This window comes from Granulicella sp. WH15 (assembly GCF_009914315.1).
Lineage (GTDB): Bacteria > Acidobacteriota > Terriglobia > Terriglobales > Acidobacteriaceae > Edaphobacter.
The window spans coordinates 4,313,142-4,427,573 of record NZ_CP042596.1 but is presented as its reverse complement, the minus strand read 5'-3'; the positions used below and the strand labels follow the sequence as shown (position 1 = coordinate 4,427,573).

Genomic DNA, 114,432 nt, shown 5'->3' with positions numbered 1-114,432 from the left:
AAGAGCTTTCCGCTCTTCGAGCGTCTGGCCGACATGGTGAACGACTTCGGCGGGCGGCTCTATCCGGCCAAGGACGCGGCGATGACGGCCGCGCAGTTCCAGACGTTTTATCCGCAGTGGGAGCAGCTCGCTCGCTTCAGAGATCCCATCATTACCTCCAGCTTCTGGGAGCGTTGCACCGGAGATAAATCGACACTATGAGCAGCAAGGGCAAGAAGATTCTGGTTCTGGGCGCGACGTCCGGGATCGCCGAGGCAACCTGCCGTATCTGGGCCACCGAGGGCGCGAGCCTCTTCCTGGTGGCGCGTAACGCGGAGAAGCTGGCGGCGGTGGCGGCGGATATGAAGACGCGCGGCGCGGCATTTGTCGATTCGGCTGTGGTCGATCTCGATGATACCGACCAGCACCCGGCGCTGCTCTCCCATGCGATCAACTCGCTGGGCTCTTCCACAAGCAGATGAAGCCCCGCGTCAAGGCGCTGCAGGACTACGAGCCGTTCTTCTATCCGCTGGACAAGGTGCTGCACTGGAACCGCATGTACGGCAAGAGCGGCCTGTTGCAGTTCCAGTACGCGATCCCGTGGGAGTCGGCGCGTGAGGACGATTGCTATTCTGCGCGAGGTGGCGCAGTCCGGGTTGGCGAGCTTCCTGGCCGTGCTGAAGGCCTTCGGCGATGTGCCTTCTCCCGGCCTGATGAGCTTCCCCAAGCCCGGCATCACGCTGGCGCTCGACTTCCCCATCAAGCCGAACAAGAGCTTTCCGCTCTTCGAGCGTCTGGCCGACATGGTGAACGACTTCGGCGGGCGGCTCTATCCGGCCAAGGACGCGGCGATGACGGCCGCGCAGCGAGTTTGGTGGCCCGTAACCAACTGGCGGCCGATTGGCGGGCGATTCTGGTAACGCCAGACGGAACGCCGATCTGCGGACGGCTTTGTGGCTCCAGCTCGGTCCGGAAGGCAGCGATCTGGTCATCATGCGAACGCTCAGACCTCGGCATGGTGTGCCGTACCTGGCCACGGCATTCTGTAACCAGACGGACCGAGCAGAGCTCCACCGGCGGAGCAGATCTGCCACACGAACCTTGCCGCACCGTGCTACGTGGCTGGCGAACTCTGCGTGCAGCGCCACTCGCATGGCGTCATCTGTCGCGCGGAGATCGCGGCGCAGTCGAACTACGTGTATGGAGCGTCGAGGCGGCTGTCGGCGTCTGGCGGGCTGCGCACGGTGGACGCGGGGCGTGACGGTGCTGACGATCAAGCGGGCGACCAGACGGCATGACGCAGGATGAGGGCTCGGAGAGTTGCGAGTCACGTGGGCGAGACATTGCGGGGGGATTGAAGGGGCGGATACGCTCACGTGCGTTCAGTGGCAGCCGATCATGTTCATCATCCGACATTCGGAGCGGGTCTTCAAGAAGCTGAACCTGTAGTACTTCGTACCGTTCTCGGGGTTGCATGGGTGAGTAATCAGCATGGGGCTCCCGCTGGTCGGCAGCGAAAATATTATTCCGACCAACGGGAGGAGCACGCGAAGCAGTAAAAGGCGTGCAAATGCCTCACTCCGCGTAGGAGGACCGTCCGGCAGGACAAATCTTTTAGTCGTTACTGCTGCTGCTGGGCCATCTGTTGCTGGCGCGTCGGCGGCGGAGCCTGCTGCGGCAGGGCGACGGCGTTTTCCACCAGAATCGACCAGTCTTCCGGCACCGTAGTCCTGATCCATCGACAGCGTGCTTCGCTGGGGTGACCGCACGGCCACCGTCAGCTCGCTCCGGGCGCGGCCGCGGAACATACCGTGCGTCGGCGGAACGTCGGCATAGTCGCGGCAATCGCGGTGCGGATGTGGCGGTCGCCAGCTACGAGCCAGTTCGTAGGGTCGAAGCCCACCCAGCCGAGGTGCGGCATCAGCACCTCCACCCAGGCGTGGGTAGCCGAGGAGGCGGAGCGGTCGGTCTCGGCGCTGAACTGGCCGGGAGAGGCGCTGGTATCGGGCTTGCCGTGGTAAAGATAGCGCTGACGTACCGGCAGGAATCTTCAGGCGCGAGCGCACAGCGTATCATCACGTGGGCGAAGTCCTGGCAGACGCCCTTCTTGCTGGCCAGCGCGACGTCGATCGGCGAGTCCACCTTGGTGGACTTGGGCACGTAGTCGAAGTACTTGTAGAGCTTCTCGTTCAGGTCGTGCAGCACCATCAGCGGGTCGTCGCGGCGGCGCACGTCGAGCAGGTCGGCCAGGTCGTTGAGCCGGTGCGTGGGCTGGGTGAACTCGGAAGGGAAGAGGAACTCCAGTAGTCGCCCTCGCAGACCATGCGATCCAGCTCGTCCCAGGCGTCGGGCGAGAGGAAACTGGGGATGTGCGGCGCGGGCGCCACCTCGACGACCGACTCGGCGACGATGACGAGCTGCCCGTGCTGGCCGGGAATGTCGAAGTGGTGGACGTGGTTGGCGAGGTGGTCGCGGTACGAGAAGACGCGACAGCGCGGGCTGACCGAGAGGTGGAAGGTGAGACATCGCTGATTCTGGTCCGAGCGCGGGTGCATCCGCGTTTCCATGATGCTCTCGCTGACGGAGTGGTCGTAGAGGAACTTGGTCAGGTGCCGGATGGAGTAGAGCATGGGGCCTCGTAGTTAGTTCGCCAGCGCAGTCTGGATCGAGTAGTCGATGTACAGCTCGTAGATGGTGTTGTGGATCTCGCGGCACTGCACCTGAATATTGCGCAGGTAGGCGACGATGTCCTGCGACAGAATCTCTTCGATGCCGCTGTAGCTGAGCGTCCCTTGCAGCCGCCCGGCCAGGCGGCGGAGCTGGTCGGCGCGGCTCTTGCCGGACTCGCGCTGAATGGCCGAGAGCGCGTTCTGGAGCGAGTCGATGGAGAATCGCAGCGAGTGCGGAAACTCCTCGTCGAGCAGCAGGAACTCGAGGATCCACTCGGGGCTGAGGTCGGCGGTGTAGACCTTGCAGTAGGCTTCAAAAGCAGTGGCGGAGCGCAGCAGGCCATCCACTCGAGGTACTCGTTGCCCTCGACGATGCGCTCGGGTCGGCTCCAGAGGTCTTCGTGGTAGGCCTCGAGCAGCGCGGCGGTGGCGGCGGCGCGCTCGATGTAGCGGCCACCTGGATGAACTGCCAGCCTCGCCGTGGCTCATGGTGGAGTCCGAGACGCCTTGAAACTGGTGGACCGCCTCCATGACCTGCTGGAGGAACTCGGACGGCTCGGACTCGGCGAGAAAGTTGGGGCCGGTGACCTGGAGGTAGAGCGAGTTGAGCCGGTGCCACTGCTCGGTGGAGATCTGTTCGCGGACATGGCGCGAGTTCTCACGCGCGGCGATGAGCAGCGAGAGGATGGAGGACTTGTGGGTAGTGTCGAAGGTGAGGGCGCGGGTGAGCGCGTAGGGGTCGCCGGTCCAGACGACGTCCTTGGGATGATTGAGGGACTGAAGGACGCGCTGCCAGCGGCGGTCGGAGCTGGTGGCCGACTCGTCGAGCATCAGGTTCAGGTTGACCTCGAGCAGGCGCGTGGTGTGCTCGGCGCGCTCGAGATAGCGGGACATCCAGTAGAGGGAATCGGCTACGCGTGAGAGCAAATCGGTGTCTCCTTGAAGCGTGGGGCTTGGAGCATGAACGGCTATTGGCTCAGTACCCAGGTATCTTTGCTGCCGCCGCCCTGCGACGAGTTGACGACCAGTGAGCCTCGAGTCAGCGCCACGCGAGTCAGGCCGCCGGGGACGATGGTGACCTTATCTCCATAGAGCACGTAGGGGCGTAGATCGACGTGGCGCGGCTCTAAAGCATCTCCGATGAGGCACGGCGCGCGCGAGAACGAGATCGTCGGCTGGGCGATGTAGTTGCGCGGGTCGGCCTCGATCTTGCGGGCGAACTCCTCGCGCTGGGCGGCGGTGGACTGCGGGCCGATCAACATCCCGTAGCCGCCGGATTCGCCGACTGCCTTGACCACCAGCTTGTCTAAATTCTGGAGCACATGCTGGCGGGAGGATTTATCCGTGAGCAGGTACGTCTTGACGTTCTGGAGCACGGGCTCCTCGGAGAGGTAGTACTTGATGATGTCGGGGACGTAGGCGTAGAGCGCCTTGTCGTCGGCGACGCCGGTGCGAAGGCGTTGGCCAGCGTGACGTTGCTGCTCGGTAGGCGTTGAAGAGGCCGCTGACGCCGAGGATCGAGTCGCCCGGAAGGCCAGCGGGTCGATGAAGTCGTCGTCCACGCGGCGATAGATGACGTCGACCCGGCGCAGGCCGAGGTGGTGCGCATGTAGACGACGTTGTCGTGGGTCACCAGGTCGCGGCCCTCGACCAGCTCGATGCCCATCTGCCGGGCGAGATACGCGTGCTCGAAGTAGGCGGAGTTGAAGACGCCGGGCGAGAGCAGCACGATGTTCGGCTCGGGACGGCCTTCCGGGGCCAAAGAGCGAAGCGTGCCGAGCAGGATCTGGGTGTACTGCTCGATGGGCCGGACGTTGTAGCTGCGGAAAAGCTGTGGAAAGATCCGCTTCATCACGCGCCGGTTGGTGAGCATGTAACTGACGCCCGAGGGCACGCGCAGGTTGTCCTCGAGCACGACGAACTCGCCATTCTCCATGCGGATCAGGTCCGTGCCGCAGACCGCGATGTAGACGTTGCGCGGCACCTGCAAGCCGACCATCTGGCGGCGGAAGTGCTTACAGGAGTAGACGACCTCGCGCGGTACGACGCCGTCCTTGAGGATGCGGCCCTCGTTGTAGATGTCTCGCAAAAAGAGGTTCAGCGCGGTGATCCGCTGGGTCAGCCCGCGCTCCACCGTGGCCCACTCGGCGCTGGTGATGATGCGCGGCAGCAGGTCGTAGGGGAAGATCTGCTCCTTGCCCTCGTCGCGCCCGTAGACCGTGAAGGTGATGCCCTGGTTCAGAAAGCTGAGGTCGGCGGCCTGCTTGCGCCGTTGCAGCTCGCCCGCGGGCAGGTTGCCGAAGTGGCTGAGCAGCGGCTCATAGTGCGGGCGAAGCTGCCCCGGCCCCGAGAACATCTCGTCGTAGGCGTGGTCGAGCAGGTAGCCCTCGAGAGCCTCGGGCGCGAACTGGTTCGACTGGTCGAGAGACTGGCTTTGTGCCTGGCCGTGTGTTGGGGTTGGGAGCATGGTTCGTATGAGTATAGAGGGATTACGGGCGGCAGAAGGGAGCAAAAAGCGGTTTTCGGGGGAATAGTCGGAAGAGAGCCGGCAGGCTCCTGTTAGACTAAAGGTGACGCTTATTTCGCCCCCAGTTGCTGCATACAGTTGCAGCCTAAGCGCACCCAAGCGCACAAAACTCAGCGCACAGAATAGGATATCCAACCGCCGTGAGCAGCTCGACGACCGCCCAAGCCATCCGCAATATCGCCATCATCGCCCACGTTGACCACGGTAAGACCACGCTGGTCGACGCCATGCTCCGCCAGTCGGGCACCTTCCGCACGAACGAGGCGGTCGCAGAACGAGTCATGGACTCGAACGATCTCGAAAAAGAGCGAGGCATCACGATTCTCGCCAAGAACACGGCGATCCAGTACCACGACTCGAAGATCAACATCGTGGACACGCCGGGCCACGCCGACTTCGGCGGCGAGGTGGAGCGCGCGCTGAAGATGGTCGACGGCGTGGTTCTGCTGGTCGATGCTTCGGAAGGCCCGCTGCCTCAGACCCGCTACGTGCTCTCGAAGGCGCTCGAAGCCAAGCTGACCCCGATCATCGTGGTCAACAAGATCGACCGCCCCGATGCGCGCCCGCAGGAGGTTCTGAACGAGGTCTATGACCTGTTCATCGACCTCGACGCGGATGAGTCGATCCTGGATTTCCCGGTTATCTATACCAACGGAAAAGCCGGTACGGCAACGATGGACCTCGCGGTCCCCGGCACCGACCTGCAGCCGCTCTTCGAGCTGATCTTCAAGACGATTCCCCCGCCACCGGCACGTCGGACGGCGACCTGCAGATCCTGGTGACGAACCTCGACTACTCGGATTACCTGGGCCGTCTGGCCATCGGGCGCGTCTTCAACGGCACGCTGAAGGTCGGCCAGGAGGTCAACGTCTCGAAGATTGACGGGACGCTGCAGCCGGTCAAGATCACCAAGCTCTTCACCTTCAACGGGCTGAAGCGCGAGGATACGGCCGAGACCGCGGTGGGCGATATCGTCGCCATCGCCGGTATCCCCGGCATCACCATCGGCGAGAGCTTCTGCTCGCTTGAGAACCCGAAGCCGCTGCCGCCGATCAAGATCGACGAGCCGACCATCGCCATCAACTTCTCGGTGAACAACTCGCCGTTCGCTGGCCGCGAGGGCAAGTTCGTCACGTCGCGCAACATCAAGGACAGGCTCGAGAAGGAGCTGCTGACCAACGTTTCGATTCGCGTCGAGGACACTGGTTCGCCCGAGACCTTCAAGGTGCTGGGCCGCGGTGAGTTGCAGCTCTCGGTGCTCATCGAGATGATGCGCCGCGAGGGCTTCGAGCTGATGGTCTCGCGTCCGACGATCGTGACCAAGCGCGTCGACGGCGCGTTGATGGAGCCGTCCGAGATCCTGACGATCGACATTCCGGAGAACTTTGTCGGTACCGTCATCGAGCGGCTTGGACCGAGAAAGGGCGAGATGACGCGCATGGCGAACCACGGTTCGGGCCGTGTGCGCATGGAGTTCAAGGTCCCGTCGCGCGGTCTGATCGGCCTGCGCAACGAGATGCTGACCGAGACCCGCGGAACCATCGTGATGAACTCGATTGCGGGCGACTACATTCCGTACCAGGGTGAGATTCCGCAGCGTCCTTCGGGCGCTCTGATCTCCGACCGGCAGGGTGTCACGACGACCTACGCGCTTGACGGCGTGCAGGAGCGCGGCGTGCTCTTCATCGGCGACGGCGTAGAGGTTTACGAGGGAATGCTGGTCGGCGAGCACTCGCGCGACAACGATCTGGACGTCAACGCGGTTCGCGAGAAGAAGCTGACGAACATGCGCGCTTCGGGTTCGGACGACGCGCTGCGCCTGGTGCCGTTCAAGGTGCTGACGCTGGAGCAGTCGATCGAGTTCATTGCGGACGATGAGCTGGTCGAGGTGACGCCGAAGTCGCTGCGTATGCGCAAGAAGGTGCTGCAGGCGAACAAGCGTCCCAAGGGTGCACGCGGCGGATCGCACCTGGAGTAATCAGTCCTGAACCAACAAAAGCCCTCCTTTGCGGGAGGGCTTTTTGTTGCCTGTTTGGCTCTGATTACGCGGCCGTCTTGTCTTCACGCTCCAGTGCTTCATGCACCAGTTGCTTCAGGTAAGTCGTTACTTCCATTCCACGTCGCTCCGCAATGGCACGGGCTGTGGCGATGTCTTCGGGATCGAGGCGGATCGTGGCTGAGGCCGCTGCGATCCGATCAGCGAGCGTATTTCTGCTGGTACGCCCCTCACGAATCGCCTGCGCGAACTCCTCTCCGCGGGCCTCTCGATTGTCGTACCACCACTGAGCCTCTTCGGCTTCACTTTTGAAGGCGGGCAACTCTTGTTTCTTATTCATATAGTCGTTTTTGCTGTTCCATAAAGGCTTGTTTGATGGCACTCACTGCATCGTAAGCGGTTACTACGCGTATCAGACCGTTACGAACCGTTGTGACAATCTTCAGGATGCGTCCGCTCTGCGTAGCGCCCACTTCCTCGATTCTTTCTTCGCCATTCAACTCGTAGGCGTCGATTTCGAACGTAGGACCTTGAAGAACTTGTTCCACTTCTTCGGGGGTGACGGAGTGCAAGGCGATGTGGTGAAGGTTTGCTTCGTCCCAGTCGAACCCCAACATGCCATCAGACTAGCACAAAGACTTTGTCCTGCCGGACAGGCCCGCTACGCGCGGGGCGGGCGTTTGCACGCCTTTTTACTGCTTTGCGTGGTCCTCCCGTTGGTCGGAAACAAAGATTCTTGCCGCCGACCAGCGGGAGGCCCCATGCCGCTAACTCACCCATGCAGCCCCGAGGACCGCACGAAGTGCCGAAGTACCTACTTCTGGGCGGTGGCGAAGCGCTTGTTGATCTCTGTCCAGTTGACGGTGTTCCACCACGCTGCGAGGTAGTCCGGCCGCTTGTTCTGATACTTCAGGTAGTAGGCGTGCTCCCACACATCGTTGCCCAGGATGGGATAAAGCCCTGCGAGAGCGGGTTGTCCTGGTTCGCGGTGGTGACGATCTTCAGCTTGCCGCCTTCAAACACCAGCCAGCCCCAGCCCGAGCCGAACTGCTTGGCCGTGGTCTCGTTGAAGGTCTTCTTGAAGGTCTCGAAGTCGCCGAAGTCGGCCTTGATCTGCTCAGCGATGGCGCCCGTGGGCTCGCCGCCGCCGTTCGGTCCCATGATCTCCCAGAACATGGTGTGGTTCACATGGCCGCCACCGTTGTTCTGGACGACCTTGCGCACATCCTCAGGGATCGCGGCGAGATCCGAGATCAGCTCCTCGGGGCTCTTCGAGCCAAGCTCCGGGTGCTTCTCAATCGCGCCGTTCAGGTTGGTCACGTAGGTCTGGTGATGCTTGTCGTGGTGCAGCTTCATCGTCGCTTCGTCGATGTGCGGCTCGAGGGCGGTGTAGTCGTAAGGGAGCGGGGGAAGTTCGAAGGCCACGTTGGTTTCTCCTGTGGTGCTGGTTTTCGGTCGAGATGAAAGTCTCAGGATTCCGGCCCGCGCCTTACCCGGCGGGCCGCACACCTGCTTCGATGCCATCTTAGCTCTTTGCGATGCAGGAAAGCTCGTCCGCCTTCCCGATAGGGGACGGGTTTCATATTTCATTCACGCGCTTGGCGCACCGTTTCGGCGGGTTTTGGTTTCTAATCAGCATGATGACCGACCGAAACGCTTCTTATCGCTGGCTTGACGACAATGGACCCGCTCACGGGGCTCCGGGGCTCGAACCACGTTGGACCTCGAGCCAGAAAGACGCAGTCTCCACCGCCTACGCGGCTTCGAGCCGAGTCTGGTACACGCTTTCGCACGGAACCCTGAACGAGATCTACTACCCCACCATCGACCGCCCGCAGACACGCGATATGGAACTGCTCTTCACGGACGAGGAGACCTTCTTCCACGAGGAGAAGCGCGATCTCAACTTCGACTTCAGCTACGTCGATCCCGACGCGCCCTGCGTGCGGGTCTCGGCGACCAGCCCCAACGGCTACACGGTCACCAAGCAGTTCACCGCCGACCCGCACCACCCGGTCGTGCTCATGCACGTCACCCTGACGGGCGATGAGGAGGTGCTCTCGCGGCTGAAGTGCTACGCGTTGCTCTCGCCGCACCTCAACGGCGGCGGGGCGGGGAACTCGGCGCGGTCGATCGACGTGGCGGGCTCGCGCGCCATCGTCGCCTGGAAGGGCCGCACGGCCCTGGCCTTCGGCTCTACCTGCGGGTTCACGCGGTCGTCCTGCGGCTACGTCGGCTTCAGCGACGGCTATCAGGATCTCTCGGACAACATGCGCATGGAGTGGCAGTACGGCTCGGCGCTCAACGGTAACATCGCCGTCATGGGCGAGATCAGCATCGGCCGCAGCCGCGAATTCACCATCGCCATCGCCTTCGGGGACGGCCTCCACGCGGCGCTCTCGCGCATGATGCAGACTCTGTCGGTGCCCTTCGAGCAGCATCAGAAGAGGGCCATCGAGCAGTGGCGGCGCGCCCCCGCGCCTCGGCAGCTTGCGGCGGCGTCCATGGACGGCGGCCGTCTGCTGGGCATCAGCCACCGCATCATCCTGACGCACGAGGACAAGACTTACTCAGGCGCGTTCATTGCCTCGGCCTCGATCCCCTGGGGAGCCTCGAAGGGCGACGACGACCTGGGCGGCTACCACCTGGTCTGGACCCGCGACATGATCCAGTCGGCCTCGGCGATGCTGGCCTGCGGACACCTGGAGACGCCGCGCCGTGCGCTGGTCTACCTGGCCTGTACGCAGAGGCCCGACGGCAGTTTCGCGCAGAACTTCTGGGTCAACGGCGAGCCATATTGGTCGGGCATCCAGCTCGACGAGGTGGCCTTCCCGATCATTCTGGCCTGGCGGCTGTGGAAGCAGAACGGCCTGGGCGACTTCAACATCTTCCCCTTCGTGGTCAACGCCGCGGCCTTCCTGATCCGCTACGCGCCGGTCACCCAGCAGGAGCGCTGGGAGGAGAACGCCGGGTACTCGCCCTCGACTTTGGCCACGGTGATCGCGGGGCTGCTCTGCGCGGCCGACATCATGCGGGCTCATCAGGCCAAAGAGATGGCCGACTTCATGGAGACCTACGCGGACTGGATCGAGGCTCATCTGGACGAGTGGACGACGACCGAGGACGGCATCCTGCTCGAAGGCGTCAAGCGTCACTACATGCGTATTCGTCCACCGGCTCCGGGTGAGCCGTTCTATAACGATCAGGTCGCGCCGGGCCACATCCGGCTCTCGAACCGCGAAGCCGGGGAGCGGAACGAGTTCGACGCCCGCGAGGTGATCGACGCGGGCTTTCTGGAGCTGGTGCGGTACGGCATCCGCCGGGCCGACGACCCGCTCATCGTGGATTCGCTGAAGGTTGTGGACTCCTGCCTGAAGTACACGACGCCCTACGGCGATGCCTGGCGGCGTTACAACCACGACGGTTACGGCCAGAAGAAGGATGGCAGCAACTACGACGGGTCGGGCCAGGGCCGCTGCTGGCCGTTGCTGGGCGGCGAGCGGGCGCACTACGAGCTGGCCGCCGGGCGCGACGTGAAATCCTTCATCAAGGCATACGAGAGCTTTGCCTCAGTCGGCGGCATGTTCCCCGAGCAGGTCTGGGACCACGACGACATGCCCGCGGAGGGGCTGTTCTACGGCAAATCCGCCGGGTCGGCGCAGCCGCTGGTGTGGGCGCACGCGGAGTACCTGAAGCTGCTGCGTTCGGTGTCGGACGGCAAGATCTTCGATCAGGTCTCGGTGGTGGCGGAGCGTTATCTGGCCGAGAAGCGCACCTTCCGGTCGCGGATCGAGATCTTCCAGCAGACGCGGCGCATCTCCGCGATGGTGGCGGGTTTGACGCTGCGGGTGCTCGACCCGAACCGCTTCCGCGTCCTCTACACCACCGACGGCTGGGCGACGCACTCGACGCTCGAATCGCACGCCGTGGGCCGGTTCGGGTTCGTCGTGGACATTCCTACGCCGTCCAAGCCGGGCATGCTGAGCTTCACGCTCTTCTGGATGGGGGCGGGGCCGAACGATCCGGGGCACTGGCTGGGCCACAACGACGACGTACAACTGATGCCGGAGGCTGCGGCAGCACAACCGGTAGGCCTGAAACCCCTATCGTAGTAGCGATTTGTGCATAAGGGTCCTCCCGCTGGTCGGCAGCGAGAATATTTATTCCCGACCAGCGGAAGGACCACGCGAAGCAGTAAAAAGGGCGTGCGAACCGCCCGCTCGCCGTGCAGGCGGCCCGTCCGGCAGGACGTATTTGCCGGATTTTCTCGCGGGCAGAGGACGGTTGGGAGACCCCGCTAGTACACTGTTACGGCAAGCACCGGATTTCAGCAAGAGCGCGGCGTGACGCGCAAACCCAGTGAGCGACCTCTCCCCAAGGGATGAGGACAGCCAAACAAGTAGACCAATAGGAGCAGAATGAGCGATACAAAACAGCACGAACTGGATCAGCTAGCCATCAACGCACTCCGCTTTCTCGCCGTCGACGCGGTGGAAAAGGCCAAGTCCGGACACCCCGGCGCTCCGCTGGGCTGCGCGCCGATCGCGTACCTGCTGTACACGAAGATCATGAAGTACGACCCTACGATGCCAAAATGGTCGGATCGCGACCGTTTTGTGCTCTCGAACGGCCACGCGTCGGCGCTGCTATACGGTGCGCTGCATCTGGCGGGCTACGACTTGCCCATGGATCAGCTCAAGGCCTTCCGTCAGTGGGGTTCGCACACCCCGGGGCACCCGGAGTACGGTGAGACTCCGGGCGTTGAGGTCACCACCGGCCCGCTGGGTCAGGGCTTCGCCGAGTCGGTCGGCCTCGCCATCGCCGAGAAGCACATGGCGGCCGTCTACAACCACGACAACCACACCCCGGTCGATCACCACACCTACGTCCTCTGCGGCGACGGCGACCTGATGGAAGGCATCTCGCACGAGGCGGCGTCGCTGGCCGGAACCCTGAAGTTGGGCAAGCTGATCGTCCTCTACGACGACAACCTGATCTCGCTCGACGGTCCCACGGAGCTGAGCTTTACCGAAGATGTTACCCGCCGCTTCGAGGCTTACCACTGGCAGGTCCAGATGGTTCACGACGGCAACGACCTGAAGGCCCTTGAGGATGCAATCCTGGCGGCGAAGGCGGATACGACCCGTCCGTCGCTGATCCGCGTCCGCACGGTCATCGGCTACGGCAGCCCCAAGGCCGGTACGCAGAAGGTCCACGGCGAGGCTCTGGGAGCCGAGGCTACCAAGGAGACCAAGCGCAACCTGGGCTGGCCCGAGGACAAGAGCTTCTACGTTCCCGAGGAGGCGCAGGCCGTCTGGGACAAGTGCAAGGAGAAGGGTAAGAAGGCGCGCGAGGAGTGGGAGAAGCTCTACCAAGACTACAAGACCGCGTACCCCGAGCTGGGCGACCAGTACGACCGTACCACCGCTTCGAAGCTGGCCGAGGGCTGGGAGAAGCTGATCCCGGTCTTCCCGTCGGACAAGCCGGTGGCGACCCGCAACGCGGGCCAGGTGGTCATGAACGCCATCGCCAAGGTGGTTCCGGAGCTGATCGGCGGCGCGGCCGACCTGACCAGCTCCACCAAGACCATCTTCAAGGATTCGCAGAACTTCCACCTCGATCCGAAGGGTCGCAACATCTTCTTCGGCGTGCGTGAGTTCGGCATGATGGCGGCGGTCAACGGCATTGCGGCGCACGGCGGGCTTATCCCCTTCGGCTCCACCTTCTTCACCTTCTCGGACTACTGCCGTTCGGCCCTGCGCATGGGCGCGCTGCAGAGTTCGCACTCGCTCTACATCTTCACCCACGACTCCATCGGTCTGGGTGAGGACGGCCCCACGCACCAGCCCATCGAGCACCTGATGAGCCTGCGTGCGATTCCTCAGCTTACGGACTTCCGCCCCGCGGACGCTAACGAGACGGCTGCCTGCTGGCAGCTTGCGCTCGAGCGCCAGTCGGCCAGCTTCATGGCCCTCTCGCGGCAGGACCTGCCCACGCTCGACAACGACAAGTACAAGGTGCACGAGAACACCCGCAAGGGCGCGTACATCCTTGAGCAGTTCGGCAAGGACGTCATCCTCGTCGCCACCGGTTCCGAGGTCGCGATGATCGTGAAGGCGGCTGACGAGCTGAAGGCGGCGGGCATCAACGCCACCGTCGTCTCGATGCCGAGCTTCAAGCTCTTCGAGGAGCAGGACGAGGCGTACAAGCTGTCGATCTTCCCGCACGGCGTTCCCACCATCTCGCTCGAGGCCGGTGCCACCATGGGCTGGTGGAAGTACGTCGGGCGCGACGGCATCGCGATCGGTCTCGACCGCTTCGGTGCGTCGGCTCCGGCTCCGCTGGTGCAGGACAAGCTCGGCATCTCGGCTACTGCCGTGGTCGAGGCGGCGAAGAAGCTGTTGAAGAAGTAGTTGTAACCAAAGGCGGGGGCGGTGCCGGACGGCATCGCTTCCGCTGTACTAAATGTATGGAGAACGAACATGGTCACCAGCGAACGTGAGATGGTCCGCAAGCCTGAGACGGTCGATCCAGACCCGGAGCGCTTTACCTCCCTGCAGCCGACGTATGAAGACACCGTGGCTCCCGATCCCGAAGAGGACTGGGAGTACGAGGAGTAGCCAACGTCGTCTGCCGAACTCGTGATTCTCCAACGCAGTTTTTAAGGACAAGAGATGATTATTGCCATCGCAGCCGATCACGCCGGTTTTCCGCTGAAAGAAGAAGTGCGCGAGTACGTGAAGAAGCTCGGCCATGAGGTGCACGACCTGGGCGCCTTCAACACGGAATCGTCGGACTACTCGGACTTCGCGGTCCTCGTCGGCAAGGAGCTGATGTCGGGCAAGGCCGAGCGCGGCATCCTGATCTGCGGTTCGGGCGTGGGCGTCTGCATCGCGGCCAACAAGATGCCGGGCGTGCGCGCCAGCATGTGCCACGACACCTACTCGTCCCACCAGGGCGTGGAGCACGACGAGATGAACGTGCTGGTTCTGGGCGCGCGCATCATCGGTCCGGCGCTGGCGTTCGAGTGCGTCGAAGCTTACCTGAAGGCGCAGTTCATCGCGTCGGAGCCGCGCTTCGTGCGCCGGTTGAACAAGGTGAAAGCGATCGAAGCGCAGTACATGCCGGATGCCCGGGGAACCACGTACGGCTCCTAAGTGTTTCTGGTTCTTCTGAGTCCTAAGCCGCGCGATGAATCCCTTTTCATCGCGCGTTGTTTGGCTTGACCCGTCAGAGTTTGTACACTCATATTTGGCAGCTCTCGGCCAGTGAGCAGTTTTGCACTGTCCGTAATGCACCCTTCATGGGTGCGCTGTTGCATCAACCCGGGCTCCCAGGCATCTGAAGTTTATGAGTGAATCGACGACACAACGCGTTTGGTTTATCACCGGAGCCTCGACCGGCTTCGGTCGTGAGCTTGCAGTACAGCTTCTTCAGGCGGGCGAAAAGGTCGCCGCCACCGCCCGCAAGCCGGAGCAGGTAGCTGATCTGGCGGACAAGTATCCCGATCTGGCGCTGGCCGTTGCCCTCGACGTAACCGACCAGTCCTCTGTGGATGCCGCGGTCGAGAAGACGCTGGCCCGCTTTGGCCGCGTGGACGTGCTGGTGAACAACGCGGGCTACGGCCTTGCGGGAGCCATCGAAGAGGCCACCGAGGCGGAGTTCAAGCCGGTCTTCGAGACCAACGTCTTCGGCCTCATCCGCGTCACGAAGGCCTTCCTGCCGCAGTTCCGCAAGCAGCGCTCGGGTAACATCGTCAACCTCTCCTCCATCGGCGGCCTCATCGGGACGGCGGGCTGGGGATACTACAACGCCAGCAAGTTCGCGGTGAACGGCCTCTCCGAAGCCCTGGCCGCGGAGCTTCTGCCGCTTGGCATCCACGTCACTATCGTTGAGCCGGGTCCGTTCCGCACCGACTTCCTCGGCCGCTCGGGCGTCGAGGCCGAGCAGCTTATCGCCGACTACGACCAGACCGCAGGCAAGACGCGCCAGTACATGATCGACCAGTCCGGCAAGCAGCCCGGCGACCCGGTGAAGGCCGTCGAGGCGATCATCGCCGCCGTCAAGGCTCCTGAGCCGCCCCGTCACCTGGTGCTGGGATCGCTTGCCTTCAACCGCATGACCGCCCGTCTGGATCTGTGGAAGCAGGATCTCGCGGCCTGGCAAGCCACCTCGGTGGGCGCGGACTTCGACGAGGATTCAACTAAGTAATGAGCACCCTTCTGAACGGCACACTGCGGATCAAGACCCTTTTCTGGGATATCGGCGGCGTGCTGTTGACCAATGGCTGGGACCGGGACCAGCGGAGCCGGGTACTGGGGCGTCTGGGCGTGGATCTCTCGCGTTACGAGGAACTGCACGCCGAGGCCAACTACTACTGGGAGCGCGGTCTCTCGACGGCCAAGGAGTTCTTTCGCAAGACCGTCTTCGAGCAGAATCCTGAGCTGGACCTGTCCTACAGTGTGCTCTGGCCGCAGGTCTGCGCGGAGAGCAAGGTGCTGCACCCCGATACGCTCGACCTGGTGGCCGAGCTGCGAGCGGCGGGCAGCTATCGTATGGCGACCCTGAATAACGAGTCGCGTGAACTCAACGAGTATCGGCTGGACGCGTTCAAGCTGCGGCCACTGTTCGACTACTTCATCTGCTCGGGCTACGTGCACGAGATGAAGCCGCTGCCGGATATCTACCGCTCGGCGATCGACATCTCCGGCTATCCCGCCAACACCTCACTTTTCATCGACGACAAACCGGAGAACTGCGATGCCGCCAGGTCCTTGGGCATGCACGCCATCCGGTTTGAGTCTCCTGCGCAGCTCCGCGCCGCGCTCGGCAGTTACGGAATCAACAGCTAGAAGCCTTCGAAAGGAATAGATCATGGAACTTGGAATCATCGGTCTCGGCAAGATGGGCTTCAACATGGCGGAGCGTCTCCGTCTCGCGGGCCACAAAGTGGTCGGTTTTGACTTCAACGCGGAGGCCGTGGCGAAGCTGACGGCAGCGGGCTCGGTGGGCGTCAGCTCGCTCGAGGATCTGGTCAAGAACCTCTCGGCTCCCCGCGCGGTCTGGATCATGGTCCCGGCCGGCGACCCGGTCGACGAGACCATCGCCAAGCTGGAGCCCCTGATGGAAAAGGGCGACACCTTCATCGACGGCGGCAACTCAAACTACAAGGACTCGCAGCGGCGTCACGCGGCGGCGGCCAAGGTGGGCTTCGAGTTCGTCGACGCCGGTACGTCCGGCGGCATCTGGGGACTGAAGGAAGGCTACTCGCTGATGATCGGCGGCGATAAGGCTCCGGTCGAGCGGCTCACGCCGATCTTCGAGGCGCTTGCGCCTTCGCCCACCGAGGGCTGGGGCCACGTCGGCCCGTCCGGCGCGGGTCACTTCGTCAAGATGGTCCACAACGGCATCGAGTACGGCCTGATGGAGGCGTACGCCGAGGGCTTCTCGATCCTGAAGGCCAAGGAGACGCTGGGCCTCGACCTCGAGCAGATCGCCAACATCTGGCAGGATGGCTCGGTGGTCCGCTCGTGGCTGCTCGACCTGACCGCCGACGCGCTCAAGAAGAACCCGACGCTCGAGGGCATGGAAGCCTACGTGCCCGACTCCGGCGAGGGCCGCTGGACGGTCTTCGAGGCCATCGACCTCGACGTCTCGGCTCCGGTCATCACCGAGTCGCTCATCCGCCGCCTGCGTTCGCGCGAGGCCAACAACTTCACCGACCGCATGATCTCGATCATGCGCAACGAGTTCGGCGGACACGCGATCAAGAAGAGCTAGTTCGGTTGGGGCCGATGCGGGCTATGAATGAAATAGCCCGCATCGGCAGCCGGTCTCCGCGAATCTGATCTTCAACTTCAATTCAATCTCCATCACGTTCAGGGAGCAGCAAATGTCCACGACCATCACACCCGCAGGCGTCACGCTCGGCGCCGCTACCACCAACGAGCGGGTGCCCGAACCCTGCATCGTCGTCATCTTCGGAGCCTCCGGCGACCTGACCAAGCGCAAGCTGCTTCCGGCGCTCTTCCACCTCGAGCAGTCCGGCCTTCTGCCGCAGGACTTCTCCGTCGTCGGCGTCGCCCGCCGCGACCTCTCCGCGACCTTCGGGCCGGATATGAAGGAGGGCATCATCGCAGGCGGCGGCGTCGAAGAGTCCGACCCCAAGCTCGCGCCCTTCATGGAAAAGGTCCAGTACTTCGCCACCAACTTCGACGACGACGAGGGCTTCGAGAAGCTCAAGTCCTACCTCGCCGAGCTGGACGAGAAGTTCCAGACCAAGGGAAACCGGCTCTTCTACCTCGCGGTCGCGCCTGAGTTCTTCGCCGACATCATCGCCCGCCTGGGCAAGCACGGCATGGCCCACCCGGCCGAGGGATCGAATAGCTGGGTCCGCGTCATCATCGAGAAGCCCTTCGGCACCGATCTCGAGTCGGCCCGCAAGCTGAACGACGACGTGAACGCTGTCCTCAGCGAGGACCAGATCTTCCGCATCGACCACTACCTGGGCAAGGAGACGGTGCAGAACATCCTCGTCTTCCGCTTCGGCAACGGCATCTTCGAGCCGGTGTGGAACCGCAACTTCATCGACCACGTCGAGATCACGGCAGCCGAGTCCATCGGCATCGAGGGCCGCGGGCCGTTCTACGAGAAGGCCGGTGCCCTGCGCGACGTGCTCCAGAACCACGTCATGGAAGTCCTTTCGTTTGTTGCGATGGAGCCACCGGATTCGTTCGAGGCCGAGGCCGTCCGGACCGAGAAGCTCAAGGTCTGGCGCGCCATCGAGGGCATCCCGGTCGAGAAGACGTCGCGCGGCCAGTACGGCCCGGGCACGGTCGGCGGCAAGGAGGTCGCGGGCTACCGTCAGGAAGAGCGCGTCAATCCCGAGTCGCAGACCGAGACCTTCGCCGCTGTCAGCCTCGAGATCGAGAACTGGCGCTGGGCTGGCGTCCCCTTCTACATCCGGGCGGGCAAGCGTCTGGCCAAGCGCGTCACCGAGGTCACGATCGTCTTCAAGCAGCCGCCGCTGCACCTCTTCAAGGGCAACGGCAGCAACGGCAACGTGGAGCCGAACATCCTCTCCATGCGCATCCAGCCGGACGAGGGCATCGCTCTTCGCTTCGGAGCCAAGGTGCCCGGCCCGACCACCAACGTCGCGCAGGTCAACATGGACTTCAGCTACTCCGACTCCTTCGGCAAGTCCACGGCCAACGGCTATGAGCGCCTGCTACTGGACGCGATGCTCGGCGATGCGACGCTGTTCGCGCACCGCGACGGCGTCGAGGCCACCTGGGCTCTATTCACGCCGATTCTCGAGGCGTGGGCGCAGCAGAAGATGGACTTCCCCAACTACGATGCCGGTTCGTGGGGCCCGCAGGAGTCCTGCGACCTGCTCGAAAAAGAGGGCCGTGCCTGGGGCAAGCTCTAGCGCGCGCAGCGCGTTGAGCCACTGATCCGGATGCCGTGCAACAATACGGCATCCGGATTGTTGTCTGCATCCGAATCTCTGTTCGTTTACCTCTAACTTTCCGGAGTCCTCATGCCTCGCCCCGCCACCGCCTCCCTCCAAGTCTCCGCCACCCCGGCGGAGGTCGCCCTGGCCGCCGCCGAGCTTTTCACCGAATCCATCGTCTCCGCCGTCGCCGCACGCGGACAGGCCCGCGTCGCCATCTCCGGCGGCTCCACCCCCAAGGCCATGTTCGCGCTGCTCGCCGACCCGCAGCATTCGTTCCTCGCCCGAGTCCCCTGGGCCAGCCTCCAGCTCTTCTGGGTCGATGAGCGCTGTGTCCCCCCGACCGCCGACGACTCCAACTTTCGCATGACCAACGAGGCCATGCTGAGCAAGGTGCCGCTGCCGCCCGCCAACGTGCACCGCATGGAGGGCGAGCTTGACCCCGCCGTCGCCGCCGCCCGTTACGAGTCCGCGATCCGTAACGCCTTCAAGCTCGAGGGCGCGGAGACCCCGACCTTCGACCTGATCCTGCTCGGCATGGGCGACGACGGCCACACGGCCTCGCTCTTCCCCCACACCGAAGCCCTCGACAACATGATCGACATCGTCATAGCCAACCACGTCCCGCAGAAGGATACCTGGCGCATCACGCTCACCTGGCCGGTCATCAACCAGGGGCGCACCGTCGCCTTCCTCATCGAAGGCAAGGGCAAGGACGAGGTATTGCAGCGGGTATTGCAGGGGCCGTACGACCCCGAGACTCTGCCCTCGCAGCTCATCCGCCCGTCCAGCAAGCAGCTCACGTTCCTGCTCGACAGCGAAGCCGCCAAGCTGCTCCCCGGCGGCGGCGCTCCGGGCACCACGACACTCGAACTCGCATAGGAAGGCTGAAAAGCATGATTCTCGCAGGCGACGTCGGCGGTACCAAGGTACATCTCGCGCTGTACAACTTCGAGGCCGGGCGGCTCCGGCAGACCCGCGACCACAAGTTTCCGGCCCACGAGTTCTCCAGTCTCGACGACGTGGTGAAGAAGTTCCTTGCGTCCGACGGCGACCGCCCTGCGGAGAACAAGGACGAGATTGTGGCGGCCTGCTTCGGCTGCCCCGGCCCCGTGCGCGACGGCCACCTGAAGCTGACGAACCTGCCCTGGACGCTGGACGCCCGCGACCTCGAAGCCTCGCTTGGCATCAAGCACATCTTCCTTATCAATGACTTAGAGGCCAACGGCTACGGCATCCCGGAGCTGGCCCCGGAGAGCATCTTCACGCTGCACGAGGCAGATGTGGCCGCCGTCGGCCATCGCGGCCTGGTCTCGGCGGGCACCGGGCTAGGCGAGGCGCTGCTCATCTGGGACGGCAAGACGCACCGCCCCATCCCCTCCGAGGGCGGCCACTGCGACTTCGCCGCCCGCAACGACCGCGAGATCGCCCTCCTCAACTACCTGCGCCAGACCCTCAAGGGCCGCGTCTCCTTCGAGCGCGTGGTCTCGGGCCTCGGCATCAAGAACATCTACGCCTACCTGCGCGACGTGGAGAAGCTGGACGAGCCGCAGTGGCTGAAGACCCGGCTGGCCCACGAGGACCCCAACGCGGTCATCGGAAGCTGCGCCGAGGACGGCTCCAGCTCCATCTGCTTTGAGACGATGAAGATCTTCGCGGGCGCGTACGGGGCGGAGGCGGGCAACGTCGCGCTGAAGGTGCTGGCGATGGGCGGCATCTACCTGGGCGGCGGCATCGCGCCCAAGACGCTGAAGACCTTGCAGAACGGAGCCTTCGTGCAGGCATTCCTCGACAAGGGCCGTCTCTCGCCGCTGCTCCAGTCGATCCCCGTCCGCGTCATCCTCGACGAGACCTGCGCCTTGCTGGGAGCCGCAGCCTACGCGGAGCTACAGGCAGCAGAGCTATCCGGCCACTCCGAACGGGCCGCGTCCGTGCAGCCGAGCTAGTCTTCCACGGTCGAATCGCAGAAAGCGGGGTCAGCTATGACACTCTTGCTGGATGTCTTCACCATTCTCTCCATCGGGCTGATGACCGGCAACGAGTTTGCCGTTTCCGCGTTCGTTAACCCGGCTATCTGGAAGCTGGATGACCGCGCCCAGGTGTCGTTGCTGGCCCGTTCGCTCGGCAGGGCGATGCCGTTCTGGTACGCCTTGAACGCCATTCTGCTGGGCGTCGAGGCCTGGCTTCGGAGCCATACCCCTGGCCATCTTCTGCTCCTCAGCGCGGAGCTGCTCTGGGTTGCGACCATCGTCTTCACGATCCTGTTGCTGGTTCCGATCAACAACCGGCTCGGCGCGGACAGCGAGCCAGACAGCGACCCAGGCTGGCGCTCCGCACACAAACGATGGGATATCCTCCACCGCATCCGGATCGCAGCGCTCACGGTCGCGGTGATCTGCTTCCTCTACGGGATACTGCAAACCGCGTGACATTCTTTTCGGCATTGCACTGTATGCTTGGTGCAACTTCTGTTGAGATTCGATGCGATAAGGGTTCTAACTCTGTTTGACTTCTCCGAACGCGCAAATCTCGACGACTTCCCCGAGAAGATGGACCAGCCCTGCTCGTACGAGCAGATGCGCGATTGCCTGCACGACATCGCTCGGGTAAACCGGCTGACCCTGGCCTACCAGCCCACTCTGCACTGGCTGGGACTCGTCTGCGAAGCGCAGCCCGTGCCCAGACCCCTGCGGATCCTCGACGTGGGCTGCGGCTACGGCGACGCGCTGCGGCGCATCCACCACTGGGCCGCCGCCCGCAACCTGCCGGTAGAGCTGACCGGCATCGACCTGAACCCCGACGCCATCCGGGCCGCTCGCGAGGCCACGCCTGCCACAACCGGCATCACCTTCCTCGCGGGCAACGTCTACGACTGGCACCCACCCGAAGGCGTCGATATCGTCCTCAGCTCGCTCCTGACGCATCATCTGCGCGACGCCGAGATCGTCGACTTCCTGGCCTGGATGGAGGCGACCGCCCGCGTGGGTTGGTTCATCAACGACCTGCATCGCGAGCCGATGCCCTACCGCCTCTTCCGCACGCTGGTGCGCTTCACCCCCTGGCATCCCTTCGTCAAGCACGACGGCCCGGTCTCGATCCTGCGCAGCTTCCGCCCGGAGGACTGGCACCGCCTCTGCTCCGCCGCGGCGATCCCTCCCCAGGATTACGAGCTGCGCAGCCATCGCCCGGCGCGCCTGTGCGTCTCCCGCATCCGGCCCGCGGCGCTGGTCGCCGAGCCGCTCCCGGCAGAGGTTTACGATCCCGTATCCTTAGAGGGATAAGGAAACCCGGAATGACCCTTCGCAACACGCTCCTGACCCTGGCGCTCGCCGCCGCCGCTCCCCTCACCGCCCAGCGCCTGCCCGCAAACGTCCACCCCGAGCACTACCGGCTCCAGCTCGCGCCTTCCATCGCGCAGGCCAGCTTCGCGGGTTCGGAGACGATCGACGTTACCCTCGCCGACCCCTCGGCCACCGTCACGCTCAACGCGCTGGAGCTGAAGATCAGCAAGGTCGAGGCGTCTACCGCCGCAGGCACTCAGACCGGCACCATCAGCTACGACCCCGCCAAAGAGCAGGCGACCTTCACCTTCCCCCAGCCCCTGCCCGCCGGTCACGCCTCCCTCGCCGTCGAGTTCTCCGGCACCCTGAACGACAAGCTGCGCGGCTTCTATCTCTCGAAGACCAAGGCCCGCAACTACGCCGTCACCCAGTTCGAGTCTACTGACGCCCGCCGCGCCTTCCCCAGCTTCGACGAGCCTGCCCTGAAGGCCACCTTCGACGTCAGCCTGACCATCGACGCCGCCGACACCGCCATCTCGAACGGCCCCATCGTCTCCGACCAGCCCGGCCCCGCGCCCGGCAAGCACACCCTGGTCTTCGCCACGACGCCGAAGATGTCCACCTACCTGGTCGCCTTCCTGGTAGGCGACTTCGCCTGCTCCAAGGGCAAGTCCGACGGCGTGCCCATCCGCGTCTGCGCCACGCCCGACAAGCTCCCGCTCACCAAGTTCGCGGTCTCCGCCGCCGAGCACTTCCTCCACTATTACGACACCTACTTCGGCATCAAGTACCCCATGGCCAAGCTCGACCTCATCGGCATCCCCGACTTCGAGGCTGGCGCGATGGAGAACTTCGGCGCCATCACCTACCGCGAGACCGACCTGCTGGTCGACGAGAAGAACGCCGGCATCAACAGCCGCAAGCGCGTCGCCTCCGTGGTCGCGCACGAGATGGCCCACCAGTGGTTCGGCGACATGGTGACCATGCAGTGGTGGGACAACCTATGGCTCAACGAGGGCTTCGCCACCTGGATGGCCGACAAGGCCAGCGGTGAGTGGAAGCCCGAGTGGAACTTCCCCGAGGACACTGCCGACACGCTCGACCAGACCCTGAACTACGACGCGGGCAAGACCACCCGCACCATCCGCGCCACGGCCGACACCCCGGCGGAGATCGAGGAGATGTTCGACGGCATCGCCTACGGCAAGGCGGGCGCGGTGCTGGGCATGGTGGAGAACTACCTGGGCGCGGAGACCTTCCGCCAGGGCGTCCACAACTACCTGGCGGCGCACCTCTACGCCAACGCCACGGCCGAGGACTTCTGGAGCGCCCAGACCGCCAACTCGCACCAGCCCGTCGACCGCATCATGTCGAGCTTCGTCACCCAGCCCGGCGTCCCCCTGCTGCGCTTCCGCGATATCCAGTCAGCGGGCGTCCCGGTCACGCAAAGCCGCTTCTTCCTCTCGGGGATGTCGCCCACTTCGGATTCCATCGTTGGCTGGACGATCCCGGTCTGCGTCAAGACCTCCGGCGCTCCGTCCTGCAAGATCCTGACGCCCGACGCGGCCACTCTGCCGATCGACCCCGCGCCGTTCTTCTACGCCAACGCGGCAGACAAGGGCTACTTCCGCACGGCCTATACCCCGGCGCAAATGAAGGCCATCCTGCCCCACGTCGAGTCGTCGCTCAGCCCGTCTGAGCGGCTTGGCCTGCTGGGCGACCGCTGGGCGCTCACCACGGCGGGCGAGGTCCCCGTGGGCGATTACCTCGACCTCGCTCTCTCGGTGAAGAGCGACCCCAGGGCCTCGGTGCTCGACAGCACGCTCCGCGCCATCGACACGATCCGCCTGCGGCTGGCCAGCCCCGCCGAGAGAGCGCAGTTCGATGCGATCCTCCGCGCCCGCTACGCCCCGGTCTACGCCGCGCTCGCAACTCCCGGCAAGCATTCCACCTACGACCAGCAGGAGATCCGCAGCAACCTCTTCGGCCTTCTGGGCGCGGTCGGCGACCCGGCCACCCTGGCCGAGGCCCGTCGTATCTCCGACGAGGTCTTCGCCGGACACCAGCCCAAGTCCGGCCCTGATGCCGATGTCACCGACGCGGCGATCCTGATCTCTGCCGAGCACGGTGAAGCCGCCCTTTACGACCGCATCCAGGCCGTCAGCCAGAAGGCCACCGACCCCGAGCTTCAGGTCGAGGCCCTGCGCACGCTGACCCGCTTCCACGACCCCGCGCTGGTCACCCGCACGCTGGACTACACGGTCTCGGGCGCGGTCCGCAGCCAGGATTCGTGGCAACTAATCGGCATCGAGCTGCGCCAGCCCGAGACCCGCGACCGCGCCTGGGAGTGGCTCCAGCAGAACTGGGATAAGGTGAAGGCGCAGCTCACCGTAGCCAGCGGTGCCCGCGTCGTGACGGCCACGGGCGCTTTCTGCACGGTCGAGCAGCGCGATCAGGTGACGAGCTTCTTCGCTACCCACAAGGTCGACGCCACCGAGCGCACCTTGGCCAAGGCCATCGACAGCATCAACGACTGCATCCGCTTCCGTGCCGCGCAGGAGCCAAACCTGAGCCTCTGGCTAGCCGCCCAGCCGCAATAACCTCCGGCTGGTCGAGGCCGCACCTGTTGTTGCCTGTTCTTTTGGTTGTCATTCAGGAGCGAAGCGGAGGAATCTGCTTCTGTTTTTGCTCTTGTTGTTGCTTTTGTCGTTGCTTCTGGGGTACGTCCGGGCTTTATCCCGCACATCAAAATCCACCACGGATGCGGGCTTTAGCCCCGAGGTATGCTTTCTTTGCCCCCGCCACGAATCCGGGTGCCCCAGGTCTCGCTTCTGAGACATGGGGCACCCACGAGGCACAACCGCTCTATGCCTCCGAAAAGCGCTGAAGGCGCGCTCTATACCAGCCTAGGGCGAAGCCCTAGGTAACCGAACGCGCAGGCAGAAGAGGGCTGAAGGCCCGACCTATCCCACCCGAAGAGTCCAGAAGCAACAACTCCCTAACGCCGGGCGGGCGGCACTTCGTGCGGTTCTCGACGCTTTGTGTAAAAGCGCCTTCTACATAATCCGAAACCGTTCCCGCATCAACCGCTGAAACCTCGGCCGCCAGATAATCTCATAGGCCAGCTCTTTCCCCGGAAACATTGCCAGCGCCGCCTTCTTCGAGTCGGCGATCATCTGCGAAGCCTCATCAATCGTCAGCGAGCTGTCCTGCGCGATGGTCTGCATCACCAGGCCCATCATCATCTGCATTCGCCGGATCAGCCGCCCCTCTTCCAGAGCCTCCGCCCCCACACTCGCATCCGGCTTCGAAGTCATCTCCACGCGATGTACCTCCTGTTAACACTGTAGACAACATCGGGGCCGCACCGTCAAGCTTTATTGGGAACCATCCTGGGTTCCGACCACCTCCTTCACCGTCCCATCCCGCCCCAGCAGAAACGTGGTCAACCCAAACTCATCCGTGCGATAGAGCCTCACCCCCGCCGCCGCAAACCGCCCGATCACCTCTCCCCGCGGATGCCCGAAGCTGTTACCCCGGCCCACGCTAATCACCGCATCCCGCGGAGCCGCCGCCGCCAGAAACTCCGGTGTGGTCGAGGTGATGCTGCCATGATGCCCCGCCTTCAGCACCGTCACCGGCTTTACCAGCCCGGCGGCCAACATCGCTTCCTCGCTCGGCCTCTCGGCGTCGCCCTCCAGCAGCAACGACCCCCGCCCAAAATCCAGCCGCAGCACCACCGAATCGTCATTCTTAGGCGCTCCCATGTTGACGTAACCCACAGCCGGAGCCAGAACCGAAACCGCCGTTTCCCCCCAGACGAACCCCTCGCCCGCGTGCAGATGCCGCACCGTAATCCCCAGCTCCCGAGCCTCCTCGAGCAGCGCCCGAAACTGCGCCGAATCCGGCTCGATTCCCACCCAAAGCTCCCTCGGACGAAAGTTCCGGAGCACGGCAGGCATCCCGCCCATGTGGTCGGTGTGGGCGTGGGTCAGCACGACCACGTCCAGCCGCCGCATCCGCCGCGACCACAGGTACGGCGATACCACCTCCTCGCCCACGTCGTAGCTGGCCGTCACCTCGGAGACGCCGTGCTGCCCCACTGGCCCGCCCGCGTCCACCAGCATCGTTCGCCCGTCCGGGCCTGCAATGAGCAGGGAATCGCCCTGGCCCACGTCGATGGCCGACAGCTCCAGCCTCTCCGGCGTCGTCAGCGGCCTCTCCGGCCACAGCACCATCACGGCAATCAGCGGCAACGCCGCCGCCGTCACCCAAGCGCCCCAGCGCCCGCGCCGCACCGCCCAGCAACACGCCATCCACGCCAACACCGCCAGCGCGCCCACCCACCACACCGGTCCCGGCACCCGTACATCGGCCACGCTCAGGCTGCTGATCCGGCCGATCGCCCCCGTAACCCCATGCAGCAGCAGAGCCGTCACCACGCTGGGCGCGAGCGCCACCCACGGGCTTACCAGTGACGCCGCAAAGGTAGCCACCGCAGCCGGAGCCAGCACCGCCAGCACCGGGATCACCACCATGTTGGCCGGAACCGAAAAGACCGCCGCCCGGTGGAAGTAGAGCGCCATCGGCATCACCATCACCAGCTCCGCGACCACCCCGACCAGGGCTAGCTCCATCGCCAGCAGGCCCCAGCGCACGGCCAGCGCCGGAAGCCCTCGAGACCAGCGTCCGAACGCATCGGCAAAGGTCTCTCCCCAGAGCTGCAACATCACGCGGAACTGCATCCTGCGCGGGCTCAGGCCACCGCGCACGCCTGCCGCGAAGATGTTGCGAGTAGCTTTCGCATATCCGCCAAAGCTGCGCTCGCCCAGCGGAGCCGCCATCCCGGCGATGGCGACCAGCGCCAGCACTGTCATCTGAAAGCTGGCTTCGAAGAGGCTTTTGGGCGACCAGACCAGCATAGCCAGCACCGCCGCACCCAATGCGTTGATCGAATCCCCCTTGCGCCAGAACAGCCTTGCCAGCAGAAAGATCGACGTCATCGTCAGCGCCCGTGTCACCGGCTGCCCGAACCCTGTCAGCACCGCGTAGCCCGTGGCCGAGGCGATCGTCACCAGCGTCGCCAGCCACGCCGGACCGCGCAGCCGCCGCACCAGCCAGAAGACTCCCCCGGCCAGCAGCGTCACGTGCAGCCCCGAGACCACGAAGAGGTGGAAGGAGCCTGTGCGTTCGAAGCCCGTACGCATCGTCCGGTTCAGCCCGGCGCGGTCGCCGAAGAGCATCGCGTCCAGCATCGCCGCGTCCGCCGAGCCCAGCCGCATCCAGCCCGGCACCCGCCGGTTCGGCCCGGAGCCGACGAACCCCGCCAGCCGCGCCACCGCCCAGCCCTGCGCGGCCACCACCCGGCAATGCCAGCTCGCCGGTCCTGTTCCTAGTCGGTGCAGACGGTTCGTCGCCAGGCTGGCCCGCGCCCCGATCCCTTGTTCGCGCAGGTAATCTGCATACTGCCACACTCCGGGGTCGCGAAACCGCTCCGGCAGCTTCAGCCGCACGGTCATCTCCACCAGGTCGCCGCAGGCCAGCTCCGGCAGTTGTGTAGCAGTGGCGTAAATCGTACTTCGCACCCCTCCGCTGATTGGCACCATCGACGCCACATCCGGCGTCACTTCCTCTATCTGCTCCAGCGCCAGATCGACGGACTCGGCCTGCTCCGCATCCGGCTCGGCCTCCTCGGCTGCCTCCCACGGCGCTACCTTATCGTTGTCCACGGTCTTGGCGCGCTGCGGAAGCCGCTGTACCCTCGTCACGCGCCCCAGCACCCGGCGGCTCAGGCCATCGGCGTAGCCCGCGACGGCCGAGCTGTCCGGCGGCCCCGGTTGCCACTCCGCCGCGGCCACTCCCGTGACGATCCAGATCGCCGCGACCGGCAGCCAGCTCACGCGTGGGCTGGTCGCCAGGGCAACCACGGCCAACGCGCCCGTCACCACCAGTGCCACGACGAGCACCAGCACCGGCTGCCATACGAAGTGCGCCAGCACAACGCCCACGCCGAACCACACCGCCGCAGCCGCCAGCGGAGCCCGCCGAAATCGCAGCCGCTCCAGCCGGTCGCCTGTCTTTGTTCGGGCCATACCGACTTTTACATCGGATCGAACGCCCCAGAGCCGCAAACCTGCCGCAGATCAGTCATTTACACGGCTACGATTCCCGATTTGGGACTAAGCCGCGTCCTTGCGCAGCCAGACCACCGTCTCCAGATGGAAGGTCTGGGGAAACATATCCACCATCCACACCCGCTCCATCCCGTATCCCGCCCGCGCCAGCACCGCAAGATCCCGCCCCAGCGTCACCGGGTCGCAGGAGACGTAAACCAGCGCCGGAGCGCCGATCCGCCCCAGCAGCCCGCACCCTTCGGCCCCGGCCCCGGCGCGTGGCGGGTCCATCACGATCAACTCCGGCCGTTCCCGCTCCAGCACTGCCCGGCGCAGAAAATCGACCGTCGCGCCCTCGACCGCCTTCACATTCTTCGCCAGCTTCGCCAGGTCCCCAGCGGCCACCGGGTTGCCCTCCACGGCCACCACCTCGGCAAAGCCCCCGGCCAGCCCCCGCGAAAACAAACCCACTCCGGCAAAGAGATCCCACGCCAACTGGCCGCTCCGCCCCGCCGTCGCCAGAGCCACCATCTCGTCGACCAGAAAGCGGTTCACCTGGAAGAACGCTCCACGGCTCACCCAATACTTGGCTCCGGCGGCCTCGTAGACCAGCCCTGCTGCTCCCCACGTTGCTCCCGGCCAGCTCCTGCGGGCGCGTCGGCTCAGCTCCGGGTCGATCTCGGCGTTGGCCCCGACCATCTCCGGCAGCAGAGCCTTCACCTTCTCGCAGAAGACCGTAAACGGCTCATTCCGAGCCACATCCGCATCCCGCAGGAAGAGTGCCATCTGCACCCGCGCCTGGTCGGCGGAGCAGAAAAACTCCACCTCGGCCACATGCTCCAGCCAACGGCGTACAACGGCGTCCTCGGCGGCCAGTTGTATCAATGCCTCCGCTGCCCGCCACAGTACCGGGGCGGCGATGGGGCACTCTTCTATAGGTAGAAACTCGTTCGACGACCGGCGGCTGTGCCCGACGCGGAGTTGCCCATCCAGCGCCTGCACCCGCATCCGCACGCGATTCCGGTATCCCCACGGCTCGCCGGTGCGAAGTTCTATCTCCGGAACCGGCCCCGCACCTGCCTGGGAGAGAATCTCCCGCAGGATTCCGGACTTGATCTCGACCTGGGCGGGATAGCTGGCGTGCTGGTACTGACAGCCTCCACAACTGCCGAAGTGGCGGCACTCCGGTTCGACACGCTGCGCGGAGGCTTCGACAACCTGCACAGAATCAGTAACCGCCAGATCCACCAACTCTCCCGGCAGGGTAAAGGGCACGTCCGTCTCCGCACCCGTGGCATCGACTCCCACACCGGCCCCGCCGTACTTCATCCGCTCGATTCGCAAGGCCATCTGTCTATGGTACCGTTCTGGCGTACAGTTTTAGCCCTTCTGCGGATCACATCTCCGCAATCTGCGCAACTTTCTCCACGAATCGCGGTTCTAATAAACAAGGATGCAGACCAAGACCCTGGATCCGAACTAAGCCGAGCTTGAACGCCGGTTTCGCCCCGCAGGAGGGCTTATGAAAGTCTTTCGTTATCTAGCGTTACTCAGCATCTTCGCGATCTTCCTTGTTCCGGCAACCACGGCTCATGCCCAGGTGGCGGTCGGCGTCGGCATCGGCGGCCCGGCTTATGACTATCCCTACGCCGCGCCCGCCTGTGAGTATGGCTACTACGGCTATTACCCCTACGCCTGCGCGCCCTACGGCTACTATGGCCCGAACTACTTCGTCGGCGGCCTCTTCATCGGCGCCGGCCCCTGGTATCGCGGCGGCTACGGCTGGCGCGGTGGTTATGGATGGCGCGGCGGCTACGGCTATCGTGGTGGCTATGGATACCGTGGCGGAGTAGGCTACCGCGGTGGTTACGGTGGCGGATATCGCGGCGGCTACGCTGGTGGCGGACGTGGTTTCGCTGGTGGCGGTGGCTTCCATGGCGGCGGTGGTGGCGGCTTCCACGGTGGTGGCGGCGGCGGGTTCCATGGCGGTGGTGGTCATGGCGGCGGCGGACACCGGTAAATCAAAAACATCAAGAGGGCTGGCGAACTTCGCCAGCCCTCTTCTTTTGCGACATAGATTGAAAAGTTTTCACGCGAAGCGTCGAGAACCGCACGAAGTGCCGCCCGCCCGGCGTGAGGGCGCTTTTGCTTTTGTCCTGCCGGACGGGCCTGCTACGCGCGGGGCGGGCGTTTGCACGCCTTTTTAAAGCTTCGCGCGGTCCTCCCGCTGGTGCGGATAATCCCGTTGAAGTGCCTTAGTGGGTAGGGGCTACGTACTCCTTGGGAAGCGAGCCACCCTCGCCTTCGCCAAAGAAAAATCCGTTCATCTGCTCGACCAGAAACTCCTGCGCCTCGCGCGTCCAGGGCTGCAGGCGATACTCGTTCAGCAGCATCTTCTGCCGCTCCACCCACTCGCCCCAGGCCTTCTTCGAGACGTTCTTGTAGATCTTCTGACCGAAGTCGGAGTCGAACGGCGGCTCGTCCAGACCCTCCAGCTCGGCCTTGTACTTGCTGCAGAAAACCATGTGCGCCATGTGTTAAATCTCCTGAGATTCGATTGTAAATCCTGCCGCTAACGCCGCTTGCCCTTGGCCTTCTTCACCCGCGCCCGCGTCTTCGACTTGGTCTTGCCCGGCTTGCCCGTCCGCGTCGGGCTGGAGTGGTTCTCGACCCGCGCCGTTTTGGGCTTGCGCAGGCTCTTCGGAGACTCGCCCTGCGGTTCCTCGCCCGGTACCAGCGCAAACTGCAACCGCTTCTGCTGCCGGTCGATGCGGTCGAGCAGCACATGCACTCGCTGGCCGATCTTGAAGACGCGCCCGGAGAAGTCGCCGACGATAGTGCGGTCGGTGTCGCGGAAGCTGTAGCGTTCGTCGTCGCCGAAGCGCCCGCGAGAACCCAGCGTGGCGATGGGCACGAGGCCCTCGATAAACAGCTCGTCCAGCTCCACGAAGAATCCGTACTTGGTGCACGAGAGCACGGTGGCCTGGAAGTCTTCGCCCACGCGGTCCTGCATGAACTTGATCTTCTTCCACTCCATCAGCTCGCGCTCGGCGTCGTCGGCGCGGCGCTCGGCCTGGGAGGACTCGGCGGCGATATCCTGAAGCTCCTGCGGGGGCAGCCAGTTCGGCAGCGGCTCGCCCGTCGGCGCGGGCCTCTCCGCGTGCTTGCCCGCCTTGCGCGCCGCCCACGGCTGCGGATCGCTCGAAAGAATCGGCCCGCCCATCGGGCTTACTCCGGCCTCGAGCGCGGCGCGCAGCAGCCGGTGCACGATCAGGTCCGGATAGCGCCGGATGGGGCTGGTGAAGTGCGTATAGCTCGGGCTGGCCAGCGCGAAGTGGCCTTCGTTCTTCTCGCTGTAGCGCGCCTGCTTCAGCGAACGCAGCATCAGGTAGGCGAGGATGCGCTCCTCGGGCGTGCCCGCGATCTTCGCCGTCAGCCGCTGGTACATCTGCGGCGTCACCGGAATCTCCTCGGGAACATCGTGCGTCTGCACCTGGCGGGCGCGGCCTCCGTGCCGCTCCGCCCCGGCGCGGGAGCTGCGCCGATCGGACTTCATGGTCATCCGCTTGACTGGCAGCGTCGAGAAGCCGAGCGAGTAGCCGAAGCCGCTGGCCGTCTCCTCGAAGTCGATGATCCGCTTGGGGTCGGGCATCTCGTGGATGCGGTAGATCGACGGCCCGCGCAGCTCCAGCCAGTGCGCCACGCACTCGTTGGCCGTCAGCATGAACTCCTCGATGAGCCGGTTCGACCAGCCGCGCTCCGACCGCGTGATCGCCGCCATGTTGCCCTGCGGGTCGAACCGGATCACCGGCTCGGGCAGGTCGAAGTCGATGGAGCCGCGGCGATGGCGCTTGCGGTTCAGCTTCAGCGCCAGCTCGTACATCTGCTCGAAGGCGGGCACCAGCTCGATGAAGGCGGCGCGGGTCTCGGCGTCGCCGTCGAGGATCTTCTGTACCTGCGTGTAGGTCATGCGCCGCGCCGAGCGGATAATGCCCTCGCACAGCTCGAACTCGGCGACCTCACCCGCCGCGTCGATCTCGGCGATACAGCTCAGGACCAGCCGGTCCTCATCGGGCCGTAGAGAACACATGCCCGACGAAAGCTGCGGCGGCAGCATGGGCACGGCGCGGTCGGGGAAGTAGACGCTGGTGGCGCGCAGGCGGGCCTCGAGGTCGAGCGCCGTACCGGGGCGCACGTAGTGGCTCACGTCGGCGATGTGGACTTGCAACTGCCAATTGCCGTTGGGAAGCTGCCGCACCAGCACGGCGTCGTCGAAGTCGCGCGCGGTCTCGCCGTCGATGGTGACGATGGGCAGCCCACGGAAGTCGTGCCGCCGCGCCACCTCCTCGTCGGTCAGCGTGGCCACGGTCTGGCTGGCTGAGGCCGTCGCTTCGGCGAGCACGTTGTCGGGAAACGTATACGGCAGGTGGTGTTTGCGGATGATGATCTCGACGTCCACGCCGAAGTCGTCCGGGTGCCCCAGCACCTCGATGATCCGCCCCTTGGCCGGACGGTTCACGCCGGGGAAGTCGGTGATCTCGACATCGACGGCCAAACCTTCGAGCGGGTCCAGCTTGTTCCCTGAAGAATCTCCAGTGCGCTCACCAAGCTGCTTCAGAGCCTCTTCGCCCAGCACCCGGTGCGGGTTCTCGGCAGGCAGCAGCACCACGCCGCCCGGTCCGTCGGGGATCAGGATCGGCTGCGTCATGCGCTCGTCGAGCGGGGTAATGTAGTTGCCCGTCAGCAGCCCGGTGTCGTAGCCGCTGGTGCCGCGCCTACCCTGCGGACGCGCGTAGTGGAAGATCCCCACCACGGTAGGATTACGCCGATTGAGCACCCGTGCGATGCGCCCGGAGCGGCGTCCCTCGCGGTCGAGCGGAGCCTCGTCCACCAGCACTTCGTCGCCCTGCATGGCTCCGTTCAGCTCGTTCGGCGGGATGAAGATGTCTTCCGCGCGGCTGCTGCTGCCGTTCGGCCTTACAAAGCCGAAGCCGTCGCGGTGCAGGTCCAGCCGTCCGGCCACCAGGCCCTCGCGCGTGGCCTTGTGCTCCACCGGCATCCCCGGCGCGCGCGAAACTCTCGCGGTCTTATCCGGAGTGGCCCGCGGCAGCGCCCACTGGTCGTCGTCGATCTTGACCAGCTCGCCCCGCACGGTGATGCGCGCCAGCTGCTCGAGCAGCAGCCTGCGCTCGCGCCCGCCGCCCAGCCCCAGCTCGCGGATCAGTTGTTTGTACCCGGCCCTGTGCCCGGCCGAGCGTTCGATCATCCGGATCAGATCCCGGTCACTGTGTGGGTACGGCCCTTGCTTCGCCATCGAAAGAGATCCGATCTACTCAGGCTCAGGATGACAGCAAATCCCGTCATCCGCAAATGCAGTACTTCGTACCGTTCTCGACGCTTCGCGCGAAAACGACTAGGGGGTCTCCTTCAATACGTCGGCTGCCTTTTCGAGCGTCTCCGCCGGCGACACCTTGAAGTCCGTCTTGGTCTCATCCTCCTGCTGGCCAATCGTCTTGAACAGCAGCGCCCGCCCGACGATATGCACATGCGAGCCGGTAATCTGCCAGTGCCCCGGAGATACCTCCCGCCGCTCGACCGTGAACGTGCCGCCAGCCTTCATCCTCCCCAGCAGCCCGTACCCCAGCTTCACATCGTTGGCCAGCGTCCCTTTCAGGTGCTCGATCCGGTGCGAAGGCTTCGCCACCACCACCTCTCCCTCCATCGCCGAGAGCACCTTTGCCTCCATCGACGGCGCATGAAACTCCGGATCGGGCTTGAAGTCCAGCGTCACCTGCGTGGGCGTCTCGCTCCTTACGGTCCATAGGAAGGCCGTGGGCAGCAGCCGCAGCAGGTTCTCGGCCTGCTCCTGGTCATGCACATCGTCCTTCGCCTCACGCTGCTGCAACGAGGTGTCGTGGACAAAAGCGTGGATGCGCAGATCCTCCACGTGCTGCTGCTCAGGGGGCAAGGGCTGCCCGTGGTCGAGGATCTTACGGCGCAACGTGCCCTTCGGCGTCTCGACCACCTGATAAACGGTGTCGTGCTCGGGCGTCACATCGTGGTCGCGATAGGCAAAGGCGGTGTGGTCGTTATGGTTGGCGTCGAGCTCGGTCTGGACGGCTCGGGCGATGATCGCCTTCGCATCCGGCGTCTCCTGCGCGGCCAGGGGCAACAGCAGTAGACCCGACAGGAGAAGTACCCTCTGGGAGAGGAAGACTTTCATGTCCTTTAGGATGCGTGGGAGCGGCAAAAGTAAGCCAAAATCTACACGCGGGCGTCCAAGACCGCACGAAGTGCCCCGGCGTGAGGGCGTTGTTGCTGTTGCTTGTTTTCTTGGTTGTCATTCAGGAGCGAAGCGGAGGAATCTGCTTCTGTCTTTGCCGTTGTTTTTGCTTTTGCTTCTGAGGCAGGTCCGGGCTTTAGCCCGGACATTCAAATCAACCATAGAAGTGGGCTTTAGCCCCCGAGGTATGCTTTCTTCAAAAGCTACAAAGACTGTCCTGCCGGACGGGCCTCCTGCGCGGGGCGGGCGTTTGCACGCCTTTTTACTGCTTCGCGTGGTCCTCCCGTTGGTCGGAAACAAAAGTCTGTTTACGACCAACGAGCCTTACATCGATATCAACGCCCGCTTGGCCTTCTTGCCCAGTCGCACCGTCAGCGTGGCCGCCGCAGGTACAGCCTGCTCCTTCACGACCACCCCTTCGATCTTCACCGCACCCTCGGCCAGTTTGCGATTAGCCTCGCCGTTGCTGGCGGCCAGCCCCAGAGCTACCAGCAGCTTGGCCACCCGCACCGTCCCGGCCTCGGTCCCGGCGATGGCGGCCAGCTCAATCGCCACCTCGTCCAGATCCTCGCTCACGCCGCCCTGCTGGAACTGCTTGCTCCAGTTCTCCTCCGCGCGCACGGCCGCTTCCTGAGAAGAAAAGTCCGCCGTAATCATTCGGGCGAGGTCGCGCTTGGCCTGCATGGGGTGCAGTTTGCCCGCCGCCATCTCCTCCTCGATCGCGGCGATCGCTCCCGGCAGCACATCGGTCAGCAGCGTGTAGTAGCGGCCGATGAGCCCGTCGGGAATCGTCATCAGCTTGGTGAACATCTCGAACGGCGGTTCGCTCACGCCAATCGCGTTGCCCAGCGACTTCGACATCTTCTGCACGCCGTCCAGACCCTCGATGATCGGGGTCATCAGCACGATCTGGGGCGGCTGCCCGGCGTCGCGTTGCAGGCGGCGTCCCATCAGCAGGTTGAACTTCTGGTCCGTACCGCCGAGTTCGACGTCACACTCCAGCGCCACCGAGTCGTACCCCTGCGCCAGCGGGTACAGCAGCTCGTGGACGGAGATCGGCTCTTCCTCGTTGAAGCGTTTGTGGAAGTCTTCGCGCTCCAGCATCTGGGAGACGGTCGCCTTCGCGGCCAGCCGGATCATATCGGCAAACCCCAGCTTCGCCAGCCACTCCGAGTTGTAGCGCACCTCGGTCTTCACGGGGTCGAGGATCTTGAAGACCTGCTCCTTGTAGGTCTCGGCGTTTTTGTCGATCTCCTCCTGCGAGAGCTGCTTGCGCGTGGCCGACTTGCCGGTCGGATCGCCGATGAGCGCGGTCGAATCGCCGATGAGGAAGATGACGGTGTGGCCGAGCTGCTGGAAGTGCCGCAGCTTGCGGATCAGGACGGTGTGGCCGAGGTGCAGGTCGGGCGCGGTGGGGTCGAACCCGGCCTTGATGCGCATGGGCTTGCCGCTGGCGATGGACTGCTCGATGCGTTCTTTCAGGGCGTCGAGGGGGATGATCTCGGCTGCGCCTTTGGTGATGAGGTCTAGCTGGTCCTGCACGCTTGCGAAGGTTTGCATAAGAATTCAAGTGTACTTCGTACCGTTCTCGGGGAGGTATGGGGGAGCGGGCTTCTGAGGGCCTCCCGCTGGTCGGCAACGAGCAGCTCAATCCCGACCAACGGAGGCCACGCGAAGCCGAGAACCGCACGAAGTGCCGCCCGCTTCGCGCTTAGCGGACCCGTTCGGCAGGACAATATATTTATGCCCGATCCGAAGAGAAAAACAGAAAAAGAAACACCCCACAAGGACAAGCTCTGCAAGACCTGCGGCCGCTTCTTTGTGTGGCGTAAGTCGTGGGAGCGCGACTGGGACGTCATCAAGTATTGCAGTGACGCCTGCCGCGGCTACCAGCCCGGCGAGGCCGACGCCGCTCTCGAAGCCGCAATCCTCGAGTTGTTGCAGGAGAGCGGCCGCGACAAGACCATCTCTTCCAACGATGCCGCCAAGCTGGTCGGCGGCAAAGACACCCGCCGCGACTGGGAGGGTCTGTTGGAGCCAGCCCGCGCCGCCGCCCGCCGCCTCGCCACCCAGGGCAGCATCGTTCTGGTGCAGCACGGAGCCGTCGTCAGCGTCTCCAAAGCCAAGGGGCCGGTTCGTTTAAAACTGCGCTAACTGCTCAAGGCGGGCCGCCGGAGCCGCAAAGTCGGCGTAAGTCGTTCCATCCGCCATAAACGTTTTCTCATAGTGCGTCATGGTATCGTCGTGTCATGTTTCCGATCGAACGCATCGAAGGGGCTCCCATGCGGACAAGCCACCGTATCATTCTGGGCTTGCTCTTGATTCTTGCGACGATCTCCACCGCCCAGGGAGCATGGAACGCCGTCCACCGGAGCCAGGACTTTCAGTGGAGCGGAGACCGGATTCTGCTCGCGCATCACGATCCCTGGGCCGAGTATCTGCAGGGCGATCCCGAGCACCTCGTCCTGATGACCCAGGTGCCGAACTACACCCCCATCCTCTACGTGCTGCTTGCGCCGATCGGCCTTCTTCCCATATTGCCCGCCAAGATCGCGTGGATGATCTGCAACTTCTTCTTCGCGACTATCAGCGGAGTACTCGCCGCCCGTTTTTACGGGATGCGCGGTCCAAGCATCGTGGCAATCGTCTGCCTGTTTCTGATGGCGACCCCGGTCCGCAACAGCTTTGGCAACGGGCAGCAAGGCTTGCTCGTCCTGCTTATCCTCTGTGTGACTCTTCTGTCTCCGCGCCTGACCGACGCCCGCGCGGCGGGAGCCGGTCTGTCTTACTTCAAATTCAACTTTGCTCCCCCGGTCTTTCTCTACTTGCTGCTCCGCGGAGGCGTGCGCGCAGTTCTCATGAGCGCCATTCCGTCGATTGCGGCAACCCTCGCGGTCTGGCTCTGGCTCACCGGCGGACGCGATCCGCACGAGATTGTGAAGCTCATCCTGGAGCCTCTCCAGGTGTCGCAGACGGGCTATACCGTATCCGGCGGAGCTGCCAACCTGATGGACGTTCTGGAGAAGGTGTTACGCCTCTTCCAGACTCCAAAGCCATTCCTGACCCCGATCACGTTTGCCGTGGCGTTCTTCATCTGCCTTGCGGTACTCTACTGCGCAATCAAGCGGAATCCCGGCAGCTCTGTGCAGTGGCAGATGGCGCTTATGGCGACCATGAGCTTCTGCCTCTTCAAGCATCACAGCTACGACGCGGGCGTTCTGCTGCTTCCGTTCTGCTATGCCTTGCGGCTTCGGCATCATCTCTCGGCGCAGATCATTCTGCTGATACTGATCAATAGCTGGTATCTGCAGCGCATCCTCGATGCTGCGCACATCATCGTGCCGCAGGCCGATGCAGTGCACTGCGCTCTTCTCTTACTGGCCCTCGGCTTCCTCTACCGGCTGCGAACGGCTGAGGGGGAGATTGAAGCAGATGGCCGTGCCGTCCCGGTATTTGCCCCGGTGAAAGCCTAAAAGAAGAAAGACTGTCCTGCCGGACGGGCCTCCTACGCGGAGGGCGGGCGTTCACACGCCTTTGATTGCTTCGCGTGGATCGGGATCAAAAATGCTCGCTGCCGACCAACGGAAGGCCCTCAGAAGATCATCCCGCCCATGCTCCCCCGAGAACCGCACGAAGTGCCGAAGTGCCCTAGAAGTCTTCTTCTTCGTGTAGGTGGGCTGCTGAGGTCGATTGTGCGCTTACATGGCTCGATCCCCGGAGCACCGCCTCGCGCGTCATCCGTAGATCGGCCACCGTCTTCCACTGATCAGTCTTCTTCGGCTCCGCCACCCACAACGGCAGCGGCATCTTCAGGTACTCGGCCAGCGCGAAGGCGTGCGGTTCGTAGAGCTTGCGGATCGCGGTCAGCCGCTTCATCGCCTCGGGATCGCCGCACAACTGCACCTCCATCTGGCCCAGCGAGTCGCACAGTTGATAGAACGTCTCCTTCGGCAGCCGGTCGGGAGCTTCGCTCACACGAGTGCCAAGCCCTTCAATATGAAAGACATGACCCAGGTCGACGACGGCGTGCCGAGCAGTGGCGAAGGTCAATTGCGCCTGCCGAACCGAGGGGCCGTCGATTGTGGTGATGAGCAGCGCGCAGGTGTCGAGCACTGCCACCAACGCCGTCAGCCAGCTCTGGTTGTCGTGCTGCGAACGGTAGTAGGCGAGCAGCGGGTAAGAGACGTGCGTCTCCAGTATTTCGGCTGACCACCGCTCCCACTCGGCCAGTAGCTGGATCAGCGCCTGATCGCCGCCCTCGAAGCTGTGCCGTCGCAGTAGCTCGGTGGCGGTCGGGGGCGATCCCGCCCGTACGTCCAGCAGAGCCACGCTGACCTCCCGGTGCGAGAACGTCTGGTAGAGGATGGGGACGTATCCGATGACCAGCGCCACAAACCCCAGCCCCGTCCCGGCCTCCATCGCGACCAGCATCCGCGCCAGCCGGCTGGTCGGAATCACGTCTCCCAGGCCCAGCGTGAACAGGGTGGTGCCGCTGACGTAAAAGGCGGTGCCGAGCCGGTCGATCTGCCCGTGGCCCAGCGTCAGCGTGTCGTGGAAGGGCGTGCCCAGCCCGAAGTAGATCATCCCGAAGGCGACGACCAGCAGCAGCGCCCACAGGCCCAGCAGCAGCAGCAGCGAGACCGGCCCGAAGATGCTGTAGATCTGCTCCCGCAGCTTGCGGCTCCGGACCCACTCGGCCACGCACACCCACGGCGTCCAGGTCAGCAGGTAGAAGATCTGCGTGATTCTCAGCAGGCGGCCGGAGGGGCGGCGCGGCAGGATGACGGTCTGGAAGGCATCCAGCCCCACTCCCAGCGCAACCAGCGCCCCCGCGATCAGGATGATCGGATGCATAAGCTAACTGTAACCGCAAAGTACTTCGTACCGTTCTCGGGGTCGCGTGGGCAAATCATCACCCATGGCCCTCCTGTCGGTCGGGAATAAACAATGTTCGCTGCCGACCAGCGGAAGGCCCTCAGAAAATCACTTCCCCATGACGCCCCGAGAACAGTACGAAGTGCCCCCAGGAACGGTGCGAAGCACTATTTACTCGACATGGGCAACTACAGGCGGTATTTTGGCATCAGTGGAAGTCCGAACAGGGCGCACCATTGGAGCCTCCCCATGCGCCGACTCTTGGTTGTGGATGATGAAACTCTTGTGGCCGATACACTTACGGACATCTTCCGTAAGAACGGCTTCGAGGTGCGGACAGCGTACTCGGCCGATACGGCGCTCGAGATCGCCCGCGAGTTCACCCCGCACCTGCTGCTCTGCGATATCGACATGCCCTCCCGCGACGGGCTGGAGCTAATGAGCGACATCGGCCGCGAGCTGCCGGGCTGTCCCATCCTGGTGCTCACGGGGTTTTATAACCGCCTTACGGGGGTTCACGAGCGCGCCGGTACGCTTCAGCAACCGGTCAATATTCTGACCAAGCCATGCCAGCCGGTGGAGCTGCTGCGCGAGGTCACCATCATGCTTGCCACCGCGTAAGGTTGTAGACTCAACCGGATGGCCGGTGACGATCAAAACCTGCTCTTCGCCGATCTCTTTCCTGCCAAGGGCAGAAAGCGGTCGGCAGCGCCGCGAAGGGTTGCGCCCGCCGCGCCGCCCCCTCCTGCGCCCGTGGAGGCCGCGTCGCCACCCACAGAGGCCGCCGCGCCCGATCCGGAACCTGTCCCCATCGTCAGGGAGTCGTCACCCCTGACCTACACCGTCCGCGAGCTGATCGCCAGCGTGCGCCGTCATCTGGAAGAGGGCTTCCATGGCCTCATCTCGGTCGAAGGCGAGGTCTCCAACTGCCGCCCCGCCGCCTCCGGCCACGTCTACTTCACGCTCAAGGACGGCGAGGCGCAGCTTCCCATCGTGCTCTTCCGCCGCCAGGCACAGCTCTTGCGCTTCCGCATCAAAGACGGGCAGGCGGTCAAGGTCCGTGGCCGCATCGCGCTGTACGAGTCGCGCGGCCAGCTTCAGCTCATCGCCGAGACGGTCGAAGAGCAGGGAACCGGAGCCTTGCAGCGCGCCTTCGAGGAACTGCGCGCGCGCCTGCTCGCCGAAGGGCTCTTCGACCGGCCCAAGCGCCCGCTGCCCGCGTTCCCGAAGTGCATCGGCATCGTCACCTCGCCCTCCGGCGCGGTCATCCGCGACATCGTCAACGTGGTGCGCCGCCGCCACTCCCGGCTCAACCTGCTGGTCTACCCAGCCATCATGCAAGGGACGAATTGCGCCCGCACCGTGGCCGCCGGGGTGAGCTGGTTCAACCAGCATCCCGAGCGTGTGGATCTCATCCTGATCGCCCGTGGCGGCGGCTCCATGGAAGACCTCGCAGGGTTCAACGATGAGGCGCTCGCCCGCACCATCGCGGCGTCTGAGCTGCCGGTGGTCTCGGCCATCGGGCACGAGACCGACACCACCATCTCGGACTTCGTCGCCGACCTGCGCGCTCCCACGCCCTCCGCAGCCGCCGAGCTGATTACGGCGGCTCAGCACCGCATCGAAGAGCGCGTCATCTCGCTCGAGCGGCGCGTCCACCGCGCGGGACAGTACCAGCTTATGTCGGCCCGACAGCGGCTGGCGCGGCTCTCCGCCGACCAGGTGCTCCGCCGCCTGCGCGACTCCATCGGTCGCCGTGAGCAGCGCGTCGATGAGCTGCGCTTCCGCCTCATGGCCTCGTCCGACCGTATGGTTCGTAGCCACACGGTTCGACTGGCGACGCTCGAAGCCCGTCTGCGCCGCCACGATCCCACGGTGCGTCTAGCCGCCGCCACGCACCGCCTGCAAGTGGTCAGCGAGCGGCTGAACCGTCTCGCCACCGAGCTTCCGCGCAGCCGCCGCGTACAGCTCGCGACGGCCACGGCCCGTCTGTCCGCTCTCTCGCCGCTCTCGGTGCTCCAGCGCGGCTATGCCATCGTGTACGCGGAGGACGGCAGCATCCTGCGCGATGCTGCCGACACCGCACCCGCGCAACAGATCCGCGCCCGCCTCGCCAGGGGCAGCGTGCGCGCCCAAGTCACCCAAATTCAAGCAACCGAAATCCCAGCTACGGAGAACCAATGAAGAAGCTCTTCGGCACCGACGGCATCCGCGCTGTCGCGGGCCACCCGCCGCTCGACCGCACCACCGTCCACGCCGTCGGCCTTGCCCTCGCCCAAACGCTCAAGGCCACGAACGACAAGCCGAAGGTCATCCTCGGCATGGACACGCGCGAGTCCTCCGAAGAAATCGCGGCCACGCTCACGGCTGGCCTCGTCACCGGCGGCGCTGCGGTTGAGAACGCCGGAGTCATCACCACCCCCGCCATCGCGCACCTGACGCACGTCCACGGCTTCGCGGCGGGTATCGTCATCTCGGCCTCGCACAATCCCTGGCAGGACAACGGCATCAAGCTCTTCGGCCCCGACGGCTACAAGCTGCCCGACGCCACCGAGCTGGCCATCGAGGACGAGATCTTCCGCCAGCTCGCGGCCCACACCGCCGCGCCCGTCGCCGCCTCCGCGCCGCTGGTCAACGAGGCCGACCGAGCCGAGTACACGCGCTTCCTGCTCTCCGCCGTGCCCGGCCTCTCGCTCGACAACCAGACCATCGTGATCGACTGCGCCAACGGGGCCGCCAGCTCGGTTGCGCCGCAGCTCTTCGCCGACCTCGGCGGCACGGTCTTCATCACGCACTCCAGCCCCGACGGGCGCAACATCAACGAAGAGTGCGGCGCGCTGCACCCGGAGGTTGTCGCGGCGGAGGTCGTCTACCGCAAGGCGGGGCTGGGCATCACCTTCGACGGCGACGCCGACCGCGCTCTCTTCTCCGATGAGCACGGTCGCGTGGTCAACGGCGATGCCGTCCTGCTGCTCGCCGCCCGCGACCTGCAAGCGCGCGGCCTGCTGGCGAACGACACCGTGGTTGCGACGACCATGTCGAACATGGGCCTCGAGGCCGCGCTGGTGCGCTCCGGCATCAAGATGCTGCGCGCGCCGGTGGGCGACAAATACGTCCTCGAGCAGATGCTGGCGACAGGCGCGAGCTTAGGCGGCGAGCAGTCCGGCCACATCATCTTCTCGGGCCGCTCGACCACGGGCGACGGCCTGCTGACCGCGCTGCTGCTGCTCGATATCATCCACCGCTCGGGCCGCTCGCTGGCCGAGTTGACCGCCGACCTGAAGGTCTTTCCGCAGGTGATCGTCAACGTAAAAGTTCGCGAAAAAAAGCCGCTGGACACGATTCCGTCTGTCGCTTCGGCGATTGCATCGGCGGACGAGGCCCTCGCCGGGTGCGGCCGTGTCGTTATCCGCTACAGCGGTACGGAGGCGCTGGCTCGCGTGATGATCGAGGCCGAGGACGAGCAGCAGATGAGGCACCACGCTGACACCATCGCGGGAGCTATTCGCGCAGAGCTGGGTATTTAAGACATTAAAAGCGCCCTCACGCCGGGCTGGCGGCACTTCGTGCGGTTCTCGGCTTCGCATTGTCCTCCCGTTGGTCGGAAAGAAAAATTCTCGCTGCCGACCAGCGGGAGGCCCTCAGAAGATTGTTTCCCTATACCGCCCCGAGAACGGCACGAAGTGCCCTCTCGTTGGTCGGGAATGAGAATTTCTCATTTCCGGCCAACACCGCGTCCATACGCCATTCACTATTTCCATTTAACATTGTGGTTTGCTGATTGCTAGTGAGGTGTGATGAACGAAGGTCGTTGGGTACTGTTGATTGCGAGTGAAGTTGGCGGCACGGACTCCGTCTCCGACCGCGCCATGGAGCGGCTGGTCGATGCCATCAAAGAAGAGGGCTACGAGGTCGTCCGCACCTCCACTCCAGAGGATGGACTCTCGCTCGTTACCTCCGACCCCTCGCACTCCGCGATCCTGCTCGACTGGGACCTCGAAGGCGACAACCAGTTCGACGAGCGCGCCGCGCTGCAGATACTGCGCGCCGTGCGCCGCCGCAACAAGAAGATCCCGATCTTCCTCATCGCCGACCGCACCCTGGTCTCCGAGCTGCCGCTCGAGGTCGTCCGCCAGGTCCACGAGTACATCCACCTCTTCGGCGACACCCCGGCCTTCATCGCCAACCGCGTCGACTTCGCCGTCGAGCGTTATCACGAACAATTGCTGCCGCCCTACTTCCGCGAGCTGAAGAAGTACACCGATCAGGGCGCCTACTCGTGGGACGCGCCCGGCCACATGGGCGGCGTCGCCTTCCTGAAGCACCCGGTCGGCACCGAGTTCCACAAGTTCTTCGGAGAAAATCTCCTCCGCTCCGACCTCGGCATCTCCACCGCTCCGCTCGGCTCGTGGCTCGACCACCTGGGGCCTCCGGGCGAGAGCGAGCGCAACGCCGCCCGCATCTTCGGCGCGGACTGGACGTTTTATGTTCTGAGTGGTTCCTCCAACTCCAATCAGATCGTAGGCCAGGGCGTCATCGCGCAGGACGACATCGTGCTGGCAGATGCCAACTGCCACAAGTCGATCTGCCACGCGCTTACCGTCACCGGCGCGCGCCCCGTGTACTTCAAGCCCACACGCAACGGCTACGGCATGATCGGCCTGGTGCCGCTCAAGCGCTTCAGCCCCGAGTTCGTGAAGGGCCTCATCGACAAGAGCCCCTTTACCGCCGGGGCCGCGTCGAAGATCCCCACCTACGCGGTCGTCACCAACTCCACGTACGACGGCCTCTGCTACGACGTGAACCGCGTCGTCGAGGAGCTTTCGAAGTCGGTGCCGCGCATCCACTTCGACGAGGCCTGGTACGCCTACGCCAAGTTCCACCAGATCTACAAGGGCCGCTTCGCCATGGACGTGCCCGATGACATGGAAGACCGCCCCGCCATCTTCGCCGTGCAGTCCACGCACAAGATGCTCGCGGCCTTCTCGATGGGTTCGATGATTCACGTCAAGCTCTCCGAGCGCGCACCGATGGACTTCGACCAGTTCAACGAGGCGTTCATGATGCGCGGCACCACCTCGCCGTTCTATCCGCTCATCGCGAGCCTCGACGTCGCTGCCGCCATGATGGACGAGCCTGCCGGGCCGACGCTGATGAACGAGACCATTCAGGACGCCATCAGCTTCCGCAAAGCGATGAGTTCCATCGCGCACCGCTTGCGCGCCGTGCAGTCGAACGGCGACGGATGGTTCTTCCGGCTCTACCAGCCGGAGATTGTAACCGATCCTATTACAGAAGAAACCTTCGTCTTTGAAGAGGCTCCCGACAGCCTGCTCGCCACCAACTCCTGCTGCTGGACCCTGAAGCCCGGCGAGGAGTGGCACGGCTATCAGGACGAGGACATCGCCGACTCCTACTGTATGCTCGACCCGACCAAGGTGACGATCCTCACCCCCGGCGTCAACGCGCAGGGCGTGGTCGGCAACTGGGGCATCCCCGCGGCGATCTTGACGGAGTTCCTCGACGGCCGCCGCGTCGAGATCGCCCGCACCGGCGACTACACCGTGCTGGTGCTCTTCTCGGTCGGCACGTCGAAGGGCAAGTGGGGCAGCCTGCTCGAGAATCTCTTCGAGTTCAAGCGGCTCTACGACGGCGAGGCATCGCTCGAAGAGGCTCTGCCCGAGCTGGTCACCAAGTATCCGCAGCGTTATCGCAACACCACGCTGAAGGAGCTTTCGGACGAGATGCACGAGGCGATGATGAAGCTCAACCTCGCCGGTCTTGTGAATGAGGCTTGCGATGAGGACTTCGATCCCGTGCTCACGCCCTTCCAGACCTACCAGAAGCTGCTGAAGCACGAGACGGAGAAGATTCCGTTCCGCGAGATGGCGGGCCGCATTGCCGCGGTAATGTTGGTGCCGTATCCGCCGGGGATTCCGATGTCGATGCCTGGCGAGCGCCTGGGCGGCCCGGATAGCCCGGTGATCCGGCTCATCCTGGCGATGGAGGAGTTCGGCAAGCGCTTCCCCGGCTTCGAGCGCGAGGTGCACGGCATCGAGCTGGATGCTGAGGGGAACTACTGGATGCGCGCTGTGATTGAGGCGGCTCCGGCGAAGGGTAAGACGAGCAAGAAGCGCCGCAACAAGAAGGCTCCGAACTCCGAGCCTGCGATCAATCGGCGGTTGAAGTCTACGCCGGTGCGACGCGCTGGCGAGTAGGTAAGTGTTGTGAGTTGTGCATGAAGCCCATGTCTCAGAGTTGAGACATGGGCTTCATGCATAGGCAAGAAATACGCGCAGCGTCCAGTACCGCACGAAGTGCCGCCCGCCCGGCGTGAGGGCGCTTTTGCTGTTGCTAGAAGCTCAACCGCAAAGCAAGCTGCACGTTACGCGGATCACCCACTGCCGTTGCCTGACGATACGTAGACACAGGAGCAGATGGATAAGCCCCCGTCCCGAAGGTTCCATTCGGCACCTGATCGTTGCGATGGTTCAACGCATTGAAGGCTTCGGCGATTCCTTGTAGCCTGAATCGTTCGCCCAAAGGAAACGTCCGGCTCAGCCGCGCGCTCATGGTGAAGCTGTCGAAACCCACACCGGCGTTGCGTCCGATCATGGTTCCGGGCAGCGCGTTGGCGCAGGAGTTGGCGGCGGTGGGTGTCAGCACAAACCCCGGCAGACAGGGCCGCAGCGCCGTCGTCTGGAGACTGTTGCCGCCGGTCGTCACGTTGAACGGCAGCGGCGAGTAGTACTGCAATATCCCTCCGAGCTGAAACCCATACAGCAGCCTCTGGGCCACGTTTGTCGCGTGCTCCATCGACGTATGCACGGTCGCGTCGAAGACCACGCGATTGCGCTGGTCGTCGTCCGAGAGCGAGCGGTCCTCGCGCAGGTTGTAGTTGTTTACCGGCGAGCTGAAGAAGAACTCGCTGACGTTATCAATCGCCTTCGACCACGTATACGAGACGCGATAGCTGCCCCAGCGCACCGGCCTCTGCACGTACGAGACCGAGAGCGCGTCGTAGTAGGAGTCCGCCGCCGACTGGTACTGCTTGTTGTTCGCATACGCGGCGTTCGGCCTGCACAGGTTGATCGGATCGACGGACGCATAGCAGGTCGGCGTGTTCAGGTTGACGGAGATGAGCAGGTGCTCGCCGCGCAGGTGCTGGTAGCTGATTGCAAGGTTGCTCGTCGGAGTCATCTGCTGATCGACCTCGAGGCTCACTTGCTGCGAGAACGCATTTTGCATGTGCGGGTCCATCGTGCTCAGGCTCAGGCGCACGTTGGCGGGGATCGTCGTTGCGGTATAACCCGTGTCGATGTTGGGGAACGCGGGTGCGCCTGCTTGCCCATAGGAGAGCGCAATGGTGGTGAAGGTGTTACTGTTGATCGCCGTCGTATTGCCGTCGCTCTCAAGAGCATTGGAGAGCGCACGCAGCGGGATGCGGTCGTAGAACAGCCCATAGCTGCCGCGCACCACGGTGCCGCTCTTCCTGAACGGCGACCACGCGAAGCCCACACGCGGCGAGACGTTGTTGCTGTCCATGTAAAGGCTCTTCAGGAACTGAAGATCGTAGCGCACGCCCACGTTCAGCGTCAGCGCCGAGCTGACCTTCCACTCGTCCTGCGCGTAGAAGCCGATGTTCGGATTCGTCTGCGGCACCACGTAGTTGCCGAACGACTGCGTGAAGGTGCTGTACGTCCCTTTCTGGAAGTTGGCCAGCGAGGAGAACGCATAGCTGCCGCGAATCGACTGCGGATACGTGATCGTCAGATCGTTGAAGAGGAAGTCCGCGCCCACGCGCAGCGCGTGCGCCCCGGCCTGGTGCGAGAGGTTGTCGACCACCTCGTACAGCCGGTCGTACCGCGCCGTCGGCGAGCCGGAGAGCGTGCCGAACGCGGCCACGCCGGAGATGCTCACCGCCGGTCCCACCGGATCGTTCACCGGAGCGCGCAGGTTGCTGTTGGTGAACTGCCCGCGCGTCTCGTTCACCGTGCGCGGCGTCAGCATGTCGATGTTGCTCACGGCCACGGTCTGGTCGAGATCCTCAAGCCCCGCGGCGGCGCTGGTGTAGTTGATCCCGCCCGCGCCGCGCGAGTTGGTGCTGCTGACGTGGTACAGGCTGTAGCGCACGCTCAGTTGATCGCGGTCGTTCACCTTGTGGTCCAGCTTGGCGAAGAAGTTACTCGACCGAACCGGGTTGGGATAGAGCGTCGTCGGCGTGGCGCTGCTGATGGCAAGGCTTTGCCCCGGATATCCAGCAGACTTCAGCGCCGTGTTGATCGCATCCGCATTGGCTGCCGTGATTGTGATGACGCCGTTCTGGTTCAACTGCCGCTGCTCGAAGTTGCCGAAGTAGAACGTACGATCCTTGACGATTGGCCCGCCCAGCGACGCGCCGTACTGCGCCTGCGTCAACGGCAGGTTGGTGCCCGAGAGTGCATTAGCCGCGTTCAGCCGCTGGTTGCGCAGGTAGCCGTAGGCATCGCCGTGCAGCGCGTTGGTGCCGCTCTTCGAGACGAAGTTGATGTACCCGCCCAGCGCCCGCCCGAACTCGGCCTGCCCGCCGCTGGTCACCACCTGCATCTCGCGGATCACGTCCAGCCCGAACGAGGTTTGGACCAGCCCGGCCGCATCGTCGTTGGCCGAAAGCCCATCGACGATGAAGCTGTTGGAGAAGTTCCTCTGGCTGCTCACCGAGATGCCCTGCCCGCCCACCGCCGAGGTCTCGGCAAAGAGCTGGTTGGCCGCCGTGTTGGTCGGTGATACCCCCGGCACCAGCAGTGCCAGGTCGAGAAAGTTGCGCCCGTTGAAGGGCAGGTTCGCCACCTCGGTCTGCGAGATTGTCCCCGCCACCTGGCTGCGGTCGGCTTCGAGCAGCGGGCCTTCGGCATCGACGTTGACGGCCTGCGTCGCGCTCCCCACGGTCAGCTCTACCGGCAGCTCAAAGGCCGCGCCGATGGTCAGGTTCAGCGTGCGTTTTGCATCGGAGAAACCAGCCTCCTGCACGACGACCTCGTACCGTCCCACGCGCAGGTAAGGGAAGCGAAAGCGCCCCGCCGCATCGCTGGTCGTGGTGGCGGAGGTGTTGGTTTCGATCTCGCGGGCGGTGACGCTGGCATGGCGCACGACGGCCCCGGAGGTGTCGGTAACGCGCCCGCTCAGCGAGGCGTTGTTGATGGTTTCCTGAGCGGATAGACAGGGTAAAGCAAACAAAAACAGGAGTGCAGCAAGCAGACGATGCAAGGGGTCCTCCTAACGGACTCTTCGGTGGTCGCGGGGTGCAGAGACACGAAGCCTGAGACACGAATCCCAAGGCTCGGGCTGAACCGCGACGGTGCTCTTCGGAGTTGCTGGAAATGAGAGCGGTGCTTAGGAGAGGACGACTGCCGGAGGTCCGCGCTTCTGCCGCGCCCGGTCCTCGGCGACGCGCGCCTTGGCCTCGGTCTGCGGGTGTACCGCGGGGTGTGAGACCACCTCGCCGAAGAGCAGGGCAGAGGTGTCGAACGAGAGATCGTGGTGCTGCTGCGCCGGGCTTACCGCCTTGGGGAAGGCGGGGCAGCAGTTGCGATGCGCGATCAGGTGCGTCTCCTGGCTCATCTCGGAGAGCTGCTCCATGGTCAGCTCGCAGTGATGCATCCCGCCCCGGCGGCAGCACGCTGCCAGCCCCGAGTTCATCCCCGCGTTCAGCGCGAACAGGGGCGTGATCAGCGGAAGGCCGAACAGGACCACGAGCAGGATGGAGAGGAGACGCCTCACGCCGCGAGTGTAGCAGAAGCTCGAAGCCCGCACCTACCAATTTCGCGGACGGGGCACATTCGCCTGATCCTATTCACTTGCTCCGCCATCGCCCCTGAACTAAGCTAATTCCATGTATGAAGACTTCACGGTAACCGACCGCTGGACTGGACAGGCCCTCCACTGCACCTGGAAGGGCACCGTCGTCGCCATCGCGACGCGCCACGCCGACGCGACCGATATCCGCTTCGCCGTCGACGGCCGCCCCGTCTGGATCGCCATGCCCAACCTCGCATGGGTGGAGCAGAAGCGCCGCACCGGCAAGGTCATCACGGATTACCTGGCTGCCCAGACCGCGGGCCGCTACCTGAAGGCCGCCATCGAGTCCGGCTACGACAACGGCCGCGAGATGTACACCATGACCGTCGACGAGGTGCTCGAGCACGCCAACGCAGTCGTCGCCGAGGCGGGCCGCACCGACTTCCTGCCCTCGCTTCCGGTCATCAGCGATGACGTCACGACCGATCGCTACCTGGGCGTGCGGCCCGGCGACCCCGCCACCTTCGAGCTGCCCGAGACCCCGCGCCGATCGTGATTACGCGCCGCCGTCTCCTTGGCCTGCTTCCGGCCATTGCCCTCGGCCTCCGGGCCGAGGCGCAAGATTTCTTGGCTACTCCCAAGTTCTTCCACCGCCGCGAGAAGAAGCAGGCTCCTCCTCCGCAGCCCTGGGTCTACATCGGCTCGGACACCGCCGCCGGTCCCGGCAAAGGCATCTACGCCTGCCGCTTCGACACCGTCACCGGCCAACTGACGCAGCCGATTCTGGCCGCCACGACCTTCCGCCCGGCCTTCTTCGCGCTCGGTCCTCTGCGTAACGGCCGCCGCTTCCTCTACGTCACCAACGAGGGCAAGGACGAGACCGCCACCGTCACCACCTTCGCCGTCGATGCCGCCACCGGCGCGCTTAGCTCCGTGGGCAAGGTCCCCTCGGGCTTCGCCGGAGCCTGCTACATCTCGGTCGACGTCACCGGCAGCGCGGCCTACGTGGCTAACTTCTACGGCAGCGGCATCAGCAGCTACCGCATCCAGCCCGACGGCACCCTCTCCGGCCCGGTCGAGCACATCGACTTCCACGCCGCCGCCTTCGGCCAGCAAGGCCCCGTCACCGCCCGGCAGGACGCGCCGCACCCGCATTCGACGACGATCTCGCCCGATAACCGCTTCCTCATCGTCAACGACCTGGGCAACGACCAGATCGTCACCTTCGCGCTCGAGCCCGACGCCCGCCTGGGTGAGCCGCACCTCTCCGGCAACCATCGCCCCGGCTCCGGCCCGCGCCACGTGGCCTTCCACCCCAACGGGCGCTGGGTCTACGGCATCACCGAGATCGACTCCAGCATCGACCAGTACCTCTGGATCGCGACCCACGGCCACGCGCCCGAGGCCCTGCTGACCTACACCGACCACACGGTCCGCACAGTCGAACCCGACTACCACGGCCCCACCAACACGGCGGCGGAGATCGCCATCTCGGCCAACGGCTACTTCCTTTACGCCAGCAACCGCGGCGAGGACTCGCTCGTCGTCTTCGCCATCGACCCGGAGAGCGGCGCCCTGACGCTGAAGCAGCGCATCCCCTGCGGCGGCCACATTCCCCGGCACTTCACGCTCGACCCCACGGGCCGCTGGCTGCTCTGCGGCAACCAGAACTCGTCGTCAGTCACAGTCTTCGCCCGCAACGAGGGCACCGGCCTGCTCACCGGCCCGGTCCAGACGCTGGCCGTCGAGTCGCCGATGTTCACGCTCTTCGCCTAAAGCGGGGCACTCATGTTCGCCCGTCTCCTCCACATCGACCGCATCCACCCCAATGGCTTTGCCGAGCCCTGCCCGATCAGGTGGATCGACAGCTTCGCCATGCGCAACTTCACCAACGACGCCATCTTCGACGACACCCTGCCCCTGGCCGACGGACTGATGGAGGCGGGCCACCGCATCCCTCTCGTAACGCTCCAGGCGGCCATGGAGGACTGGTTCCGTCGCAAAGGCTACCTTGCCGCCGCCGACAGCCTCCTCATCACCGAAGAGCCTCGCAAATAAAAAGGGCGCGTGCCCCGATCAGCAGGGCACGCGCCGTTCTCGTTGGCAGTACTAAGCGTTCAGCGACTTCATATCGATCACGAAGCGATACTTCACATCGCTCTTCACCACGCGGTCGTAAGCCGTATCAAGCTCGCCCACCGTCGTCAGCTCAATCTCCGAGACGATATCGTTTTCCGCGCAGTAGTCCAGCATCTCCTGCGTCTCTTTCATGCCGCCGATCATCGACCCGGCCAGGCTGCGCCGGTTCACCACCGTCGAGAACGAGGCCACCTCCATCGGCGTCTCCGGCAGGCCCACCAGGCACACCGTACCGTCCAGTCGCAGCAGGCTCAGGTACAGGTTGATGTCGTGCGGAGCCGAGACACAGTCCAGAATGAAGTCGAGGCTGCCCTTGTACTTGGCCATCGCCTCGGCATCCTTCGAGATCACGACCTCGTCCGCGCCCAGCCGCAACGCATCGGCTTCCTTGCCCGCGGAGGTGGTGAACAGCACCACATGCGCGCCGAACGAGTGCGCGAACTTCAGCCCCATGTGCCCCAGTCCGCCCAAGCCGACGATCCCGACCTTCTTGCCCGGGCCGATTTTCCAGTGGCGCAGCGGGCTGTAGGTGGTAATGCCCGCGCACAGCAGCGGAGCCACCGCCGCCAGCTTCGGCTCCAGCTTCTTCGAGATGGTGTGAACGTACCGCTCGGCGACCACGATGTTGTTCGAGTAGCCGCCCCGCGTCAGCACGCCCTCGTAGTCCTTGCTGTTGTACGTGCCCACGAAGCCCTTCTCGCAGTAGGCTTCCTCATCGGCCTCGCAGTTCGAGCAGACCTTGCACGAATCGACCATGACGCCCACACCGGCCAGGTCGCCTACCTTGAACTTGGTCACTGCGGAGCCAACCGCCGTTACATAGCCGACGATCTCGTGTCCCGGCACCATCGGGAAGATGGCCCCGCCCCACTCGTCGCGCACCTGATGGATATCCGAGTGGCAGATGCCCGAGTAGGCAATCTCGACCACGACATCATCCGGCCGCACGTCGCGCCGTTCAAACTCGAATCGCTCAAGCGATGCAGCTACACTTTTAGCTGCGTATCCCACGGACTGAATCATAGGTCTCTCCTGTTTTGTTGGTGCTTCAAAAGACGAACGCGCCTGCATTCATGCTCATGGCGAGCATAAGGATCTGTGTGATGGTCTGATGAATTCAGAGCCGGAAAACTACTTCCTACTCATCGTAATGCAGCAGGCTGCGGTACTGCAGAAATCTAACGCGGCGCAAAGTTGAAATTAACTGTGACCTTGGTGTCCACTGACGCTGGTTCCCCGTTGTTGATATAGGGTGTATAGGTCCACTGACGGACAGCGGCAATGGCTGCAATCGCCAGCTCCGGATCGGGTGCGCTGATAACACTCAAATCATGCACATGACCGTCGGTACCAATAATCACATGGAGTAGCACTGTGCCCGAGATATGTCCCTTCCTTGCCCTATCAGGGTAAATCGGCGCGACTTTATGAAGGACATGTCCCGCCATCACAGCCGTATCTACCTCTGCCGTGGCTCCATTCACGGAGGTCAACCCGTCGATGACATCGGAGTTCACCGATTGTTCGGGTACTGACTCAAGCTTGTCAATGTGTGCGCTTGCGGCCTGGACGCCCGCAATCTGAATGGAGGTATCGAGCGGAACGTGCCGGGATTGAAAGGCTCCCGTTCTGACCCGCAAGGTCAGTTGGTTGCCAAACTCATAGCTGACCCGCAGAGTATCTTCGCCACGGCTCATGCAGTAGGTCGGAAACAGGCCGAGAGGAGCGAAGGCAACCCCTTTGATCGTCTGGGTCAACATCACGCAGTCCAGATCGACCCCTCCCAGGGGGAGGTGGTGCAGATCCGGCGTGCTCTGATCGACCTCATGGTCGGACGGCATTGGGTGCACAACTTGCTTTCGCAACTGCTCCAGGAGAGCGGGAGGTAAGCTCGCACCGGTACTAAGAAAGAGACCGTGTTCGTTATGCACGATGGTTGCAGTGTAGGAGGGGGTCGTGAAGATCTGGCGATCTTTTTGCGCGCCGCCCCACCACTCTTCGAGAGTGCCACTCTCGCTTGGCGAACCCTTGGAATCATAGAGCTGCACAGTCATCTTGAGATGCCATGGTTGCAGGGAGGCATCATCCAGGACATTGCCCTGGGCAACCCTGTGCAGACGCTCATGCAGTGCTGCGGAGCTTTCCGCCCGTCCCCATGTCATAGGAGAGATCAAGAAGACGAGCGGTAGCAGAAGTTTTCCAAGTGTATTGGTTTTGACTCTTCTCATCCAAGAGTTCCTACTCATCGTAATGCAGCAGGCTCAGCACGTCGTACTCCTGGAACTTATCGCGGCCCTTCAGGAAGTCCAGCTCAATGGCAAACCCGATGCCCGCGATCTCCCCGCCGAGCTGCCGCACGAGCTTCACCGTCGCCTGCATCGTCCCGCCGGTGGCCAGCAGGTCGTCCACGATCACCACGCGCTGGCCCGGCTCAATCGCGTCCAGGTGAATCTCCAGCGAGTCGGTGCCGTACTCCAGATCGTACGAGACCTTCGCCGTCGGAGCAGGCAGCTTCTTCGGCTTGCGCACGGGCACAAAGCCCGCGTTCAGCCGGTACGCCAGCGCCGGTCCGAAGATGAAGCCACGCGCCTCGATCCCCAGCACCAGGTCGATCTCCTTGCCGATGTAGTACGCGGCAAAGGCGTCGATGAGCTGCGCCATCCCGGCCTTGTCCTTCAGCAGCGTCGTAATGTCGTAGAACAAAATCCCCGGCTTCGGAAAGTCGGGCACCGTACGGATCAGCTCCTTCAACGGCTCACAGTTCACAGGTGTCTTCAACGTCAAATCCTCCTCAAATTCCTTCAATTGGTCTTTACCATGCCCCTTCAATCTCAAATGGTCCCAGCTTCTCGCCCTCGTTCTCGAGCAGCTCGTGCTCTTCGATGGCATCCACCCGGCTGCCGCGCGAGCCCTGCCGCAGCGCGGCCTTCAGCTCCAGCAACTGCTCCGGCGTGCCCGCCGCGACGATCTCCACGTGCCCTGTATCGGTGTTCCTGACCCAGCCGCGCAGGCCAATCTCGGCGGCCTCCCGGTGCACGAACCACCGGAACCCGACCCCCTGCACGCGGCCCTTGACGAGATAGTGCTGAACCATTCCCCCAGTGTCGCATCCGGCTTATCGCCATGCAAGGCAGCGCCCGTCACGCAAAATAGCGCCTGCGGCCAAACTAAAGAGGCCGAAGCTGTGCGCCCCGGCCTCTTCGAGATTGCAGTAACAAATCTTACGCGCGGCTCATGTAAGCGCCTTCGGCCGTATCCACGCGGATCTTCTCGCCCTCGTTGATGAACGGCGGCACCTGCACCACCAGGCCGGTCTCGGTCTTGGCGGGCTTGGTTACGGAAGACGCCGTGGCCGACTTGATGCCCGGCTCGGTCTCCATCACGGTCATCTCCACCACCGTCGGCAGCTCGATACCCACAGCCTTGCCGTCGTGGAAGCTCACGCTGATCGACAGGTTCGGGATCAGGAAATCCACCGCATCGCCCAGCGTCTCGCGCTTCAGCATCGTCTGCTCGAACGCCTCGTCCATGAAGTAGTAGTCGTCGCCGTCGCTGTACAGGAACTCCATCTTCACTTCGTCCACGTAGACGCGGTCGATCGGGTCGGGCGAGCGAAACCGTTCGATAAACATCGAGCCCGTGCGCACGTTGCGCAGCTTGGCCTGGATGAACGCCCGCAGGTTACCCGGCGTGCGGTGTTCCACCGAGAACACCAGGTGCAGGTCGTCTTTGTACTTGATAATCATGCCCGGACGCATCTGCGTGGCAGGAATCGACATATAGAAAAACCCTCATAGCCGAAGCTTTTTGAAATCAGCTTCAAAATCAGCTTCCAAGATGTGTGTCGGGGCGCTCGCTCGATAGACGCAGAGACCAGCCCTCAACCCTGCAATTGTATCGCAGCCACTTCGTGGGGTTCTCGGCGCTGCGCGTGGTCGGTGGCTCCGACTAGCACCGGGTTCCGCTTCACTCCCGTCCGAAGAGATGGCGGAAGAACCGCCCCACGGCATGGAAGACGCCCTTTTGCTCCTGTGCCTGCGCGGGCTGGCCCAAAGGGTCCGCTGCAATTCCGGTCCCATGCTCCAGCGGCGTGGGAGTCACCGGCACCGTCCCGTCATACCCCAGCGAGTCGGACACCTGCGTATGTGTCTCCCCCGGCTTCTGCGCGGGCAGCGGCGACGGCTCCGCCAGCCCCTCGCTCACCGCCGCCGGAAACGGATGCTGCTTTGCCGCCAGCTTCGGCGAGACCGTCTTGCCGCTCAGAGCCGCATCCGCAATCGAAACCCCCGCCGGTTCGGGCGGCGGACACCCGCACGGCACCGTCTCCCGGTCCACCACTTCCTTCAGGCTGCCGTGCTCGAACATCACATGCTGCCCGGCCTTCAGCTCATAAGAAGCCTCGCCGAAGGCGTCGCTGATCTTCAGCACCGGGGCCTTGCGGCCTTTGTTTTCAACGCATGTATCCCCATTCTGGGTCACCCGCACTCGCAGGTCCAGCGGCCCGGCCGAGACCATCGCAAATCGCAGGTCCGGCGTCATCAGCACGTCGCTGGCCGAGGCCGCCATGTGCAGCTCGAGCGCCCCGCGATCCAGCGCCAGCAACAATCCGTCCGAGTCACCCGAACCCGTCACATGCAGCGAGCTGGTCTGACACACGTCCACCGAGCCGCCGCGCGCCAGCGTCACCACCGCCGTACGGTCCAGCGCCGTCACCACGTTCGATCCACTCAGTGCCGCCTTGCCGCCGGTCACCACCATCTCGCCGGATACGGTCGCGCTCGCCGTCGGCACATAGCCGACCGGCTTCTGTTGCTGCGCGGGTACGCTCAAAGCCCAGCCCACCAGCATCGTCGCCGCGAAGACCCGCCTCATGCGTAACCCCATTTACATCTTCAGAAAGTTCTCGATGAGCTGCTTGCCGTGGCCGGTCAGCACGCTTTCGGGGTGGAACTGTACCCCTTCGATGGGCAGCTCGCGGTGCCGCAGCGCCATGATGGTCTCGCCGTCCACGGTCCGGGCCGAGACCTCCAGCTCCTCAGGAAATCCTTCGGGAGAGACGATCAGCGAGTGATACCGGGTGCAGGTCATCGCCGAGGGGATACCGGCGAAGATGGTCTTGCCGTCGTGTTCGACCTGACTGGTCTTGCCGTGCATCAACTGAGCCGCTCGCACCACGTTGCCGCCGAAGGCCGCGCCGATGGCCTGGTGGCCCAGGCAGACGCCGAGGATCGGCACCCGGGGGCCGCCGCTCTCGGCCAGCTTGGCGAAGTGCTGGATGAGGCCCATGCTGATTCCGGCGTCCTGCGGGGTGCAGGGGCCGGGCGAGATGAGGATGCGCTCCGGCTGCATGGCTTCGACCTCGGCTGGGGATAGCTCGTCGTTGCGGCGGATGACCATCTCCGCGCCCAGCTCGCCCATGTACTGCACGAGGTTGTAGGTGAAGGAGTCGTAGTTATCGAGGACGAAGACCATGATGCCTTCTATCTTACGCCGGACGCCACAGCCCTGTAAGAAACACGCGAAGCGTCCAAAACCCCACGAAGTGGCGCCCGCCCGGCGCTAGGGCGCTGTTGCTTTTGTTTTTTATGGGGAGGGCTTCTGCTTAGCTGGCGAAGATCTTCGCCACGACAAACCCGAACAGCGCCACCACGCCCGCAATCGTTCCGAGCAGCCCGCTTGCGATGAAGATCGTCGCCACGCGCTTGCGTTCGGGCGTCGGCTGCGTGATCCCCACGGTTATGATGAATCCGTCTACTACTCCCTGAATGAGTCCCATGTCCTTACCCTCCTGACTGTCCTTAAGCTAGGCTCGCCGCCTCCCCGGCATCCGACGGATCTTGCTGTTTTCCCCCGCTTCTTGCCCCCAACTATGATGGAGGGCAGGATGACGCCTTCCCCAACAGAGCGCAGCGGCAGCCAACCCCAGCGCGTCTCCGTGCTGGTCGGCTCGCGCTCGGTGCCGCTGCTGCCCGGCAACCCCGAGCAGGACAGCATCCGCTCGCCCTGGACCGGCATTGGAGCCGGAATCGTCCTCGAAAAGCACACCCTCGCCGCCGTCGAGATCCCCGTCCACGAGCACCCCACCTTCTGCCTCCACCTCCAGACCGGCGGCACGGTCGAGATGGACTGGAACTCCGCGGGCAAGACCGGCCACGTCCACTCCGCCACCGGCGACCTGATCCTGCTGGCTCCCGGCACCCGTGACTCGATGCTCTGGCACGGCACCTCGCAGCGCATCATCGCGTCGGTGGAGCCGTCGCTCCTGACCCACGCGGCCGGGCAGCTCGGCCTGTCGCGCCTGGGCGACTTCGAGAACCGCTGGACGTTGCAGGACGAGCAGTTACGCCTGCTGCTGACTGAGATGGAGCGCGAGATGGCCTCCGGCTGGCCGATGGGCGCTCTCTACGGCGACCTCATCGGGCTGTCGCTCTCCATCGCGCTGGTGCGGAAGTACGCCAGCCCCACGCCGCCGCCGCTGCTCAAGGGCGGCCTCGCGCGGGCGAAGCTGCGCCACGTCCTCGACTACATCGAGACCCATCTGGACCGCGAGCTGCGCCTCGAAGAGCTGGCCACGCTGGCGGGGCTCAGCCTCTTCCACTTCGCGCGCAGCTTCCGCGAGAGCACCGGCTTCACCCCGCACCAGTACATCGTCGAGAAGCGCGTAGCCCGCGCCAAGCTGCTGCTGGCCAAGCCCGAGTGGACCATCGAGCAGGTCGCCTCAGCCGTGGGATTTCAGAGCGCAAGTCGCTTCACCAGCGCCTTCCGCGCCAATACCGGAGCTACGCCTACCTTCTGGAGAAGAAACTCTTGATGTGCGCATCCACCGGCGTTGCTTTGTTTTCGGAGCGACAGGCCGTTGTTGTTGTCGTTGTTTTTGGGGTAGGTCCGGGCTTTAGCCCGGACATTAAAACTCACCACAGATGCGGGCTTTAGCCCCCGAGGTATGCTTTTTCTCCCGGCCACAAATCCGGGTGCCCCATGCCTCGATTCTGAGACATGGGTTTTTCCCTCAGCACTACGTCTCGAGGCAAAGAAAGCATACCTCAGGGGCTAAAGCCCAATTCGTAGGCAAGTCTGGATGTCGGGGCTAAAGCCCGACCTACCCTAGAAGCAACGGCAAAAGCGCCCTAGCGCCGGGCGGGCGGCACTTCGTGCGGTTCTCGACGCTTCGCGTAAAGGCTATCCGAGACGTGCCTTCTCAATCGCCCGCACCACCGCCTTGGACTTATTCACCGTCTCAGCAAACTCCATCTCCGGCACACTATCGGCCACAATTCCGCCCCCAGCCTGTATATGTCCCTGCTTGCCATTCATAAACAGCGTCCGAATCGCAATGCAGCTATCCAGATTCCCACTGAAATCCGCATAAAACACACTGCCGCCATACACCCCGCGACGAGCCGGTTCCAGCTCCTCGATAATCTCCATCGCCCGAATCTTCGGCGCGCCGCTCAGCGTCCCGGCAGGGAAGCAGGCCTTGAACGCATCAATCGGCTCAAGATCCTTACGCAGCTCGCCCTCGACCGCACTCACCATGTGCATCACGTGGCTGTACCGCTCCACAAACATCAGATCCTTCACCTTCACCGACCCGAACTCGCTCACGCGGCCCACGTCATTGCGCCCCAGGTCCACCAGCATCACATGCTCGGCGACTTCTTTTTCATCGGCCCGCAGATTGGCCTCGAGCGCCCGATCCTCCACCTCATCGGCGCTGCGGGGCCGCGTCCCGGCGATGGGCCGATACTCCACCGTGCGCCCATGCACCCGCACCAGCAGCTCCGGCGACGAGCCCACGATGTGCGCGGGCTGGCTGACCTTCTTGCCCTTGGGCCCGGCCTTCTCCATCCCAAATCGCAGGAAGAACATATACGGCGAGGGGTTCACGATCCGCAGCGCCCGGTAGATATCGAACGCCTCTACCCCCGGCTCGCAGTCGAAGCGTTGCGAGATGACGCACTGGAAGACGTCGCCGCTGGCAATGTACTCCTTGGCCTTGGCCACCGACTTCAGATACCGCATCTTCGGGGTCCGCGAGACCAGCTTCAGCTTGCCCTGCACGGCCCTGCGCCGTTGAGGCGGCAGCGCCGAAGCCAGCCTCCGCTCCATCTTATTCAGCCGCTTCAGCGCCTGCTCGTAGCTCCCTCCGCGAGTCATATCGGCGGTGGCGATCAGCAGAATCTCCTTCTTCACATGGTCGAAGGCGAGCACCTGGTCGAAGAACATCAGGCAGGCGTCGGGAACTCCCAACTCATCGGCGGCCAGCACGGGCAGGCGCTCGATCAGCCGGACTACATCGTAGGAGAAGAACCCGACCGCACCGGCGGTAAACGGCGGCAGGCCGCTCAGGCGAGCGGGCGTGTGCCCGGCCAGGGCCAGCTTCAGTTCCTCGAAGATATCTCCCTCGAAGGTCTTGCGCTTGCGGCCCTCTTCGACGGTGATGGTGTGCCCCCGCGCCTCCATGCGCTTGTACGGCTCGATGCCGATGAAGGTGTACCGCCCCACGTGCTCTCCGCCCTCGACGCTCTCGAGCAGGAAGGCTTCGGGGGCCTCGTTGGCGATGCGCAGGAAGGCCGATACCGGTGTCTCGAGGTCGGCGGTGATGGTGCGGAAGACGGGGACGAGGGTGTGGCTCTTCGCCAGCTTGCGAAATGCGGTCAAATCCGGGGTACTGGTGCGTCTGGCGGCCATCGTGTCGGGTTTCCCATCCTTCGAGCGGTGTGTGTCCCAATTTTACCCGGCACTTTATTTTTGCCGTTTCACGCGAAGCGTCGAGAACCGCACGAAGTGCCGCCCGTCCGGCGTGAGGACGCTTTTGTTGTTGTTCTTATCATCATCCCGTCACGCCAAGCTGCCGATGATGGACACATGGCTCCATACGGCGATATCGTTCTTCCCGGCGTCTAATTGTTGTTGATTGAGGCGCAGGCTTCTCACACCGAGGGACACCATCATGGCCGAAGAATCACTGGTCCCCCAATTCGCAACCAAGCACCAAGCCAAGAAAGAAGATACCGCTATGGCAACACTGACTACACCTGCTCTCACGCTGGAGCAGGAGACGAACCCGTGGGAGGCTCAGGCCTCTCGCTTCGACTTCGCTGCAAAGAAACTCAATCTCGACCAGGGCATCTGGAAGCTGCTCCGCTACCCCACCCGTGAGATCATCGTCCACATCCCGGTCCAGATGGACGACGGTTCTATCGAGGTCTTCACCGGCTACCGGGTGCAGCACTCCATCGCCCGCGGCCCGGCCAAGGGAGGTATACGCTACGCGCCCGACGTATCTCTGGATGAAGTCCGCGCTCTGGCCTCGTGGATGACCTGGAAGTGCGCTGTGGTCAACATCCCCTTCGGCGGAGCCAAGGGGGGCGTCATCTGCGACCCGAAGAAGATGTCGCAGGGCGAGCTGGAGCGCATGACCCGTCGCTACACCGCCTCGATCATCGACTTCATCGGCCCGGAGAAGGACGTCCCCGCGCCCGACATGAACACCAACGAGCAGACGATGGCCTGGATCATGGACACCTACTCCATGCACATGGGCCAGACCAGCACCGCCGTCGTCACCGGCAAGCCGGTCAACATGGGCGGGTCCAGAGGGCGTCGCGAGGCGACGGGACGTGGTATCTCGGTCGTCTGCGACGAGGCCCTGAAGCACCTCGGCATGTCGATTGAAGGCTGCCGCGTCATCCTGCAGGGCTTCGGCAACGTCGGCTCGAACGCCGCTAACATCCTCTACCGCAAGGGTTACACCATCATCGGCATTACCGAGTACGATGGCGCGGTCTATAACGCCGACGGCATCGACATCCCCGCGCTCATCGAGCACCGTGCCAGGGCGGGCACCATCAACGGCTTCGCCAAGGCCGTGCCCGCGGACAAGGACGAGATCCTCACCCGCGAGTGCGAGATCCTGATCCCGGCCGCGACTGAGAACGTCATCACCAGCCGCAACGCCGCCGACCTGCGCTGCCGCATCCTCTGCGAGGGTGCCAACGGCCCCACTACCGTCCTCGCTGACGAGATACTGGCCGAGAAGGGCGTCTTCGTCATCCCCGATATCCTGGCCAACGCGGGCGGCGTCACCACCAGCTACTTCGAGTGGGTGCAGGACCGCATGGGCTACTTCTGGACCGAGAGCGAGGTCAACCAGCGGCTCGACACCATCATGTCGGAGTCCTTCAAGGACGTGGTCTCCTACGGCACGGCGCATCAGGTCAACAACCGTATCGCGGCCTACATGCTGGCGATCGACCGTGTGGCCTTCACCACCAAGCAGCGCGGAGTCTACGCGTAAAAAGGAGCCTTTCACGCGAAGCCTCGAGAACCGCACGAAGTGCCGCCCGCCCGGCGTTAGGGCGTCTTTGTTGTTGCTTCTAAAGACGTCCTGCCGGACGGGCCTGCTACGCGCGGGGCGGGCGTTCACACGCCTTTTTACTGCTTCGTGTGGTCCTCCCGTTGGCCGGGAGAAAGATTTTCGCTTCCGACCAACGGGAGGACCTCAGAAGATGATCCCTCCCATACCGCCCCGAGAACGGCACGAAGTGCGTACGGTATGACAGAATGACAGTGTCGGTGCCGCGCAGCTGCATGAACCTGCCCAACTCCATCACGATGAGCCGCATCGCCAGCGTGCCGCTCCTCATCTGGTTCCTCAGCCCCCACTCGCCCATTCACAACCCCGGCGATCAGGAACTGGCCGCCTCCGGCCTCTTCATTCTGGCCTCCATCACCGACGGCCTCGACGGCTATCTCGCGCGCAAACGCCACCAGATCACCACCATCGGCATGTTGCTCGACCCACTGGCCGACAAGCTCATGGTCACTGCGGCCTACATCATCCTGGTCGCGTACAACCCACGCATCGTGCCGCCGTGGATCGCCGTGCTCATCATCGGGCGTGAGTTCCTGGTCTCCGGCCTGCGCTCCATCGCCGCGTCCGAGGGCTTCACCATCGACGCCAGCGAGATCGGCAAGCTCAAGACCGTCATCCAGATCGTCTCGGTCGTGGCCGCCATCCTGGCCCATCGCTGGGACTACTGGATCTGGTTCCCAAACTTCCACGGCGGCTTCGTCGTCGCGGTGCATCTGATCGCGGTCTGCGCGATCTACTGGATGACCATCGTCTCGATCATCTCGGCAACGGACTACTTCGTCGCCTTCTGGAAGAAGATCGACCACGCCAGCGAGCGCGCCCGCACCCGCCGCACCAGCGTCCTGAGCCGCAAGGCCGCCAAGCCAGCGGCAGAACATCCTTCAAGAATCTCTTAAAAGATTAAAAGCGCCCTCACGCCGGGCGGGCGGTACTTCGTACGGTTCTCGGGGCGGCTTGGGTGAGTTATTTTCTGAGGGCCTCCCGCTGGTCGGCAGCGGGCGTTTTCTTTTTTGCGGCAGCTTTGGTTCTTGGCTTGCGATGCTTCTGCGCCTTTACCCCGAGCCGCTTTTCCATCACCTTGATCGCCTCGACATTCTCATCCACCATTAAAAAGCTGCGGCCATTCCGCGCCGCCGCCGCTCCCGCCGTGCCGCTGCCCGCAAAGAAGTCCAGCACCATATCCCCCGGCTTCGAGTGGACTCGCACAATCCGCTCCAGCATTCCCAGCGGCTTCTGCGTCGCGTAGCCGGTCTTCTCCTTGCCCGTGGGCGAGACGATCGTATGCCACCACACATCGGTCGGCGTCTTTCCCCGCGCCGCCTTCTTAGCCCCCACCAGCCCCGGAGCCATGTACGGAATCCGGTCGGTCTGGTTCAGGTCGAAGGTATAGCGCTCAGGATGGCGCGTGTACCAAAGGATGTTGTCGTGCTTGGCGGGCCATCGTTTGCTCGGGCGTGCTCCATAGTCATAAGCCCAGATGATCTCGTTCTGAAAACACGCCCTCCCGAAGATCTCATCGAGCATCACCTTGCAGTAGTGGACCTCGCGCGGGTCCACGTGGAAGAAGAGCGAGCCGGTCTCGGTCAGCACGCGCCGGGCCTCGATTATTCTGGGCCGCAAAAAACCAAGGTAGTCGGGGAACGCATCCCCATACCCCGCCGCGATCCCGGCCACCGGCTCGGTCCTGTAGCGTTTGCCCCCGAACCCAACCCGATCCCCGGCCTCATCGCGCACGGTCTTCACCTGCCGCCGCGTCTGCCGCCTCCCGGTGTTGAACGGGGGGTCCACGTAGATCAGCTCCACCGAGTTCTCTGCCAGCGTCTGGAGCACGGCGAGGTTCTCTCCGTGCACAATCCGGTTCATCCGTTCCATGTCTACCCTTGTACACTCTAGAGTCATGGCAGCACTTGGGCGCGCACGATCTTCCACAGGCCGGATACGGGATGAGCATCTTCCCGACGCTGCCGCCCCCGCCCCTTATGCCTTCGCCATGCTCTCGCACCGCGGCTGCGTCCGCAAGTCCAATGAGGATATCTGCGCCGCCAACTCCGCTGCCGGGGCCTTCGTCGTCTGCGACGGCATGGGCGGAGCCGCCGCCGGAGAGGTCGCCAGCCGTCTGGCCGCCGATACCTTTCTAGCTCGGCTAAACGACTCGAAAGCAGACCCGCAGCCCGCCGACATCCGGCTCTTCAACGCCATCGCCGCCGCCAACGAGGCTGTCTACTGTCATGGCTGCGACTCCTCGGAGCTGCGCGGCATGGGCACCACGCTGGTCGCCCTCCTGCTCGCAAGCCAGCCGGAAGACCCGCTCGCCCTCACCGTTGCCCACGTCGGCGATAGCCGCTGCTACCTCTTCCGCGACTCCACGCTTACCCGACTCACCGAGGACCACTCCCTTGTCGAGGAGCAGTTGCGCTGTGGCGAGATTACGCTCGCACAGGCCGCAGTCTCTCCTCTGCGCAATATCATCACCCGCGCCATCGGCTCGCACCCCACCGTCGAGCCGACGATCCGCAGCCTCGACCCGCGCCGGGGCGACCTCTACCTGCTGGCCTCCGACGGCCTGACGCACGAGCTACCCGAGGCCGCCATCGAAGCCAGCCTGCGTCGCGCAGCAGAGGCGGCGGGCAATGCCATGCCCGACCTCGACCACCTCTGCGGCCTCCTGATCGAAGAGGCCAACGACCACGGCGGCAGCGATAACGTTACGGTTCTGCTGCTGTATCTCTCGTAGGCGATGACTGCCGACCAACGGAAGGCCCCAAGAAGATCATCCCTCCCATACCGCCCCGAGAACCGCACGAAGTGCCCTAGATCCAGCCGCCGTCTATGATGTGGGTTTGGTTGGTGATGGCGCTCGAGTCGTCGGCAGCTAGAAACAGCGCCAGCCGCGCCACCTCCTCGGGCAGCAACGTGCGCTTCAGCGCCTGGGCCTCAAAGATCTGCCGCAGAAACTCCTCCGTGTACCAGAGCTTCTTCTGCCGCTCCGTCGCAATTGTTCCGGGCAAAATCGCGTTCACGCGGATGTTGTCTGGCCCGACCTCATGCGCCAGCGTGCGCGTCAGCCCTACGATGGCCGCCTTGGCCGCGGCGTAGACGGGCACGCCCGTAATGGGGATCAGCCACGAGATGGAACTCATGTTGATGATCGAGCCGCGCTGCCTCTGCCTCATGCCGGGCAGGACGGCCTGCGTCAGAAAGAACTGGTGCTTCAGATTGACCGCCATCACCCGATCCCACAGCTCCGGCGTCACGTCTTCGACCGCGTGCCGCGTGTCGTTGCCCGCGTTGTTGATGAGCACATTGACACTCTCAAACCGCTCCAGCACCGCCTTCATGCAGGCGTCGAGCGCGGCCATGTCGGTCAGGTCGCAGTGGTAGTAGACGCCGCCCACCCGAGCGGCCAACGTCTCGGCGGCCTCGTCCTGAATATCCAGAAAGACCACGCGAGCGTGCTGCTCGGCAAAGGCCTCCACCAGCTTCTCGCCGATCCCGGTGGCCCCGCCGCTGATGAGCACCACGCGGTCCCTCAGGCTCGGATACGTTGCAAACTGGTTTGGATTCGTTGAAGACTCCGCCATCGCCATTTCCCCCTTGCGCACGTCCCCACAAATGTACAACCGTGGCTTGCATCCTCTAAACTCCCCGCCATGCAGACTCCAGTGATTGGCGTCGTCGGCGCAGGCACTATGGGCAACGGCATCGCGCACGTCTTCGCCCGCGCCGGGCACACAGTGCTGCTGGCCGATATCGACCAGCCCGCGCTCGACCGCGGCTTCGCCACTATTCGGAAGAATCTGGCCCGCGAGGTCGCGAAGGAGAAGCTCACAGCCGAGCAGGCAGAGGCCGCCGCCACCCGCATCACCCTGACCACCCGGCTGCCGGACCTCGTCGCCGCTTCTCTCGCCGTCGAGGCCGCCACCGAGCGCTTCGAGGTCAAGTCAAAGCTCTTCCGCTCGCTCGACGAGATTCTGCCACCCGAGGCCATCCTCGCCAGCAACACCAGCAGCATCTCCATCACGAAGCTGGCGGCGCAGACGAAGCGCCCCGGACAGGTGATCGGGATGCACTTCTTCAACCCCGTTCCGGTCATGCGACTGGTCGAGATCATCCGCGGCCTTCAGACCACGCAGGCCACCTTCGACACCGTCTCCGCGCTCGCGACCGCCATCGGCAAGCTGCCGGTCGAGGTGAACGACGCGGCGGGCTTCATCTCCAACCGCGTCCTGATGCCGCTCATCAACGAGGCCATCTTCGCGGTCATGGAGGGCGTCGCCACCGCCGACGCCGTCGACACCATCTTCCGCGAGGGCATGGCCCACCCCATGGGGCCGCTCACCCTGGCCGATTTCATTGGATTAGACGTCTGCCTCGACATCATGCGCGTGCTGCACGACGGCCTCGGCGACCCCAAGTACCGCCCCTGCCCGCTGCTCATCCGCATGGTCGATGCGGGCTGGCTGGGCCGCAAATCCGGCCGGGGTTTCTACCAGTACTGACCGCCTTAGCACCCTGGCCCTGTCCTATCGCATCCAACGTAAGCTATCCTCATTGCACTGAAAAACTTCAGTGCAGGGATTCAGGAAGGAATTTCAAAGTACATGGCGAACGAGCTTTACTTCGAAGATTTTTACATCGGCCAGAAGTTCATCTCCGTCGGCGGAGCCAAGGTTACCGCCGAAGAGATCAAAGAGTTCGGCCAAAAGTACGACCCCCAGCCCTTCCACCTGGACGAAGCCGCCGGTGAGGGCTCCTTCTTCAAGGGGCTGGCCGCCTCAGGCTGGCTCACGGCCGCCATCGTCATGCGCCTCCGGGTCCAGACCATCAAGGTCTCGGGCGGCATGATCGGCGCGGGCGTCGAAGAGCTGCGCTGGAGCCAGGCCGTCCGTCCGGGCGATACGCTGCGCATCGAGTCCGAGGTCCTCGGCGTCCGCCACTCGGCCAGCCGCCCCGAGTTCGGCATCATCCGCACCCGCACTCTCACCTTCAACCAGCGCGACGAGATCGTCATGCGCGGCACGGTCAACTTCCTCGCGCCGCTCAAGGCTGCCAAGTAAAACATGACCGCTGAAGACCAGGCTCTCCTCGAATCCCTGCTGGACACGACCCCGGACGCGGTCGTCGAGCTTACCCTCATCACGGGTGAGCTGGCGCGCGTCCGGCCTATCATTCTGGTCGACGAGCCGCCCACGCCCGACCTCTTCTGCGTCGATCTCGACCCCGAGGGCAAGCCTCTCGGCACCTCCGGCCGGTCGATCCTGCTCTCGGATATAGCCTCTGTCCGCATTTCCTCGTAGCGTTATATTCTATTTACAATCAAACACTTAGGATCGTAATCCACAGGAAATCCACTGCTGTGGGCACGCTATCGTAATGATAGGTGCCGACCACCTGTGCAAAGCTGACTAGGCTTCATTCATCGGCAATGACTACAATCGTCTGCAGTCACTTTTGCCTCTTTGCACCACTTCTCCCTGCCTCCGCAATTTACTCAGAACGCTTTTGCGAGGGAGCTTTTATGGCAACACCGATCTCTATCCTCATCTTCGGGCAGGACTCGCTCCTGCTCTCCACGCGGCAGTGGATTCTAGCCACCAGCGGCCACTCCGTACGCACTACGGCCCATCTGCCGGACGTCCGGCAGATCCTTCTCGCCGAGCAGATCGACCTGCTGATCCTCTGCCACACCCTCCAATCCGACGACCGCGACCGGGCGCTGGCGTTCCTCAAATCACGGGCCATGCAGCGGCGCGAGTACGCACCCAAACACCTGATCCTGACAGCCGGGATCTCCGGCTACGATGAGCCGCTGGGCGAGGTGCTGGACGCGATGGAGGGGCCTGCACAACTGGTCCGGAAGGTGCGGACGATGACCCAGGGTGAGCCTCTTGCAGCCGGAAATCCCCGTGCCGGTGAGCCGATTGTGATGGGCTGCGTGTTGTAGCCGAGGCAAGAGCACGCGAAGCGTCGAGAACCGCACGAAGTGCTGCCCGCCCGGCGCGAGGGCGCTTTTGTTTTGGAATCTAGAAAGAGTCTCGTAACCCACATGTAAACCGCGTATGTTAACCAAATGCGCATCACTGTCCTGGCCTCGGGTTCCAAGGGCAATGCGACTGTCGTTTCGAGCAGCCGCACCCGCCTCCTGGTCGACGCCGGGCTCTCCTGCCGCGAGCTGCTCCGCCGCATGGCCATCTCCGGCGAGAACCCCGAAACCCTCGACGCCATCCTCATCACGCACGAGCACATCGATCACGTAGCCGGACTCGCCGTGCTGGCGCGCCGCCTGCGCATCCCGGTCTTCTTCACCGAGCCGACCCACCGCGCCTGGGTCCGGATGCTGACGCCGCGCACTACCATGACCTACGCCAAGTGGCTCGATCATATCCAGCAGGAAAAAGCCGCCAAGGCCGCCGCTGCCGAAGAGTTGGAAACCCTGCCCAACCGCTCCGACGACCCCGCTGCGACGCTCGAGCTGCCTGTGGAAGAAGCTGTGGAAGACGCGGCCGAATCCACCCCGCCCTCACGCAAGCAAGACCCGGCCTACCTGCCCGCCGTCGAGTACTTCCGCGCCGGGACCGACTTTTCCATCGGCGATATCGCCGTCTCGCCCTTCACCATCCCACATGACGCCGCCGATCCCTGCGGCTTCGTCTTCGAGTCGGCGGGCGTCCGCACGGCACTGGCCACCGACCTCGGCTACATGCCGCCTAACGTCAAGGCCGCGCTCAAGCGCATCGACCTGCTGCTGCTCGAATCCAACCACGACCTCGAGATGCTGCGCGACGGCCCGTACCCGTGGTCGGTCAAGCAGCGCGTCCTCTCGCGAGTCGGCCACCTCTCGAACGAGGCTACGGCCGAGTTCCTCCAGAAGGACTACGACGGCGGCGCTCACACCATCATCCTCGGCCACCTCTCCGAGTCCAATAACGTGCCCGAACTGGCACTGTTAGCCGCTGAGCAGGCCCTCGGCAACCGGATGCGGCTGCTTGGCAACCGTATTCTCATCGCCCGCCAGTCCGAGCCGCTCGAGTCGGTTCAACTGTAAGAAAAGCAACGGCAAAAGCGCCCTAGCGCCGGGCGGGCGGTACTTCGTACCGTTCTCGACGCTTCGCGTGTATTTACTAACTTCGCCCCTCCCGGCGTCGTTTCCCCGCCAAACCCTGTATCCTAGAAACAGAGGAGAACTCGGCCCGCGTGCCCGCATCCGCAGCCGCCGAAGGATCCCACTTTTGCGACAGTTGACGGCTACCTCCAGCGTTTTGCAGCCTTTCCTCCGGGGCAGGGAATACCCGGTTCGCAGGCCACACATCCTGCTAACCCGCAACAATTGCATCATTTGCTTCCTCCGGGTCGTCAAACGAAGCTAGAATGAGGTCAACCACCTTATGATCAACCGAGCCCTGCGCAAATCGAGGAAAACCCTCCACGATGCTTGCACCGATCACGTCGTCGGCGCGATCCTCTCCGGCTGGCGCTACGACATCTCCAGCCTCTCGCCCGAGATGCGCACCGACTACGAGTCTCACCTGGCCGATTGCAGCCACTGCCGCCACCGCCAGCGCATCGCCCGCACCATCGACGTGCTCCTTCTCTCGGTGAGCACGCTCTCGATCCTCGCCTTCCTGCTCGCCGCCGTGGTCATTCGCCGGATCGAGCTAATCACCCACGTCGGCGCGCTGCACGTACACCTGCGCCAGACTGCCATCGCCATCTCGCTCGAGGCCGTCGCCATCGCCGGCCTGCTCTTCTCTTCGGTTCTGTGGACGCTGGTCGCCATTGCCACCCCGCTGCCCGGCTTCCTGGGCGGCATCGTCCAGCAGCGCCTGCCATCCGAGCTGCGCGAGCGCCTCGCCCGCCGCCACGCCTAAGTACTTCGGGCGGTATCGGGAAATTAGTTTCTGAGGGCCTTCCGTTAGTCGGCAAGGGGAATCTTCCTGCCGACCAACGGGAGGCCCTACACAGTTAATTCGCCCATACCGCATCGAGAACGGCCCGAAGTGCCCTATCCTTGAAGCTGATGCATGACTCCGCGGAGCCCGAGATTCTCCCCGCTCAGTACGCCCTGGCCGAGCCGCCCGCTCGCGCCGAGCGCTCCGAGTGGAACCCCCTCTCTGCCCCCGGAACCTACCTTCTGCTCGGCATCAACATCGCCGTCTTCCTATGGATGGTCCTGCACGGCGTCTCGATCACCAGCCCCACGCCCGAGCAGCTGCTCCACTACGGCGCCAACTCGCCCGCGCTGGTCGTCGGCGAGGGCGAGTGGTTCCGCCTGGTCACCGCCACCTTCGTCCACATCGGCATCCTCCACATCGCCACCAACATGTGGTGCCTCTGGAACCTCGGCCTGCTGGGCGAGCCGCTGCTCGGCCCCTTCGGCCTCATCGCGGTCTACATCCTCACGGGCGTCGCGGGCAACCTGCTCTCGGTCGCGTGGGATATCTTTATGGCGCTCTGGAACCACGCCGGGCTTGAGGTTTCGGTCGGCGCGGGAGCCTCGGGAGCCGTCTTCGGCATTGCGGGCATCCTCATTGTGTTGCTCTCCAATCGCAGGCTGCCCATCCCGTGGGAGGAGCTGCGCCGCCTGCGCACCTCGGTCATCCGCTTTGCCGGGATCAACCTGCTCATCGGCGGCGGCACGATCCTGGGCTCGGCCATCTACTCCGGCTTCATCCGGATCGACAACTCCGCCCACATCGGCGGCTTTCTCTGCGGGCTGGCCCTCGGCCCCGGACTGCTGCCTCGCATGACCGCCGGACGCAGCCGCTACCTGGCCCGGCAGAAGCTCACTTTCGCCTTCGCGGCCTTTATCTTGTCGCTCTTCGGTTACTGGATCGCCAACTTGGGCTAAGTCGCGCCATCTTCCCGCTGGTCGGGAAAAGATGTTCGCTGCCGACCAACGGGAGGCCCTCAGAAGATCATTTCCCCATACAGCCCCGAGAGCGGCACGAAGTGCTAGCTCATCGAGCTGGAGGCGAACTTCCTCACCATCGCCAGCAGCAGCCGACGGTCGCTGTCCGACAGGTGCGCCGAGTAGCGCTGCACCTGCGTCAGGAAGCGGATCTGCTCCTCGCTCAGGTTCAGCGACGAGACCTCCCGGCCCACCGGGTCCTCGGCAAAGAACTGCGAGAGCTGCAAGTCCAGTGCGCCCGCGATCTTCTGCAACGTCTCCAGCGACGGGACGGTGTGACCGTTCTCCACGCGCGAGAGGTAGCAGCGCAGCAGGCCGGTTCGTTTTTCGATATCACCCTGCGACATCCCCTTTTGCAGGCGATAGTCGCGAATCGTGCCACCAATATTCATCGAGATCGACTTCACGGACGCCTCGGCCTGCACGGAAGGAACTATTTGCATATCAGCCATTGACCACAAAGTAACTATGTCGGGAACAGGAAGCAAGCCCTAAGTGATTGACCACAAGGAAATACCGTACCGGGAAAGGTTCCTGGCAATGGAAACCTCAACCGATACTTGAGGTAGGGGCTCCTGTTGGAACCACGCTTGTTATTGTCTCTTAAGGTAATGACTAATAAGTAAATTATCGTCCCAGTTGCAGGCGGAAGAAGACGATTCCCGGCACGGGATTGTCGTTGAAGCGGTCGATCTCGACGAACCCCATCGCGCCGTAGAGCCGATTGGCCTCGGGCATCGCGGCGGGCGCGGTGTCGAGGTAGAGAGCCGTGTATCCGGCCGCGCGAGCCCACTCCACAGCTCGGTCGACCAGCCGCCGTCCCAACCCCAGCCCGCGAGCCTCGGGGGCTACCCAGAGCCGCTTCATCTCGCAGCTACGCTCATCCGGAGCGGCGGATTGCACCCGAATCGGCTTGATCGCGCAGCATCCGACCGGCGTTCCATCACGCAGCGCGACCAGCAGAGTTCCGGAGGGTGAGGAATAAGCACCCGGCAGAGAAGCCAGTTCTGCCTCGAAGCCCTCAATGCAGATTCCCGCAGGTCCCCCGGCCAGATATGCGGCGTAATCCCGCATCAGTGCCCGCACCCACTCGACTTCGACTGCTCCTGACGCCTCTCGAATGACGATCATGAGCTATATCCGCATATTTTCTTGGAAGCCGCAATATCCGGGTGCTCCGGAAAGCGCTGAAGGCGCACTCTATACCAGACTAGGGCAACGCCCTAGGTGACCAGGCATAAAGGCAAGACAAGGGCTGAAGGCCCGACCTAGTTTCTGCCACAAACCTGTCCTGCCGGACGGGCCGCCTGCGCGGCGGGCGGGCGTTTACACGCCTTTTTACTGCTTCGCGTGGTCCTCCCGTTGGTCGGAAACAAACAATGCTCGCTGCCGACCAACGGAAGGCCCCATACTGCTAACTCACCCATACCGCCCCGAGAACGGTACGAAGTACCCCCGAGAATGGTACGAAGTACTAATTCATGTACATGCCGCCGTTTACGTCCAGCGTGTGGCCGGTGATGTACGCTGCGCTCTCCGAGGCCAGAAACGCCACCGCCGCCGCAATCTCCTTGTCGGTGCCCGGCCTCGCCAGCGGCACCTGCCCCATCATCGCCATGCGCTGCTCGTCGGTCAGGACCGCCGTCATCGGCGTCTCAATGTAGCCCGGAGCCACGGCGTTCACCGTAATCGTGCGGCTGGCCAGCTCGCGGGCCAGAGACTTCGTCAGCCCGATCAGCCCGGCCTTCGACGCGGCGTAGTTTGCTTGCCCCGCCTGCCCGGTCTCCCCCACCACGGAGGTGATGTTGATGATCCGGCCCCAGCGCCCCTTCAGCATCGACGACATGCATGCCTGCGTCAGCAGAAACGCGCCCGTCAGGTTGGTCGTGAGCACGTCGTCCCAGTCTTTTCTCTTCATCCTCATGGAGAGGATGTCGCGAGTAATCCCGGCGTTGTTCACCAGGATCTCGACCCGGCCGAAGTGCTCGATGACTTCCTTCGCGCCGGCCTTGATCGACTCCTCGCTGGAGATGTCCAGCGCGAACGCCTTGGCCACGCCGCCCGCGGCTTCGATCTCCGCGGCCACCTCGGCCAGCTTGTCGGTGTTGCGGGCCGCCAGCGCGACCTGCGCGCCCGCCGCCGCCAGTGCCAGCGCGCACGCCCGTCCAATGCCCTGCGAGGCGCCTGTTACCAATGCAATTCGTCCAGCCAATGAGTCCATCCCAAGCATTATACGAACCGGACGGGACTTGAACGAATTGGCGAATCGAAGACATTTTGCAGAACCGTCCGATTTATCCTTGGCCTACCCATGCCCGACGCGATCCCGATCCCGACCAGCCCCGCCGAGACCTGTCCAGCCCAGCCCCCCGTAACCGACGTCTACGCCATCCACGGCGCGGACCCCGAGGTTCTGGCCTACGCCATGGCCAAGTACTCCCGCTCGTCGCTCAGCATGCGCGAGTCGCTGGCCGAGATCAGTTCGCAGCGCGCCGAGCAGTTCCTCAACACCTTCTACTTCCAGTACGGCCACCGCTCCATCGCCGATCTGGCGCACATCCCCTTCGCCATCGAGCGCCTGTCGCTGCTGGCGGCCATCGCGCTGGTCGACGAGCAGCGCTGGGACGGCCAGGAGCGCTCCACCCGCTACCAGAACTTCCGCCGCTCCGGCTGGTTCACCCCCGCGCTGGGTGCGGAGACCGCCGCCTACACCGCCGCCGTCGAGTCTCTCTTCCATTCCTACGACGCTGTCAGCGCGGGGATGCTCGAAGCCCTCAAGCTAGCCATCCCGCTGCCCGATCCCACCAGCGATCGCGCCATGAAGCCCGACGCCTGGGAGCGCACCCTGAAGGCCCGCGCCTTCGACGTCGCCCGCTACCTGCTGCCGCTGGCGACCAATACGTCGCTCGGCCAGATCGTCAACGCCCGCACGCTGGAGACGCAGGTATCGCGGCTCCTCACTAGCGAGTTCGCCGAGATACGCACCATCGCCGAGCAACTCCGCGTGGCCGCCACCGGGCCAGCGTGGAACGTCCAGCAGCCCGTCATGCAGCAGCTCTGCGACGAGATCACGGCGCTCGACCCGGCGCTCGGAGCCAAGGCCGCCGAGACCCTCCTCCGCCCCATCAACACCGCCCCCACGCTGGTCAAGTATGCCGTGCCCAACCCCTACCTCGCCGAGAGCCGCACCCTCGGCGCGGAGTTGGTAGCGGAGTTGATGGGCACCCAGGCCATCGACTCCACTCCCATCGTCGATCTCCTCGACGGCGACGAGCCGCTGGAGGTCGAGCTGGCGACCTCGCTCCTCTACCCGCACGCGCACTACGGATACCGCCAGCTCCGCTCGAACGTCGCCGCGTTGCCCTCTGCGCGCCTCACCGAGATCGTTGCCACCATGACCCGCTCGCGCGGCCGCCACGACGAGCTGCTCCGCGGCTTCAGCTCTGGGCACAGCCTCCGTTTCGACATCCTCATGGACATCGGCGGCTTCCGCGACATGCACCGCCACCGCAAGTGCACGCAGCTCCTCCAGGGCTTCACCGACCTCCACGGCTACGACGAGCCCATCTGCCCCGGCCAGCCCACGCTCGCCGAGGCCGGGCTTGAACAGCCGTACCGCGCCGCCATGGACGCGGCCTTCGCCGCCTACCGCAGCCTGCGCGACTCCGGCGCTCCCGAGGCCGCGCAATCGTCCCAGTACCTGCTGCCGCTGGGCACGCGCTGCCGCGCCATGTTCAAGATGGACCTCGCCGAGGCCGTCTACATCTCGGAGCTGCGCTCAGGCATCGCGGGCCACTTCAGCTACCGCCGCGTGGCCTGGGAGATGTATCTCGCGGTCAAACGCCAGCACCCCGCGCTCGCCCCGCTCTTCCGCATCGACGATGTGTGGGAGCCGGTCGACCTGCTGAAACGGTAGCCTATGCGGATACTTGCCCTCTTCCTTGCATTGCTGCCCGGCCCTGCCTTTGCTGCTGCTCCAGTGGATGGCTATAAGGTCGTGGCCACCTACCCGCACTCCACCGACAGCTACACCGAGGGCTTTCTCTATCTCAACGGCCAGTTCTACGAGGGCACCGGCCTCAACGGCCACTCCGCCGTCCTGGCCATCGACCCCGCGACCGGCCAGCCGACCCAGCGCCGCGACCTGCCCCAGCAGTACTTCGGCGAGGGCATCGTGGACTGGGGGTCAAACCTCTACGAGTGGACCTGGAACGAGCACACCTGCTTCGTCTACGACCGCTTCAGCCTGCGCCTGTTGAAGCAGTTCGCCTACACCGGCGAGGGCTGGGGGATGACCCGCACGGCCCGCGAGATCATCACCAGCGACGGCTCCTCCACGCTGCGCTTCCGCGACCCCAACACCTTCGCCGAGACCCGCCATGTCGTCGTCCGGGACGGCAGGCAGAGCATCGACCGTCTCAACGAGCTGGAGTTCATCCACGGCGAGATCTACGCCAATGTGTGGCACACGGACCGCATCGCCCGCATCTCCCCCGCTGACGGCCACGTCATCGCCTGGATCGACCTGACAGGGCTGCTGCCCGAGGGCCAGCGGGGCAACGCCGAGGCGGTCCTCAACGGCATCGCCTACGACGCCCAACACGACCGCCTCTTCGTCACCGGCAAGCAGTGGCCTAGCGTCTTTGAGATCAAGATTGTCCCGCATCGTCCATGAGGGAGGCTAAATTTTCATGTCAAGGCATGAGAGAGGGCACGGTTCCCGAATTGGCACCTTTCTTTCGCCTTTTATTTGCTTTTCTCTGAATCGGTGCTAGACTTCGTTCTGACTCATCCTCTAATGGATGGCAACATATTCGCAGCACACATTCGCATCAGGGATTGGGAGACAAGTTCACGTGGCCGATGACCGTGGCAAGGCAATAGAAGCAGCGCTTTCACAGCTTGAGAAGCAGTTCGGCAAGGGTTCCATCATGCGCCTCGGCGCGAAGGGCGCGATCGGACCCATCGCCGTCATCCCCACCGGCTCCATCTCCTTCGACAACGCGCTCGGAGTAGGCGGCGTCCCCCGTGGCCGCGTCATCGAGATCTATGGCCCGGAGTCCTCGGGTAAGACCACCATCACCCTCCAGATCATCGCCGAGGCCCAGAAGGCTGGCGGCCTCGCGGCCTTCGTAGATGCTGAGCACGCCCTCGACCCGCAGTACGCCCGCAAGCTCGGCGTCGACGTCGATAACCTGCTGGTCTCGCAGCCCGACTACGGCGAGCAGGCGCTCGAGATCGTCGAGGCGCTCGTCCGCTCCGGAGCGATTGACGTCCTCGTGGTTGACTCGGTCGCCGCCCTCGTCCCCAAGGCCGAGCTGGACGGCGAGATGGGCGAGGCCCAGATGGGCCTGCAGGCCCGCCTGATGAGCCAGGCCCTGCGCAAGCTCACCGGAGCCGTGGCCAAGTCGCGCACCTGCCTCATCTTCATCAACCAGATCCGCGACAAGATCGGCGTCATGTTCGGCAACCCCGAGACCACCACCGGCGGCCGCGCGCTCAAGTTCTACTCCTCGGTTCGCATCGACATCCGCCGCATCGGAGCGGTCAAGGAGGGCGACGTCGTCGTCGGCTCCCGCACCAAGGTTAAGATCGTCAAGAACAAGGTCGCCGCCCCCTTCCGTGACGCCGAGTTCGACATCCTTTACGGCGAGGGCATCTCGCGCGAGGGCGACACGCTCGACCTCGCCGTGGCCAACAGCATCGTCGATAAAAGCGGAGCGTGGTACAGCTTTCAGGGCGAGCGCATCGGCCAGGGCCGCGAGAACGTCCGCAGCTTCCTCAAGGAGAACAAGGAAATCTTCGGCCGCATCGACGCCGAGGTCCGCAAGAAGCTCGGCATTGGCGCCATGCCCGCCGAGATTCCGGCCATCCCCGAAGAGGGCGTCGAGAAGGCTGTCGAGGTCGTCAAGGGCCGCAAGTAAATCCGCAGCAGGGAAGAGGCACGGATCAAGATGGGACCGAAGATACTTCCGGTTCCGATTTGATCCGTGCCTCTTTCCGTTTTATCCGGGGAGCCTTCCTTGAACGGCGGCGGGACGGCGATAATAGACCCAGTGGACTCCAGCTCTGTCTTTCGCGAACCCTCTTACCGCCGCTTCTGGATGGCTCGCATCTGCTCGACCATGTCCTTCCAGATGTTTGGCGTTGCCATCGGCTGGCAGGTCTACGCTCTCACTCACAGCACCTTTGCGCTGGGCATGGTGGGGCTGGTGCAGTTCACGCCCATGCTGCTGCTGATGCTGGTCGTCGGCCACGTCGCCGACCGTTTCAACCGCAAGACCATCATCAGTATCTGCCAGGTGGTCGAGTGCTCCACTGCCGCGCTGCTCGCGGTCTCCAGCTACTTCCACTGGCTCCATCCGGTGGGCATCTTCTGCGCCGTAGCGGCGGTCGGAGCCTGCCGCGCCTTCGAGACGCCTTCAACCCAGGCGATGGTCCCCGGCTTGGTGGAGGAATCGAAAGTTCCCGCCGCTATCGCCTGGTCGTCTTCGGCCAACCAGAGCGCCACCATCGTCGGCCCGGCACTGGGCGGCCTGCTCTACGCCCTCGGCGCGCACATCCCCTACGCGCTTTGCGCCTGCCTCTACGCCACTGCCTCGATCCTCTCCTCAGGCATCCGCCCGCGCCGCCGTGCAGAGGCCAAGCCCGCCGCCACGGCCAGCTCTATCTTCTCCGGCATCCACTACATCCGGGCCCGCAAGAACATCCTCGGAGCCATCTCGCTCGACCTCTTCGTGGTTCTGCTCGGAGGGGCAACGGCGCTGTTGCCCGCCTACGCCCGCGACATACTGCACACCGGCCCCTGGGGGTTGGGCCTGCTGCGACTCTCCCCGGCCATCGGTGCGCTCAGCACCTCCATCTTTCTGGCCCGGCACCCTATCCGCAGCCGTGCCGGACACCGCATGTTCACCGCCGTCATCGTCTTTGGACTGGCCACAATCGGCTTTGCTCTTTCACGTTCAGTCCTGCTCTCGATGGCGATTCTCTGCGTTCTGGGCGCGGCGGATGTGGTGAGCGTCGTCGTCCGCTCGTCGCTGGTCCAGTTAGAGACTCCAGACGCTATGCGCGGCCGCGTCAGCGCGGTCAATGCGCTCTTTATCGGCACATCCAACCAACTCGGCGAGTTCGAATCCGGCGTCACGGCCTCCTGGTTCGGGATCGTTCCGGCCACGATCATCGGCGGCGTTGGGAGCATTTTGATTGCGCTGTGCTGGATGCGTCTCTTCCCCGGACTGCGTACGCTGGAGCGGCTGAGCGGACCACCGGCCACGGAGCAGGAAGAGCAGTCTTCCGTGGCTTAGAGGATCTTTGTTTCCGACCAACGGGAGGAGCACGCGAAGCAGTAAAAAGGCGTGCAAACGCCCGCTCTCCGCGTAGGAGGACCGTCCGTCAGGACGTCTTTGCAGTTTTTGAAGGAAGCATACCTCAGGAATAACGACAAAAGCGGAAGCAGATTCGCTCCTGAATGACAACCAAAAGAACAGGCAACAGCGCCCTCGCGCCGGGCGGGCGGCACTTCGTGCGGTCTTGGACGCTTCGCGTAATCCCCCTTTTTATTTATCAGGGGTGGTTTTCCGTTTGTTTGGGGAAGAAAAGATAAAAGCGCGGCCCCTGGCATGGGAGCCGCGCTTTTATCCCTGGTTTCAATCGAGCTACTCGATCTCAGGCGTGCCCTGCGGCTGGCCGGTCGTGCCCTGCCCCTTGCTCCCGAGCTGGCCGCCGCGCCCGCGCATGGACGAACCGCCCATCTCTCCGCGTCCTCCAAAACCGCGCCCGCCAAAGCGGTTATGCTCCATCTCGTGCAGCGTAGTCCACTGCGCTGCGGTCAATACGCCGCGGATGCCGAAGAGCATCTTCGCGTTCGCCTTCTCCAGCTCCGCCCGCGTGTCGGCGATCTTGCCGATCTGGGCCAGCGCCTTCGCCGAGTCGGGCGGATTGGCGTTCATCAGCGGCTCCAGCATCAGCTCCTGCTCCTCCAGCTCTGCCTTGATGTGGATGAGCTGGACCTTCGACTGGAGAAAGATATCCTCCATCCGCTTCTGCTGGTCGGCCGTCAGGCCCAGCTTGGTGGCGATCTCCGGGTTCTTCCACCACATGCCGCCGGGGCCGTGGTGAAAGCCTCCTCCCATCTCGCCGCCACGGAAGGGAGGAGGCCCATCTGAACGCATGGGTCCCTGGGCGTAGGCGGCCAGAGAGCCGGTGAGCAGTGCGAGTGTGGCAAGGCGAACAAAGCCGCGAGTAGTCATAGGTCAATCCTTTTTAAATCTTTGAATCTTTGAGCAGCTGGGAACGTGTCTGTATCAAGCTTGGCGAGCGGGCTTTCAGCGCGGAGCGTCATCGTCATCCACGGGTTGCGCGTTGGCAAATCGGCTCGCCGGGTCGGCCAGCAGCTCGAGCGACGAGGGAACGGACGCGGAGAGATCCTGGCTGATGCCCTGGAGCAGCGCCTCGTCCCCGGCCTCGGTGGTGACAGCGGGGGCGGCTTTTGCCGTAGCCGCCGGGCGGCTGAAGAAGGTGTTCACAGCCGCCAGCGGATCGGCGCCGGCGTGGTGGACGAAGGGAAGCGCGAAGGCTGCCGCCAGCGTCGCCGCCACCAGTGCCCATACCGAGCTGCGGCGCTCGTTGTGCCGGTTGGAGTCCGCTGCAACACGCAGCTTCGAAGCCGGTTTCTGCACCCGGGCGGCGCTCATCGTGGCCGAGTAGCGAAGCGACCCCAACAGCGACTCCATGTGGGTAAACTCCTGGTTGCACTCGGGGCACTGCTGCAGGTGCCGCTGCCGCGAGGCCAGCGAGAGCGCCGTGGGATCGTCGGCGATAAGCAGGTCCGATATCTGGTCGGCGGTCAGGCAGAGAGTATCGAGCTTGCGAGCGGGATTCGAATTGGGGCTATAGCGGTTCATAGGGAGTCCTTTGTAGGTGCCTGTCCGTCGGTCTGAACGCCAGCCTGAACACCAATCTGGGGCTGGCGGGCACGGACGGCGGCGATGGCGCGGTAAAGATGGCTCTTGACGGTGCTGACAGGAAGTCCGGTGATAACGGCGATCTCGCCGATGGGCTGTTCCTCGACGAAGCGCAGCAGGAAGACGGTGCGCTGGCGCTCGGAGAGCGTGGCCACGGTCTGCCACACCAGCGCCAACTGCTCCCGCGCGATCAGGCGCTGCTCGGTGGAGCTTGCCGGGTGGGCGAGTTGCCCGGCCATCTCTTGCGGATCGACCTGGGTGGAGGCCACGTTCTTCCAGAAGCGGAAGCGGTTGGTGCGGGTGTGGTCGCGCAGCAGGTTCAGGGCGATGGTGGTTAGCCAGGTGGAGATGGAGGAGTCGCCCCGGAAGGTCGCACGGGCGGTCCAGGCACGCAAGAAGGTGTCCTGCGTCAGCGTCTGGGCCAGGTCGTGGTCGCGCAGCGAGGCGTAGAGAAAGCGGAAGATTCTCGGCTCATAGAGCGCATGCAGGGCCTCGATATCCTCTATCTGGACCGCCGGTGGAGCGACCTGCCCGGCGGCTCCGGGCAGCGGAAACTCCGGTTCGGCGAGGCTGGCGGGATGGAGTACGATCGGCGTCATCTTATCCGTATCTTGATCCGTCGCTGGGGCTGTCCTGCGGTATTTCCAGCGTTTCTAGCATTTCTATTAGGAGAGACGCGGCGGTTCCCGAGAAGACTACACCTGGAGGTATTTTTTCGCGCTCCTCCGGCGTGTTCCGCTGGAGCCTGCCGCTGGGATATGCTGCTTGGGAGCTATGCAAACCGTTACGGCAATCTATCCGGGCACCTTCGATCCCCTGACCAACGGCCATCTGGACCTGATCGCGCGCGGCTCCAAGATCGTGGACAAGCTCGTGGTGGCGATCCTCCGCAACTCGGAGAAAGGCACCCCCTTGTTCACGGTGGAGGAGCGGCGCGAGATGATTACCGAGGCGGTTGCACCCTTCGATAACGTGAGCGTCCTGACCTTCAACGGCCTGTTGGTGGACTTTGCCCGGCAGCAGGGGGCCAAGGCGGTGCTGCGCGGCATCCGGGCCATCTCGGACTATGAGTACGAGTTCCAGATGGCGATGATGAACCGCAAGCTCGACCCGGAGCTGGAGACGCTCTTTATGATGCCCGCCGAGAAGTACACCTACGTCAGCTCGCGGCTTATTAAGGGTGTCTTTCAACTGGGCGGAGACGTCTCCTCGCTGGTGCCGCCGCTGGTCATGGACCGGCTGAAGGCCAAGACGGCTGCCGAGTGACCCAGCCTACTCTCTCCCTGCAAGAGCAGTTCGGCCAAATCGACATCTACGTCTTCGATCAGATCCTGCGCGGCAACATCGCGCCGGGGATGCGCGTGCTCGACGCGGGCTGCGGCTTCGGGCGCAACCTGGTCTATCTGCTGCGGGCAGGCTGCGAGGTCTTCGCTGTCGATGCGGACCCACGCGGGGTGGACCATGTCCGCCGCCTGGCCACGATGCTGGCTCCCGCCCTGCCGCCTGCAAACTTTCGGGTCGCGCCCATCGAGCAGATGCCCTTTCCCGGCGAGCTGGCCGACGTCGTCCTCTGCAACTCGGTGCTGCACTTCGCTCGCGACGCGGCTCACTTCCGCGCGATGCTGGAGGAGCTATGGCGCATGGTGCGGCCCGGCGGGATGCTCTTCTGCCGCCTCGGCTCGCGGATCGGCATGGACTTCAACGAGATCCGCCCCGGCATCTTCGAGATCGGCGACGGCTCGGAGTGGTTCCTGGTCGATGAGGAGGAGCTGCTCGAGCTGACCGAAGAGCTGAACGCGGTGCTGGTCGACCCGCTCAAGACGACCATCGTGCAGGACTACCGCTGCATGACGACCTGGGTGCTGCGCAAGCGGCGTTAGTGGGGGGAGTTATCGGAGGCCCAGTAGCTGGTGCGGGCGGAGACCTGGAGGTCTGGATGTCCGGCGATGTGGAGCTGGAGGGAGTGAAAACCGGGCTGCTTCGACGTGGGGCGGAAGCTAAGCGTGGAGGTGGCGGCGAAGTGATTTGCCAGGAGCGAGAGTTGCCGCTCCAGCTCCGCTTTGGTGGCGAAGGGGAAGGATTCCCCGCCGGATAGCATGGCGATGGCGGATGAGGTATCTTCGCGCATTGCGCTGAGGGCCATGCCGAGAGGCTTGTCGAGATTGAAGGTGTGTTGCAGCGGTGGATAGTTGGGCGCCAGTTGGTAGAGCGGATTTTCGTGGCGTGGCTTGGTGAACTGGTCTTTGAGCCAGGCTTTTTCAGGTGAGAAAGTAAGGCACTCGATGGTGATGTTGTTTTCGCCAAGGCGCTTGATGATGTCTTCCGCGTGAGCGAGGCTGCCTTCGTCGTGGGTCTGGCTAAGGAGGACGATGATGCGGCGGCGGTTGGGCGGTTGCTTGCGGAGCAGATCGATGCCACTGCTAACGGCATCGAGGATGGCTGCCTTGCGATCGCCGGGATCGGGTTTGGCGAAGCCGTCTTCAAGATCGGCGATGTTGGGGGTGAAGTCCCAGAGGTATTCGGGCTGGCTGTCGAAGGTGACCATCGCGATCTGGTAAGGCGAGTTGGCGGTGAGATAGGTAAGCATGGTGCCGAGCTTGGCGTAGTCGGGAAACTGGCGCGGAGCCGATGCGCCGGTTTGCATGAGGACGACGAGGGAGAGCGGCTGGTGTTCTGTATCCTCGAGGGCAACAGTTTGAGGCACTCCGTTGTCGGTGAGAAGGAAGTCGGAGGCCTGGAGGGTTTGGACCAGGTCGCCTGAAGATTCGCGGACGAGGGCCGGGACAACAACCAGGTCGGTGGTAGTGGTGATAGTCGGGATTTGCGGTAGACTTTGTGCGCAACAGGCGGGGGACAGGCAGAGGGGCAGGAGCAGAGCGAAGGCCTGCGAGAGTGAGCGCGGCTCCATTGCTTTTATCGTAGCGCCTCGGTGGAATTCGCGACAACGAGGGGGAGGCATCCTCAAGAGCCTTAGCCTGCCCAGCGCGGAGTCGCTTGATCTTCCACCCGCGGATTCCACTTCGGTGGGGTTTATTTCGCCGTCGAACTCTGAAACACTAGACCCATGAGCACAGCGACGGCGGTAGCGAAGAAAGTTTTGACGGATCGGATCAACCGGATTGAAGTATCGGCAACCATGGCGATTACCGCCGAGGCCCTGCGCCTGAAGGCCACAGGCGTGCAGCTCTCTGATTTTGGCGCGGGCGAGCCGCACTTCGCCACGCCGCAGCACATCAAGGCCGCGGCCATCGAGGCCATCGAGAAGGGCTTCACCCGTTACACCGCCGTGGCCGGTATCCCCGAGGTCCGCAAGGCCATCGTGGACCGCCACGCCGAGGACTTCGGCTCCGACTACAAGGTCGACGAGTGCGTCTTCACCACCGGCGGCAAGCTGGCCCTCTTCAATGCCATCCAGGTGCTGGTCGATCACGGCGACGAGGTCATCCTCCCCGTGCCCTACTGGGTCTCGTTCAAGGACATCATCCAGTACGCGGGCGGTGTCGTAAAGCTGGTCGAGACCTCCGAGGCCGAGAACTTCCGCGTCACCGCGGCCATGATCGAGGCGGCCATCACCCCGGCCACCAAGTGCATCATCCTGAACACGCCGTCGAACCCTCGGCGCGGTCGTCTCGGCCGAGGACCTCGAGGCCATCGTCCGCATGGCCCACGAGCGCGGCATCTACCTGCTGTTGGACGAGTGCTACGTCTACCTGACCTTCGCGGGCAAGCCCGTCAGCGGCGGCTCGTTCACCGACTGCAAGGAGCACGTCATCATCCTCGGCTCGCTCTCGAAGACCTACGCCATGACCGGCTGGCGCGCCGGGTTCGCGCTGGGTCCGAAGCCCATCATTGCGGCCATGAGCAAGCTGCAGTCGCAGTCCACCTCGAACGCGGCCAGCATGGTGCAGCGCGCCTCCATCGCGGCTCTTGTAGGCTCGCAGGAGTGCGTCACCGAGATGCGTGCCGACTACCTGAAGCTCCGCGACCGCGTACTCGCGGGCTTTTCGACGATCCCCGGACTCACCTGCACTGTGCCGCAGGGCGCGTTCTACGTCTACCCGAACGTGAAGAACTTCATCGGCCGGGGCGGCATCCAGTCGGCCTCGGACCTGGCGGCGAAGCTGCTCAGTGAGGCCCACGTGGTCGTGGTTCCGGGCGAGGCGTTCGGCACCACGGAACACATCCGTCTCTCCTACGCGGTCTCGGCCGACGTGGTGGACGAGGGTGTGAAGCGGATGCGGGAGTACTTCGCCAGCCTCGGCTAAAACTCTGAGTCTGTTTACATTACCTTCGGTCGGATTCCGCTACGATGGTGCATATGAAAAATGAGGTTTCAGGTGTAAAGTTCGCGCCGGTGATCCTGGCAGGCGGCAGCGGGACGAGGTTCTGGCCTCGCAGCCGCCGCTCCCGGGCCAAGCAGGTGCTCGCGCTCGATGGCGACGAGACCATGATCCAGCAGACGCTTACCCGCCTGCTGCCGGTCGCCAAAGCGTCGGACGTCTGGGTCATCACCAACCACTGGCTCGACAAGACCATCGCCGAGCAGATGCCCGAGGTTAGCGCCGACCACATTCTGAGCGAGCCTGCGCCGCGCAACACGGCCCCGGCCTGCGCGCTGGCCGCGTTCATGCTGGAGAAGACCGAGCCCGATACCGTCATCGGCATCTTCCCTTCGGACCACGTCGTCGCGCACATCGAGCGTTTTGCTGAAGTGCTGCGTGCGGGGATCAAGCTGGCCGCCGCGGGCGAGAACATCGTCGTCCTCGGCGTGCCGCCCACGCGCCCCGAGACCGGCTACGGCTACATCGAGCAGGGCACCGCTGTGGAGACCGAGGACGGCATCCCCGTGCGCCGCGTTCGGCGCTTCCGCGAGAAGCCCGACCGCCACACCGCCGAGCGCTTCCTCAGTGCCGGAAACTTCGTCTGGAACGGCGGCATCTTCCTCTGGAGCGCGCGCACCCTCGCCAACGCCATCCGCGAGCACGCCGCCGACATGGCCCCGATCCTCGAGACCATCGCCGCCGCCTTCGGCACGCCGGAGTTCGAGCGCGTCTTCGCCGAGGAGTACCCGAAGTGCGAGAACATCTCGATCGACTACGCGATCCTCGAGCCGCGCTCGGCCAAGGGCGAGCTGAAGTCCGGCATCTACTGCCTGCCCGCCGACTTCGGCTGGAACGACCTCGGCTCCTGGGCCTCGCTGCACGAGCACCTCGGCAGCTCCGACGAGGATAACGTCATGGACGGCCCCACCAACGGCCTGGTGGCGTTGCAGTCCGAGGGCAACTACGTCTACGCGCCGGGTAAGATGGTCGCGTTGCTGGGCGTCGACGGTCTGGTCGTCGTCGAGACCGAAGATGCCCTGCTTATCACCACGCGCGAGCGGTCTCAGGACGTCAGCAAGGTCGTACGCGCGATCCACGACAGCGGAAGGGAAGAGTTGATCTGATGAGTACAGTCAAGTTCGGAACCGACGGCTGGCGCGGAATTATCGCGGACGACTTCACCTTTGCCAACGTGCGCGTGGCCGCCTCCGCCATCGCTCACTACGTTCTCGAGCACGAGGACGCCGCCGCTGGCGTCTGCATCGGCTGGGACACCCGCTTCGGCTCGCGCTCCTTCGCCCGCGTGGTGGCCGAGGTACTCTCCGGCGCAGGAATCCCGGTCCAGCTCGCTGGCGTGGTCACGCCCACCCCGGCGCTCTCCTTCGCGGTGCGCGGACGCAAGGCCGCAGGCGGCGTCATGATTACCTCCAGCCACAACCCGGCGGAGTGGAACGGCGTCAAGTACAAGGCCAGCTACGGCGGCTCGGGCAAGCCCTCCATCATTGCTTCCATCGAGACCTATCTCGACAAGCCGCTCCCCGCCGCCGCCACCCCGGCCCCCATCGTCGAGGTCGACTTCAACCCCGAGTACATCGCCGCCATCACTCAGTTCGTCGATCTTGCGGCCATCAAGGCGTCGGGCTATAAGTTCCTCATCGACACCATGTACGGCGCGGGCCGCGGCGTCATCGCGGGCATCTTCACCCAGGCGGGCATCCCCTTCGTCGAGATGCGAGCCGAGATCAACCCGGCCTTCCCCGGCATCAACCCTGAGCCGATCCTGCCGCACATCGCCGAGACCCAGCAGCGCGTCGTCGCCGAGAAGTGCGATGCGGGCTTCGTCACCGACGGCGACGCCGACCGCATCGGCGCGGTGGACGAGCACGGCAACGTGGTGGACGCACACAAGATCTTCGCCATCCTGCTCCAGTGGCTGCTCGAGCGCAAGGGCTGGCCCGGCGATGTCACTCGCGCCTTCAACACCACGCTCATGCTCGACCGCATTTCTGCCAAATACGGTCGCACGCTGCACGAGCACGGCATCGGTTTCAAGTACGTCTGCGACCTGATGCTCGAGAAAGACATCCTCATCGGTGGCGAGGAGTCGGGCGGTGTGGGCATCAGCCGCCACCTGCCCGAGCGCGACGGACTGTTGAATTCGCTGCTGCTGGCCAACGTGATGGCCGACGAGAAGAAGACCCTCGGCGAGCTGGTCGCCGCGCTCCAGGCCGAGTACGGCGAGCACCAGTACGGCCGCATCGACATGCACATCGACGATGCGCTGAAGGTTTCGGCTATCGAACGCGCCCGCGCCGTCAAGGCGGGCGAGCAGTTTGCCGGGATGAAGGTCCTGCGCGTCGAGACCATGGACGGGATCAAGTTCTTCCTCGAAAACACCGCCTGCGCGGGCAAGCCGAACGCCGCCGAGACCTGGCTGCTGCTGCGCGCCTCCGGCACTGAGCCGCTGCTCCGCGTCTACTGCGAGAGCTGCTCGGTCGAGAGCGTCAACGCCGTGCTCGAAACCGCCCGGCAGTACGTGCTGGCAGGGAAGCCCGCGTGAGCAACGCCGTGCAGGACGTTCGGGCCTTTACTGTGCTGGGTTTGGCGGCCAGGGCCTCGAACGCAGCGCCCGAGGCCATCGGCGCACTTTGGGGGCAGGTCTACGCGGCGGGTGGGGCGCAGTCCATCGCGGCTCGGCTGGACGATACGATCTACAGCGTCTACTGCGAGTACGAGGGAGACCACACCAATCCGTACACCGTTGTGATCGGATGCGCCGTCGCACCCGATGCGGCGACTTTCGAAGGCATGAGAAAGATCCACGTGGATGCGGGCCGGTTCGCGGTTTTTCCCGCGACGGGCGAGCTGCCGCAGAGCGTGATGGCGGCATGGGCCGAGGTCTGGAGGACGCCGCTCGAGCGCCGCTACCAGGCCGACTTTGAACGATACGAGAACAACAGCAGCGCGACGATTTACGTGGGGGTTCAGTGAAGTTAGCAGCGAAGGGCATCTTGTTCGACATGGACGGCGTACTGATTAGCTCGATTGCCAGCGTGAACCGTTGCTGGCGTCGCTGGGCGCAGCACTACGGCATTGAAGGCTGGGAGACCTACACGATCCCCCACGGTGTCCGCGCGCTGGACGTGATGCGTTCGCTCCGGCCCGACTTCACCGCCGAGGACGAGGCCGTCGGGCTGCGCCTCATCGAGGACATGGAGATCGCCGACATCGCCGACCTGAAGGTGCTGCCCGGCGTGCGCGCGCTGCTGGAGTCGCTGCCCGCCGAGCGCTGGGCCATCGTTACCTCGGCCACGCGCCGCCTGATGCTGGGCCGCCTTACCGCCGCCGAGCTGCCCATCCCCGGCCGCATCATCGCCGGAGATGACGTGGTGAAGGGCAAGCCGAACCCCGAGCCGTACATGAAGGGCGCAGCGCTGCTCGGCTTTGCCCCGGCTGAGTGCATCGTGGTCGAAGACGCGCCCTCGGGCGTTGGGGCTGGCGTCGCCGCTGGCTCCCGCGTGCTCGGCGTACTGGGCACGCACGAGAAGGACGAGCTGTACGCGGCGGGTGCGGAGTGGGTTGCACGCTCGCTCGAAGATGTCACCGCGAGCATCGGCCCGGACGGCCTCATCGTAGAGCTGGCCGGGTTGGCCTAACTAATAGGATTGGCCTAGCTGCGGCTGCGCAGCAAGGCTTCCACCCGCTGCAAATCCTCTTCCGTATCGACGCCGATGGTGTCGTAGGTCGTCGGCTCCACGTACAGGCTGATGCCGTTCTCGAGAAACCGTAGCTGCTCCAGCCGCTCCGTCATCTCGAGTTCGCTGGGCTCGAGCGCATGAAAGCGCGTGAGCGCCTGCGCCCGGTACGCGTAGAGCCCGATGTGCTTCCAGACGTTCTGCTGCTCGCCGACCCGCTCGCGGGCATAGGGAATCGTCGCGCGCGAGAAGTACAGCGCCCGCCCGTCGAGCGCGGTCACCACCTTCACGGCGTTCGGGTTGGCGATGTTGGCCGGGGTGCAGGACACCTTCAGGGTAGTCACCTCGACGTGCGCCTGCTGGAACGGCCGCAGTAGGGCGGTCAGGTGCTCCGGCTTCAACAGCGGCTCATCCCCTTGAATATTGACGTAAAGCTCAGCCGGATGCAGTTGGGCCACGGCATGGACGCGGTCGGAGCCGGAGGGCAGGTCGGGCGAGGTCAGCTCCACCGGCCAATGGTGCGCCCGGCAGACCGCTGCCACCTCCTCGGAGTCGGTGGCGATGATGACCCCGTCCAGCTCGGGACAGGCGCGCGCGGCCTCGTAGACCCACGCCAGCATGGGCTTGCCGGCGATCTCTCGAAGAACCTTACGGGGCATGCGGGTAGAGGCGAGGCGGGCGGGAATCACGCCGAGGGTGCGGGGCTGGCTCATATTTTCTCTTCGATTGTAACCAGCAAAGGCTTGTCCTGCCGGACGGGCCCGCTGCGCGTGGGGCGGGCGTTTGCACGCCTTTTTATAGCTTCGCGTGGTCCTCCCGCTGTCGGAAACAAAAAATGCTCGCTGCCGACCAACGGGAGGCCCTCAGAAGATGGCTTCCCCATGCCGCCCCGAGAACGGCACGAAGTGCTGCGGTTTGACCTTGTTTACTGGGCCTCGTATCATGGTTACTGGCGGCACTGGTCTGGAACGGCACAGAGGCGGCTCCCTTCAACACCAGGCGGTGTAGCTCAGATGGTTAGAGCGACGGACTCATAACCCGTAGGTCGACAGTTCGATTCTGTCCACCGCCACCAAGCTATATTTCTCAAAACAAATATCTTCAGGCTAAGACCATGCTTCGTTCCCGGTTCCTCTCCAGGTGCCTCAGTGTAGCCCTCTCTCTCTGCCCGGCAGGTATGGTGGCTGCCCAGACGACTATTCAGACGACCATCCAGACGACGCTCTCGGTCCCGGCGCGGACGTTCGTCGAGAGCCTCGGCGTCAACACGCACCTCGAGTACACGGACGGGCGCTATGCCGATGCCCAGCGCGTCCTGAAAGACCTTCAGTTTCTTGGAGTCAGCTACGTCCGGAACGGGATTCCGCAGTCCATCGAGCACCAAGGCCTGGGCCTCGGGCTCGAGTCGTGGGACACTCTGGCCAAGGCAGGAGTGCGGTTCAACGTCCCGATCCCCGGCGACGCGGACCTGCCCCTGCAGATGGAGCAGATCCGCATCGAGCTGAAGCGGCACCCCGGCATGGTCGCCTCCGTGGAGGGGCCGAACGAGATCAACAACGCTCCCGTGCACTACGCCGGGCTGACAGGCGACGAAGCGGCCCGCGCCCTGCAACGGGCCATCTACACCGCCGTCCACTCCGAGCCCATGCTGCGCGGCGTGCCGGTCTACTACTTCACGGGCGGCTCCCCGGTCGATCTGGCGCAGTCTCCGGGGCTGGCGGACTTCGCAAACGCCCACCCCTACCCCCACTTCGGCGAGCAGCCGTCGACGTGGCTGGCGAAGGAGTTTCGGGACTACTTCGAGGCCAGCGAGACGACCCCGAAGGTCATCACCGAGACCGGCTACTACACCGACCCCACCAGCCGCGACTGGGGCGGCGTGGACGCGCCCACGCAGGCCAAGCTGCTGGTAAACACCTGGTTCGACGCGGTGCAGCAGGGTATTTCGCGCACGTTCCTCTACCAGCTTTTGGACCCCTACGCCCCGACGCAGCCCCAGGGAGTGGGAGCCGATGCGAAGCTGGGGCTGTTCTATCTGGACGATACTCCCAAGCCCGCGGCGCTGGCCATCGCCCGCCTGACGAAGCTGCTGGCGGACCGGCCTTCGCGTCCGCAGGCTATCCCCATGATGCTGGAGGGGATGCCGGAGACCGGACACAGCCTGGTCCTGACCAGGGCCGACGGTTCCATTTTGGTAGCGTTATGGAACGAAGTGTCAATATGGGATACCAAATCAATGAAGTCACTTGCGACGCAGCCGGTAAAGGTGAGATTGTTGGTGAGAGGCCGCGAAGCCCTGCAACTTTTTGATCCTGTAAATGACACAAGAGAGTCATTTACGAAGGCGTCGGGAGGCGAGGTCAGCGTCGAGGTGCCGGATCACGTGGTCCTGATCGTGTTTGCTCCTCAGCATTCGTAATCGAAGCCATATAGCCGAGTCACAAGATGCCTTATCGCAGAACCATGCTGGATTCGAGGGTGTGAGTATGTCCGAGGCAAAGAACGAGAGAACAGGGCTGGAACCTATAGCCACAAATTCAGCCGCGAAGCTGCTTGAGGAGAAGGACCGGCGGATCGCGACGCTTGAGGCTTCTCTGCACATACAGCTTGGGTATAAAGAGGCGTTTCTCGCGGCACACACCGCGCTGGTCAATGAGCTGAACCTGGAGATCTCCCGGCTCTCGCACTGCCTGGAAGATATGCGGTCGGCGTTGTCGGTCAGCACGCTTTCGCGGAGCACCGTGGTGGAGCATCTCGCAATTCCACGCTACTTGCTCAACTAGCTGATACAGCCCCGGTAGAGCAGCCCGGTAGATCCGTTAGATCCCCCCTTCATCCCTGCCCCCGTCCGACTCGAGGGCTTCGCCCATTTCTTTATCGTCGTTCGGGAGTGAAGCGGAGGAATCTGCTTTTGTCGTTGTCCCCGGAGATAGGTCCGCGCTTTAGCCTCGACATCAAAAAACTTCACCCCGCTCCAAGGACGGCATGAAGTGCGCACGCAGAAAGGCCCGGACTCTCAGGGATCGAGGGACCGGGCCTTTTTGCTTGCCTGAAACGTAGGAACTACGTTGCCTGTTTACTGCGTAAAGCTACTTCTTTGCGGCGACCTTCTTGGCCGGAGCCTTCTTCGCGACAGTCTTCTTCGCCGGAGCCTTCTTGGCGACGACCTTCTTCGCGACAACCTTCTTCTCAGCGACCTTCTTGGCTACGGCCTTCTTGGCGACAGTCTTCTTCGCCGGGGCCTTCTTGGCTACAGCCTTCTTCGCTACGACTTTCTTTGCGGGTGCTACTGCTTTCTTAGTTGCCAAGGGAATACCTCTCTTCATTGGTTTTTTGCTGCTTGCGGTGCTCTTGCTGCCGACTGCTTTTTTAGGAGCAGCCTTACCGCCGCGCAGGGAACTTAGCTTCTTCGCGGCAGATGTCGAAATCTTTTTCGCTACGGCCTTCTTGGCGGCCGTCTTCTTCGCCACAACCTTCTTGGCGACAACCTTCTTCGCTGGAGCCGTCTTCTTCGCGGCCACAGCTTTCTTTGCGGTCACCTTCTTGGCAGGGGCCGCCACTGTCTTCGCAGCGACAACCTTCTTCGCCGGTGTCTTCAGCGCAGTTGCGGCCTTCGCCGGAGCTGTCTTCTTGGCAGGTGCAGCCTTCTTCGCCACAGTCTTCTTCGACGCTGTTTTCTTTATCGGCGCGGCTTTCTTTTTCGCCATGCCTGCCAGCACGGTTCCGACATCGGGCGTGTTCTCATCCGGCACGGGCAGCACAGCCTCTACCGTCGGCGGCTCATACGGATCGATCGGGCTGGCGGGCAACTCCGTCAACACGGCGACCTCGACGTACGAGGTAGAGAAGGGAAGATCGTCGTCCTCGTCCTCAACCAAGCTGTTGCCCGACGAAGGCTCATCGTCATCGGAGGTCAGCGTGACCTCTTCCTCTTCATCATCCTCTTCATCGTCGTCGGAGGCGCGACCATAGAGATCGTCCTCGTTTGCGGACGCATAAAGTTTGATCGGTTCGTCGAGTTCGAAGTCATTCTTCTTCATGATGAGAGATCCTCTTGCGATTCGTTACTGTCTGAGTTTCAGATGCGTCCTGCACGCGTTGCGACGCGAAGATGCGTACAACATCGCACGGATGATAGCAACAGGATGCCTTGATGTGCCAGTCATAGCAAGCAATCTTTTTCAGAGGGAACCCACTAGGGTTATCTTTTCCTCTTCTTCGAGCTTGAGCCATGCGTTGCTGCGTGTGCGGAGCCGCTGCTTGCATGTCCCTTCTGACTCGCTTTAGAGTCGCTCTTCACGCTGGTTTGAGAGCCACCCCTGCGTTCGCTCTTCGATCTTGATGACGTGCGTCCATACCCGCGTGCCGCTGAGCCGCGACTCTTTTGACCAGCACTGGCGCGCCTTCCGCGTCCACGAGCTGAAGGCCCCAGACGCACCGGCTCGGAGACATACAGCGTGCGTCCCGGCCTCACGCTCGACGAGCTAAGGTTGTTCCACCGTCGCAGATCCTCTACCGATACGTTGAAGCTATCGGCCACCGTAACCAGGGTGTCGCCACGCCGCACCGTGTAGTGCTGCGGACCAACTCCGCCACTGGCCAACTGCACCGGCACTACCAGCTCATCGCCCTCCTCCATCGGGTCGGACGAGCTGATCCCGTTCGTCGTCGCGATCTCCGCCGCGTGCCCATGCAGCGCCGCTGCAATCGACTCCACCGTCTCGCCCGGCTTCACGATGTGGAACCGCCACGACGCGCGCCGGTCCTCCGGAATATCCTTCAGCCGATCGAGAAACAGTTGCTTCGTCCCCGCTGGCAGATGCAGGTCGAAGCTGATGTCTCGCGGAGTCGTCATGCGCAGCAGGCTTGGGTTCAGCGCGGCGATCTCAGCCACACTCACCTCGGTCACATCCGCGATCAGCCGCAGGTCGATCGCATAGTCCACCGTGATGGTGTCGTAGATTACCGGCTTATCCGGCACCATCTTATCCAGCCCATACTTCTCTGGATTCTTGGCCATGATGATCGCCGCCAGAAACTGCGGAACATACGCTTTTGTCTCCGCAGGCATCATATTGCGCTTGTACAGTTCCCAGAAGTCCGCGTAGCCGGTCCGCATCACGGCTCGCTGAATATTCCCCGGACCCCAGTTGTAGCCAGCCATCGCCAGATACCAGTCGCCCAGCTGGTTATAGAGCGACTTGATGTACTTCGCATACGCTCGAGAACTCTTCTCCGGATCGAACCGTTCGTCGAAGTACCCGTTCTGCACCAGCCCATACGCACCGGTCGGCGCGAACTGCCACATTCCCCCGCAACCCGATTTCGCATTCACCACCTGCGGCTGAAAGCCCGACTCCGCCACCGCCAGATAGATCAGATCCTGTGGCACACCCTCTTCGGCCAGTACCTTCTGGATCATCTCCCGGTACTTGCCCGCGCGCTGCAACGACGCTCTCATGTGTGCCCGGAAGGCCGGAGAGTTTGCAAACGCATTGATATACCCCGCCACCTGGTCGTTGATGACCAGAGGCAGATCTGACGTCGTATCCAACTCAGATTTCAGCTTTGCCGTCAGCGCGGGGTCCGCCGCTGTAAAGGTCAGTCCGTTGGCCGCATCGAGCGGCGTGGCCTCCAGCTTAGGCGTCAGCCCGTTGCCCTGCTTCAGCGCCGCTATCTCCAGCGAGTTGATCGCGTTCAGCAGATGGTCGAACTCATCGGCGAGCTGCGGATCGTTCTTCAGGTCCAGCCCGCTCGAGAGCATCGAGTCGACGGCATAGTCGAAGTCCATCCTGGCCGCGTCCAGCCGGTTGGCCTCGTAGTTCTGCACGCCGCTGCGGTACGACTGCTCGGCCTTGTTGATGAGCAGTTGCGCCTTCTGCGCGTTGGCCATCGCTTCGGCGGTCTGCGCCGGAGTCATGGCAGGCGTAGCCGCCGCCGGGGCCGCTCCAGCCTGAGCACTGTTAGCCGCTGGCAAAGCAGGCGCGGTAGCGTTGGCGGGCGTCGCGGCCTGGGTCGCAGGCTCGTTGGCCGGACACCCCGCCAGCAGCGTCAGCGAAGCCGTCAGCAGCGCGAGAGCACAACCGCGGACGGCACGGGATTCTGTTTGTGGGCGCTTGTTGGACTCAGGCATCGACACTCGTTCGATTGTAAGACGTTTATCGCACCACAAAAGCCAACAGGCGTTCACACGCCTTTTTAAAGCTCCGCGTGGCCCTTCCGCTAGTCGGAAAGAAAGATTCTCGCTGCCGACCAACGGAAGGCCCTCAGAAGATGACTCCCCTATACTGCCCCGAGAACAGCACGAAGTGCCTCCGCGTGGCCCTCCCGTTGGTCGGAAAGAAAGATTCTCGCTGCCGACCAGCGGAAGGCCCTCAGAAGATGACTTCCCTATACTGCCCCGAGAACAGCACGAAGTGCCGAAGTACCGCTGGTATCATGGATGCTGAGGCATCTCCTACCCGCAATGGATCCAAAGCACATTCGCAACTTCGCGATCATCGCGCACATCGACCACGGCAAGTCCACGCTCTCCGACCGTCTCCTCGAGCTGACCGGCTCTCTCTCGCACCGCGAGATGCAGGCCCAGGTCCTCGACGCCATGGACCTCGAGCGCGAGCGCGGCATCACCATCAAGGCCCACACCGTCCGCATGATCTACAAGGCGCACGACGGCGAGACCTACCAGCTCAACCTCATCGACACCCCCGGCCACGTCGACTTCTCCTACGAGGTCTCACGCTCGCTGGCCTCCTGCGAGGGCGCGCTATTGGTGGTTGACGCCTCCCAGGGCGTAGAGGCCCAGACCCTCGCCAACGCCTACCTCGCCATCTCGAACGGCCTCGAGATCATCCCGGTCATCAACAAGATCGACCTGCCCTCCGCCGACATCGAGCGCACCAAGGAGATGATCGAGAAGGCAGTAGGCCTACCTGCTGATGATGCGGTCGCAGTCAGTGCTAAAACCGGCCTCAACGTCGAAGCGATCCTCGAAGCCGTAGTCACGCTCCTCCCGCCCCCCAAGGGCGACCCCGACGCGCCCCTCCAGGCCCTCATCTTCGATAGCTGGTTCGACGCCTACCGCGGCGTCATCGTGCTCGCCCGCATCATCAACGGCCGTATGCGCAAGGGCATGAAGATCAAGGTCATGTCCAACGGCCGCGTCTTCGACATCGAGAGCATGGGCGTCATGACCCCCAAGCCCGTCGCCCTCGACGAGCTGACCGCAGGCGAAGTCGGCTTCTTCGTCGCGACCATCAAGAACGTAGCCGACACCAAGGTCGGCGACACCATCACCGAGGTCGACCGCCCCTGCGCCGACGCGCTTCCCGGCTTCGAAGACATCAAGAGCATGGTCTTCGCGGGCCTCTACACGGTCGATTCGCACGAGCACGCCATGCTCCGCGATGCGCTCGAGAAGCTCCGCCTCAACGACGCCTCGTTCTCCTTCGAGCCTGAGTCGTCGGTGGCCCTGGGCTTCGGCTTCCGCTGCGGCTTCCTCGGCCTCCTGCATCTTGAAATCATTCAAGAGCGCCTCGAGCGCGAGTACGACCTCGACCTCATCACCACGGCCCCCGGCGTCCGCTACAAGATCACCCTCACCGACGGCTCGGAGATCGAGGTGGACAACCCCTCGCGCTGGCCCGACCCCTCGAACATCGAGCAGATCGAAGAGCCGGTCATCATCGCCAAGATCCTCACCAACGAGGAGTACGTGGGCGGCATCCTCAAGCTGGTGGAAGAGAAGCGCGGCCGCCAGCAGAACATGGAGTACGTCTCCGACACCCGCGTCCTCATCACCTACGAGCTACCGCTCAACGAGATCGTCCTCGACTTCTACGACCGCCTCAAGACGGTCTCCCGCGGCTACGCCTCGCTGGACTACGCGCTGGCTGGCTCCTGGGTCTCGCCGATGGTCAAGATGGACATCCTCATCGGCGGCGACCCCGTCGATGCGCTGTCGATCATCATCCACAAGGACTTCGCCCAGCAGCGCGGCCGCGCCCTGGTCTCGAAGATGCGCGAGCTGATCCCTCGCCAGATGTTCGAGGTCGCCATTCAGGCTGCCGTCGGCTCGAAGATCATCGCCCGCGAGACGGTCACAGCCATCCGCAAGAACGTCATCGCCAAGTGCTACGGCGGCGACATCAGCCGCAAGCGCAAGCTCCTCGACAAGCAGAAAGAGGGCAAAAAGCGCATGAAGCGCATCGGCAAGGTAGACATCCCGCAAGAGGCCTTCCTCGCCGTCCTCAAGGTAGGCGAAGAGTAGGTACTTCGTACCGTTCTCGGGGCGGGATGGGGAAGTCCCGCATCGCTGTGTATGACAGTCAACTGTCCACAAGCGCGTTTATCAGGGCTGGTCAAAACACTGGTTGCGACTGTCATGGCTTGACGATCAAACTCTACCTATGTAGAGTTTGATCGTGCAGCTACGACGAACACCACAGACCGTTGATGTGCTTCGGGAATTGCTCGAGGCTCCGTTAGAGTGGCGGCACGGCTATGACTTGTGCCGTTGTCTGGGGCTTAAATCCGGAACCTTATATCCCATCCTGATTCGGCTAAGTCAAAATAACCTTCTCGATACGAAGTGGGAGGTTTCGGAAGGTGGGAAGCCACCGCGTCACATGTATCGACTCACGCAGACGGGCAAGCGGTTTGCTCTGGAGTGTGTGTCGGAAGAACGAACGATTGCGACGAAACAACCAGCCTTCGGAGTATGAGTGCGATGAGTCTCATTCGAACCACAGCCAGCAAAATCGCGAACTTTATCGTCCGGTATGCCTCCGCCGGCTCAAAGGAGTGGGCACAAGCAATGGCAAGCGAACTCAATAGTATTGAGAACGACTGGCAAGCGCTTGCGTGGGCTTTCGGCGGAGTTCGCGTGCTGTTCAGCATTCAACCAAGCCCCTTACGTTCCGTTGCAGATCTTGACGAAGAAGCGCGAAAGCATGCGAAACGGCGACTCCATGCGATGAATAATGGCTGGCTCGGTACGAACGTACCTTTGTTAGTGCCCATCATCTCTTGCCTGAGCCCCATTCTCGGAATTGCCATGAGCCGCAACATCCCTGGTAATGCAGCACAACTCGCGGGCTATCTCCTGCTGATACCGATGCTGTATCTGCGTACACGGGAACCTGACGTACCGGATCGTGACGATCAGCCTAATCTTGTGCGGTTCTACGCGAATGAGATGTCAGCCCTGTCGCGCAATTCGCTTTCATTCTGGATGTTCCTCGCTGGTGTCCTGCTTTTGACGTGCGGGTGGGAACTGGAGTTTGCGCGCGGACTCGTGGGTATCGGCATCATTTCGTTCTTCTCGCTTGTAATGTTGGCGTTATTTCTAGCGAAGCATGTGAATGACCGCAGACGCTTCGCACAGATTGAGGCACTCCTTGGCAGGCTACCTAGTTACTAGCCCTCACAAATCGGCTTAGCGTCAGCAATCGAAGAAATCGTTGCAGCAGTTGCCGGTTGAAGGCAGCAAAACGGGGAGCCCCGAAGGGCTCCCCGTTTTGCTGTTTCTATCGTTCCGATTACTTCCCGGCGGGATGAGCGGCAGCCGGAGCAGCCGACCGCGGACGAGCCGCAGGCGAGGGCGCCATCGGCGGCGGAGCCGCAACACCCGAGGTCTTGTTGTAAGCATCCACAACAGCCTGGGTGATCTCGGTGCTCTGCTGCGCCCACAGCACGGTGCTGTTCTGGTTCGAAACATCCAGCAGCAGCGTGAAGCCGTTCGACTGCGCATACTGCTTCATCGTCACCGAGAGCTTCTGAGCGACCTTACCCAGCGCCTCCTGCAGATCGGTGTTGTAAGCGGTCTGAGCATCCTCGGCGTCGCGGTTCAACTGCTTCTCCTTGGTGTCGATCGAGCGCAGACGCGAGGCGCGCTCCTCATCCGAGAGCGTCGCCGGAGCAGCCTGGAGCTGCTTCTTCAGCGAATCGACCTCAGCGGCAAGGGTCTCGATCTGCGCCTTCTTGGGCTCGTACTTCTTCGCGACACCCTGAGCGGCAACCTGGCCCTCATTGGTGGCGAAGACGGCCTGTTCAAAGGCCACCAGGGCGATCTTGGCGGGAATCGCCTGCGGAGCAACCGGAGCGGCTGCTGGTGCCGCCGCCGGAGCAGCCTGGGCCAGGGCAAGAGGAGCGGTGGCGGTGGTGGTCAGAAGGCCTGCGACGAGCGCAGTTGCGAGTGAGAGATTACGGTTCATGCGGTTTGGAAAGCTCCTTGGAGGTTCAATTTCAAAATTTCAGAACTTCGTATTTCGTATGGAGAAGAGGGTTGCGTGCGTAGGATTTCGGTCTCTCTGGCAGCTTTTTTTCGAGCCAGCAGCCCAGCAGTCGTTAAGTCAATCGCGTCCTATACCAGAATCTTGTGGGCCTCACGCCGCCGGAGCCCTGACCGGTCGAACGACGCTCTTTCGAATCTTTTGCTGCGTCTTCTGTCTGTCCCACTCAACCTCCACTCAATCCCGGACAGCGTGTTCCTGCGCTGCCTGTGGATCTCGATCGTCCGATACCGTTTTTGGGGGGTTGAAGAGACGGGAGCGAGCGGACTGCCAGAATGTAGTCGAATTATATAGGAAGCCCGTGGTTATGGGTCAAACGCGTCTCCGGCCTATTTTGCCTGCCCTCGCGGTGCGTCTCTCCGGTTTTTAGTATCGCGCCCCCTCGCACTCTCCAAAATCTAAGATCGCCTCTCCCTGCCCCCACCATAATCCCCATATATCCAGTGTTTTAGCTTTGGACCGTAAATTGCTCTATCCCTTGTGCGCGATGTTGATACATTGCGCCACGTTTCGCCCTGTACCTGGAAGAGCCACTACCCACAGATGGTATGGCTTGCCGCTACAGGAATCGCCGCTCCTCCTCCCTCAGGGAAAAGAGAGCAATGCGATATCTTTCGGAGGCCAGCGACTGGCCATTGCAGTAATACTGTCGCAGCAGCAAGTAGCAAAACCTGGAGCCATCGGCCCAGGTTACGGTTAGCCGGAACATCGAGCCGGGGGCGGGCCCGGCAAATTCCACAGGAAAGTTCCTCTTGCTATCCGAACAGTTTCCGAATAGCATCGTAGACGGTCCATTGGAATTTGGAAGCCGTTCTGGTAGACGGCGGACACAGAAAGCTGCCCGGTGAGAGTTTGGGCTGAGCCATTCCAAATATCCGGAACAGCCACTCGGAACGGCAGCTTTACCGGCATGGTCTCGCCTCGAGGATCTGGATATATCGGTAATCGGTAAATATTGGCAGGTCCGCACGGACCAGGGGTTTCACCGTCAGAGCATTTTGCCTGGAATCGGCGCAGTTTCTGGGCGTGGCCGAGCTTTTGGCCGATTCCGCAGGGAGCAACATCAATCGGCGGTGGCGATCTGCAAGAAATACGAGATCACGAAGAGCACGGAGTGAGGGGACGCGCCCCTGGAGCTTGCGGGTTTGGCGGACTGCGGTTGGAAGCCACCCAAGAATGTCGCACACGAGAAAGCTGGAAGGCCGGACCCTGCAGGGCACCATCTCTGTGGAGCCGGATACATGGAAAACCTGAAATCATCTCCGCCGATGCACAGTCTCCGATCTACTCCCTGCGCAGGCAGGGTAGGGAACTGCAACGTGTGGGCCAAGAGATGCTAATCGCCGTACTGCAGAACAGGTAAGAGGAAGTGGAAGCATGACTTCAGAGCAGAATGTGCCCGAGGTGCAAGTGCACCAGGGACCACCGCAGGGCGTCCCAGGCGCCGGGGAACACAACTCCAGTACACAGGGTGAGGACGGCCAGTCCCACGGGATGGGCCACTCCAAGAGCAGCCGCCGCCGTCGCCGCAAGCGCAAGGGCAAGACCGGCGAGGGTGCGGGCGACCAGCAGCACGAGGCCGGTTCGGAGACGCCAAACCTCTTCTCCGCGAGCGAAGGCGTGATCCCGAGCGTCCAGGCCAACGGCAATAGCTCCGCCCCCCAATCCCAGCCTCAGCCCCAGCAGGGCCGCAGCTTCCAGGCCAACGGAGGCCAGCAGCAGAACGGCTTCGGCCAGAACGGCGCGGCCCCCGGCGGCACCAAGCGCTGGAAGAAGAAGTTCCGCGACCGCGACCGTCCGCGCCAGTCGGAGAACCCCGGCAATCAGGCCAACGGCAACGGCGGCAGCGGCTATCCGCAGCAGCAGAACAGCGGCGGCTACCGCGATAAGGACACGCACCAGCCGGGCAACAACGCGGGCTTCAAGCGCAAGGGCGGCTTCGGCGCGGGCGGCGGCAAGCAGCAGCGCAGCGCTCCCCGCGGCTTCGTCGGCCCCATGGACCACAGCTACCGCGTCGTCAACGGCAACTTCCTCGACGCGCCTCCTTCGACCATCGAGCACGGCAACGGCAACTTCGGCGGCCGTTCGCGCGGCGGCTACCAGAGCGACTCGCAGCCCATCGACTACTCGCAGGGCCGCACCATTCCCATCCCGCCCGACGCCCCCACACGCATCGTCTTCTTCATCGAGGACCTGTTCTTCCAGGCCAAGATCCAGGAGACCGCGCGCAAGCTGGGCGTCAAGGTGGCCTTCCTTAAGAACGATAAGGAGTCCATCGCCGCGCTCACGGGCAGCGAGGAAGAGGATCGTCCGGGCCTGATCGTCTTCGACCTGAACAATGCGAACGCGAAGCCGCTCACGCTGATTCCGAAGCTGAAGACGAAGCTGAAGAAGTCGACCTCGATCGTCGGCTTCCTCTCTCACCTTCAGGGCGACCTCAAGGCCAAGGCTGTCGAGGCTGGCTGCGACACGGTCATGCCCCGCGCGGCCTTCTCGCAGAACCTGCCGAACCTCCTCCGCCGCTACGGCATCGAGGAAGTGGAAGATACGAGCAACTTCAACCAGTAAAAGTAACTGATCCTCAAACCAAACGGACGACCCTCAAGGTCGTCCGTTCGCTTTTTAGCCCTTCGATATTAAAGCGCCAACGGCGCGCCCTATACCAGCCTAGGGCGAAGCCCTAGGTAATCGTACGAAGAGGCAGAAGAGGGCTGAAGGCCCGACCTATCCGAGCCACTATTACCCTGGAGGCCACGCCATGTGCCTTCCACCCAGCACATGCAGGTGCAGATGATCCACGGTCTGCCCGCCATGCTCCCCCGTATTCATCACGATCCGATACCCACCCGCCAACTGGGCCTTCCCAAAAGCCGCGGCGGCATGGAGCAGATGTCCCAATAACTCGGCCGGAGCCTCCCCCCCATTGGCATAGTGCGTTTTGGGAATGAAGAGCACATGCGTAGGAGCCTGCGGATGAATATCGGCAAACGCCATCACGCGTTCATCCTCATACAGAGGCTTCACCGGAATCAACCCGGCACCGATCTTGCAAAAGAGACAATCAGCCACAACCTGCGAAGACGAAGACATGGCCCGATTCTAGACCACTCCCCAACCGCCCTGCACAGAGCCATTGCCCGCCCTTGCGTTTGCTGTTGCCTGTTTTCTTAGTTGTCATTCAGGAGCGAAGCGGAGGAATCTGCTTCTGCTGTTGTCTTTGCCGTTGTTCTTGCGTTTGTTGTTGTTTTTGCTTCTGAGGTAGGTCCGGGCTTTAGCCCGGACATTAAAGACCCTCTCCAGAAGCGGGCTTTAGCCCCCGAGGTATGCTTTTTCAACCCCGCCACAACTGCAACAATAAAAGCGCCCTAACGCCGGGCGGGCGGCACTTCGTGCGGTTCTCGACGCTTCGCGTAAAAAATAAATCACCGCTCAAAATACTTCGGCTTCCCGCCCACTCCCCACGGATCATAATGCTTCGCAAAAGCCGCCCTCCTCGCAATCGAAGGATGCGTATCCAACCAAAGCTCCACCCACTCCTCGGTCTCCGGATCATCCAGCGCCTGCTCCCCCAGATGCTGAAAACTAGCCGCCGTCACCGCCGCCGGATCGGCCACGATCCCATGCAGCGCCTCCTGTCCATATACATCGGCGTTATGCTCCATCCACCGGCTCACCCCATTGGCCACAGGCTCCGTTAGAAACGAAAACACCGCCAACACCAGCAAAAACACCACCAGCGCCGCCCAATCCTGCTGCGTCCCCACCCGCCAACGCCCGCCATATCTCTGGATCAACCACCGCGCCGCATGATACCCAAGCCAGAACTCCAGCACCAGCGAGAGCATCGACAACCCCATCCCCAACGCCACATGCCCGAGCACATAGTGCCCCATCTCATGCGCGAACATGGCCAGTACATCGTCACGATTCCCACTCGCCAGCGATGTATCCCACACCACTACGCGTTTCGATCCGCCAAACCCGGTCACATACGCATTGGTCGTCGTCACTTTATCGGAGGCCTTCATAATGAACATCCGTTCCGGCGGAATCGCGATCCCCTTGCCCCCACGCGCGACGACTTTTTCAAGCTCCGCCACCAGTTCAGGGTTGGTCTTCTGCATCGGCGTGAACTGGTTGAACAGGGGATCGTAGACATAAGGCGTAGCAAAGGCCCCAACCACAATCGCCACCGAGACCAATCCGGCAAACCAAAGCCACCACCGCTGCGGCGAGCGCCTCACAGTCCAGAAAAAGCCCATCACCCCCAGCGTCCCCAGTAGATAAAACACGGCCAGCGACTTGAGCAGATCGAGCGCCCAGCTCGCCCAGCCCTGAATCGACAGCCCATACTGAATCACCACGCGATGTGCATAGATCTGCAACGGCAGATTCAGCAGCGTATGCAGAGCCAGCAGCAGAAAACAGAAGATAGCCCCTTGCACCCAGCGATTGCTGCTTCGAGCCACTGCGACCCGCTGCATCCACGCCGCAACGCCGAGCGAAAGAAACAAAACCAACTGCAAAATATTCCAACCCTCATGCGCAAACTCGAAGGTGGTAAACGTGCGCCCGAGCACAACCGCCTTGGCCAGTTTTTCAGGAGGCAGGGTATAGGCGGTGTGATCGCCGTCGGCTGCTTTGAGAGCAGCGGCCTCGGTCGGGGTAGCGCCAAATTGCAGCGCCGGGTCGACCGCCCGAGCCTTCGGAGTCAGAAGCAGAGCGACACAGAACAACAGAAAAATCACACGGCGCATCGCTCTCCCTCGACATTGCACTACTTTAAGTGCAATCACCATAAAAAACACCGTACCCACACCACGTTGTAGCCACAAAACACCACGTTCTACCGACCACAAATTGTGGTTCAGGCATGGCTCATCAGGAACTGCAACAGGGTCGATTCGGCCCAGTACCCATCATCCCCCTGGGCCAGATCCGGCGGAGCGAGAAACGCACAGTGCCCGCCATTCTTCGTCTCGATCAGCGCAATATTCGGATTTACCATAATCTTCTCCCGAGTCTCTTCCGTAAGACGAATGAAGGGATCGTCCAGTGCGTGAAGGATCAGAGTGGGCACGGCGATGCGGTCTAAAACCCGCGCCGATGCTGCACGAAAGTAGTAATCGTCCGCTCCCGAGAAGCCCGAATAGAGCGACGTAATCCTCTCGTCGAACTCGCGCACCGAGCCAATATTCGCAGCTCGATTGGGATCGTAGACACGTGGAAAGAGCATGGCCTTGCGGCGAAAACGCTGCAACAGAGCTTTCAAAAAACGCCGTTCGTAGAGCCTGTTCACAGGCAAATGCAGCGCATCCGCCGAAGGCCCAAGATCAATCGCAGGCGAAACCCCAACCACAGCCTTCAACTCCGGCAAAGAACCCTGTTCTCCGGCCAGTTTAAGGACCAGGTTGCCGCCCATCGAGTAGCCCACAAGTGCAACGGAATGAAGGCCATAGCGAGTAGTGAAGGCACGCATGACGGCCAGCACATCGCCCGAAAGTCCGGAGTGATAAAGCGTGGGCGAGAGCTGTTCGGTGCCGCCGCAGTTGCGCATGTTCATGCGGATAACGTTGGCTCCGGCACGCCAGAGCTTGTTGGCGTTGCCTACGACGTATTGTGAGCTGGACGAGCCCTCGAGCCCGTGTACGAGGATGACTGTAAGCTGCTGAGCACGAACGGCTTCCGGCTGCCAGTGGCAGTGACAGAGTACCTGGCTGGAGATGCGAGAGCCTTGCGCAGGCGAGACCTCGACCAGCTCGGCAACGGCTGTGGGCAGGTCGTTCTGGCGGGGCAGGAAGTTGCCGACGATGGTCTGGAGGTGACCGTTGGAGAGCCAGCGGCGCGGCTTGTAGGCATCTGGAGCGAAGGCCATCAGTGTGGTTCCACCCGAGCAACGTGAGGGCAGGTTGAGGTTCGCTTTGTGGATCTTGCCATTGCCGCGTTTAGACAGACTGGCCCGCGCGATAATATGCGTCGCGGCCTGCTGTAAAAGATGAGAAGAGGTGTTTTGGGGCGGCTAGTGGGTTTCGAACCCACGACATCCGCTGCCACAGAGCGGCGTTCTGCCACTGAACTATAGCCGCCACAATAGGACAAGTATAGCATTACGGATCGCAAAAGCGCATCCTAAAGCTCAGAGGCGGCGGCGGAAGGGGTATCTGGAGGCGGGCTATGGCGATAACGACGGAACCGGAGGTGATTCGGCCGGGGGAGCGGCCTCGGAAGGGGAGGCCGGGGAGCCGGCTCTTTGACGATGAGAATCTGGATCTACTCTCGCATCTGCTGGATGACTTTATCCAGGTGCCGGGGACGCAGTTTCGGCTGGGGCTGGATGGAATCGTCGGGTTGATTCCGGGGATCGGGGATGTGATCGGGGGGATTGCCTCGTCGATCATCATCATCGCGGCCTGGTCGCGTGGTGTGGCGGCGGTGACGATTGCGCGCATGGTACTGAATGTGGCGATCGAGACGGTTGGAGGGACGCTGCCGGTTGTGGGGGATCTGTTCGATATCGGGTGGAAGGCGAATCGCCGTAACTACAAGCTGCTGGCTGGATCGTTGGCTCGGCCGAGGAAGATGGCTTGGCAGAGCTGGCTGGTGCTGGGGGTAGTCTGCCTGGTGCTGGTGGGATTGATGGTGTTGCCGACGCTGCTGCTGGGGTGGCTGGTGGTGCATGTGCTTCGCAAACCAGTATGGTAGCGGCAAGTTGACGCGAATGAGATAATCGAAAACGTCGGGGCGTAGCGCAGTCTGGTAGCGCATCTGGTTTGGGACCAGAGGGTCGGGGGTTCGAATCCCTCCGCCCCGACCAGCAATTCTCCAGTCTCATCCCTCAAAGCAAGGAATACTGAAGGCTCCCTAGAAGTTCAGGTAAATTGGATTCCCGACCAGCAGTAATGTTTCTTCTGCCGGTCGGAGATTTACGCGAAGCCAGTGTTGCTTTCCGTCGCTTGAATAGGCGAAGCTGCGCATCTCCTCTTTAGCCTTGACCGGAGCCGTGTCGAGGAGCGTTGCCAACTCGCCGTTACGGATGACCTCAGGATGCGCACCTTCGAGAGCAACCAACTTTAAGGTGAAATGTACCTGCTCCCCTGCTAGGGATGATATGGCGTCTCCCATTGATGCGGTCTTCGAGCCCACGTGAGCCGAGAACTCGAACGTGCGAGTGGCTATTCCTTCCATATCAATGAACACATGGCCGGCGCGGATGGCATTCAGAATTGCAGGCTCTGAGAGATTCTGAGCGTAGACGACAGTCGTGGGATGTCCTACGGCTGAGCGTATCTGAGGAGGATAGTCGGTATCGTGGTTGTCGCTTCCACCGATTCCTGTAAGGCGATAGCCGCGGTTGAGCTTGTCCTGCCAGAAGGAGATGCCGGATCGGGGGCCATCGAGTGAACCACCATTGATTGCCTCGATCACGTGAACACGCTTGTAATCGGTATCGGGAGCCGACCACCCGCAGCCCATGCAGGAAGCGCCGGTGGGCGAGCCCGGATGATTGATGGAGAAGAGGCCGTGCAGATCCTGCACCTGCTGGAGCAGGTCGTTGATGTGAGGAACGTGGGGGGCTGGTCAGCCTGAAATCAATAAAGGCCGTGGTGCCGAATACATTGGCGTGGCCTTCGAAGGTCGTGATCTCGCGGCCGGGCATCATCAGGAGACGGTCAAAGTATGGCCGCATGTCGTTGTACTGCGACATCGTGTTGTGATCGGTGATTGCGATGAAGTCCAGCCCGCGGGCTGCGGTGGCCTCGACGGTTTTATAGAGCGGACAAAGTACTTTTTCTTCTGCCGGTCTGAGACAAGAGCCGTCGCTATGCGCACTGTGCATGTGCAGGTCTCCCCGATACCAGGCCGGGCCAGACTTGAGAGGGGGTTGGCTGAAAGTTGAATCTTTGAGCAGATCCGTGCGGTGAGAGAAGTAGATCCTGGCTTCGTAGTTGGAGCTGACGCCCTCCTTGATTTTGGTGGCACCAAGGATGAGCTTCCACTGGTCTGGCACGATAACTCTGGGGAGATAGGATGGGGTGGCGTCCGTCTCCGAGATGGTGAAGAACTTTTTGTTGCCGCCACTCTATCCGCGAAAACGCTCACTATCGAAGATTCCGATGCTCTCTTCGACGAGAGAGAAGCCGTCTTCTTCAGCCGCGATGCCGTAGTGGCCGATCGGCATGTTCCGCAGCGTGTAATAGCCGAAGCGGTCGGTGATGACCGCTCGAACATATCCGGTTGCGGTGTTCGACATCTTCACCTTGACTCCTGCAATCGCCGATCCCGCCGCGTTTGTAACGAGACCACTCAGCCCTGCTGTGTTGACCTGACCGAAGAGGATCTGCGCACTGCAACAGGAGAGGAAGACAAGCAATGAAGCGAGACGGATGACGCGCATACATTTTCTGATGGTGTCGCCTCTGAATGGACAGAGGGGATCGGGAATGATGTGTTCACCGATGTATTTTTGCGACTTCCGACCACTACACCGAAAGGCGGTCTAGTCCCATAAGGAAGCGAAAGGGTACCGATAATATCAATGAAAAATAAATTTAGCTTCAGTACGGACGATCGAGAAGGAGTGCCTTTCCAGTTGCAAGGCGTGTGTGCTGGCGTCCAAGTATGCTAGTTCATCGTTGACGTGACTCGTACATGACTCTTGAATTAACCTAACTATTTACGTTATAGCGACAATTTAATGACAACTCGTTTCACTGGTTTAATGTATTGTTCGATTGTCCTTTGAGAAGAATATTGTTCCATTTGCAATTACTCCCCCGCCGCGACACAGCATCCATGTCTGAGTTAAGAGACCCATTTCCCCTCATGTGGAGAAACCGCAGCCACGTGCCATAAGCGTGGGGGAGAGATAGGGCTGTCCGCAAGGTCGCGATGTGTGCGGTCTATACCTGGTTACGTTTTTTAAATTGAAAGGAACGTTCGCTTGCGGTCTAAAATTGATACCTTCAAGTTTTTTCTCGTCCTACTTTGCCTACTTTCGGCACCCGCATTTGCGCAGGACATTACCATGTGGAAGGTTGATCCACAGCATACCGGTCTCAACTTCCATGAAACACTGCTGACTCCGGCGCTCGTCGCAGACCCCACAAAATTTGCTCCTCTGTTCTTCCAGAAGCTGGATGGACAGGTGTACGGTGCGCCCCTCTTTATGAGCTCGGCAACGCTCAATAAGCTGCCTGGAAGCTTTAAGGATGGCAAGTCACACAATGTTGTCTATGTGGTCACTCAGCATGACAGCGTGTACGCCTTCGATGGCGACGCTGATCCGCTTGGTGCGAATACTGCCGGGACCGACTCCGCCCCCCTGTGGCACACTACCTTTTTGAATTCGGATCCCCAGTTAGGCACACCGACGACAGTACCCTCTTCGGATGCAGCAGGGAACGATATCGGCCCGGAGTTCGGTATCAGTACGACTCCAGTCATCGATCCCGTGTCCGGCACGCTCTATGTAGTCTCACTGGTCAAGTTCCCGGGACAGCCGCTCAATAATCTCTATCGGCAGGAGCTTCACGCGCTCGACGTGAAGACCGGTCTGGACAAGGTCCCCCCGTTTATCCTAGATGCGAACCTGACGTTCAATGGCAACGCCGTCTCGGACACAAGCGCGAGCGATAACGACCCGGTCGTAGCGCCAGCAGGTCAGATCCCCTTTGCACCTCTGCATGAGCACCTGCGTGCTGCCATGACCTTTGACCCGGTGAACAACATCGTCTATCTGGCCTATGCATCTCACAGTGACGAAATTCGCTATTACGGCCTGGTGCTCGGCTTCGATGGCTCCACGCTTAAGCTCACGCACAGCTTCGTCACGACTCCGAACGGCGCGACAGTGCTCGACGGCGCCTCTCATGGAGGAGCAAACAAAGGAGGCGGCAAGGGCGGCATCTGGCAGGGTGGAGCATCGGTGGCACTGGACGAGAGCCAGAACATTCTCTTTGTGACAGGCAATGGTGTCTTCGATCAGGACCCTACCACCGGGTCGATGGATTGGGGTGAAACAGCGCTCAAGCTACCGTCCGCGATGGGTGGTCAACAGCAGTTCCAAATGGCGTTGAGTGACACGAACTCCTATTTCACCCCGTCCAACTGGGCAACTCTGAACTCGGGCGGCGGTTCGATTCCAAACGACTCGGACCTCGGCGCAGGAGGGGCTCTGCTCTTACCTCAGCAGCCGGGAGAACATCCGCACATGATGATGTTCGGCGGCAAGGCGGGCGTCTGGTACCTGGTAGATCGTGACGTTCTTGGTGGGTTGCAGACGAACGATCAGCAAGTGATTCAGGAGATTCCGGAGCCGCGCGCTCCGCAGCTCACCCTTACTCCAAGCTACTTCAACGGTGCGGTCTACTACGCCTCCAGCGGAAGTCCGATGGAGCGGCTCAAGCTGGTCTTCGACTCGGTAGACAATGTAATGAAGCTGGAGACTGCGCCCACGGCTGGAACCGGCGGCAACATTAATGCGAAGGGCGCATCACCGTTCATTACAGCGAACGGCACGTCGAACGGCATCGTCTGGGCTATTGACGGAAACCTTAAAGGCTACGATGCAAATACTCTGCAACTGCTCACGAACGCCTTCAACGGGGATATCTCTGCTCCCGATGGCTCCGGGCGTTGCCAGACTACGAAGTTCAACACTCTGGCCGTTGCGAATGGACATGCTTATTACACCTGCTATTCCGGTGTAAGCCAGGGCTTTCTCGTGGTTGCGGGACTTAAGAGTTCGGCAGCGGCGCCGCCTGCAGGACCGAGTGTGCTGACCGCGGAGACCATCTCTTCTACATCCGTCAACCTGAGCTGGACTAACAATGCCTCCAACGATCCCTCGCTGGCCGGGTTCCATGTTTCGCGCGCGACTAGCGCCGGTGGACCGTTCACCATTTTGCCCTTGAATGCTCAGGGTACGACGTATACGGACTCGACTGTCGCTCCGAATACGCAGTACTTCTACCAGGTCACGGCCTTCAATGTTGCAGGCGACTCCGGTCCGAGCAATATAGCCACAGCCACTACTTATCCGGTCTATACCCAGGGTGGACTGGTGGGCTTCTGGCCCATGGAAGATGCCACGGGAAGCATCGTTACCGATGTGAGTGGCAATGGTCACGATGGATCTCTGCAGCCAGACGGTGAGGCCTTGTATACCACCGCCGGCTACATCAATGGAGGATGGGCTTTTCATGGCACCAAGATTCCGGACAGCATCACGGTTCCGGACAGCCCCGATCTGGACTTCTCCTCAAATCAAAGCTTCACGCTTGCGACTTGGGTGAGGGTGGATGCGTTGACCGGAGTGGAACAGCCGATCGTCCTCAAGTCAGCGAACAACGGCAACGTGTACGGTCTGTTCGTCAATAGCAATAACCAATTTGCCATGCGTGGCCCTGGAGGCGATATCGCAGGCACCACGGCAACTAAATCTGCATGGACTCATGTAGCGATGGTGCAGGATGGAACCGTCGGAACACGTACGCTCTACGTAAACGGCACCGCGGTGGCGCAAGGCCCGTCACAGGCTGCCAATGGTCCAGGCGCGCTGGAGTGGGGCGAGGAAGATCTGCCTGCGGGAAGCAACCAGGTGCAGTTTGGTTTCCAGGGTGTAATCGACGAGACGAGACTATACAACCAGGCGCTCACCGCATCGCAGATTGCGGATCTGCTTCCGGCGACGCTTCTCGACGCCAGCTCTCTGCTGTCGCCGAATACTCCCGATCAGCTTGGCACGACCCTATTCCCAAGCAAGGCCACTGCCACGGAGGCTCGTGTCAGCAGCACAGCGGGAAGCTACATTGTGGTTGCGCACTTTGCCAAGGCGGTGACGGGCATCTCCGGATCGCTGACTCAGCAGAACGGCACGCAGGCACAGGGCGTCGTTGGCACACCCACTTATGACTCCTCGCGGATGAGCGTTTCGATTCCGTTGACCGGCGTTGCCAATGGTCAGCAATTGAACCTGCATCTGGCGGGCATCGTGGCGGTCGACCAAACCTCTGTAGTACAGGGAACGGCAGACATTGCGTTCCGGGTGCTTGAGGGAGACGTGAATAACGATGGCGTGGTCGACAACAATGACCTCACGCTGGAGAGCAGCAGTGTGACCAATGCTGCCGTTCTACCCGGCAACGCAGCGTTCGATATCAACGGCGACGGTATGTTGAATGCTGCGGATGTGGCGCTGCTCTCAGGGCAAACTCCGGGCGGGCAGACTCCGCCTGCCGCTCCTGCCAACCTCGCGGCGACTGTCGGCACCTCAAATGTCGCTCTGAGCTGGAGTGCAAGCACCAATGCTATCTCCTACACGCTGTTCCGCGGCACCGCTACGGGCAACGAGACGGAGCTGATGCAGGGCATCACCGGGACGCAGTTCACCGACAGCAATGTGATCCCAGGCACGACTTACTTCTACAAGGTCGAGGCCGTAAACGGGGCTGGACCGTCGTCATCCTTCTCTAACGAGGTATCGGCGAGCCTGCCGGGCAATAGTCAGCCCAGCGGGAACGCGGTCGTGCAGATTGACTCCGGCAGCACTACGGCCGTGGGTACGTTCGCAGCGGACGAGTTCGCCAGCGGAGGCAGCATCACGCCAAGCGTTGGAGACACCATCGACACTTCGAAGGCGCAAAACCCCGCGCCAATGGCGGTTTACCAAAGCAATCGGTACGGCAACTTCACCTATACGATTCCTAACCTCACTTCAGGCACAGCTTATATCCTGCGTCTCCACTTCGCGGAGACCTACTGGACTACGGCGGGCTCACGAGTATTCAACATTCTGGCAAACGGGCAGACCGTTCAATCCAACCTCGATATCTTCGCCGCGGCAGGTGGCAAGGATATTGCTATATCGATCGATTACCCCGTGACGGCGCAGAATGGTCAGATTGCTCTTACCTTCCAGACCGTTCGGGATAATGCGTTGGTCAGCGGCGTAGAGCTGCTGAACGTTGCGACGCAGGTCTCCGTCCCCGTGACAGCGGTCTACCAGGTCGATTCGGGAAGCGCTGCCTCGGTCGGCACATTCGCGGCAGACAGCTTCTTCTCCGGCGGGTCTACCTCGCAGACCAATGACACGATCGCCACGGCGGGCGTAAAGAACGCTGCCCCGGCTGCAATCTACCAGAGCAACCGGTTCGGCACCTCAACCTATACCTTTACCGGGCTGAAGACCGGCAGCCAGTACACGATCCGCTCGCACTTCGCGGAGACGTACTGGACTGCGGCAGGCTCACGAACCTTCAATATCCTGATCAACGGTCAGCCGGCGCAGTCGAACTTCGACATCTTCGCCGTTGCCGGTGGCAAGGATATCGCAACGACCCTGGATCTGCCCGCGACGGCTCAGAACGGCCAGATCACGGTTCAGTACCAGACCGTAAAGGACAATGCCCTGGTGAGCGGGATTGAGGTGATTGGGGACGGAACGATGATGCCACTACCAAACCCACCCACCTCCTTGCACGCTGCCGCTGGTATCGGTCAGGTTTCCCTTACCTGGGCACCGGCTGCAATCGGAACCTACAGCGTCTTCCGTGGCAATGCCGCGGGAGCGGAAGCAACAACTCCGATCGCTACCGGCCTTACCAGCACGACGTTCATCGACAAGAACCTTCCGAACGGGCAGGCTGTCTTCTATACCGTAAAAACCGCAAGCACCACGGCAACCTCGCTTGCCTCAAGTGAAGTAAGCGCGACTCCTGACGCGGCGGTTCCCGGTTCGCCTGTCTACCGGATAGCTGCTGGAAGCAGCGCGGCTATCGCACCGTTCCAGGCGGATGCCTTCTTTGCGGGCGGCAATACCTCTGGCGGCAACGGCACGGCAGATCTGTCCGCAGTGGTCAGTCCGGCTCCGGCAGCGGTCTACCAGAATGAGCGCTCTGGAGGCACCATTACCTACACGCTTCCGAACCTCGCTGTTGGAGCCAGCTATACGCTGCGCCTCCACTTCAACGAGTTCTACTGGAAGCAGGCGGGCCAGCGCGTCTTCAACGTAACGGTAAACGGGGGTGTCGTGCTGCCGAACTTCGACATCGTCGCAGCAGCCGGGGCTCCGGAGACTGCCATCGTGGAGCAGTTCACTGTGCAACCGGATCAGAACGGCAACATCACGGTCACTCTCTCCGGTGCAACGGCGGATCAGCCAAAGATTACCGCGCTGGAACTCTACCGCTAATCTCGAGCGGACCAGAGGCGCTATGTCGCGCCTCTGGTCCGCTCGATTCTTTTTGGAGCAACCGCATGGTTGTGGGCTCTCCTTAGCCCCTCTCGCCGGTTGTCATGCGTTACGTTTTAAAGCAACGATCAAGGATATCCATGAACGAATCTTCTCTGCCATCTGCTGTCTGCACTTTGAACAGGTTTGCCCGCGTCGCTATTGCATGTATCACGATATTTGGGGCTGTGACTCGATTTGCTCCGGCGCAGGAGCATCCGGCGGCTACCTCTACACCTCTGGCGTCTGCGGCATACGTTCACTACCTGCTGGCTCTGAGGTTCGCGTCGGATGGAATCAAATACGAGGCACTTCGAGAAGCCGCGGCAAGCCTTCGTGTGCAGCGCGAGGGCAATCCGGCAGCAGGTCTCGCATTTCAACTTATCGCTGAACAACGCCAGGATGTGCACGTCAGGCTATGCTGCATGACGGCGAACATTATCCTGGCTCGCTATAACACGGATGGCTCCCGGGTCTTGATCGTGCTCGATGATAAGACTGCAAGCATCTGGGATGCGCATACGGGGAAGAGGATTGCCGGGCCGATGCGACACGAAGGCGATGTCCTCGCGGCAGCCTGGAGCGCCGATGGACGCCGGGTTGTTACCAGCTCGCGCGATGCGGCAGTACAGCTATGGGACGCAGCTACCGGGCAGCTTCTGCATGCTCGATTCCACACGGAGAAACCTCTTTCCCATATCGCGCTAAGCCCGGATGGGCAGCGAGTGCTAGGCAGTATGGAGGGGGAAGTTTATCTGCTGGATGCCGCGACGGGCGCGGCACTCGCGACGAAGCTCCGATACCACGATGACGTGAATGTCGTGATGTTCAGCAATGACGGGGAGCACGCGTTCGTTGGGACAAACGACGACAGTGCGGATCTGCTGGATCCTATGACCGGAAAACGTCTGCATCGGCTGTCGCTGGGCAATGCGATCTTCAGCGCAATGTTCAGTCAGGACAGCAGGCTTGTACTGATCGGCTCGGAAGATCACACCGCAAAGATCTGGGATACGAACACCGGTGTGCAGCAAGGCAGTTCCTTCACGCATACAGGGCCTGTCAGCGATGCGGTGTTCAGCCCGGATGGAAAGCGTGTGCTGACGACGTCCTACGATCACACGGCTCGCGTGTGGGATGCGCGAACCGGCAAGGCTCTTACGCCTCTGTTGCAGCATAGTGCGCCGCTGATTGATGGCGGCTTCAGCGCGGATGCTTCGCTCGTCTTTACCCATGGACGGGATCAGTCCATCCGCGTGTGGAGCGCCACAACGGGAGAGGCCATGATGTTGCCCCTGCACTATACGAGCAACATAAGTGATGCGGTGTTCAGCCCGACGGATCCCTCGCTGTTGGTTGCCATCGGCAATAGCGCCGAAGTGCTGGACATGCCGCCGAGCGATCTCGCGCCGGTGTGGCTTGCCGATCTGGCGGAGTTTGCAGCCAGCCGCTCACGCTTTTCTCAGATAACGCCGCCGGGCCCTTCCAGGATCGAAAAGCTTCAGGCTGATCTACTTGCGTCACACGTGGATGATCCGTGGACGCGGTTCGGGAGGTGGTACTTCTCCGCGTCGAGTCAGCGCGGCGTGTCTCCCTGGAGCAAGCTCTCGATGCAGCAGTACGTCGATCAGCTCCTCGGCTTGAATACTCCGGAATCGCTAAGCTATGCCCGGCAGATTGCCTTCGATCATCCAGCATGGATGGTGAAGATAGATGCCGCTCAGAAAGCATTGGCCGCAGAGAAAGGCAGGGATGTCCGGTGAAGACCGGGGCAACGTCCGTTGCATCGGTGGCGGCTTCGAGCGTCAGTTCCCCAATCGCTCGCTAGGGATAGGTGTGCGACGCCAATACATTCGGGCGTGATGCCATCCCATTCACATCCATTGTCTCGAGCAAAATCTCGAAGTGCGGCAACCGGGAGTTGTTCCCGGCGAAGGCATGAAAGAGGCTATCGAAATCCTTTCCGCTGGTGACAAACTCCGCTGCGGCCTCCGTTCCCGCGAGAGTAAATCCCTGCACGATGACCATATTTCCATTGCCACTTAGATTTGGCAAAAAAGCGATGGTGGCTAGGCCGCGGTGCCGCGGATCGTCATCACGAAACAGGTACTCCTTTTTCTCGTTGGGCTTCGGCTTTACATTCTCAACGCGCAAAGGACCAGTAGATAGATTGTCGTGGAGAATGAAGTTCATCTCCCTTTGAACGACACTCAGCCATGGATCGGCGATCAACGACCCGGCCATAATTAAATTGGACTGTTTAAAATCTTCTAGCTGTAAGTCGCGCACATAGCGTATCTGGGTACGGTCGGGGAGGGCCTGCGGAAGGCGAGCCAATGCGGCGGCAAACTCCAGATCGGCCATTGATGTATACCGACGGCTTTCAACCTCCTGTGCCAGACGACGGTCACACGGAGCATCACAACTCGCAACGGACTTATAACGGCCGCTCGCGTACTCCGCCAGGTCGACAGAATGTCCAGTAATCAACTGCGCCAGGACCAGGCTGACATCGGCAGGAACGATGATCGTGTTCTGATCCGGCCGGAAGAG

General features: G+C 62.9%; 100 protein-coding genes, 3 tRNA genes and 6 pseudogenes (2 of these 109 running past the window's edge). 61 read left to right on the top strand and 48 right to left on the bottom strand.

Annotation, left to right across the window (positions count from 1 at the left end; translation table 11 throughout):
- The 4 genes and pseudogenes from FTO74_RS19995 to FTO74_RS18365 all read left to right on the top strand — a co-directional run.
- Nucleotides 1–201: the 3' portion of a hypothetical protein gene (locus FTO74_RS19995; protein WP_345933730.1), read on the top strand. 129 nt of this gene lie to the left of the window's left edge; the window shows 201 of its 330 coding nt (coding positions 130–330); its start codon lies off the left edge, out of view; its stop codon occupies nt 199–201.
- Nucleotides 198–461, top strand: a complete 264-nt coding sequence (locus FTO74_RS18375; protein ID WP_255462382.1) for an SDR family NAD(P)-dependent oxidoreductase — start codon at nt 198–200, stop codon at nt 459–461. Before FTO74_RS19995 ends, FTO74_RS18375 begins: the two co-directional genes overlap by 4 nt.
- Nucleotides 446–845, top strand: a pseudogene (locus FTO74_RS18370) (FAD-binding protein); the annotation flags it as partial. The gene FTO74_RS18375 and the pseudogene FTO74_RS18370, both read left to right, overlap by 16 nt.
- 252 nt (nt 846–1,097) lie before the next feature.
- Nucleotides 1,098–1,277, top strand: a complete 180-nt coding sequence (locus FTO74_RS18365; RefSeq protein ID WP_162539435.1) for a hypothetical protein — start codon at nt 1,098–1,100, stop codon at nt 1,275–1,277.
- A 479-nt stretch (nt 1,278–1,756) separates the two neighbouring features.
- Here the strand turns inward: FTO74_RS18365 and FTO74_RS19880 are convergent, their stop codons facing one another.
- From FTO74_RS19880 to FTO74_RS18350, 5 genes and pseudogenes are all read right to left on the bottom strand, one after another.
- Nucleotides 1,757–1,906: a hypothetical protein gene (locus FTO74_RS19880; protein WP_255462381.1), complete on the bottom strand. Its 150-nt coding sequence runs from the start codon at nt 1,904–1,906 to the stop codon at nt 1,757–1,759.
- The gene (locus tag FTO74_RS19990) at nt 1,900–2,211 is read right to left on the bottom strand and encodes a transglutaminase family protein (RefSeq protein WP_345933725.1); all 312 of its coding nucleotides are present in this window, start codon (nt 2,209–2,211) and stop codon (nt 1,900–1,902) included. The genes FTO74_RS19880 and FTO74_RS19990 overlap by 7 nt, the downstream gene beginning before the upstream one ends.
- Complete coding sequence (locus FTO74_RS19865) at nt 2,187–2,609, bottom strand: transglutaminase N-terminal domain-containing protein (protein ID WP_255462380.1); 423 nt, start codon at nt 2,607–2,609, stop codon at nt 2,187–2,189. Before FTO74_RS19865 ends, FTO74_RS19990 begins: the two co-directional genes overlap by 25 nt.
- Nucleotides 2,610–2,621: 12 nt before the next feature.
- Entirely contained in the window at nt 2,622–3,575 is a 954-nt protein-coding gene (locus FTO74_RS18355) for an alpha-E domain-containing protein (protein ID WP_162539434.1), read from the bottom strand.
- A 41-nt stretch (nt 3,576–3,616) separates the two neighbouring features.
- Nucleotides 3,617–5,004 (bottom strand): annotated as a pseudogene (locus tag FTO74_RS18350) (circularly permuted type 2 ATP-grasp protein).
- 311 nt (nt 5,005–5,315) lie between these two features.
- Here FTO74_RS18350 and typA point away from each other — a divergent pair.
- Nucleotides 5,316–7,153: pseudogene (gene typA, locus FTO74_RS18345) on the top strand (translational GTPase TypA).
- A 64-nt stretch (nt 7,154–7,217) separates the two neighbouring features.
- Here typA and FTO74_RS18340 read toward each other — a convergent pair.
- The 3 genes and pseudogenes from FTO74_RS18340 to FTO74_RS18330 all read right to left on the bottom strand — a co-directional run bounded on the left by FTO74_RS18340 (nt 7,218) and on the right by FTO74_RS18330 (nt 8,695).
- Nucleotides 7,218–7,511 carry a hypothetical protein gene (locus FTO74_RS18340; protein WP_162539433.1) on the bottom strand — a complete coding sequence of 98 codons (294 nt, stop codon included), beginning with the start codon at nt 7,509–7,511 and terminating at the stop codon, nt 7,218–7,220.
- The gene (locus tag FTO74_RS18335) at nt 7,504–7,788 is read right to left on the bottom strand and encodes a BrnT family toxin (RefSeq protein WP_162539432.1); all 285 of its coding nucleotides are present in this window, start codon (nt 7,786–7,788) and stop codon (nt 7,504–7,506) included. Before FTO74_RS18335 ends, FTO74_RS18340 begins: the two co-directional genes overlap by 8 nt.
- A 197-nt stretch (nt 7,789–7,985) precedes the next feature.
- Nucleotides 7,986–8,695 (bottom strand): annotated as a pseudogene (locus FTO74_RS18330) (superoxide dismutase).
- Between the two features lie 113 nt (nt 8,696–8,808).
- On the opposite strand from FTO74_RS18330, the gene FTO74_RS18325 reads away from it, so the two are divergent.
- The 13 genes from FTO74_RS18325 (at nt 8,809) to FTO74_RS18265 (ending at nt 24,504) form a co-directional block, all read left to right on the top strand.
- Nucleotides 8,809–11,283: a glycoside hydrolase family 15 protein gene (locus FTO74_RS18325; protein WP_345933721.1), complete on the top strand. Its 2,475-nt coding sequence runs from the start codon at nt 8,809–8,811 to the stop codon at nt 11,281–11,283.
- Between the two features lie 306 nt (nt 11,284–11,589).
- Complete coding sequence (tkt, locus tag FTO74_RS18320) at nt 11,590–13,584, top strand: transketolase (RefSeq protein WP_162539431.1); 1,995 nt, start codon at nt 11,590–11,592, stop codon at nt 13,582–13,584.
- Nucleotides 13,585–13,653: 69 nt separating this feature from the next.
- Nucleotides 13,654–13,791 carry a hypothetical protein gene (locus tag FTO74_RS18315; protein WP_162539430.1) on the top strand — a complete coding sequence of 46 codons (138 nt, stop codon included), beginning with the start codon at nt 13,654–13,656 and terminating at the stop codon, nt 13,789–13,791.
- Nucleotides 13,792–13,845: 54 nt separating this feature from the next.
- Entirely contained in the window at nt 13,846–14,328 is a 483-nt protein-coding gene (gene rpiB, locus FTO74_RS18310; RefSeq protein ID WP_162539429.1) for a ribose 5-phosphate isomerase B, read from the top strand.
- Between the two features lie 193 nt (nt 14,329–14,521).
- Entirely contained in the window at nt 14,522–15,382 is an 861-nt protein-coding gene (locus tag FTO74_RS18305) for an oxidoreductase (protein WP_162539428.1), read from the top strand.
- On the top strand, nt 15,382–16,023 hold the full coding sequence (locus FTO74_RS18300; RefSeq protein ID WP_255462379.1) for an HAD family phosphatase: 642 nt from the start codon (nt 15,382–15,384) through the stop codon (nt 16,021–16,023). Before FTO74_RS18305 ends, FTO74_RS18300 begins: the two co-directional genes overlap by 1 nt.
- A gap of 22 nt (nt 16,024–16,045) precedes the next feature.
- Nucleotides 16,046–16,951 carry a phosphogluconate dehydrogenase (NAD(+)-dependent, decarboxylating) gene (gene gnd / locus FTO74_RS18295; protein WP_162539427.1) on the top strand — a complete coding sequence of 302 codons (906 nt, stop codon included), beginning with the start codon at nt 16,046–16,048 and terminating at the stop codon, nt 16,949–16,951.
- 112 nt (nt 16,952–17,063) lie between these two features.
- On the top strand, nt 17,064–18,599 hold the full coding sequence (gene zwf / locus FTO74_RS18290; RefSeq protein WP_162539426.1) for a glucose-6-phosphate dehydrogenase: 1,536 nt from the start codon (nt 17,064–17,066) through the stop codon (nt 18,597–18,599).
- Nucleotides 18,600–18,710: 111 nt separating this feature from the next.
- Nucleotides 18,711–19,505 carry a 6-phosphogluconolactonase gene (gene pgl / locus FTO74_RS18285; RefSeq protein ID WP_162539425.1) on the top strand — a complete coding sequence of 265 codons (795 nt, stop codon included), beginning with the start codon at nt 18,711–18,713 and terminating at the stop codon, nt 19,503–19,505.
- 14 nt (nt 19,506–19,519) lie between these two features.
- Complete coding sequence (glk, locus tag FTO74_RS18280) at nt 19,520–20,569, top strand: glucokinase (RefSeq protein WP_162539424.1); 1,050 nt, start codon at nt 19,520–19,522, stop codon at nt 20,567–20,569.
- A gap of 36 nt (nt 20,570–20,605) precedes the next feature.
- Nucleotides 20,606–21,052, top strand: coding sequence for a DUF1772 domain-containing protein (locus tag FTO74_RS18275; RefSeq protein WP_162539423.1), 447 nt, complete (start codon nt 20,606–20,608; stop codon nt 21,050–21,052).
- A gap of 42 nt (nt 21,053–21,094) precedes the next feature.
- The gene (locus tag FTO74_RS18270; RefSeq protein ID WP_255462378.1) at nt 21,095–21,904 is read left to right on the top strand and encodes a methyltransferase domain-containing protein; all 810 of its coding nucleotides are present in this window, start codon (nt 21,095–21,097) and stop codon (nt 21,902–21,904) included.
- A gap of 11 nt (nt 21,905–21,915) precedes the next feature.
- The gene (locus FTO74_RS18265; protein WP_162539422.1) at nt 21,916–24,504 is read left to right on the top strand and encodes a M1 family metallopeptidase; all 2,589 of its coding nucleotides are present in this window, start codon (nt 21,916–21,918) and stop codon (nt 24,502–24,504) included.
- Between the two features lie 456 nt (nt 24,505–24,960).
- On the opposite strand, the gene FTO74_RS18260 is transcribed toward FTO74_RS18265, so the two are convergent.
- From FTO74_RS18260 to rlmD, 3 genes are all read right to left on the bottom strand, one after another.
- Complete coding sequence (locus FTO74_RS18260; RefSeq protein WP_162539993.1) at nt 24,961–25,221, bottom strand: hypothetical protein; 261 nt, start codon at nt 25,219–25,221, stop codon at nt 24,961–24,963.
- Nucleotides 25,222–25,281: 60 nt separating this feature from the next.
- Nucleotides 25,282–27,996: a ComEC/Rec2 family competence protein gene (locus tag FTO74_RS18255; protein WP_162539421.1), complete on the bottom strand. Its 2,715-nt coding sequence runs from the start codon at nt 27,994–27,996 to the stop codon at nt 25,282–25,284.
- Between the two features lie 87 nt (nt 27,997–28,083).
- A complete protein-coding gene (gene rlmD / locus FTO74_RS18250) occupies nt 28,084–29,367 on the bottom strand; it encodes a 23S rRNA (uracil(1939)-C(5))-methyltransferase RlmD (protein WP_162539420.1) in 1,284 nt (427 codons plus the stop codon).
- A 172-nt stretch (nt 29,368–29,539) separates the two neighbouring features.
- On the opposite strand from rlmD, the gene FTO74_RS18245 reads away from it, so the two are divergent.
- Nucleotides 29,540–30,037: a hypothetical protein gene (locus FTO74_RS18245; RefSeq protein WP_162539419.1), complete on the top strand. Its 498-nt coding sequence runs from the start codon at nt 29,540–29,542 to the stop codon at nt 30,035–30,037.
- Nucleotides 30,038–30,272: 235 nt separating this feature from the next.
- On the opposite strand, the gene FTO74_RS18240 is transcribed toward FTO74_RS18245, so the two are convergent.
- The 4 genes from FTO74_RS18240 to tyrS form a co-directional block, all read right to left on the bottom strand.
- Nucleotides 30,273–30,551 (bottom strand): oxidative damage protection protein, encoded by a 279-nt coding sequence (locus tag FTO74_RS18240; protein WP_162539418.1) that lies wholly within the window; start codon nt 30,549–30,551, stop codon nt 30,273–30,275.
- Between the two features lie 38 nt (nt 30,552–30,589).
- The gene (locus tag FTO74_RS18235) at nt 30,590–33,283 is read right to left on the bottom strand and encodes an RNB domain-containing ribonuclease (protein WP_162539417.1); all 2,694 of its coding nucleotides are present in this window, start codon (nt 33,281–33,283) and stop codon (nt 30,590–30,592) included.
- Nucleotides 33,284–33,430: 147 nt separating this feature from the next.
- A complete protein-coding gene (locus FTO74_RS18230; protein WP_162539416.1) occupies nt 33,431–34,240 on the bottom strand; it encodes a hypothetical protein in 810 nt (269 codons plus the stop codon).
- A gap of 384 nt (nt 34,241–34,624) precedes the next feature.
- Nucleotides 34,625–35,860, bottom strand: a complete 1,236-nt coding sequence (gene tyrS, locus FTO74_RS18225; RefSeq protein ID WP_162539415.1) for a tyrosine--tRNA ligase — start codon at nt 35,858–35,860, stop codon at nt 34,625–34,627.
- Nucleotides 35,861–36,043: 183 nt separating this feature from the next.
- Between tyrS and FTO74_RS18220 the strand changes: the two genes are divergently transcribed.
- Together FTO74_RS18220 and FTO74_RS18215 are read left to right on the top strand one after the other, a co-directional pair.
- Entirely contained in the window at nt 36,044–36,454 is a 411-nt protein-coding gene (locus tag FTO74_RS18220) for a DUF2256 and DUF3253 domain-containing protein (RefSeq protein ID WP_162539414.1), read from the top strand.
- 158 nt (nt 36,455–36,612) lie between these two features.
- Entirely contained in the window at nt 36,613–37,773 is a 1,161-nt protein-coding gene (locus FTO74_RS18215) for a glycosyltransferase family 87 protein (RefSeq protein ID WP_162539413.1), read from the top strand.
- A 175-nt stretch (nt 37,774–37,948) separates the two neighbouring features.
- Here the strand turns inward: FTO74_RS18215 and FTO74_RS18210 are convergent, their stop codons facing one another.
- Complete coding sequence (locus tag FTO74_RS18210; RefSeq protein ID WP_162539412.1) at nt 37,949–39,154, bottom strand: potassium channel family protein; 1,206 nt, start codon at nt 39,152–39,154, stop codon at nt 37,949–37,951.
- A gap of 270 nt (nt 39,155–39,424) precedes the next feature.
- Here FTO74_RS18210 and FTO74_RS18205 point away from each other — a divergent pair, with 270 nt between their 5' ends.
- From FTO74_RS18205 to FTO74_RS18190, 4 genes are all read left to right on the top strand, one after another.
- A complete protein-coding gene (locus tag FTO74_RS18205) occupies nt 39,425–39,796 on the top strand; it encodes a response regulator (RefSeq protein ID WP_162539411.1) in 372 nt (123 codons plus the stop codon).
- Nucleotides 39,797–39,814: 18 nt separating this feature from the next.
- Nucleotides 39,815–41,359 (top strand): exodeoxyribonuclease VII large subunit, encoded by a 1,545-nt coding sequence (gene xseA, locus FTO74_RS18200; RefSeq protein WP_181955714.1) that lies wholly within the window; start codon nt 39,815–39,817, stop codon nt 41,357–41,359.
- The gene (gene glmM / locus FTO74_RS18195; RefSeq protein ID WP_162539410.1) at nt 41,356–42,702 is read left to right on the top strand and encodes a phosphoglucosamine mutase; all 1,347 of its coding nucleotides are present in this window, start codon (nt 41,356–41,358) and stop codon (nt 42,700–42,702) included. Before xseA ends, glmM begins: the two co-directional genes overlap by 4 nt.
- A gap of 270 nt (nt 42,703–42,972) precedes the next feature.
- Nucleotides 42,973–45,393 carry an Orn/Lys/Arg decarboxylase N-terminal domain-containing protein gene (locus tag FTO74_RS18190; RefSeq protein ID WP_162539409.1) on the top strand — a complete coding sequence of 807 codons (2,421 nt, stop codon included), beginning with the start codon at nt 42,973–42,975 and terminating at the stop codon, nt 45,391–45,393.
- 136 nt (nt 45,394–45,529) lie between these two features.
- Here the strand turns inward: FTO74_RS18190 and FTO74_RS18185 are convergent, their stop codons facing one another.
- Nucleotides 45,530–48,421, bottom strand: a complete 2,892-nt coding sequence (locus FTO74_RS18185) for a TonB-dependent receptor (protein ID WP_255462377.1) — start codon at nt 48,419–48,421, stop codon at nt 45,530–45,532.
- A gap of 126 nt (nt 48,422–48,547) precedes the next feature.
- On the bottom strand, nt 48,548–48,934 hold the full coding sequence (locus FTO74_RS18180; RefSeq protein ID WP_162539408.1) for a hypothetical protein: 387 nt from the start codon (nt 48,932–48,934) through the stop codon (nt 48,548–48,550).
- 112 nt (nt 48,935–49,046) lie between these two features.
- On the opposite strand from FTO74_RS18180, the gene FTO74_RS18175 reads away from it, so the two are divergent.
- The 3 genes from FTO74_RS18175 to FTO74_RS18165 all read left to right on the top strand — a co-directional run bounded on the left by FTO74_RS18175 (nt 49,047) and on the right by FTO74_RS18165 (nt 51,010).
- Nucleotides 49,047–49,508 carry a hypothetical protein gene (locus FTO74_RS18175; protein ID WP_162539407.1) on the top strand — a complete coding sequence of 154 codons (462 nt, stop codon included), beginning with the start codon at nt 49,047–49,049 and terminating at the stop codon, nt 49,506–49,508.
- A gap of 71 nt (nt 49,509–49,579) precedes the next feature.
- A complete protein-coding gene (locus FTO74_RS18170) occupies nt 49,580–50,728 on the top strand; it encodes a lactonase family protein (RefSeq protein WP_162539406.1) in 1,149 nt (382 codons plus the stop codon).
- Between the two features lie 12 nt (nt 50,729–50,740).
- On the top strand, nt 50,741–51,010 hold the full coding sequence (locus tag FTO74_RS18165; protein ID WP_162539405.1) for a hypothetical protein: 270 nt from the start codon (nt 50,741–50,743) through the stop codon (nt 51,008–51,010).
- Between the two features lie 51 nt (nt 51,011–51,061).
- On the opposite strand, the gene FTO74_RS18160 is transcribed toward FTO74_RS18165, so the two are convergent.
- The 8 genes from FTO74_RS18160 to FTO74_RS18125 all read right to left on the bottom strand — a co-directional run bounded on the left by FTO74_RS18160 (nt 51,062) and on the right by FTO74_RS18125 (nt 56,867).
- Nucleotides 51,062–52,114, bottom strand: a complete 1,053-nt coding sequence (locus FTO74_RS18160) for an NAD(P)-dependent alcohol dehydrogenase (protein ID WP_162539404.1) — start codon at nt 52,112–52,114, stop codon at nt 51,062–51,064.
- A 155-nt stretch (nt 52,115–52,269) separates the two neighbouring features.
- Complete coding sequence (locus tag FTO74_RS18155) at nt 52,270–53,319, bottom strand: energy transducer TonB (protein ID WP_162539403.1); 1,050 nt, start codon at nt 53,317–53,319, stop codon at nt 52,270–52,272.
- Nucleotides 53,320–53,329: 10 nt separating this feature from the next.
- Entirely contained in the window at nt 53,330–53,869 is a 540-nt protein-coding gene (locus FTO74_RS18150) for an adenine phosphoribosyltransferase (RefSeq protein WP_162539402.1), read from the bottom strand.
- Nucleotides 53,870–53,903: 34 nt separating this feature from the next.
- The gene (locus tag FTO74_RS18145) at nt 53,904–54,185 is read right to left on the bottom strand and encodes an acylphosphatase (protein ID WP_162539401.1); all 282 of its coding nucleotides are present in this window, start codon (nt 54,183–54,185) and stop codon (nt 53,904–53,906) included.
- Between the two features lie 127 nt (nt 54,186–54,312).
- A complete protein-coding gene (gene efp / locus FTO74_RS18140; RefSeq protein ID WP_162539400.1) occupies nt 54,313–54,870 on the bottom strand; it encodes an elongation factor P in 558 nt (185 codons plus the stop codon).
- A gap of 187 nt (nt 54,871–55,057) precedes the next feature.
- A complete protein-coding gene (locus tag FTO74_RS18135) occupies nt 55,058–55,963 on the bottom strand; it encodes a nuclease (RefSeq protein ID WP_162539399.1) in 906 nt (301 codons plus the stop codon).
- Nucleotides 55,964–55,975: 12 nt separating this feature from the next.
- Complete coding sequence (locus tag FTO74_RS18130; RefSeq protein WP_162539398.1) at nt 55,976–56,563, bottom strand: aminodeoxychorismate/anthranilate synthase component II; 588 nt, start codon at nt 56,561–56,563, stop codon at nt 55,976–55,978.
- Nucleotides 56,564–56,693: 130 nt separating this feature from the next.
- Nucleotides 56,694–56,867 (bottom strand): hypothetical protein, encoded by a 174-nt coding sequence (locus FTO74_RS18125; RefSeq protein ID WP_162539397.1) that lies wholly within the window; start codon nt 56,865–56,867, stop codon nt 56,694–56,696.
- Nucleotides 56,868–56,975: 108 nt separating this feature from the next.
- On the opposite strand from FTO74_RS18125, the gene FTO74_RS18120 reads away from it, so the two are divergent.
- Entirely contained in the window at nt 56,976–57,902 is a 927-nt protein-coding gene (locus FTO74_RS18120) for an AraC family transcriptional regulator (protein WP_162539396.1), read from the top strand.
- 368 nt (nt 57,903–58,270) lie between these two features.
- Here the strand turns inward: FTO74_RS18120 and trpE are convergent, their stop codons facing one another.
- Nucleotides 58,271–59,782 carry an anthranilate synthase component I gene (gene trpE, locus FTO74_RS18115; protein WP_162539395.1) on the bottom strand — a complete coding sequence of 504 codons (1,512 nt, stop codon included), beginning with the start codon at nt 59,780–59,782 and terminating at the stop codon, nt 58,271–58,273.
- A gap of 328 nt (nt 59,783–60,110) precedes the next feature.
- On the opposite strand from trpE, the gene FTO74_RS18110 reads away from it, so the two are divergent.
- Nucleotides 60,111–61,391: a Glu/Leu/Phe/Val dehydrogenase gene (locus tag FTO74_RS18110; protein ID WP_162539394.1), complete on the top strand. Its 1,281-nt coding sequence runs from the start codon at nt 60,111–60,113 to the stop codon at nt 61,389–61,391.
- A gap of 293 nt (nt 61,392–61,684) precedes the next feature.
- A complete protein-coding gene (gene pgsA, locus FTO74_RS18105; protein WP_162539990.1) occupies nt 61,685–62,365 on the top strand; it encodes a CDP-diacylglycerol--glycerol-3-phosphate 3-phosphatidyltransferase in 681 nt (226 codons plus the stop codon).
- 67 nt (nt 62,366–62,432) lie between these two features.
- Here pgsA and FTO74_RS18100 read toward each other — a convergent pair whose 3' ends face one another.
- Complete coding sequence (locus tag FTO74_RS18100; RefSeq protein ID WP_255462376.1) at nt 62,433–63,341, bottom strand: site-specific DNA-methyltransferase; 909 nt, start codon at nt 63,339–63,341, stop codon at nt 62,433–62,435.
- Between the two features lie 25 nt (nt 63,342–63,366).
- Between FTO74_RS18100 and FTO74_RS18095 the strand changes: the two genes are divergently transcribed.
- Nucleotides 63,367–64,203, top strand: coding sequence for a PP2C family serine/threonine-protein phosphatase (locus FTO74_RS18095; protein WP_162539393.1), 837 nt, complete (start codon nt 63,367–63,369; stop codon nt 64,201–64,203).
- A gap of 76 nt (nt 64,204–64,279) precedes the next feature.
- Here FTO74_RS18095 and FTO74_RS18090 read toward each other — a convergent pair whose 3' ends face one another.
- The gene (locus tag FTO74_RS18090) at nt 64,280–65,050 is read right to left on the bottom strand and encodes an SDR family oxidoreductase (RefSeq protein WP_162539392.1); all 771 of its coding nucleotides are present in this window, start codon (nt 65,048–65,050) and stop codon (nt 64,280–64,282) included.
- A gap of 69 nt (nt 65,051–65,119) precedes the next feature.
- Here FTO74_RS18090 and FTO74_RS18085 point away from each other — a divergent pair, with 69 nt between their 5' ends.
- The 7 genes from FTO74_RS18085 to FTO74_RS18055 all read left to right on the top strand — a co-directional run bounded on the left by FTO74_RS18085 (nt 65,120) and on the right by FTO74_RS18055 (nt 70,317).
- The gene (locus FTO74_RS18085; RefSeq protein ID WP_162539391.1) at nt 65,120–65,968 is read left to right on the top strand and encodes a 3-hydroxybutyryl-CoA dehydrogenase; all 849 of its coding nucleotides are present in this window, start codon (nt 65,120–65,122) and stop codon (nt 65,966–65,968) included.
- 102 nt (nt 65,969–66,070) lie between these two features.
- Entirely contained in the window at nt 66,071–66,526 is a 456-nt protein-coding gene (locus FTO74_RS18080) for a MaoC family dehydratase (RefSeq protein WP_162539390.1), read from the top strand.
- A 3-nt stretch (nt 66,527–66,529) separates the two neighbouring features.
- Nucleotides 66,530–66,766: a hypothetical protein gene (locus FTO74_RS18075; protein ID WP_162539389.1), complete on the top strand. Its 237-nt coding sequence runs from the start codon at nt 66,530–66,532 to the stop codon at nt 66,764–66,766.
- A gap of 221 nt (nt 66,767–66,987) precedes the next feature.
- Nucleotides 66,988–67,413 carry a hypothetical protein gene (locus FTO74_RS18070; RefSeq protein WP_162539388.1) on the top strand — a complete coding sequence of 142 codons (426 nt, stop codon included), beginning with the start codon at nt 66,988–66,990 and terminating at the stop codon, nt 67,411–67,413.
- Between the two features lie 126 nt (nt 67,414–67,539).
- The gene (locus tag FTO74_RS18065) at nt 67,540–68,514 is read left to right on the top strand and encodes an MBL fold metallo-hydrolase (protein WP_162539387.1); all 975 of its coding nucleotides are present in this window, start codon (nt 67,540–67,542) and stop codon (nt 68,512–68,514) included.
- A 340-nt stretch (nt 68,515–68,854) separates the two neighbouring features.
- Entirely contained in the window at nt 68,855–69,337 is a 483-nt protein-coding gene (locus tag FTO74_RS18060; protein ID WP_162539386.1) for a hypothetical protein, read from the top strand.
- A 149-nt stretch (nt 69,338–69,486) separates the two neighbouring features.
- Nucleotides 69,487–70,317, top strand: a complete 831-nt coding sequence (locus FTO74_RS18055; protein ID WP_255462375.1) for a rhomboid family intramembrane serine protease — start codon at nt 69,487–69,489, stop codon at nt 70,315–70,317.
- 104 nt (nt 70,318–70,421) lie between these two features.
- Here the strand turns inward: FTO74_RS18055 and FTO74_RS18050 are convergent, their stop codons facing one another.
- The 3 genes from FTO74_RS18050 to fabG form a co-directional block, all read right to left on the bottom strand.
- Complete coding sequence (locus FTO74_RS18050; RefSeq protein ID WP_162539385.1) at nt 70,422–70,829, bottom strand: helix-turn-helix transcriptional regulator; 408 nt, start codon at nt 70,827–70,829, stop codon at nt 70,422–70,424.
- Nucleotides 70,830–71,004: 175 nt separating this feature from the next.
- Nucleotides 71,005–71,508, bottom strand: a complete 504-nt coding sequence (locus FTO74_RS18045; protein WP_162539384.1) for a GNAT family N-acetyltransferase — start codon at nt 71,506–71,508, stop codon at nt 71,005–71,007.
- Nucleotides 71,509–71,851: 343 nt separating this feature from the next.
- Nucleotides 71,852–72,598: a 3-oxoacyl-[acyl-carrier-protein] reductase gene (fabG, locus tag FTO74_RS18040; RefSeq protein ID WP_162539383.1), complete on the bottom strand. Its 747-nt coding sequence runs from the start codon at nt 72,596–72,598 to the stop codon at nt 71,852–71,854.
- 90 nt (nt 72,599–72,688) lie between these two features.
- Here fabG and FTO74_RS18035 point away from each other — a divergent pair, with 90 nt between their 5' ends.
- The 4 genes from FTO74_RS18035 (at nt 72,689) to FTO74_RS18020 (ending at nt 77,681) form a co-directional block, all read left to right on the top strand.
- Nucleotides 72,689–74,293, top strand: coding sequence for an FAD-dependent thymidylate synthase (locus tag FTO74_RS18035; protein ID WP_162539382.1), 1,605 nt, complete (start codon nt 72,689–72,691; stop codon nt 74,291–74,293).
- Between the two features lie 3 nt (nt 74,294–74,296).
- The gene (locus tag FTO74_RS18030) at nt 74,297–75,052 is read left to right on the top strand and encodes a glutaminyl-peptide cyclotransferase (protein ID WP_162539381.1); all 756 of its coding nucleotides are present in this window, start codon (nt 74,297–74,299) and stop codon (nt 75,050–75,052) included.
- Between the two features lie 181 nt (nt 75,053–75,233).
- Nucleotides 75,234–76,301 carry a recombinase RecA gene (gene recA / locus FTO74_RS18025; RefSeq protein WP_162539380.1) on the top strand — a complete coding sequence of 356 codons (1,068 nt, stop codon included), beginning with the start codon at nt 75,234–75,236 and terminating at the stop codon, nt 76,299–76,301.
- 132 nt (nt 76,302–76,433) lie between these two features.
- A complete protein-coding gene (locus FTO74_RS18020) occupies nt 76,434–77,681 on the top strand; it encodes an MFS transporter (protein ID WP_220399053.1) in 1,248 nt (415 codons plus the stop codon).
- A 351-nt stretch (nt 77,682–78,032) separates the two neighbouring features.
- On the opposite strand, the gene FTO74_RS18015 is transcribed toward FTO74_RS18020, so the two are convergent.
- The 3 genes from FTO74_RS18015 to FTO74_RS18005 form a co-directional block, all read right to left on the bottom strand.
- Nucleotides 78,033–78,626, bottom strand: coding sequence for a Spy/CpxP family protein refolding chaperone (locus FTO74_RS18015; RefSeq protein ID WP_162539379.1), 594 nt, complete (start codon nt 78,624–78,626; stop codon nt 78,033–78,035).
- Nucleotides 78,627–78,701: 75 nt separating this feature from the next.
- Nucleotides 78,702–79,280 (bottom strand): hypothetical protein, encoded by a 579-nt coding sequence (locus FTO74_RS18010; RefSeq protein ID WP_162539378.1) that lies wholly within the window; start codon nt 79,278–79,280, stop codon nt 78,702–78,704.
- Complete coding sequence (locus FTO74_RS18005) at nt 79,277–79,939, bottom strand: sigma-70 family RNA polymerase sigma factor (RefSeq protein ID WP_162539377.1); 663 nt, start codon at nt 79,937–79,939, stop codon at nt 79,277–79,279. The genes FTO74_RS18010 and FTO74_RS18005 overlap by 4 nt, the downstream gene beginning before the upstream one ends.
- A gap of 175 nt (nt 79,940–80,114) precedes the next feature.
- On the opposite strand from FTO74_RS18005, the gene coaD reads away from it, so the two are divergent.
- Entirely contained in the window at nt 80,115–80,606 is a 492-nt protein-coding gene (gene coaD / locus FTO74_RS18000) for a pantetheine-phosphate adenylyltransferase (RefSeq protein ID WP_162539376.1), read from the top strand.
- Entirely contained in the window at nt 80,603–81,220 is a 618-nt protein-coding gene (locus tag FTO74_RS17995; protein WP_255462373.1) for a class I SAM-dependent methyltransferase, read from the top strand. Before coaD ends, FTO74_RS17995 begins: the two co-directional genes overlap by 4 nt.
- On the opposite strand, the gene FTO74_RS17990 is transcribed toward FTO74_RS17995, so the two are convergent.
- Complete coding sequence (locus tag FTO74_RS17990; protein ID WP_162539375.1) at nt 81,217–82,248, bottom strand: hypothetical protein; 1,032 nt, start codon at nt 82,246–82,248, stop codon at nt 81,217–81,219. The genes FTO74_RS17995 and FTO74_RS17990 overlap by 4 nt on opposite strands.
- A gap of 156 nt (nt 82,249–82,404) precedes the next feature.
- Here FTO74_RS17990 and FTO74_RS17985 point away from each other — a divergent pair.
- The 5 genes and pseudogenes from FTO74_RS17985 (at nt 82,405) to FTO74_RS17965 (ending at nt 87,318) form a co-directional block, all read left to right on the top strand.
- A pseudogene (locus tag FTO74_RS17985) lies at nt 82,405–83,605 on the top strand (pyridoxal phosphate-dependent aminotransferase).
- Nucleotides 83,606–83,658: 53 nt separating this feature from the next.
- Entirely contained in the window at nt 83,659–84,786 is a 1,128-nt protein-coding gene (locus FTO74_RS17980; protein ID WP_162539374.1) for a mannose-1-phosphate guanylyltransferase, read from the top strand.
- Complete coding sequence (locus FTO74_RS17975) at nt 84,786–86,222, top strand: phosphoglucomutase/phosphomannomutase family protein (RefSeq protein WP_162539373.1); 1,437 nt, start codon at nt 84,786–84,788, stop codon at nt 86,220–86,222. The genes FTO74_RS17980 and FTO74_RS17975 overlap by 1 nt, the downstream gene beginning before the upstream one ends.
- Nucleotides 86,219–86,653: a GyrI-like domain-containing protein gene (locus FTO74_RS17970; protein ID WP_162539372.1), complete on the top strand. Its 435-nt coding sequence runs from the start codon at nt 86,219–86,221 to the stop codon at nt 86,651–86,653. Before FTO74_RS17975 ends, FTO74_RS17970 begins: the two co-directional genes overlap by 4 nt.
- Complete coding sequence (locus FTO74_RS17965; protein WP_162539371.1) at nt 86,650–87,318, top strand: HAD-IA family hydrolase; 669 nt, start codon at nt 86,650–86,652, stop codon at nt 87,316–87,318. The genes FTO74_RS17970 and FTO74_RS17965 overlap by 4 nt, the downstream gene beginning before the upstream one ends.
- A 14-nt stretch (nt 87,319–87,332) precedes the next feature.
- Here the strand turns inward: FTO74_RS17965 and kdsB are convergent, their stop codons facing one another.
- Nucleotides 87,333–88,070, bottom strand: coding sequence for a 3-deoxy-manno-octulosonate cytidylyltransferase (gene kdsB / locus FTO74_RS17960; protein ID WP_162539370.1), 738 nt, complete (start codon nt 88,068–88,070; stop codon nt 87,333–87,335).
- A gap of 285 nt (nt 88,071–88,355) precedes the next feature.
- Between kdsB and FTO74_RS17955 the strand changes: the two genes are divergently transcribed.
- The 3 genes from FTO74_RS17955 (at nt 88,356) to FTO74_RS17945 (ending at nt 90,140) form a co-directional block, all read left to right on the top strand.
- Nucleotides 88,356–88,432 (top strand) — tRNA-Met (locus FTO74_RS17955).
- 39 nt (nt 88,433–88,471) lie between these two features.
- A complete protein-coding gene (locus FTO74_RS17950; RefSeq protein WP_162539369.1) occupies nt 88,472–89,776 on the top strand; it encodes a hypothetical protein in 1,305 nt (434 codons plus the stop codon).
- Between the two features lie 67 nt (nt 89,777–89,843).
- Entirely contained in the window at nt 89,844–90,140 is a 297-nt protein-coding gene (locus tag FTO74_RS17945) for a hypothetical protein (RefSeq protein ID WP_162539368.1), read from the top strand.
- A gap of 306 nt (nt 90,141–90,446) precedes the next feature.
- Here FTO74_RS17945 and FTO74_RS19455 read toward each other — a convergent pair whose 3' ends face one another.
- The gene (locus FTO74_RS19455) at nt 90,447–91,397 is read right to left on the bottom strand and encodes a hypothetical protein (RefSeq protein ID WP_181955713.1); all 951 of its coding nucleotides are present in this window, start codon (nt 91,395–91,397) and stop codon (nt 90,447–90,449) included.
- A 161-nt stretch (nt 91,398–91,558) separates the two neighbouring features.
- Entirely contained in the window at nt 91,559–93,490 is a 1,932-nt protein-coding gene (locus tag FTO74_RS17935; protein WP_162539985.1) for a lytic transglycosylase domain-containing protein, read from the bottom strand.
- A 333-nt stretch (nt 93,491–93,823) separates the two neighbouring features.
- Here FTO74_RS17935 and lepA point away from each other — a divergent pair, with 333 nt between their 5' ends.
- The 3 genes from lepA to FTO74_RS17920 all read left to right on the top strand — a co-directional run bounded on the left by lepA (nt 93,824) and on the right by FTO74_RS17920 (nt 96,778).
- Nucleotides 93,824–95,626: a translation elongation factor 4 gene (gene lepA, locus FTO74_RS17930; protein WP_162539367.1), complete on the top strand. Its 1,803-nt coding sequence runs from the start codon at nt 93,824–93,826 to the stop codon at nt 95,624–95,626.
- 154 nt (nt 95,627–95,780) lie between these two features.
- Nucleotides 95,781–96,080: a helix-turn-helix transcriptional regulator gene (locus FTO74_RS17925; RefSeq protein ID WP_162539366.1), complete on the top strand. Its 300-nt coding sequence runs from the start codon at nt 95,781–95,783 to the stop codon at nt 96,078–96,080.
- 92 nt (nt 96,081–96,172) lie between these two features.
- Nucleotides 96,173–96,778, top strand: coding sequence for a hypothetical protein (locus tag FTO74_RS17920; protein WP_162539365.1), 606 nt, complete (start codon nt 96,173–96,175; stop codon nt 96,776–96,778).
- Between the two features lie 118 nt (nt 96,779–96,896).
- On the opposite strand, the gene FTO74_RS17915 is transcribed toward FTO74_RS17920, so the two are convergent.
- A complete protein-coding gene (locus FTO74_RS17915; RefSeq protein ID WP_162539364.1) occupies nt 96,897–97,571 on the bottom strand; it encodes an OmpH family outer membrane protein in 675 nt (224 codons plus the stop codon).
- A gap of 1,455 nt (nt 97,572–99,026) precedes the next feature.
- Between FTO74_RS17915 and FTO74_RS17910 the strand changes: the two genes are divergently transcribed.
- Complete coding sequence (locus tag FTO74_RS17910) at nt 99,027–100,217, top strand: response regulator (protein WP_162539363.1); 1,191 nt, start codon at nt 99,027–99,029, stop codon at nt 100,215–100,217.
- Nucleotides 100,218–100,388: 171 nt separating this feature from the next.
- Here the strand turns inward: FTO74_RS17910 and FTO74_RS17905 are convergent, their stop codons facing one another.
- From FTO74_RS17905 to FTO74_RS17890, 4 genes are all read right to left on the bottom strand, one after another.
- Nucleotides 100,389–100,739: a histidine triad nucleotide-binding protein gene (locus FTO74_RS17905; protein WP_220399052.1), complete on the bottom strand. Its 351-nt coding sequence runs from the start codon at nt 100,737–100,739 to the stop codon at nt 100,389–100,391.
- A 332-nt stretch (nt 100,740–101,071) separates the two neighbouring features.
- Nucleotides 101,072–102,406, bottom strand: a complete 1,335-nt coding sequence (locus tag FTO74_RS17900; protein WP_162539362.1) for a M48 family metalloprotease — start codon at nt 102,404–102,406, stop codon at nt 101,072–101,074.
- 110 nt (nt 102,407–102,516) lie between these two features.
- On the bottom strand, nt 102,517–103,524 hold the full coding sequence (locus tag FTO74_RS17895; RefSeq protein WP_162539361.1) for an alpha/beta fold hydrolase: 1,008 nt from the start codon (nt 103,522–103,524) through the stop codon (nt 102,517–102,519).
- Between the two features lie 136 nt (nt 103,525–103,660).
- Nucleotides 103,661–103,735 (bottom strand) — tRNA-His (locus FTO74_RS17890).
- 88 nt (nt 103,736–103,823) lie between these two features.
- Here FTO74_RS17890 and FTO74_RS17885 point away from each other — a divergent pair.
- Together FTO74_RS17885 and FTO74_RS17880 are read left to right on the top strand one after the other, a co-directional pair.
- On the top strand, nt 103,824–104,351 hold the full coding sequence (locus FTO74_RS17885) for a DUF4112 domain-containing protein (RefSeq protein WP_162539360.1): 528 nt from the start codon (nt 103,824–103,826) through the stop codon (nt 104,349–104,351).
- A gap of 35 nt (nt 104,352–104,386) precedes the next feature.
- A tRNA-Pro gene (locus tag FTO74_RS17880) sits at nt 104,387–104,463 on the top strand.
- Nucleotides 104,464–104,510: 47 nt separating this feature from the next.
- Here the strand turns inward: FTO74_RS17880 and FTO74_RS19860 are convergent.
- From FTO74_RS19860 to FTO74_RS17865, 3 genes and pseudogenes are all read right to left on the bottom strand, one after another.
- A complete protein-coding gene (locus FTO74_RS19860) occupies nt 104,511–105,185 on the bottom strand; it encodes a CehA/McbA family metallohydrolase (RefSeq protein WP_255462371.1) in 675 nt (224 codons plus the stop codon).
- A 97-nt stretch (nt 105,186–105,282) separates the two neighbouring features.
- Nucleotides 105,283–105,486, bottom strand: a pseudogene (locus FTO74_RS19855) (PHP domain-containing protein); the annotation flags it as partial.
- A gap of 243 nt (nt 105,487–105,729) precedes the next feature.
- Entirely contained in the window at nt 105,730–106,044 is a 315-nt protein-coding gene (locus FTO74_RS17865; RefSeq protein WP_162539357.1) for a carboxypeptidase-like regulatory domain-containing protein, read from the bottom strand.
- A gap of 630 nt (nt 106,045–106,674) precedes the next feature.
- Between FTO74_RS17865 and FTO74_RS17860 the strand changes: the two genes are divergently transcribed.
- Complete coding sequence (locus tag FTO74_RS17860; protein ID WP_162539356.1) at nt 106,675–111,840, top strand: malectin domain-containing carbohydrate-binding protein; 5,166 nt, start codon at nt 106,675–106,677, stop codon at nt 111,838–111,840.
- Between the two features lie 140 nt (nt 111,841–111,980).
- The gene (locus FTO74_RS17855; RefSeq protein WP_162539355.1) at nt 111,981–113,642 is read left to right on the top strand and encodes a WD40 repeat domain-containing protein; all 1,662 of its coding nucleotides are present in this window, start codon (nt 111,981–111,983) and stop codon (nt 113,640–113,642) included.
- A 61-nt stretch (nt 113,643–113,703) separates the two neighbouring features.
- Here FTO74_RS17855 and FTO74_RS17850 read toward each other — a convergent pair whose 3' ends face one another.
- Nucleotides 113,704–114,432, bottom strand: the 3' portion of a protein-coding gene (locus tag FTO74_RS17850) for a hypothetical protein (protein ID WP_162539354.1). 609 nt of this gene lie beyond the right edge of the window; only the last 729 of its 1,338 coding nucleotides appear in the window; its start codon lies off the right edge, out of view; the stop codon is at nt 113,704–113,706.

Coding starts and splice junctions, on each gene's coding strand:
- FTO74_RS18135 (WP_162539399.1), bottom strand. CDS start 55,963: ATGAGGCGGGTCTTCGCGGCGACGATGCTGGTGGGCTGGGCTTTGAGC.
- FTO74_RS18235 (WP_162539417.1), bottom strand. CDS start 33,283: ATGATCGAACGCTCGGCCGGGCACAGGGCCGGGTACAAACAACTGATC.
- FTO74_RS18030 (WP_162539381.1), top strand. CDS start 74,297: ATGCGGATACTTGCCCTCTTCCTTGCATTGCTGCCCGGCCCTGCCTTT.
- FTO74_RS18055 (WP_255462375.1), top strand. CDS start 69,487: ATGCATGACTCCGCGGAGCCCGAGATTCTCCCCGCTCAGTACGCCCTG.
- FTO74_RS18210 (WP_162539412.1), bottom strand. CDS start 39,154: ATGCATCCGATCATCCTGATCGCGGGGGCGCTGGTTGCGCTGGGAGTG.
- FTO74_RS18015 (WP_162539379.1), bottom strand. CDS start 78,626: ATGACTACTCGCGGCTTTGTTCGCCTTGCCACACTCGCACTGCTCACC.
- FTO74_RS18120 (WP_162539396.1), top strand. CDS start 56,976: ATGACGCCTTCCCCAACAGAGCGCAGCGGCAGCCAACCCCAGCGCGTC.
- FTO74_RS17990 (WP_162539375.1), bottom strand. CDS start 82,248: ATGGAGCCGCGCTCACTCTCGCAGGCCTTCGCTCTGCTCCTGCCCCTC.
- FTO74_RS19865 (WP_255462380.1), bottom strand. CDS start 2,609: ATGCTCTACTCCATCCGGCACCTGACCAAGTTCCTCTACGACCACTCC.
- FTO74_RS18160 (WP_162539404.1), bottom strand. CDS start 52,114: ATGATTCAGTCCGTGGGATACGCAGCTAAAAGTGTAGCTGCATCGCTT.
- tyrS (WP_162539415.1), bottom strand. CDS start 35,860: ATGCAAACCTTCGCAAGCGTGCAGGACCAGCTAGACCTCATCACCAAA.
- FTO74_RS17910 (WP_162539363.1), top strand. CDS start 99,027: ATGACTTCAGAGCAGAATGTGCCCGAGGTGCAAGTGCACCAGGGACCA.
- glmM (WP_162539410.1), top strand. CDS start 41,356: ATGAAGAAGCTCTTCGGCACCGACGGCATCCGCGCTGTCGCGGGCCAC.
- FTO74_RS18095 (WP_162539393.1), top strand. CDS start 63,367: ATGGCAGCACTTGGGCGCGCACGATCTTCCACAGGCCGGATACGGGAT.
- efp (WP_162539400.1), bottom strand. CDS start 54,870: ATGTCGATTCCTGCCACGCAGATGCGTCCGGGCATGATTATCAAGTAC.
- FTO74_RS18340 (WP_162539433.1), bottom strand. CDS start 7,511: ATGAATAAGAAACAAGAGTTGCCCGCCTTCAAAAGTGAAGCCGAAGAG.
- FTO74_RS17855 (WP_162539355.1), top strand. CDS start 111,981: ATGAACGAATCTTCTCTGCCATCTGCTGTCTGCACTTTGAACAGGTTT.
- FTO74_RS18125 (WP_162539397.1), bottom strand. CDS start 56,867: ATGGGACTCATTCAGGGAGTAGTAGACGGATTCATCATAACCGTGGGG.
- pgl (WP_162539425.1), top strand. CDS start 18,711: ATGCCTCGCCCCGCCACCGCCTCCCTCCAAGTCTCCGCCACCCCGGCG.
- FTO74_RS18085 (WP_162539391.1), top strand. CDS start 65,120: ATGCAGACTCCAGTGATTGGCGTCGTCGGCGCAGGCACTATGGGCAAC.
- FTO74_RS18155 (WP_162539403.1), bottom strand. CDS start 53,319: ATGAGAAGAGTCAAAACCAATACACTTGGAAAACTTCTGCTACCGCTC.
- FTO74_RS18315 (WP_162539430.1), top strand. CDS start 13,654: ATGGTCACCAGCGAACGTGAGATGGTCCGCAAGCCTGAGACGGTCGAT.
- FTO74_RS17885 (WP_162539360.1), top strand. CDS start 103,824: ATGGCGATAACGACGGAACCGGAGGTGATTCGGCCGGGGGAGCGGCCT.
- FTO74_RS18005 (WP_162539377.1), bottom strand. CDS start 79,939: ATGACGCCGATCGTACTCCATCCCGCCAGCCTCGCCGAACCGGAGTTT.
- FTO74_RS17935 (WP_162539985.1), bottom strand. CDS start 93,490: ATGCCTGAGTCCAACAAGCGCCCACAAACAGAATCCCGTGCCGTCCGC.
- FTO74_RS17895 (WP_162539361.1), bottom strand. CDS start 103,524: ATGGCCTTCGCTCCAGATGCCTACAAGCCGCGCCGCTGGCTCTCCAAC.
- FTO74_RS18165 (WP_162539405.1), top strand. CDS start 50,741: ATGTTCGCCCGTCTCCTCCACATCGACCGCATCCACCCCAATGGCTTT.
- lepA (WP_162539367.1), top strand. CDS start 93,824: ATGGATCCAAAGCACATTCGCAACTTCGCGATCATCGCGCACATCGAC.
- FTO74_RS18220 (WP_162539414.1), top strand. CDS start 36,044: ATGCCCGATCCGAAGAGAAAAACAGAAAAAGAAACACCCCACAAGGAC.
- FTO74_RS18240 (WP_162539418.1), bottom strand. CDS start 30,551: ATGGCGCACATGGTTTTCTGCAGCAAGTACAAGGCCGAGCTGGAGGGT.
- coaD (WP_162539376.1), top strand. CDS start 80,115: ATGCAAACCGTTACGGCAATCTATCCGGGCACCTTCGATCCCCTGACC.
- FTO74_RS17975 (WP_162539373.1), top strand. CDS start 84,786: ATGAGTACAGTCAAGTTCGGAACCGACGGCTGGCGCGGAATTATCGCG.
- FTO74_RS17865 (WP_162539357.1), bottom strand. CDS start 106,044: ATGCGCGTCATCCGTCTCGCTTCATTGCTTGTCTTCCTCTCCTGTTGC.
- FTO74_RS18080 (WP_162539390.1), top strand. CDS start 66,071: ATGGCGAACGAGCTTTACTTCGAAGATTTTTACATCGGCCAGAAGTTC.
- rpiB (WP_162539429.1), top strand. CDS start 13,846: ATGATTATTGCCATCGCAGCCGATCACGCCGGTTTTCCGCTGAAAGAA.
- FTO74_RS17860 (WP_162539356.1), top strand. CDS start 106,675: ATGTGGAAGGTTGATCCACAGCATACCGGTCTCAACTTCCATGAAACA.
- FTO74_RS17920 (WP_162539365.1), top strand. CDS start 96,173: ATGGCAAGCGAACTCAATAGTATTGAGAACGACTGGCAAGCGCTTGCG.
- xseA (WP_181955714.1), top strand. CDS start 39,815: ATGGCCGGTGACGATCAAAACCTGCTCTTCGCCGATCTCTTTCCTGCC.
- FTO74_RS18230 (WP_162539416.1), bottom strand. CDS start 34,240: ATGAAAGTCTTCCTCTCCCAGAGGGTACTTCTCCTGTCGGGTCTACTG.
- FTO74_RS18375 (WP_255462382.1), top strand. CDS start 198: ATGAGCAGCAAGGGCAAGAAGATTCTGGTTCTGGGCGCGACGTCCGGG.
- FTO74_RS18190 (WP_162539409.1), top strand. CDS start 42,973: ATGAACGAAGGTCGTTGGGTACTGTTGATTGCGAGTGAAGTTGGCGGC.
- glk (WP_162539424.1), top strand. CDS start 19,520: ATGATTCTCGCAGGCGACGTCGGCGGTACCAAGGTACATCTCGCGCTG.
- FTO74_RS18260 (WP_162539993.1), bottom strand. CDS start 25,221: ATGACTTCGAAGCCGGATGCGAGTGTGGGGGCGGAGGCTCTGGAAGAG.
- FTO74_RS18075 (WP_162539389.1), top strand. CDS start 66,530: ATGACCGCTGAAGACCAGGCTCTCCTCGAATCCCTGCTGGACACGACC.
- trpE (WP_162539395.1), bottom strand. CDS start 59,782: ATGGCCGCCAGACGCACCAGTACCCCGGATTTGACCGCATTTCGCAAG.
- FTO74_RS18050 (WP_162539385.1), bottom strand. CDS start 70,829: ATGGCTGATATGCAAATAGTTCCTTCCGTGCAGGCCGAGGCGTCCGTG.
- FTO74_RS18070 (WP_162539388.1), top strand. CDS start 66,988: ATGGCAACACCGATCTCTATCCTCATCTTCGGGCAGGACTCGCTCCTG.
- FTO74_RS18305 (WP_162539428.1), top strand. CDS start 14,522: ATGAGTGAATCGACGACACAACGCGTTTGGTTTATCACCGGAGCCTCG.
- rlmD (WP_162539420.1), bottom strand. CDS start 29,367: ATGGCCTTGCGAATCGAGCGGATGAAGTACGGCGGGGCCGGTGTGGGA.
- FTO74_RS17950 (WP_162539369.1), top strand. CDS start 88,472: ATGCTTCGTTCCCGGTTCCTCTCCAGGTGCCTCAGTGTAGCCCTCTCT.
- FTO74_RS17915 (WP_162539364.1), bottom strand. CDS start 97,571: ATGAACCGTAATCTCTCACTCGCAACTGCGCTCGTCGCAGGCCTTCTG.
- FTO74_RS18060 (WP_162539386.1), top strand. CDS start 68,855: ATGATCAACCGAGCCCTGCGCAAATCGAGGAAAACCCTCCACGATGCT.
- zwf (WP_162539426.1), top strand. CDS start 17,064: ATGTCCACGACCATCACACCCGCAGGCGTCACGCTCGGCGCCGCTACC.
- FTO74_RS17980 (WP_162539374.1), top strand. CDS start 83,659: ATGAAAAATGAGGTTTCAGGTGTAAAGTTCGCGCCGGTGATCCTGGCA.
- FTO74_RS18045 (WP_162539384.1), bottom strand. CDS start 71,508: ATGATCGTCATTCGAGAGGCGTCAGGAGCAGTCGAAGTCGAGTGGGTG.
- FTO74_RS17900 (WP_162539362.1), bottom strand. CDS start 102,406: ATGCGCCGTGTGATTTTTCTGTTGTTCTGTGTCGCTCTGCTTCTGACT.
- FTO74_RS18265 (WP_162539422.1), top strand. CDS start 21,916: ATGACCCTTCGCAACACGCTCCTGACCCTGGCGCTCGCCGCCGCCGCT.
- FTO74_RS18130 (WP_162539398.1), bottom strand. CDS start 56,563: ATGGTCTTCGTCCTCGATAACTACGACTCCTTCACCTACAACCTCGTG.
- FTO74_RS18110 (WP_162539394.1), top strand. CDS start 60,111: ATGGCAACACTGACTACACCTGCTCTCACGCTGGAGCAGGAGACGAAC.
- FTO74_RS18010 (WP_162539378.1), bottom strand. CDS start 79,280: ATGAACCGCTATAGCCCCAATTCGAATCCCGCTCGCAAGCTCGATACT.
- FTO74_RS18255 (WP_162539421.1), bottom strand. CDS start 27,996: ATGGCCCGAACAAAGACAGGCGACCGGCTGGAGCGGCTGCGATTTCGG.
- FTO74_RS19455 (WP_181955713.1), bottom strand. CDS start 91,397: ATGAAGAAGAATGACTTCGAACTCGACGAACCGATCAAACTTTATGCG.
- FTO74_RS18065 (WP_162539387.1), top strand. CDS start 67,540: ATGCGCATCACTGTCCTGGCCTCGGGTTCCAAGGGCAATGCGACTGTC.
- FTO74_RS18145 (WP_162539401.1), bottom strand. CDS start 54,185: ATGGTTCAGCACTATCTCGTCAAGGGCCGCGTGCAGGGGGTCGGGTTC.
- fabG (WP_162539383.1), bottom strand. CDS start 72,598: ATGGACTCATTGGCTGGACGAATTGCATTGGTAACAGGCGCCTCGCAG.
- FTO74_RS18335 (WP_162539432.1), bottom strand. CDS start 7,788: ATGTTGGGGTTCGACTGGGACGAAGCAAACCTTCACCACATCGCCTTG.
- FTO74_RS18275 (WP_162539423.1), top strand. CDS start 20,606: ATGACACTCTTGCTGGATGTCTTCACCATTCTCTCCATCGGGCTGATG.
- pgsA (WP_162539990.1), top strand. CDS start 61,685: ATGAACCTGCCCAACTCCATCACGATGAGCCGCATCGCCAGCGTGCCG.
- FTO74_RS18035 (WP_162539382.1), top strand. CDS start 72,689: ATGCCCGACGCGATCCCGATCCCGACCAGCCCCGCCGAGACCTGTCCA.
- kdsB (WP_162539370.1), bottom strand. CDS start 88,070: ATGAGCCAGCCCCGCACCCTCGGCGTGATTCCCGCCCGCCTCGCCTCT.
- FTO74_RS18325 (WP_345933721.1), top strand. CDS start 8,809: ATGATGACCGACCGAAACGCTTCTTATCGCTGGCTTGACGACAATGGA.
- FTO74_RS18175 (WP_162539407.1), top strand. CDS start 49,047: ATGTATGAAGACTTCACGGTAACCGACCGCTGGACTGGACAGGCCCTC.
- tkt (WP_162539431.1), top strand. CDS start 11,590: ATGAGCGATACAAAACAGCACGAACTGGATCAGCTAGCCATCAACGCA.
- FTO74_RS17905 (WP_220399052.1), bottom strand. CDS start 100,739: ATGTCTTCGTCTTCGCAGGTTGTGGCTGATTGTCTCTTTTGCAAGATC.
- FTO74_RS18245 (WP_162539419.1), top strand. CDS start 29,540: ATGAAAGTCTTTCGTTATCTAGCGTTACTCAGCATCTTCGCGATCTTC.
- FTO74_RS18205 (WP_162539411.1), top strand. CDS start 39,425: ATGCGCCGACTCTTGGTTGTGGATGATGAAACTCTTGTGGCCGATACA.
- FTO74_RS18300 (WP_255462379.1), top strand. CDS start 15,382: ATGAGCACCCTTCTGAACGGCACACTGCGGATCAAGACCCTTTTCTGG.
- FTO74_RS17945 (WP_162539368.1), top strand. CDS start 89,844: ATGTCCGAGGCAAAGAACGAGAGAACAGGGCTGGAACCTATAGCCACA.
- FTO74_RS18090 (WP_162539392.1), bottom strand. CDS start 65,050: ATGGCGGAGTCTTCAACGAATCCAAACCAGTTTGCAACGTATCCGAGC.
- gnd (WP_162539427.1), top strand. CDS start 16,046: ATGGAACTTGGAATCATCGGTCTCGGCAAGATGGGCTTCAACATGGCG.
- FTO74_RS18100 (WP_255462376.1), bottom strand. CDS start 63,341: ATGGAACGGATGAACCGGATTGTGCACGGAGAGAACCTCGCCGTGCTC.